The following is a 112661-nucleotide window of genomic DNA, read 5'->3' as shown; positions in this document are numbered from 1 at the left end:
GCCGCGAGTTGGTCGCCGAGGCCGAGCTTTTGCCTGCCGCAAATGGCCCGGTTGCGGTTGACCGCTCTGCCCTGCGCTTTACGGTGCTGGGCACATCGCATGCGGTGGACATCCGGGGCTGCACGTCGGGCTAAGGGCCCATCATCACGCCGCCCCCCCCTGTCATCGCCGCGCCCTTTGTGTCGACAGAAGGCCTCTATCCTGATGACCGATCCAGCCGCGGCCCCGCCGCGCCGACCGATCCTTGGTGCCCTCGGGGTGGTCTGCGCCCATATCGAGGGCGAGGATTGCGTGATCCTTGTAAAGCGCAAGAACCCACCCAATGCGGGTACATGGGGGTTTCCCGGTGGTCATGTGGAGCTGGGTGAAACCGCCGCCGAGGCCGCCGCGCGCGAATTGTGCGAGGAAACCGGTGTTGTCGCGGCCCCCGGCGCGCAGCTGATGACGCTCGACGTGATCCCGCGCAATGCGGATGGCTCGGTGGGCGGGCAGTATTTCCTTGTCGCGACGCTGTGCCATTATGTCTCCGGCCAGCCGGTGCCCGATGATGACGCGCTGGAGGCCCGTTGGGTCCCGGTTGCGCGGATCGAGGATCTGGGCCTTGAGCTGTTGGACCGGGTGGCGGATCTGGCGCGACTGGCTCAGGCGTCCTGGCGCGCTGTGCCCCGCGCCGCGCCGATCGCGCCGATCACATAGGTCACCCCGCCCAGCACAACCAACCCGCCCAGACACATCAGCAACGCCGCGCGGATGGGGGCGACCTCGGCCAGCCCCGGCAGCATCTGCCGAAGGCTTGCGGGCAGCACGCCGTTTGCCATGGTCCAGCCAAGGGTCACCGCGATCCAGCCGACCTGTGCCAGACCGCTCAGCAGCATCAAGCCCCGCAGGCGGCGGGCCCCCGCATGCGACCCCGCAGCCAGGGCACGTTTCAACGACCGGATCGGGCGGGCCACATCGGCCTGGATTGCGACCAGCGCCGGCACCACCAGCAACACGAGGAACATGCCAAACCCAAGGCCATAGACCAGCGTGATGACCGTGGGTTTCAGAAACTGCGCCTGTTGCGAGGTCTCATACATCAGCGGCGCCAGCCCCAGAACGGTGGTCAGCGTGGTCAGCATCACCGGCCGCAACCGGTCCGCCGCCCCATCTATGATCGAGGGGATCAACCCGCGCTCTTGCGCGTATTCGTCAATGGTCGAGACCAGCACGATGGAATCGTTGATGATGATCCCTGTCATCCCCAACAGCCCCACGACGGTGAACATGCTCATCGGCAGCTCCCACAGGTGGTGGCCCCAGATGGTCCCGACGAGGCCAAACGGGATGATCGCCATCACCACGATCGGGCGCGTCCAGCTGGAGAAGATCCAGCACAGCACCAGATAAATCCCGGTGAGACACAGGATCAGCCCGGTGCGCGCATCGCTGAGAAACTCGTCCTCCTGCTCGCTGAGGCCGGACAGGCGGAACTCGATCTGACGTTCCTCGGCGATCTTGGGCAGGATCTCGGTTTCCAGCGCCTCGATGATGGCCTCGGCCTGCACCGGATCATCCTCGGAAATGTCGCCGGTGACGGAAATCAGCCGCACCCCGTTTTCGCGCCGGACGGTTGAGAATCCGGTGCGCTGGCTGACGGTCACGATATCCGCAAGGGGCACATAAATCCCTGACGGCGCGCGCATCTGGGTGCGTTCCAGAAAGTCCGCTGTCAGCTCCCCTTCGGGCAGTTCCACCCGGATCTGCGCAGAGCGCGGCCCGTCCGGGTAGGTGGCGGCCTCGATCCCGTTCAGGCGCCGGCGCAGGGCCTGACCGAGGTTTTCAATGGTGAAATTGAGCGCCTGTCCCTGCGGTGTCAGATCCAGAACCAGCTCTTCCTTGTCATAGGCGAGGTTGTCCTCCACCGCCGAAACCTCTGGATAGCGGGTCAGGGCGGTTTTCAGATCCTCTGCGGCGGCCTTCAGCGTGGTGACATCGGCGCCATAGAACTGCACGTCCAGCGCATCGCCACCGGGACCGGAGCGCCAGCCACGGAAGGACACCACCTCTGTCAGGGGCAATTGCACCACGCGCTCCTGCAGCTCGCCCACAAAGGCAAAGCTCGAATAGGGGCGCAGGTCCGCATCGATGAGCTCGATCGCGATACTGCCCAAGAGGTCGCTGTCCTTGGTTTCTGTCCCGGCAAGGCCCCGGCCCGTGTTGCCACCCACTTCGGCCATGACAAAATCGACCGGATTGCGGCCATAGCGTTCCTCATATTCCGCTCCCAGCGCCTCAACCGTGCGCTGAAATTCGCGCATCTGCTCCAGCGTGTCGGCGCGGGTGGCACCTTCGACCATGGCAAAATTGCCGGACACCGATGCCCGCTCCGGCGCGTTGAAGAAGCGCCAGGTGACATCGCCCTTGATGAACAGCGCCATCTGGCTGGCCAGCAGCACAAAGGCGCCCGCCACCACCACGTAACGCGCCCGGACCACACCGACCATCAGTGGCCGGAACAACTGGTCCCGGCACCAGCGAAAGCCCCGGTTCACCACCCGGTTTGGCGCGTCATACCAATGCCGCTCGCTGGTGTGGGCCAGGGCGTGCGCCATATGGTTGGGCAGGATCAGGAAACACTCCATCAGGCTCGCCGCCAGCACCGCAATGACGGTAAAGGGAATGTCGGCGATCAACTCGCCAAACCGCCCGCCGATGGCGACCAGGCCGAAAAAGGCGATCACGGTTGTAAGCGTCGCGGCAAAGACCGGCATCGCCATGCGCCGGGCAGCGTTTTCGGCGGCGACCATTGGCGGCTCGCCCAGGCGACGGGCGCGGAAATCCGCGTGTTCGCCCACCACGATGGCATCATCCACCACGATCCCCAGCGTGATAATCAGACCAAAGAGCGAGATCATGTTGATCGTCAGCCCACCGATATACATCAGCGCAATGGCGGCAAACATGGCCGCCGGGATGCCAGCGGCCACCCAGAATGCAATGCGGGCATTGAGGAACAAAAACAGCAGGATCACCACCAGCCCGAGGCCCATCAGCCCGTTGTCGACCAGAATATCGAGCCGCCCGGTGATTGCCTCGGCGCGGGTGCGGATGAGCGAGACCTCCACCCCCTGCGGCAGCGACAGGTTCATCTCGGCCACGACGTCCTCGACCTGCCGCTGGATCATGATCGCGTCGCCCTTGTCAGAGCGGTCCACCCGGATCGACATGGCCCGATTGTCGCCGACAAAATAGCTGCGCTGGCGATCCACGCCCTCGACCCGGATCGTGGCCACATCTCCAATCGTCAGCGCCGAGCCATCCGCCTCGGAGCGCAGGACAACCGCCTCCAGTTCCTCGGGCGTGCGTTTCTGGGTGCCGGTGCGCACGCGGGCGTTTGCGCCCTCGACCTCGCCCGCCGGGTTGATCTCCACCTCGGCGGCGATCACCGACGCAATCTCCGCCATGGTGATGTCATGGGCAATAAGCTGGCTGGAGGGCACCTCGACGATGGTGCGGGGGGCGGCGACACCACGAATGGTGGTGCGGGTGACGCCCACCTCAAAGAGCCGCAGGATCAGCTCATCCGCCAATAGCCCCAGTTGCTGCGCCCCGACCGGGCCGGTGATGACGATATCGGTGACCCGGTCACGCCAGATCGCGCGCTCGACCTCCGGATCTTCGGCGTCTTCGGGCAGGGTGGTGACCGCATCGACCGCATTCTGCACATCATCGGTGGCGCGGGCCATGTCCCAGCCGGGTTCAAAATCGATGTCGATCACAGCGCGCCCTTCGCGCGAGGACGACTGGGTCTCTTCGACCCCATCCACCGCCAGCAGGGCCGGTTCCAGCACCTGTACGATGGCGCTGTCGACGTCCTCGGGGCCGGCGCCCTCCCAGATCACGCTGACATCAACGGATTCGACAATCACATCCGGAAAGAACTGCGCCCGCATGTTGGGGATCGCGGCGGCGCCAAGCACCAGCAGCAGCATCAGCAACAGGTTCGCCGCCGTGCGATGGCGGGTGAAATAGCTCAGGATGCCGCTGGCCTTTTGGGTCGGTGTGATCGCCATGAGAAGTCACCTGTGCTTGATCGGGCTGCCCCCCTGGAGGGCGGGCGGCGGACACGACATGGGCCCGCGCCGCAGGCGGGCGTCAGCCGCCCATGTTCTGTTCGATGCGCGTCACCAGCTTGGCGGGAACGCGCGCCTGTTCCAGCTGCGCCAGCACGCGGGTCTTCACCGCACTGGGCATGCCGCCATTACCGGTCACAAAGGCCTTGAGCCGGGCGCGGCGCTCTTCTGTGAGTTCGATCAGGTCCGGCTCGGACGTGACAGCCGCATTCTCCGCACCCTGCGTCAGCGGGCGCACCTTGATGCCCGCCCCCAGCAGCGGCGTGCGCCCGGTCACCACTTGCCGCCCGGCCAGCCCGGCGCCACGGACCAGAATGTCATCGCCCTGCCGGCGCACCAGTTGAACCGGCAGTTCCTCAAGACGGTCATCCGTCCCCAGAACCAGCACGGTCTGGCGCGAATCCATCGCCGAGGCCGGCAGGCGGGCCAGGTTCTCGATCACCGGTTCGCGCACGGTGACGGTCACGAAATCCCCCGGCTTGAACCCTGCAACCGTGTCCAGCCGGGCATAGATCAGACGCCCCGACTGGCCATCGCCGACCGCGCCGCTTGCACGGGCAAGCTGACCGGCCGCACGGATCCCGGCACCGGCTGCATCCAGCGTCACCGTGACCTCGGCCGGGATCAGGCGCCCCGCCTCATCGAGCAGGCGGGCATATTGCGTGGTCGATACCCGGAATGCCACTTCCAGCTGATCCGGGTCTACCAGTTGGGCAAGGATTTCATTGGCCGACACCAGCCGCCCCTCGACCAGGGTCACGGATTGCAAGGTGCCGGTGAACGGCGCGGTGACGGTGGTATCGTCCAGATCGCGCTGCGCCTCGTCCAACGCGATCTCGGCCCGTGCCACCAGGGTGCGGGCCTGATCCACGCGCGCCTCGGCCTGGCTGACGGCCTGGCGTCGGGTCAACACCGACTGGCGGGCGCTGGTCGCGGTCAGTTCCGCCGCCTCCACCAGCGCTTCGGTACCAACCCCGCGTTCCTTCAGGTCGACCTGCCGCTGATAGGCCCGCTCCTGCAACTCGGCCTGCATCCGCGCGGTTTCCAACTCGTCCCGGGCCAGCACCAGCGCCCGGCTGGCATCGCGGCTCTCGGCCTGGGCGTCCATCATGTCGGCTTCGGCGCGTTCCAGGGCAGCGCGAGCATCCGCCTTGTCGATCTGCACCAGCGTATCACCCGCCGTGACCGTGCCGCCGTCCTGAAATGCTTCGGCAAGGGTGACAACACGCCCGGAGACCGCGGCCCGCAACTCCAGCGTGCGGCGGCTTTCGACATGGCCAAAGCCGACCATTTCCGGCTGCTCGGGCCCAAGGCGCGCGGTCACCACATTGACGGCAAACACCCGCTCGCGCGCGGGCGGGGCGATCCGTTCCTCTGCCAGGCTCTGCTGGATGGCAGAGTGGATCATCTGCACCGCAAACAGCACCAGGGCCGCCGTCAGCCCAAGCAGGAACAAGCCCACAACGCTGTGTCGCAAAAATCGCATCGTCTTTCCTTTCGGCTGGCCGAAAGACCGGCTGGCCATGATATGCCCGACACTCGAACCACTGATGGATATAGCACGTATCCTACAGTCTACGTGCTTATACGTGACCGCAGATCATTTCCGTCGCAAATGTTCGTCAAGTCTGGGCATAATTTCTACGAAATTGCAGGGGCGATGCCGATAATCGAGCTGTTTTTGCAAAATCTCGTCCCAGGCATCCTTGCAGGCGCCCGGGCTGCCGGGCAGCGCAAAGAGATAGGTGCCCTGCGCAACCCCGCCCGTTGCGCGGCTCTGCACGGCGGAGGTGCCGATTTTTTGCATTGAGACAATGGTGAACACGGTGCCAAAGGCATCGATTTCCTTTTCATAGACATCGCGATGGGCCTCCACCGTTACATCGCGCCCGGTCAGGCCGGTGCCGCCGGTCGAAATCACCACATCGATCTCCGGGTCGGCGCACCAGAGGCGCAGTTGCTCTGCGATGTCGCGGCGTTCATCGGGCAGGATCTTGCGGTCGGCCAGCATATGGCCGGCGCCTTCCAGCCGGTCGACCAGCACCTGACCGGAGCGATCCTCCGCCAGGCTGCGACTGTCGGACACCGTCAGGATGGCGATGCGGACCGGAATGAAATCTGTGCTGTCGTCGATACGGGACATGGTTGTCAGGCCCTTTCCAAGAGCGCGAGCCGCAGCGCGAGGCCCGCAAAAATACCACCTGTGATCCGGCTCATCCAGCGCGCGGCCTGCCCGCCGCCGGCGAACAGCGCGCGCGCCCGTCCGGCAAAGACCCCGACGCCGCCGTTCACCAGCACGCCCCCAAGCCCGATGATCGCGCCGAACACCAGGAACTGCCCCAGCACCGATCCGGCCTCGGGACGGACGAATTGCGGCACAAAGGCCAGCACAAAAAGGATCACCTTGGGGTTGGTCAGATTGACCATCAGCCCGGCACGGAACGCACGTCTGGCGGGCACCGCCTGCCCCGGGGCCTCGGCTCCGCCCGGATGCCGGATCGCGCCCCACGCCAGATAGAGCAGGTAGGCCACGCCGACCCAGCGGATGATGTCGAACAGCGCCGGCTGCGTCGCCACCACCGCGGCCACGCCAAGCCCCGCCAGCGCCACATGCACCATGCCGCCCGCCGCCACGCCGAGGCTGGCCGCGAGCGCCGGGCGGGGGCCGGATTTCAGCCCCTGACCGAGGCAGAACATCATATCCGCCCCCGGCGTGATATTGAGCGCCAGCGCCGCCGGAACAAAGGCCACAAGTGTGGAAAGCGCGATCATGGCGTCACCTCGAACCAGTTGGGCGTTGGGCCGAGGTTGGCGCACTCCGTCCCCCCGATCCGGCCCCGATAGCCCCAGCAATCATGCACATGGCCATAGACCGCAAGCCGCGGCTGCGTCGCCTCGATGGTGGCGCGGATGCTGTCAGAGCCGATCGACAGCCCGGCCGAGGTGGTGTCGCCTGCGCCCTTTGGAGGCGAATGGGTCACCAGGATGTCGATCTCCCCGACCTGCGCCAGCTCTCGGGCGGCGGCACGCTCCGACAGGTCAAACGACCAGTCGCCAAAGGGAGTCTCCGGGATGCCGCCGCCCAGCCCAAAGATCCTGAGCCCCTGGACGTCGGCCGCCTGCCCATGCAGCACGGTCATGAACGGCAGCGCACAGCCGTGCAGCTCTTCGGCGCTCTCGGCATTGCCGGGCACCACCACCATCGGCGCCGCGATCCCGGCCAGCATCTCCATCGCCCGCGGCAGGCCTTGCCGTGTATTGCAGAAATCTCCCGCGCCGATCACCAGATCCGCGCCGACACTGGCAGTCACCAGATCGACGGCCAGTTCCTCGACCAGGTGGAGATCGGAAAACGCGAGGATTTTCATAAGCAGATGTCCTTGATGACGGGATCAGTTCAGGCTGTTGAGCCGCGCGCGCAACTCCAGGAGATCGGCCCAGGCCTGGCGTTTGGCATGGGACTGACGCAGCAGATAGGCGGGGTGGAACATCGGGATCACCGGCTTGCCCCAGGCCTGTTCCCACTGCCCCCGCAGCCGTGTGATGCCCCGTTTGCCCAGCACCGCCTGACAGGAGATATTGCCCATCAGCACCAGCACATCCGGTTGCGCCAACGCCACATGGCGCTCCAGAAAGGGCACCAGCATGGCGATTTCCGCCGGCAGCGGATCGCGGTTTTGCGGCGGACGCCAGGGCAGCACATTGGTGATATAGACATTCTGGTCGCGGCTGAGGTCGATGGCGGCCAGCATCTTGTCCAGCAGCTGCCCGGCCCGCCCGACAAAAGGCTTGCCCTGCAAATCCTCATCCCGGCCCGGCGCTTCGCCGATGATCATCACCCGCGCCCCGGCCTGGCCGTCACAAAACACCAGATTGCGCGCGCCGCGCTTGAGATCGCAATGCTCAAAGGCCTCCATTGCAGCCCGCAGGCTGGGCAGCGCATCGGCGCCCTGGGCGGCCTTGGTCGCCTCCGCCACGGGGTCGATCGTCTTTGGCTTCACCGGTGGCGGCGGTGCATCGGCAGCGCGCGCGGCTTTGGGTTTCTGGTCTTCCAACCCGAAGCGATCAATGGGCGCGTCCATCATGGCCTCGGTGGCGCCAAGCTCCACCTGCCATTCCAACAGCGCCCTTGCGCTCCAATAATCCAGTTCCGATTCCATGAGCGACACAGTAGCCCCCTGCGGCACAAAGGAAAACGCCTCATCACATGGGCACCCTCGCCTGCGTTTCGCCCCCTGCCCCGGCAGCCCACCGCTTGCCCCATGCGTGCCCCCCTCCTATAAGGGCCGAAACAGCGCGGAGTTCGCCCATGCAGCCCCCCTCTTTCGACCAGCCCCATCTCCTCGGGATCGAGCCGCTCCGGCCACATGAGATCACCGCCATTCTGGATCTGGCCGAAGACTATGTGGCGCTGAACCGGCAGACCGAGAAGCATTCCGAGGCGCTGGCGGGCCTCACCCAGATCAACATGTTCTTTGAGAATTCCACCCGCACGCAGGCCAGTTTTGAACTGGCGGGCAAGCGTCTGGGCGCGGATGTGATGAACATGGCGATGCAGGCGTCCTCGATCAAAAAGGGCGAAACCCTGATCGACACCGCCATGACGCTGAACGCCATGCACCCGGATCTGCTGGTGGTGCGCCATCCGCATTCCGGCGCGGTGGATCTGTTGGCGCAAAAGGTGAACTGCGCGGTGCTGAATGCCGGCGATGGACGGCACGAGCATCCGACGCAGGCACTGTTGGATGCGCTGACAATCCGGCGCGCCAAAGGCCGGTTGCACCGGCTGAACATCGCGATTTGCGGCGATGTTACCCACTCGCGGGTGGCCCGGTCGAACCTGATCCTTCTGGGCAAGATGGAGAACCGCATCCGTCTGATCGGCCCGCCCACATTGGTGCCGCAGCAATTCGCGGAGTTTGGCGCCGAAATCTATGACGACATGCGCGAAGGGCTGAAGGACGTCGATGTGGTCATGATGCTGCGCCTGCAAAAGGAGCGCATGGACGGCGGTTTCATCCCCTCGGAACGCGAATATTTCTACCGCTACGGGCTGGATGCCGAAAAGCTGGCGCTGGCCAAGCCCGACGCCATCGTCATGCACCCCGGCCCGATGAATCGCGGCGTGGAGATCGACGGCACCATCGCCGATGACATCAAACGCTCCGTCATTCAGGAGCAGGTTGAAATGGGCGTCGCCGTGCGCATGGCCGCGATGGACCTGCTGGCGCGCAACCTGCGCAGCACCCGTCAGGCCGAGGCATCCTGAGCGCCATGAGTGACGTAATCGAAATCCCCAAGGGTGCCCGCGATCAGGTGCTGGTCTTTGCCCTCGACATGCCGGTGGAGCAGGCGAAATTCCTGCGCGATGAGGATGGCGCGCTGGCGCAAGTATTGGGACTGCCCGCACTGGACATGACGCAAGCGGAGATCTTCCCCGTCGAGGACCTCGAAGGTCTGGGATTGCTGGGGTATCTGCGCGAGGGCATGGGGGTCTCCGAGGCCGATCTTTCCGACCACGGCATGGCGCTGGATGGCCTAGGCGGCTGGGTCCTGGTGCTGCGCGCCCGCGCCTTTGACGGGGCAGAGACCCGGCTGACCCCGGCCAGCAGCCTCATGTTGGTGGCGCGTCTCGGCGAGGTCAAAACCGACTGGTCCGCCCCCGGCGCGATCCGCAGCGACGCGGCCCAGCCGTCCCTGCGCACATCGCCCCGCGACGCCCGCAACCGCGCCCGACGCATCGGGGCGAGCTTGTTTGCGGTGGTGATGCTGCTCATCGGCCTGCTGATCTGGGGTCTTGCCACATGAACGCACCCTGCCGCTCTGACATGTGCAAAAGCCCCGGCCTGCTGACGACGCTTTTCCGCAACGCCCGCCTTATCGCCCCCGCAGCGGGCCGTGGTTTTGCCGGCAACACGCAGCTGACCGGACAGCAGGCCGATCCGGACCACACCGTCGCCACCGTCAGGGGCGCACTGTGATGACGGATGCGCGCGGCTGGGAGGGTCTTCTGGATGCGGAGGAGCACGTCCTGTGGCAGGGGCGCCCCGACCCCGGATTTGTGGTGAGCGGGAACATGATTCCCTTTACCATTTTCGGGCTGATCGTCACCTGCTTCGGAGCCTTCTGGACAGTGGGCGCGATGTCCTTTGGGGTGTTGCTGGGGATCACCGGCCTGTTCCCGCTTGGGGTCGGTTTGTACCTGCTTGGCGCCGGCCTGTTCTGGCCGTCCTTTTCGCGGAGGCGCACCTGGTACAGCCTCACCAACCGCCGCGCATTTATTGCCACGGACCTGCCTTTTGTCGGCCGGAGCTTGCGCTTCTGGGACATCGACAGCGATACCGTGATCGAGTTCGAGGAAGGCAGATACTCTACAATATGGTTCCACGAGGAAACAATTGGTGAGGGCGCAAATTCATATCCCAAACGTACGGGCTTTGAACGGATCAGCAACGGGCGCGAGGTGCTCCGCCTGATGCGACAGGTCCAGGCCGGAGCGGACAGCACCATGGAGACACCGGAAACATGACCACTCTTTTCATCAACGCCCGCCTGATCGACCCTGAGGCCGGAAGCGATGCGCCCGGCAGCCTTCTGGTGCACCGCGGCACGATCCTCGCCCGCTCCGATCAGAGCGACACGGCCGCGCTTCTTGCGGATCACAATCTGCACGCCGACGACGTGCAGGTGATCGACTGCGGCGGCAAATGCCTTGCGCCGGGGATCGTCGACATTGGCGTCAAGGTCTGCGAGCCGGGCGAGCGTCACAAGGAAAGCTATAAATCCGCAGGGCTTGCGGCGGCGGCAGGCGGCGTGACCACCATCGTGACCCGCCCGGACACCTCGCCTTGTATCGACAATCCGGAGACGCTGGAATTCGTCACCCGCCGTGCACAGGCCGACGCCCCCGTCAATGTGTTGCCCATGGCCGCGCTCACCAAGGGACGCGAGGGGCGCGAGATGACCGAGATCGGCTTTTTGCTGGACGCAGGCGCCGTGGCCTTTACCGACTGCGACCACGTGGTCACCAGCACCAAGGTGCTGTCGCGCGCGCTGACCTACGCCAGGAGTTGCGGCGCGCTGGTGATCGCCCATCCGCAAGAGCCGGGCCTGTCGGCGGGCGCGGCTGCAACCTCTGGCAAATTCGCCGCGCTCCGCGGGCTGCCGTCGGTCTCTCCCATGGCGGAGCGGATGGGCCTCGACCGCGACATCGCGCTGCTGGAAATGACCGGTGCCAAATACCACGCGGATCAGATCACCACGGCGCGCGCGCTGCCTGCGCTGGAGCGCGCCAAGGCCAACGGGATCGACATCACCGCTGGCACCTCGATCCACCATCTGACGCTCAATGAGCTGGACGTGGCCGACTATCGCACCTTCTTCAAGGTGAAGCCGCCGCTGCGCTCCGAAGAAGATCGCCTCGCCGTGGTCGAGGCCGTGCGCACGGGTCTGATTGACGTCATCTCCTCGATGCACACGCCGCAGGACGAAGAGAGCAAGCGCCTGCCGTTTGAAGAGGCCGCCGCCGGGGCGGTGGCGCTGGAAACACTGCTGCCGGCGGCGATGCGCCTCTATCATGCAGAGCTTTTGGACCTGCCGACGCTGTTTCGGGCGATGTCGCTGACCCCCGCGACGCGGCTTGGCCTTGCGTCTGGCCGACTGAGCGCAGGCGCGCCTGCGGATCTGGTGCTGTTCGACCCGGACGCACCGCTGGTTCTGGACCGTTTCACACTACAGTCCAAATCGAAGAACACGCCGTTTGACACCCAGCAGATGCAGGGCCGCGTGTTGGCCACTTATGTGGCGGGTGACCCCGTCTATCGGAAGGAAGCCTGATGTTGCCTGCGCTTGAGACCGCCCTGCCGATGCTCCTGATGTGGGGTGTGATCGGCTATCTTCTCGGCTCCATTCCCTTTGGCATGGTGATCACTCGGGCCTTTGGTCTGGGTAACCTGCGCGAAATCGGATCGGGCAATATCGGCACCACCAATGTGCTGCGCACCGGAAGCAAAACCGCCGCGGCAGCGACGCTCCTGCTGGATGGCGGCAAGGGCGCGGCGGCGGTGCTGCTGGCGCGTGCTCTGGCGGGCGAGGATGCGGCGCAGCTGGCCGGGCTGTTGGCCTTTGTCGGGCATTGCTTCCCGGTCTGGCTGGGGTTCAAGGGCGGCAAGGGTGTTGCAACGTTCCTCGGCCTCCTGCTGGCCATCGCCTGGCCGGTGGGCATCGCCTGCTGCCTGACGTGGCTTGCACTGGCGCTGCTGCGGCGGATTTCGTCGCTGGCGGCGCTCTGTGCGGCTGTGGCGGCCCCGATCTGGTGTCTGGCCCTGGGGTACCCGTCGACCGTTGCGCTTTCGATCACCCTGACGCTGGTGATCCTGTGGCGCCACAAGGACAACATCGCGCGACTGCTGGCGGGGACCGAGCCAAAGATCGGCCAGAAGTAACCCCGCCCTGCATATACACCGATGATTTCCAAAGCCCTGCCCTCATCGGCGGGGCTTTTCACATTGCGCTCACGGGATTGTTTTGCCGCGGATACGCAGGCTCTGTTTGCGCCTGTGCACACACAAATTGAGTTGTTTTGCATGTGATCAGACCGCTCCCCAGATCGTCGGTGTGGCGGCACTGACCCGTCCAACTCACGCAGGATTTCGAGCACCTGTCACATTCAACCCCTCCCCCCGGGCGCAGCGTGGCCCCGGACAGATCAAAAGGTTCAAACCGATGACCAAGACAAAATCCCTGACCAAATCCCTCTTCGGCGGTCTCGCCTTCTCCGTGGCGCTGGCAACCTCCGCATTTGCGGCGGGCGTCGATGTGAACGCCTCCTCCACCGGCCTTGCGATGCAGGGGTTCGACCCGGTTGCCTATTTCACCGAAGGTGAGGCCAACAAGGGCAGCTACAAGCTGACCGCGACGCATGACGAGGCGACCTACTGGTTCGCGTCCGAGGAAAACAAAGCCCTGTTCGAAGCGAACCCGGAGGCCTATGTGCCGGCCTATGGCGGCTACTGCGCGTTCGGCGCGGCGATGGGTTTCAAATTCGATGGCGACCCGCATCAGTGGAAGATCGTTGACGACGTGCTGTACCTGAACCTCTCCAAGGACATTCAGGAACGCTGGGTCACCGACATCCCGGGCTACATCGAAAAAGCGGACGTGAACTGGGAAGATATCGAAGACGCGGATCCGGCGGAGCTGCTTCAGTAAGGCTGCCCGCGCCACTCACGGCACCATAGCAACGGACAACGCAAAACGGGCGGCAGGTGTATCCTGCCGCCCGTTCTTTGCACGCTGACACCGGAGGGAACGGTGAACAGGGTGCTTATTTCGCGGCGAGGCGCTCCACCGCTTCGGCGGTGCGCTTGGTGTTGTTGTAGATCCCCAGCGCCAGATAGAGCGAGCCGCCGATCAGGATCACGTAGAGCGAGCCGCCAATCAGCACCAGAAGCGCCGGCAGAAGACCGCCACCCATCGGTTCCACCAACGCAAAGACCGCGCCGATGGCCACGCCGATCAGCAGCAGCACCACGACGACGCCAACAAGTTTTTCGAATGCAGAGATAAAGAAATTGCCCATATGAACACCTTTTGGGAACGAGAGATCGAGCGCTCTCTTAAGGGGCTGCCTTGCGTCTCACAAGAAGCGGGTTAGGGGGAAAAACACCCCCGATGCCTCACCACGCAAACCGAGGTCTCGGCGCGCCGCCAGACCATCATGGGCATGAAAAAAGGGGCGTCTCGGCGGCGCCCCTTTCTTGCATTCTTCAACCTGTGCGCGGTGCCGGGTCTCAGTAGCTGTAGTCGGCGTAGATCTGTGTCAGATCGCCATTCCAGTCGCCATTGTAGCGCTCCAGCAGTTCGTCGGCAGGCACCTTGCCGCTTTCGACGCTTTCCTTCAGCGCGTTGAGGAAATGGGTCTCGTCCGGCACCAGCCCGCCCGCGCCTTGCCGCCCACGCGCCTGCAATCCGGCCTCGGCAATGCGCAGCACCTCCCGAGCGAGGTCATGCATCTTGATGGAGCCCACCTCGGCCTGCAATCCCTTGACCGCGGCCTCAACCCGCAGGCTCTCGCGGGTTTCCGCATCCCAGCCCTTGACCAGATCCCAGGCCGCGTCCAATGCGGTCTGATCATACATCAGACCGACCCAGATCGCCGGCAAGGCGCACAGACGCCGCCACGGACCACCGTCGGCACCGCGCATTTCCATGTATTTCTTGATCCGTGCTTCCGGGAAGGCGGTCGTCAGATGATCCGCCCAGTCGCTCAGCGTCGGTGTCTCGCCCGGCAGCGCCGGCAGCTCGCCCTTGAGGAAATCGCGGAAGGACTGGCCCAAAGCGTCGATATATTTGCCATCGCGGTAGACAAAATACATCGGCACATCGAGCGCATAATCCGCGTAACGCTCAAACCCCATGCCCTCTTCAAACACAAAGGGCAGCATGCCGGTGCGGGCGTCGTCCAGATGCCGCCAGATGTGGCTGCGCCAGGATTTCAGCCCATTGGGCTTGCCCTCAAAGAAGGGTGAATTGGCAAACAGCGCCGTCGCCACCGGCTGCAAGGCCAGAGCCACGCGCAGCTTCTGCACCATGTCGGCTTCGGAGGCGAAATCGAGGTTCACCTGCACGGTGCAGGTGCGCCGCATCATCGCCCGCCCCATGGTGCCGACGCGCTCCATGTAGTCGTTCATCAGCGTGTAACGCCCCTTGGGCATCAAGGGCATTTCTTCGTGCTGCCAGATCGGCGCCGCGCCAAGACCGATAAAGCCAACTCCGATCTCGTCGGCGATGTCCTTCACTTCGCGCAGGTGGGTGTTCACCTCGTCGCAGGTCTCGTGGATGGTCTCCAGCGGCGCCCCCGACAGCTCCAGCGCGCCGCCGGGCTCCAGGCTGACGTTCGCCATATCCTTGGTGAGGCCGATCAGCTTGCCCCCCTCGGTGACCGGGTCCCAGCCGTGGCGATCCCGCAACCCTTCGAGCACGGCCCGAATCGAGCGCGTTCCCTCATAGGGCAACGGCTTCAGCGTATCCTTGCAGTAGCCGAACTTTTCATGCTCGGTGCCGATGCGCCAATCGTCGCGCGGCTTGCAGCCCGCCTCCATATAGGCAGCCAGCTGCGCATGGCTTTCGATCGGTCCGCCACCGGACTGGGGAATGGACATGGGTAGGCCCCCTTCGTAGGTCGCCGCCAAGGGCAGGCGTGGCATTTCTGACAAAGGGCACGGGGCCCGGGGTTAAAGTGGTGATGCGAAATCGCGCCAGTGTCAATGCAGCCGATGCAGGCTGCGCGGCTCTGGTGATCGCTGCCATATCACGACTTGATGAGGACCTTTGTGATGCAGTTCACTCAGCATGCGTTCTGTCTTCAACCCCGGCAGGCTGGCAAAGACATCAAACAGGGCCTCTGCCCCGGCGGCGGTCACCGGGATGGCCAGCGGCGGCTGGCCGGGCTGCTCCAGCACCCAATGCGAGGGCCGCGCCGTATGGTCGAGCCGCACCGTCTCGATCTCGGAACGCGCCACGGCACCGCCGGTGAGCGGCCCGAAATAGCTGATCTGGCCTTCGGTCACCTGCACCACCCCCGGCCCGTCCGAGCCACGGCGGAACCGCATTCGCTGTGCCCCGACAACCCCGAGCACCACCGCCAGTGTGACGCAGGCCCAGCCGGTGATCTGGGTGACGCCGACACCCACCAGCGCCCAGCGCAACCCAAGCGCCAGCAACAGCAAGGCGCCCAGGATTTCGCGCCAGCGCCACAGCACGGCGCGGGCTTCGGGTCGAATAAAGCTCATTCCGTCACCTCCCTCGGCACCCCGCCGATACGCGCAGGTTGCGCAAAAAGAACCAGGGCAAACGTCCCGGCGGGACGAAAACCGATGGCGCGATAGGCCCGCGCCGCATCCGCGCTGGCGGCAAAGAGCACCGCCCGCCGCGCGCCGCGGGCGCGACATTCGGCCATGTGCCGACCGACGACGCGGCGCGCGTAGCCCCGCCCGCGCAGGTCCGGCGGCGTATAGACCCCGCCCACCTGGACCGTATCTTCATATGTGGTGTTGTAACCGCTCATCGCCACCGGAACGCCATCGACCAGCAGCACCCGGTGACTGTCGCGGGCGATGAACTGATCAATATCCTGCGGCCCCTTGATACGCGCCGCCTCGGGCGGGGCCTGCACGGCTTCGATCTCATAGGCGATACGCCAGGCGTCCATCAGCGCACGCGGCGCATCGCGCACGGACATCAGCTCTTCCCCCGGGCGCATCTCCACCGTCAGATCGTCAAGATCGAGCAGGAACCCCGGATCATCGCTGTCCAGCTGGCACGGATGACCGCCAAGATCATTGGCCGCAACAAAGCCACGCACCTGCGGTGCATCACCGAGCACGCCGTGGATCTCGTGGCCGGAGAGCAGCTCTCCCGCGGCGCGCCAATCCGCAGCGCGCGCCGCGGGCATTTGCATCAACACCGTGCCACGATTTGTGACGCCAAAGACCCCGTCGCCCCGCGCCTGCACCCAAAGGGTCAGCCCGTTGGGGTGATCCGAGCCCAGCCCATGCAGGCTGAGGTTTTCCAACAGGAACATCGAGCTCTGGATATGGGCATCCAGAAACGGCAGGACGCGCGCCACATCCGCGTCGGTTGCCGCACGCCAGACCATCACCAGTCCCCTAAGGTATGTTGCCAGAGGGTCATGGCCGCCACCGCCGCCGTATCGGCGCGCAGGATGCGCGGGCCGAGGCTCACGACATGGGCCTGCGGCATCGCGTGCAGGCGTGTGCGTTCCGCATCGGAAAACCCGCCCTCCGGACCGATGAGGATCGCCCAGGGACCCGCCGCCGCGTCGCCCGCGGCGCTGTCCAGGAACAGCTGCTGTCCCACCTTGGCCTCGTCACAGAACATCAGCTGCCGCTCGGCGGGCCACTGATCCAGCAGGGCGGAGAGCTTTTGCAACGCTGTCACCTCGGGCACATAGGTGCCGCCGCATTGCTCGGCCGCCTCCACCGCATGCGCTTGCAGCCGGTCCTGACGGATGCGCTCGGAATTGGTGAACTCCGTCCCCACCGGCAGGATACGCGCAGCCCCCATCTCGGCGGCCTTCTCGACGATGAAATCGGTGCGCGCCTTCTTGATCGGGGCAAAGATCAGCCAGAGGTCCGGCGGCAGCTGCAAGGGCCTGGACTGCTCCGCACAGGTCAGCACGCCACCGCGCTTGCCAGCCTCGACCACCTCCGCCTGCCATTCCCCGTCGCGCCCGTTGAACAGCGCCACCCGCGCGCCAACAGCCAGCCGCATCACCCCAAACAGGTAATGCGCCTGGTCGCGGTCCAGAGGAACCGTTTGCCCTGCCCCCAAGGGGTGATCTACATACAGTCTGACTTTAGCATTCATGGGGTCCTACATATGCAAGGCCAGTCGCCAACACCAGATGGACAAGTCGCCGATGCGGTAAAAGGCAATTGGGTGGACATCTACGCCCCCGCCTGGACCCGGCCCTACCTGCGGCTGAGCCGCGCCGACCGCCCGATCGGCACCTGGCTGCTGCTGCTGCCCTGCTGGTGGGGGCTCGCTCTGGCAATGATCGCGGGGCAGAATCCACGCTGGGAGGATCTGTGGATCTTTGTCGGCTGCGGGCTGGGCGCCTGGCTGATGCGCGGGGCGGGGTGCACCTGGAACGACATCACCGACCGCAAAATCGACGGCGGGGTGGAGCGCACACGATCGCGCCCGATCCCCTCCGGTCAGGTCACGGTCAAGGGCGCGCTGGCATGGATGGCGCTGCAATCGCTGATCGCGTTTTGCATCCTGCTGACCTTCAATCAGGCCGCCGTCGCCATGGGCATCCTGGCGCTGTTCCCGGTGGCGATCTACCCCTTTGCCAAACGGTTCACCTGGTGGCCGCAGATCTTCCTCGGCCTGGCCTTCAACTGGGGCGCGATGCTGGCCTGGGTTGCCCATACCGGCTGGCTGGAGTGGCCGGCGATCGTTCTCTACCTCGCGGGCATGGCCTGGACGCTGTTCTACGACACCATCTACGCCCATCAGGACACCGAGGATGACGCGCTGATCGGGGTGAAATCCACCGCCCGCCTGTTTGCGGACCGCTCGCCGGTCTGGCTGCGCCGGTTCATCGTCGCCACCGTCTGCCTGATGGCGCTGGCGATCATCATGGCGGTGCAGCCGACGGCCTCGATCCTTGCCCTTGCGCTGTCACTCTGCGCGCCCTGGGCGATGGGCTGGCACATGACCTGGCAATTGCGCGCCTTTGACGCGGACAATAATGACCGGCTGCTGTCGCTGTTTCGGCTCAACCGCGACACCGGCTTGATTCCGCTCATCTTCCTCGGGCTGGCGCTGTTTGCCTGAATGTCGCGCCCCGCGTGATTGATCCGCGACGCCCCCGCTTGTAAGACCAATGACACCCAAACTGCCGGAATGCCTGACCTCATGCGTCTTTCTTCGCTCCTGATCCCCACCGCGACCTTTGCCGGGGCTGCCGGCCTCAGCCTGGTGGTGGCCGGGTTTGCGGCCACGGCACTGGAAACCAACTCCGAGATCGTGGTCCGCCGGACCCTGGACGAGGCCGGGTTTTCCTGGGCGGAAGTGGTGGCCGACGGCCTGCGGGTGGAGCTGTCGGGCGAGGCCCCGGACGAAGCCAAGCGCTTTGCCGCAATTTCGCGCGTCGGCGCCGTGGTGGATGCCGCGCGCATCATCGACCAGATGCAGGTCACCCCCTCGGAAGGCATCGCGCCGCCGCGCTTTTCCACCGAAATCCTGCGCAATGACGCGGGCATTTCCATCATCGGCCTGATCCCCGCCGCCAGCGACCACGCGGCCCTGTTGCGCAAACTCGGCGCGATCCGGGGCACACCGGAGGTGACCGATTTTGTGGAAACCGCAGACCACCCCGTGCCCAAGGGCTGGTCGGATGCGATCGATTATGCGCTGCGGGCTCTGGCGCTGCTGCCCCGGACCAAGATCTCCGTCGAGGCCGGTGCCGTCAGCATCACCGCGATCGCCGACAGCCCCGAGGCCAAGGAGCAGCTGGAGAACCAGTTGAACCGGATGCTGCCGCCCACGGTGCATGTGAGCCTGGACATTGCAGCCCCCCGACCGGTGATCTCGCCCTTCACCCTGCGCTATGTGCTGAGCGAAGAGGGCGGCCGGTTTGATGCCTGCTCTGCCGAAAGCGAGGAGAGCCGTGCCCGCATCCTGCGCGCCGCCGAGGATGCGCAGTTGCGCAGGCAGGCGGATTGCACCATCGGTCTGGGCGTGCCCTCGGCAAACTGGGCCCGCGCGGTCGAGGTCGGGCTCGACGCGCTTCAGGAACTGGGCAAGGGATCAATCACCTTCTCCAACGGGGACGTGACACTGGTGGCGGCCCAGAACACGCCGCAGGCGCGTTTTGACCATGTGGTGGGCGAACTGGAAAACGCGCTGCCGCAGGTGTTTGTCCTGCATGCGGTGCTGCCGGAACCCGAAGAACAGAACCCCGATATCAGACCGGAATTCACTGCCACCCTCAGCCCCGAGGGGCAGGTGCAGCTGCGCGGCCGGCTGAGTGACAACGCCCAGCGGCGCACCGTGGACAGCTACGCCAAGGCCCGCTTTGGCAGCGATGCGGTCCACCTCGCCACCCGCAATGCGCCGGACCTGCCCGGCGTCTGGCCGATCCGCGTGCTGGCGGCGCTGGATGCGCTGGCGCAGCTGGAACGCGGATCGGTCACGGTGACGCCGGACTTGGTTTCCGTGCGCGGCATGAGCCACGTCGAAAACGCCAGCGCCGAGGTGGCGCGGATGCTGTCGGACAAGCTGGGCGAGGCCGAAGACTACGATCTGGACATCACCTATGAGGCGCCGCCCGAACCCGAAGACCAGCTGATGGCGCCGGCGCTCTGCGAGGCGGAACTGGCCGCCATTCAGCGTGCGGACAAGATCGCCTTTGAACCCGGGTCGGCCACAGTTGCTGCCGACAGCGCCCGGGTGATCGACAAGATCGCCAAGCTGCTGCGGCAATGCGGCGAAATCCCGCTAGAGATTCAGGGACATACCGATAGCCAGGGGCGCGAGGAGATGAACCAGAACCTCAGCCAGGCGCGGGCGCAGTCGGTGCTGAATGCACTGCGGGCGCGGCGCATCCTGACCGGCAGCTTCGTCGCCAAGGGCTATGGCGAATCCAACCCCATCGCGACCAATGACACCGAAGAGGGCCGCGAGGCCAACCGCCGCATCGAATTCCGCCTGATCGAAAGCGAATTGCCGCAGGAGGAAACGGACGGCGCGGATGGCGACACCGCCGCCCCGGATACGGACACGGAAGAGCCCGCCGCAGACGCCGCCACGGAGGCGGAAACCGAAGAGGACACCGACGGACAATGAGCAGAACAGAGTTCATCCTCACCACAGCGATCATCCTCTTTGTCGCCTTTGCGATGGGATGGTTTGCCAATTGGCTGGTGCATCGCTTCACCCGCGTGCGCCAGAGCGATGTGGCCGACCTGGACCGCATGAGCCAGGAACTGCACGAGGCCGAGGAGACGCGCGATCAGGCGATCACCTACCTGCAACAGCGCGAGGCGGAACTGACCAACCAGCTCAGCCAGACCGAAGCGGAACTGCGCGCTGCCATGGATGGCCTGCGCGAAGCCCGGCATGAAACCGAAGAACTGCGCAGCCAGCTGCGCGGCATGGGCTGAGTGACCGCGCCGCCGCCTCTGCCGTCTGATGCCGATCTCCTGCGCGCGCTGACGACCTGCGAGCGTCAGGTCTGGGAGGCGCTGGTGCACGGCGACCAATCCGCGGATGCCGCGCTGTTGTGCGACAGTTTCCTCGGTGTCTATGCCGATGGCTTTGCAAACAAGGCCGACCACACCGGCCAGCTGCAACAGGGGCCGACCGTTCAGACCTACCAGCTGGATCAGATGCAGGCCCGCCCGCTTGGCCCGGAACATGCGCTGCTCAGCTATCGCGCGACCTTTCTGCGCGTCGGACGGGACACAAGCGACGTCATGTTCGTCAGCTCGATCTGGCAGCGCCACGGCCCGGGCTGGCGGAACATCTTCAGCCAGGACACATCCGCTCTGCCTGCCGGGTAGATCCGGCCCGACACGAGATCAGGCCGGACCGGGAGTTGGGGTTCACGCCGCCAGCATGCCGTGGGGGTCCAGCACGAATTTCTGCGCCACGCCCTTGTCGAAGCTGGCATAGCCCTTGGCCGCATCCTCCAGCGGGATAATCGTCGCATTGACGATATCCGCGATCGGCAACCGTTCGTGCAGGATCGCCTGCATCAGCTGCCGGTTGTACTTCAGCACCGGCGTCTGCCCGGTGTGGAAGCTTTGCGCCTTTGCCCAACCCAGCCCGAACCGCATCGACAGGCTGCCCTGTTTGGCCGCCGCATCCACGGCGCCGGGGTCTTCGGTGACATAGAGGCCCGGAATGCCGATCGAGCCGGCCACCCGGGTGATCTCCATCATCTGGTTGAGCACGATCGCCGGTTGTTCGCCACCGGCATGACCGCGCGCCTCGAAGCCGACCGCATCAATGGCCGCATCGACTTCAGGCGTGCCGATGATCTCGGCGATCAACTCGCCAAGGTTGTCCCCCTTGCTCAGATCCACCGGTTCAAACCCGACCCGGGCGGCATGCTCCAGACGCTCGGCGTTGAAGTCCCCGATCAGAACCACCGCCGCGCCGAGAATGCGGGCCGAGGCCGCCGCCGCCAGACCAACCGGACCGGCCCCCGCCACATAGACCACCGATCCGACACCCACACCGGCCTGCATGGCTCCGTGAAAGCCGGTGGGCAGGATGTCGGACAACATGGTGAGGTCGCGGATCTTCGACAGTGCCTGATCCTTGTCGGGGAATTTCAGCAGGTTGAAGTCGGCATAGGGGATGGTCACGTAATGAGCCTGACCACCGATCCAACCGCCCATGTCGACATAGCCATAGGCCCCGCCCGCGCGCTCCGGATTGACGGTGAGGCAGACGCCAGTGTCCTGGGATCGGCAACAGCGGCACCGCCCGCAGGCCACATTGAACGGCACCGAGACCAGATCGCCGACCGCAAGCATCTCCACGTCGCGCCCGACCTCGATCACCTCGCCGGTGATCTCATGACCAAGCACCAGACCGGCCTCGGCGGTGGTACGCCCGCGCACCATGTGCTGATCCGAGCCGCAGATATTGGTGGAGACCACCTTCAGGATCACCCCGTGTTCGATGCGGCGCCCGTCCGGGGCTTCGAGCTTTGCATCGGCGATATTCTGGACTTCGACCTCGTTCGGGCCGAGGTATACGACGCCTCGATTGCTGGTCATGATCTAATCTCCTCCTCAAATGTGTCGCACCGCGCGCCACCTCCCGCGTCGAGAGGTGGTCCGGCATACACGTGCACGCTAGGCAAAGATCAGGAGGTCAGGTGGCGCATATGCGACACTCTATGCGAGCGCATGGACACGCAAGAACAACTATAAGATGTATTTCGGAACAGGCAGCGGGGCCGATGGGGTTACCAGCGGTCGAGCGCGTCCTCATCCGCATCCTTGGCCGCCACCCACTCCGCTGCGCCGTCCTTGAGGATTTCCTTCTTCCAGAACGGGGCGCGAGATTTCAGATAGTCCATCAGGAATTCCGCCGCTTCGAAGGCGGCGACCCGATGGCGCGCGGCGGTGGCCACCATCATGATCTGATCCCCGGGGGCAAGGCGCCCATGCCGGTGGATCACCAGAACATCGGCAAGCTCCCACCGGGACACGGCCTCGCTGGCAATCTGCGTCAGTGCCTTTTCGGTCATGCCGGGATAATGCTCGATCTCCATCACCGACATGGCGCCGCTGTCAGACTCGCGCACCACGCCGGTAAAGGTCACAACCGCCCCCGCCCCGCTGGCCGCGGAGGCAAAGGCATCGGCCTCGGCTGCAAAGGCAAACGGCGCTTCCTGGACCAGAACCCGCATCGGTTCACCCCCCGGTCATCGGCGGGAAAAAGGCCACCTCGCGCACGCCCGCAAGCGGCGCATCGAATTCCGCCAGCTCCTGATCGAGCGCGACCCGCAGCGCCGAGAGATCGGCAAAGGCCGCCGCATAGCGCGGCTCGCGCTCCTTCAATTCCTCGACCAGCTCTGCCACCGTCACCGCCGAGGTTTCCACCTGTTCCTTGGCGACACCGATGCGTTCGCGCACCCAGGCAAAATACAGAACATCCATCAGCGCGTCTCCTTCAGGTAGGGCAAGGCCTTCTTGAGGTAGTCAAACCCGGTGATCAGCGTCAACGCCGCCGCAATCCACAGCAGCCACAGGCCGATGCGACCGGACCAGACCATCCCCTCGAAATAGAACCGCAGCCCCTGCGTGTCCTCCACCGCCCCAGAAAGCACATCCTGCACCATCTGGCGATCCATGCCAAAGCCGCCCATGCCGAGGTGATGCTCAAAAATACCCTGCGAAAACAATGTCGCGATCGCGATCATCTGGGCCGTGGTCTTCCACTTCGCCAGTTTGGTGACCTTCAGCGTGCCCGCCGTATCGCCAAGGAACTCGCGCAGGCCGGAGACAAAGACCTCGCGGAACAGGATCACCGTGGCCGGCAGCACCAGCCAGGCGGTCCAGTGCGAGGCCGCATAGCCGACGAGGATCATCAGCGCGATCACCACCATCGCCTTGTCGGCGATCGGGTCGAGCATCGCGCCCATCTTGGTTTCCTGCTTCCAGCTGCGTGCCAGATAGCCATCGAACCAATCCGTCACCGCGGCACCGACAAACAGGATCAGCGCAAACCAATCCGCATGCGGGCGCGAGAAGAACAGGAACATCACTGCCAGCGCCGGCGCCGCCAGCAACCGCAGGACTGTGAGGACATTGGGTAAATTCCAGATCATGAGCGCATACCTACAGGCTGCCGCGCGGGTCGGGAAGGGTCAATTCGTCCCGGACCGCCACTTGGGCCTTCACCTTTTGCCAAATACCTCGGGGAGTTTGAGGGGCAGCGCCCCTCATGCCGGAACCGGTTGCCTCAGCGGTCCTGAAAATAGTTGTAGATCGTCTCGGCCAACGCATCCGAGACGCCCTCCACTGCCTTCAGATCCGACAGGTTGGCGCGGCTCACCGCCTTGGCGCTGCCGAAATGGGTCAACAGGGCTTTTTTCCGCCGCGCCCCGACGCCGGGGATGTCATCCAGCGGGTTGGCCGCCATGGATTTGGCCCGTTTGGCGCGATGGGTGCCGATGGCAAACCGGTGCGCCTCGTCCCGCATGCGCTGGATGAAATACAGCACCGGATCGTTGCGTTGCAGGGCAAAGACCGCGGCACCGGGGCGATAGAACTCCTCCTTGCCGAGGTCGCGATCAACCCCCTTGGCGACGCCGACCATCGGTATATCCGCAACCCCGTGCTCTTCCATGATCTCCGCCACGGCCGACACCTGCCCGGCCCCGCCGTCGATCAGCAACAGATCGGGCCACATGCCCTTGTCCCGATCCGGGTCTTCCTTGAGCAGGCGCGAGAAGCGACGGTTCAACACCTCCTTCATCATGCCGAAGTCATCGCCCGGCACCAGGTCCTCGCCCTTGATGTTGAACTTGCGATAGGCGTTTTTCATAAACCCTTCGGGCCCCATCACGATCATGCCGCCCACCGCATTGGTGCCCTGGATGTGGGAGTTGTCATAGACCTCGATCCGCTGCGGCGGCCCCTCCAGGCCAAAGGCCTCGGCGATGCCGCGCAGCAGTTTCGCCTGCGTCGCGCTCTCGGCCATGCGACGGGCGAGGCTTTCGCGGGCGTTGCGCACGGCGCTGGCCACCAGTTCCGTCTTTTCGCCGCGCTGTGGCACCAGGATCTCCACCTTGCGCCCGGCCTTGTCGCCCAGCGCCTCGCTCATCAGGTCGACGTTCTCGATATCATCGGACAGGATCAGCTGACGCGGCACTTCCTTGTTGTCGTAGAACTGGCCGATAAAGGCCTCCATCACTTCAGCGGGCGACATGTCTTCGGACACCCGCGGATAGAAGTCCTGGTTGCCCCAGTTCTGATTGGCCCGGATAAAGAACACCTGCACGCAGGCCTGCCCTGCCTCCAGATGCAAGCCGATCACATCCGCCTCGGTGACACCGCGCGGATTGATGCCCTGGGCCGATTGCACCTGCGTCAGCGCCTTGATCCGGTCCCGCAGCGCCGCCGCGCGTTCGAATTCCATCGCCTCCGACGCCGCCATCATCTGGGCGCCCAGCTCCTCCTGGATCTTGGTGGAGCGCCCCGACAGGAACCGTTCGGCGTCGCGCACGCTTTCGGCATAGTCCTCGCGCGAGATCAGCCCGACGCAGGGCCCCGAACAGCGTTTGATCTGATATTGCAGGCACGGACGTGAGCGGGTTTCGAACATGCTGTCCGAGCAATTCCGCAGCAAGAACGCCTTTTGCAGCTGGTTGAGCGTCCGGTTCACGGCACCGGCGCTGGCAAAGGGGCCGAAATAGCTGCCCTTCTCCTTGCGCGCGCCGCGATGTTTCTTGATCTGCGGATAGTCGTGGGTCTTGCCGACCAGAATATTGGGAAAGCTTTTGTCGTCGCGCAGCAGCACATTGTATTTCGGCTTCAGCTGCTTGATGAGGTTCTGCTCCAGCAGCAGCGCCTCGGTCTCTGTCCGCGTGGTCAGGAACATCATCGACGCGGTCTGCGAGATCATCTTCTCGATGCGTGGGGTATGGCCGGGACGGGAATAATTCGACACCCGGGCACGCAGGTTGCGGGCCTTGCCGACGTAGAGCACACGGCTCTCGGCATCCAGCATGCGATAGACCCCGGGCGATGAATCGAGCGTCCGCAGATAGGCCTGGATCACACCATAGCCGGTGTGCGGAAGGTCGGTCGGACCGGACGATTCTGCGCTGGGATCACTCATGCTGTCTGACATATGATTCTGGCGTCTCCGCTGCAATCTTCCGGCGGTGAATTCAAGCTGTGATGAATCCACCATTCTTGTGGATAACTACGCGGGTAACTTTTGGGTAGCCGGGATTTTCCCTTTATATCTGGCGGTTTCGCTCAATTGCCTAAAATTTAAGCGAATTCTCAAGGTGTTGATTTTGAATGATATTTTTTCACCCTAGATCCAAATCCTTGATAACACTCGTGTTTTTGTAACGCTTAGGTAAACGGTTTGTGACTCGTGCATAAGTCAAGGCATCACGGCCCGAATTGTACATTGGCGACACAGGTTTACCACAGGTGCAGGGCTACTCCGGAAGCGCGGTATCCGGGGTGTTCCAGGCCAGATGCTGCCCCCCGTCCACACAGATCAATTGCCCGGTCACGGCCGGGGCGCTGACCAGGTATCGCAGCGCGGCGACAATCTCCTGCGTCCCGGCACCACGCTGCAACGGGGTGCTGGCGCGCTGTGCCGCAAAATCCGCTGCGGTCTGGCGCGGGCCCTGCAAGGTCGGCCCCGGCCCGATCGCATTGACACGGATCTGCGGCGCCAGCGCCTGCGCGGCGGTCTGGGTCAGGGTCCACAAGGCGGATTTCGCCAGCGTGTAGCTCATGAACTGCGGGGTCAGCTTGCGGACCCGCTGGTCAATCATGTTGATCACCACAGCCCCGGAAAGAGGCTCTCCGGCGGTGTCCCGCCGTGGGGGCAGCGCCTGCGCCGCCAGCGCCTGCAACAACAGCACCGGCGCGCGCAGGTTGCTCTGCATGTGGCGATCCCAGCTGTCGCGCGTCACCGTTTCCAGGCTGTCCTCTTCGAATATCGAGGCATTGTTGACCAGGCAGGTGATCGGCCCGCCCAGCGCATCTGCGGCGCGTGGCAACAGCCTCGATGTCTCCGCGTCCTGCAGCAGATCTGCTTGCAGGGCAACGGCCCGACGTCCGGTGTGCCGAATGGCGGCAACCGTCTCGGCCGCCGCCGCCTCGGAGCTGGCGTAGTGGACCGCGACGTCATAGCCGTCTTCCGCAAGGGCCAGCGCCATTGCGCGGCCCAGGCGCTTGCCCGCTCCGGTAACCAATGCCCGCATGTTCCGCTCTCCTCGTGCCTGTGGCTTTCACCACGATCTAGAGCAGCATCCAGACGTAGGCCACATAAAGTAGCGTCAGAAGCACGCCCCACAGGCGGGTGATGTCCTGACGGAAGAACACGAAGGGAATGATGATCAGCGATGCGCCCAGCATCACCCAGAGGTCAAAGCGCAGGAACTCCGGATCGACCGAGATCGGCCCGACAAAGGTCGCCAGCCCGATGATCGCGAGCAGGTTGAACATGTTCGACCCGATCACATTGCCCAGCGCCACATCCGCCTGGCGGCGCAATGCCGCCATCAACGTGGTCGCCAGTTCCGGCAGGGAGGTGCCCAGCGCCACCAGCGTCAGGCCGATCACCGTCTCGGAAAGGCCATACATGCGGGCGATGATGGTGGCGTTCTCCACCAGCAGCTCTGCCCCCAGCGGCAACCCCACGAGGCCCAGCACCAGATAGATCCCGATGCGCCAATAGGGCATGTCCGGGTCGGCTTCCTCGATTTCTTCCAGGTCATCGGCCTCGCCGGCAGCGCGGTGCGCCTTGGCCTCGCGAAAGGCGGTGAACAGCACCCCGGACAGCGCCACCAGCAGCACCACGCCCGAGATCCAGGTAAAGGTGCCGCAGAAGGCAAGCGCGATGAACAGCAGCGAGGCCGCGATCATGAAGAGGTAGTTCTTGCGGGTGTTGCACTCGCTGGTGTGCAGGGCCCGCAGCATGGCCGGCAAGCCGAGAACCAGCAGGATATTGGCGGTGTTGGATCCCACCACATTGCCCAGCGCGATACCGTCGGCGTTTTCGTGCACGGCCTGCACCGCGATCAGCAGCTCCGGCGCCGAAGTGCCGAATGCAACGATGGTCAGGCTGACAATCAGGGCCGGAATGCCGATCCGCAGCGACAGGTTCACCGCCCCCCGCACCAGCGCATCCCCCGCCAGCAACAGGATCACCAGACCAAGCGCAGAAAACAGCCAGGGCATCATGTCTTGGGACCTCCTTGTCCACAGGCACAGGGCCCCTTGCCGATCCTGAAACGTCCGCAGGACCGGCAGCGGGCCGAATTGAGTTTCTTTTGTCCCGGGAAACGCAACCGTCCGAACATGGCAAGCACGGCCATGGCCACCAGAAACAGGGAGACGATCTTCAAAATCACGTCAAAGGCCAAAACGCGCGAACTGCGCACGCTCCACGACCGCAGCCAGGGCATCCTCGGCCAGCGACAGGCCAAACCGGCTCAGGAACGGCTTCTTGATCCCATAGCGCCGCAGGCGGAGTTTCTTGCCAAACCGCGCTTCCAGGACCGGCTTCAGATGGCCGATCCCGTCGATGAGGCCCAGCGCCTCGGCCCGACGCGCCAGCCAGATCTCGCCGGTAAAGAGGTTCTCCTCATCCGACAGCTTCGGCCCCCGGCGCTCGGTGACGTGATCGATGAAATTGGCGTGGATGTCGTTCAGCAGCACCTTCAGGCGCGCCACATCCTCTTCGTTTTCCGGGCGGAAGGGGTCCAGCATGCTCTTGCTCTCCCCCGCCGTATGCACGCGGCGCTCCAGCCCCTGGCGCGCCAGGAACACATGCGCCCCGAACCCGGCGGAAATGACCCCGATCGAGCCCACGACGGAACTGGCATCGGCAAAGATCTCATCCGCCGCCGCCGCCAGCCAGTAGCCTCCGGACGCGGCCACATCCTCGACAAAGGCGATGACGGGCACATCATGCTCTTCGGAGAGACGGCGAATGCGGGCGCCGATCAGCGCGCTCTGCACCGGGCTGCCGCCGGGCGAATTGATCTCCAGCGCCACCGCCTTGGGCTTGCCGCGCTTGAAGGCCCGTTCCAGCACAGGCGCCAGCGAGGAGTCGTTGAGACTGCCTCGCCCGGCCATCCCGATGGCTCCGGACAGGCGCACAACCGCCACCGTGGGTGGCCGCTTGAGAAAGGGCAATCGAACAGTCATGGCGCCGATGTAGAATGCCCACCTGCCGGAAACAAGGTATCGGCCGAGAGGAATTCCGGCGATGTTACGTTTCGCGGCCGGTGCCGGGTAAAAATGCAACGTATCCCATGCGGTTCTGCCCGGCAGCGCCCTGTGCCACGGCACGCTGTGGCAGCCGGGATGAGGCCGGACGCAACCGCGCCGCCCCCTCTTTGGAGGGGGCGGCGCCGGGCCCAACGGGCGGGGGGGCATTTCAATGCAACCACGCCGGGCGGGAGCCTCCCCCGCCCTGCCGGCTCAGGACCGCAGGCGCCAGCCGGTGCGGAAGATCCAGCCGATCACAAAGAGGCACAGGCCGGTAAACAGCGCGATCGCCAGGAGGCTCATCGCCACCGGCACATCCGCGGTGCCAAAGAAAGACCAGCGGAACCCGGAAATCAGGTAGACCACCGGATTGAACAGGGTGATGGTCTGCCAGACCGGCGGCAACATCGAGATCGAATAGAACGAGCCCCCCAGAAAGATCAGCGGCGTCACGATCAACAGCGGCACCAGTTGCAGCTGTTCGAAATTCTTCGCCCAGATCCCGATGATGAACCCAAGGAGCGCAAAGCTCACGCAGGTCAGCACCAGGAACAGGATCATCGCCAGCGGATGCTGGATGGTGATATCGACAAACAGATGCGCCGTGGCCAGGATCACCACGCCGATGAACAGCGCCTTGGTGGCCGCCGCCCCGACATAGCCCAGCACGATCTCCAGAAAGTTCACCGGCGCCGACAGGAGCTCGTAGACAGTGCCTATGAACTTGGGAAAGTAGATCCCGAAAGACGCATTGGAGATGCCCTGCGTGATCACGCTCAGCATGATCAGCCCCGGCACGATGAAAGCGCCATAGGACACCCCCTCGACCTGATCGATCCGGCTGCCGATGGCCGCGCCGAAGACCACGAAATAAAGTGACGTGGAAAGCACCGGCGACAGGAAGCTCTGGGCCAGAGTGCGAAAGAACCGCGCCATTTCAAATTGATAGATCGCTGCAACAGCTGTCCAGTTCATGCGTTCTCTCCCGATACAAGACCGACAAAAATGTCTTCGAGGCTGGATTGCCGGGTGGCCACATCCGACAGCACCAGCCCCGCCGCCGCCACATCGTTCAGCAATGCGGTGATGCCGGTGCGCTCGGCCTTGACGTCGTAGGTGTAGACCAGCGACCGGCCATCTTCGCCCAGCCGCAGGTCGTGGTCCGCCAGCGCCGCCGGCACGGCGCTGATCGGGTCGGTCAGGATCACCTGCAATTCCTTCTTGCCCATGCGGGCCATCAGATCGGCCTTTTCCTCCACCAGCAGAATTTCCCCGCCGGCGATGACACCGACGCGGTCGGCCATCGCCTCCGCTTCCTCGATGTAGTGGGTGGTCAGGATGATGGTGACGCCGCTCTCGCGCAGCTCCCGCACCACGTCCCACATGTCCTTGCGCAACTCCACGTCGACGCCGGCGGTGGGCTCGTCCAGGAACAGCACCCGCGGCTCATGGCTCAGCGCCTTGGCGATCAGAACCCGGCGCTTCATCCCGCCGGAGAGCTCCTTGATCTGGCTGGTCCGCTTGTCCCAGAGCGACAGCTTCTTGAGGATGTCTTCGATCAGCGCATCGTAGCGGGGTTTGCCAAACAGGCCGCGCGAAAACCGGACCGAGTTCATCACGGTTTCAAACGGCTCCAGGTTGATCTCCTGCGGCACCAGCCCGATCATCGCCCGCGCGGCGCGATAGTCGTGCTCGATACAGTGCCCGCCAACAGTGACCGCGCCCGACGTCGCGGTGGTAATGCCGCAGATGGTGGAAATCAGGGTGGTCTTGCCGGCGCCGTTTGGCCCCAGCAGCGCGAGGATCTCGCCCTCCTCGATTTCCAGGTTCACGCCCTTCAGCGCCTCGAAACCGCCTGCATAGGATTTGCGCAGGTCGGAAATGGACAGGATGGTGCTCATACGGCCTCCGGTTCGGATCTGGCCCGGATCAGGGCTGTCGGTGAGATGAAGATGAACAGGACTGTTCAGGAATTGTGTTAGGGGTAACGGCCCCGTGAACAAACGGCCACCCCCAATCGCCGCGCAAGCGCTTGTGCATGCACGCAGCCTTGAACTGTTCCCCAGGCGTTCCTTTGGGGGCGGTGGGAGCGCCGCGGTCTGCCCCCGGGCACGCCCCCCGTTGGCAGCGCCCTCCCCGTGCCGGTGTCACCCTCTGGCGGCATCACCCGTTATCGGCGTCACCCGACCCGCCGAGCATCTTGCGGAACCAGCCCTTCTGCGTGCCCTCAGCCTCCGCAGCCTCGGCATCATCCTCGGGGGCCTCCGGCGCAAGCGCATTTTGCAGATTGGTAAAGAACTGATCGGCCATCTTCTTGGCAAACCCGTCGATGATACGGCTGCCCAGCTGGGCCAGCTTGCCGCCGACCTTGGCATCCACGTCATAGGACAGGAGCGTGCCGGTCTCGCTGGCGGCGAGCGTTACCTCGGCGCCGCCCTTGGCAAAGCCCGCAGCGCCGCCCTTGCCCTCGCCGGTGATGGTCAGCTTTTCGCCGGGGACCAGATCCGAGAGCGTAACGGTTCCGGTAAAGGTCGCCTTCACCGGCCCCACCTTCTGGGTCACCTTCGCCTCGAACCCCTCCTCGGCAGAGCCGGTCACCTCCTGCGCGCCGGGCACGCAGGCTTTCAGCACCTCCGGGCTCAGCAGGGCCGCATACACGGTTGCGGGATCGGCCGCGATTTCCTTCTGGTCACTCATTTGCATGGCGTCTCTCCCCTGGCTTCGGGCCCGTGGCCCGCATGGCGTGTCCGCCTCCACCTAGCCGGAATTGCGCCCCGCTGCCAAGGAGGATGATACGCCGTGACACGCCTGCGCCCATGCAACACAACGTGGCGTCACGGATCGGCGCGCGGATTGACAGCCGCGGCGCCACCCTGCCCGAATGAGATCGACATCCACCCGCCGCCAGAGAGGGCCGATATGCTCACCGGGATCCGCATCATCGAAATCGAAGCCCTCGGCCCCGCCCCCTTTGCCGGTATGATGCTGGCCGATCTGGGCGCCGAGGTCATTTGCATCCATCGCAAAGGCGGCACCGCGACCCCCGGCCTGCCGGAGCACTCGATCCTGGATCGCGGCAAGAAATCCATCGCCCTCGATCTGAAGGACCCTGAGGACGTCGGGATTGCGCACCAGCTGATTGCAACGGCGGACGGGCTGATCGAAGGGTTTCGCCCCGGCGTGATGGAACGTCTGGGGCTTGGCCCGGACGAGATGCAGGCGCGCAACCCGGGGCTGGTCTATGGCCGCATGACGGGGTGGGGTCAGGACAGTCCCCGCGCCGCCCGGGCCGGGCATGACCTCAACTATATCGCCCTGTCGGGGGCGCTCTGGCCCGCCTCGGCGCCCGGCGATGTTCCCCTGCCGCCAGCGACGCTTGTCGGCGACATCGGGGGCGGCGCGCTCTACCTGGTCGCAGGGCTGCTGACCGGCCTCCTGCGCGCCGCACGAACCGGTGTGGGCACCGTGGTCGATGCGGCGATCTACGATGGCTCGGCGCATATGATGAACCTGCTGATGGCGCTGCGCCAGGCCGGCGGGTTTGGCGAGACGCGCGGGCACAACCTGCTGGACGGCCCGCATTGGAGCCGGACCTACCTGTGCCGGGGCGGCGGGCATATCGCCGTACAGTGCCTGGAGCCCAAGTTCTACAGGATCTTCCTCGAGACGCTGGGTCTCTCGGAGGACCCGGAGTTCACGCGCCAGTTCGACAGATCGCTCTGGCCGGAACTGACCGCCCGCCTCGCCGGGCGCTTTGCCGAACACAGCCGCGACCACTGGGCCGCACTGTTCGAGGGCAGCGATGCCTGCGTCACGCCGGTGCTGTCCCCGGCCGAAGCCGCAGCCGATCCCATGAACACCCGCAAGACGTGGATCAGCCGCAATGGCGATCTGCAAGCCGCCCCCGCGCCCCGATTTGATGGCAAAACCCAGCCCGTGGGCACACGCCCGCGCCGCGACGGCAACCGGACGGAAATCCTCGCCGCCCTCGCTGCGTCAGCGACGCACAAGACGGACCCCGAAGGCGCGTGAGGCGCAAGCTCCGGGCAGGCCGAGCCGCCGTTGCCCGCGTTACTGGCCCGCGCCCTCGCGCACCGTGTCGATCATCAGCTGCACATTGTCAGGATCGGCATCGGGGGTGATCCCATGGCCGAGGTTGAAGATATGCGGCCCCTGCGACAGGGCCTGCACGATGCGACGCGTATCCGCCACCAGCGCCTCGCCCCCGGTGACCATGTGCCGGGAGGCCAGATTGCCCTGCACGCAGCCGTCCACCTGCACATGCGCCGCCGCCCATTCCGGATCCACGGAATTGTCGAGCGCCACGCAATCGACGCCGGTGGCCTTGTGGAAGCCCACGTATTTCTCGCCTGCCTCACGCGGGAAGCCGATGACCGGAATGCCGGGGTGGCGCGCCTTCAGCGCCGCGGTGATCTCGCGCGCGGGCTCCAGCGCGTATTTCTCGAAGGCCGCGCCCTTCAGCGATCCGGCCCAGCTGTCAAAGATCTTCACCACCTCGGCCCCGGCCTCGATCTGGGCCGAGAGGTAGTGAATGGTCGCCTCGGTGATCCGCGCCAGCAGCGCCTCGAACAGAGCGGTGTTTTCCTGCATCAGCGCATGAGCCGGCCCCTGATCCGGGGTGCCGCGCCCAGCGATCATATAGGTGGCCACGGTCCAGGGCGCGCCGGCAAAGCCGATCAGGGTGGTGTCCGACGGCAGTTCCCGCGACAGGATGCGCACGGTTTCATAGATCGGGTTGAGGGTCTCATGCACGTCGCCCGCGGGGCCGAGCTTGGCAAAATCCGCCTCCGTGGTGATGGTGGACAGGCGCGGGCCTTCGCCGGTGACGAACCACAGCTCCGCCCCCAGCGCCTGCGGCACCAGAAGAATATCCGCAAACAGGATCGCGGCATCAAACCCGTAGCGGCGGATCGGTTGCAACGTCACCTCGGCGGCCAGCTCGGGATTGTAGCACAGGCTCAGGAAATCGCCGGCCTGCGCCCGCGTGGCGCGGTATTCGGGCAGGTAGCGGCCCGCCTGGCGCATCATCCAGATGGGCGGCACGGCCTGCGTTTCGCCTGCCAATGCGCGGAGGATCGTCTTTTGCTGGCCCATGCTCTGCCCCTTTTATTACGGTCACTCTGAGGTCTAGCCTCAGCGGCAAATTGTCAAGGCTTGCCAGCCCGCACAGACTGGCGCTTGCCACGGCATAATGTCGCGACTAATCCTGTGCCCCATGACCCTGACCCTGCCCTCTCCCGCTTCGCCCCTGAAGATCGGCACCCGCGGCTCTCCGCTGGCGCTTGCTCAGGCCTATGAGACCCGCGACCGGCTGGCCCGCGCCTTTGAGCTGGAGCCTGCGGCCTTTGATATCGTGGTGATCAAGACCACCGGCGACAACCGCGCCATGATCGACGCGGATCGTCCGCTGAAAGAGATCGGCAACAAGGGGCTGTTCACCAAGGAGATCGAAGAGGCGCTGACCTCCGGCGGCATCGACCTCGCGGTGCATTCGATGAAGGACATGCCCACCGAACAGCCCAAAGGGCTGATGCTGGATTGCTACCTGCCGCGCGAAGATGTCCGCGACGCGTTTGTCTCCCCGCAGATCCGTGCGATTGCCGATCTGCCGGAGGGCGCGGTCGTGGGCACCTCCTCCCTGCGCCGGCGCGCGCAACTGCTGCACCGGCGCCCGGATTTGCAGGTGGTGGAGTTCCGGGGCAACGTCCAGACCCGCCTGCAGAAACTCCACGATGGCGTGGCCAGCGCCACTTTCCTCGCCATGGCCGGGCTGCGCCGCCTCAACATGGCCGAGGAGGTTCCCGCCACGCCCATCGCGCCCGAGGACATGCTGCCCGCGGTGGCCCAGGGCGCCATCGGCATCGAACGCCGCAGCGACGACACAACCGCGGCCACCATGCTGGAGGCCATCCACCACGCCGAGACCAGCCTGCGCCTCGCAGCCGAGCGCGCCTTTCTGGCCGCGCTGGATGGGTCCTGCGAAACGCCGATCGCCGCGCTGGCCGACCTCTCCGGCGGCACCTTGCAGCTGCGCGGCCAGATCCTGCGCCCCGACGGATCAGAAGCGCTAGCGGATCAGCAAAGCTGCGCGATCGAGGATGGTGCCGAACTCGGTCGCCGCATGGGCGAGGCTCTGCGCGCGCGGGCGGGAGAAGGGTTCTTCAACCACTGACCGACGGGCCCGCGCTCCCGCGGTTGCGACTGTCAGAACCGGTCGCAGCCTGCGTGACGCCACGCCCTGATTGACGCAACGCCCCTTCCGCTGCCAGCCTGAGACGACAGGATCAGGCGGCGGGGAGGGCGCAGGATGACACCGGGCAAGGCCTATCTCAGCAGCGACGACATTCGCCCGCTTGCAGCGCGATCAGACCTGATGGGCGCGTGGCTGGTGCTGCATTGCTGGGGCGTGATTGCGGCAGCGGTGGCGCTGTTTGCGCTCTGGCCCAACCTCCTGACGGCGCTTGTTGCGGTGATGCTCATCGGCTCGCGCCAGTTGGGACTGGCCATCCTGATGCATGAGGCCGCGCATAATGCGCTGTTCAGAACGCGCAGGCTGAATGATCGCATCGGGCAATGGCTCTGCGCGCGTCCGATCCTGGCCGACCTGCCGGCCTACCGCCACTATCATCTGACCCATCACCGCTACACCCAGACCGACAAGGACCCGGATCTGGCGCTTTCGCTGGCCTTCCCGACCACACGCGCCTCCCTCAAGCGCAAGTTCACCCGCGACCTCACGGGCCAAACCGGTCTCAAGCAACTCTTTGGCCAGATCCGCCTGTCCCTCGTGCTGGCCGGTGATCACGAGGCGATGGAGGCCGCCTCGGGTGATTTTGCGCAGACGTTCAAGAGCCCGCGCCTGCTGCCCGCCCTGCCAATGTTCCTGCTGCCGATGCTGGTCATGAGCCTGCTGGGCAGCTGGTGGTGGGGGCTGGCCTTCTGGCTCCTGCCCTATCTGACATGGTTCCAGTTCGTCGTGCGCCTGCGCAATATCGCTGAACATGGCGCGGTGGAGCGCTCGGAAAACCCGTTCCAGAACGTGCGCACCACTTATGCCGGCCCCCTGGCCCGTGCTCTGGTCGCACCCTATTGGGTGAACTATCACCTCGAACACCACATGGTCATGCATGTCCCCTGCTGGCAGCTCCCAAAGATGCACGTTTTGTTGCTGGCGAAAGGACACGGCGCGCGCATGCGGGTGGCAAAAAGCTATGGACAGGCCCTGATCGAAGCGGGCTGGCACCGCCCTAGCACCTGACCACACCGTTGATGCTGCCGCACCAAGCAAGGGGGCACTCCCGCCCCTTTGCGGGTGAGACAAGTCTCCCCCAAAAGCGTTGGGCCCGGCAGGGGCAGCGCCGAAGGCGCTGCCCCTGCCCCCCGGCGATCCGCGCAAGCGGAGCGCAAAACCTCTTGCACCACGCCTGGATCAGCCCTCCGCCTCTGCCGGGGGCACCTCCGCCGGCAGGTATTTCCGATATCCAAGCCATTGGAGCCAGTTCTCCGCGCTCCCCGCAAAGGCGTTCAGATCCACATTCCCCTTGATGCCGGGAACGGAGCCTGTGCCGGTGTATTGCCAGAACACCCAATGCGCGCCGGGATAGACCTGCTCTGGATGCCCGGCGACCGACCGCAGCCAGAAATCCACACCCTGGAGCTGCCCAATCCCGGTGTCGCGATAGAAATCCACCGTGGTATACACCACCGGCCTGCGACCATAGTGCTGCTCGATCTTCTGGATGAAGCGTTCCGCCTCATGCCGCGCCTCGGCCCCGGACGGGCGGCGTTTACAGCTCGGCGAGGCATGGTTCCACTCGATGTCCAGCACCGGTGGCAGGCTGCCCACCTCCTTGGGGACATTTCGGATGAACCAGCGCGCCTGCTCTTCCGGGGTGCGACAGAAATAGTAGAAATGATAGGCCCCGCGTCGCAGACCTGCACGCCGTGCCGCGCGCCAGTTGGACTTGAACTCCGGGTCCAGGTGATCGCCCCCTTCCGTGGCCTTGATCCACGCAAAGGACACCCCCGCCGCGCCGACCTGACGCCAGTCGATATCGCCCTGATAGCGCGCCACATCGATGCCATGGATCGGATAGCCCCATGGCGTGCCCCCGTCCCAGTCATGCGGGTCATTGTCGCCGTATTTCGGATAGGTCGCGAGCGCCGCATAGGCACGCGCAAACGCGGGGTCTATCACCCGCTCGACCTCTCCCTCCAGAGGCGGCGGCGGCACCGGCTCCCGCGTTGCACTGCCGCAGGCGGCCAGCGCCGCGAGCATCCCCAAACCAATCAACCGATGAAATGTCATATCTACCTGCCAAAGAAATCTGCCTGCCTCCATAGAGCCGGAGACAGGCAGATCCTTCAATGCAGAATACCGAATAGGGTCCGCTTTCCCGCGCGCTGAGCGGGTTTACACCGATGCGACCGTCACACCCATTTCGCCAGCGGCGGCAGGCTCATCAACACCGCATTGGCGTCATGCCCGGTCTCCAGACCGAACTTGGTGCCGCGATCATATACAAGGTTGTATTCCGCATAGAGCCCGCGGTGAATGAGCTGCGCGTCTTTGTCCGCCTCAGAGCAGCTCTGTACGCGGCGTTTTTCCACCAAGGGCACAAAGGCCGGCAGGAAGGCGCGGCCAATGTCCTGAACCAGCGCAAAATCCGCCGCCCAGTCGCCAGTGTTGTGATCGTCCAGAAAAATGCCGCCAACCCCGCGCGCCCGCCCGCGATGCGGGATGAAGAAATACTCATCCGCCCAGGCCTTCAGCCGGGGATAGAGGTCGCCGCCATGCGGGTCGAGATGCGCTTGCTGCACGCCGTGGAAATGTGCCGTGTCCTCGTCATACTCAATACAGGGGTTGAGGTCAGATCCGCCCCCGAACCACCAGCCATGCGGCGTCCAGAACATGCGCGTGTTCATATGCACCGCCGGCACATGCGGGTTGCGCATATGTGCCACCAGCGAAATGCCCGAGGCCCAGAACCGCGGATCTTCCTTCATGCCCGGCAGTCCCTTGCGGGCTGCCATCGCGTTTTGCGCGCGTTCGCCAAGTGTACCGTAGACCTCGGAAATATTGACGCCGACCTTTTCAAAGACGCGCCCACCACGCATGACGCTCATCAGGCCACCACCCGCATCAGAGCCATCTTCCGCCGTGCGCTTGGTCTCGCTCACGTCAAACCGACCCGCCTCCATATCGGCAAAGGGACCGTCTGCGTGGCTGTCCTCCAGCCCCTCAAAAGCTGCAACGATCTGATCGCGCAGCTCCCGGAACCATGCTGCCGCGCGCGTTTTTTCTGCGCGCATCTCTGTCGCGTTCTCTGCCATCCGGGCCTCCTGGGTCAGATCGTACTTCGGGCGTGCCGCCTCAATGCACCGGCGCGGTGACGGGATCAAGCAGCGTGCGCCCGCCGTCCAGCGTCAACACCTGCCCGGTCATGAACCCCGACGCCTCAGACGCCAGAAACTGCGCGGTCTCGGTCAGTTCGGTGGGCGGCGCGATCCGGTTCAGCGGCGTGTGCTCCTCGATGTCCTGCCGCAGGGAGCGGTTGTCCTTGAGCGTGGCCTGCATCGACGCACTCATCACAGAGCCGAAGGCGATAGAGTTCACACGAATCTTATGCGGCGCGAGCGACACCGCCAGCGAGCGTGTCATCTGGTCCAGCGCAGCCGAGGTCACGGAGTACCCCATCAGATCCGGGTGGGTGCGCCGGGCGGCAATGGACGACAGGTTGATGATGGCACCATTCGCACCGTCGTCGTCGCGCTCCTCGCCCTGGCGGATCATCCGCTTGGCCACATGCTGCGACAGGCGCAGGGTGGACATCAGGTTCTGCCGCAACAGGAACTCGACGCTTTCGTCATCGGGGTTCAGCGGCTCGCTCGGCACGACCTTGCGGGCGCCATTGACCAAGATGTCGATCTTGTCAAACGCATCGATTGTGGCCGACAACAGGTTGGCGATGGTCAGCCGCTCGCGCAGGTCCCCGGCAAAATGGCGGATATTGCTGTCCTCGACGTCGCTGCCCAGCTCTTGCAGCAGCGCCGATTCATCCTGGTCCACGAACATCACATTTGCGCCTTCGCGGGCAAATTGCCGCCCGATCGCCAAACCGATGCCATTGGCAGCGCCGGTCACGATCGCGGTCTTGCCGGAGATTGAAAAACTCATGGGATAAAGATCCTTGCTTGGTCAGGCGATGCGCCTGTTCCTTGGGCCAGGTTGCAGATCAGAAGTCCCGCAGGGGACCGCATGTCGCCGCGACGATACCCCGAAGGTTTGCAGATTTGAACAGGTTTTGCAGCCGCATCAGCAGACCGGGGTCAGCGCGTCCGGCGCGGACGTGAGGCATGCAGGATCTTGAAGCGATTGTCGCCCGCAACCTCGCTGTGAGAGGCAAACACCGCGCCCAGCGGGGTCTCATACGGCAGATGCCGGTTTGCCACCAGCCAGAGCTGGCCCGCCGGTTTCAGCAGCCGCGCGGCATTGGCGATAAACGCCTGCCCCAGCGCCGGCTCCGCGCTGCGCCCGCTGTGAAACGGCGGGTTCATCACGATCGCATCCAGACTGCCCTTGGCCCCCCAGTCGCGCGCATCCGCCCAGTGAAACTGCGCCCGCGCATCCGTCACATTGCGGCGCGCGCAGGCCAGGGCACCATGATCGGCCTCCACCAGATGCAGCACCTCGACCCCGGCGCGGTTCAGAACCTGCGCCGAAAGATAGCCCCATCCGGCCCCAAGATCGGCCACCTCCTTGCCGAGTTTTGCCGGCAGCGCCGCGGCCAGCAAGGCAGAGGCAGGATCAATGCCATCCGCAGAAAACACGCCCGGCGCCGTTTCATAGCCACCGGCGACCACCTGCGGCGCCGCGATCCAATCGGACAGATCCAGCCCCCCGCCGATGCAAAAGGCTTTGCCATGCGCCTTGGACATGGCGGCAGAGGGGTCGGTGCGTGTCTTCAACGCCTTCAACAGGGAATCGATGCCATCGGTCTTGGCGCCATCAATCAGCACCGGGCCCGTCGTCGTCGCCGCCGCCTGCGCCACCAGATGCCGCGCCAGGGGTTTTGCCCGCGGCAGGAACACCACCGCAGCAGCATAGGTCGCCCCCGGCTGGACCTCGGCCAGGCAGGACAGCCCCCGCGCGGCCCAATCGTCATGATCGGGCTTCAGCGGCTGGATCACCTCCAGCCGGTCCTGCGGCAATGCGGAGAGATCGTGCCCCTCGCGCGGATGGAACACGGCGATTCGCCCCGTTTCAGGAACGGCGAACGCGCCCGATTGAACCGCGAGGCTCAGGCGTTGGGACATCTTGAAAGACCTTTCCGGGACCAACCGCGCAGGGGCGGATCAGTCGTCTTTTTCCATGGTGCATTGCAGCGGATGCTGGTGGCGACGGGCGTAATCCATCACCTGCGCAACCTTGGTTTCGGCGACCTCATGGCTGAAAACGCCAACGACGGCGACGCCTTTTTTGTGCACTGTGAGCATGATTTCAAAGGCTTGCGCGTGATTGAGCCCAAAGAACCGCTCCAGCACGATCACCACGAATTCCATCGGCGTGTAGTCGTCATTCAACAGCAGCACCTTGTAGCGCGGCGGCCGTTGCGTCCGCGGGCGCGTCTTGGTCAGGACACCAAGGTCGCTGTCGTCTTCCGGAGTGTCCGACATCATAACGGGGTGCTTTAGCATGGGATCAAAAGTTTCCAGTCGTGCATCTGCGTTCGTCACCGGCTTATATAGGGGAAGACCCAATAAGGAAAAGAGATTGAGATCGGGATAATGCCTAGAACGCTGACGACCATCGGTTTTGACGCAGATGACACGCTCTGGCACAACGAGCGCTTCTTTCGGGTCACCCAGGACCGCTTTGCCGAACTGCTGATGGATCACACCCCCGACGACATGGGGCCGGAGGAACTGGACCGCAAACTGCTGGACGCCGAGAAACGCAACCTCGGCGCCTATGGCTACGGGGTCAAAGGCTTCACCCTGTCGATGATCGAAACCGCGATCGACGTGACGGAAGGGCGCGTGCCCTCCGCCGTCATCAAGGAATTGCTGGAAGCGGGACAGATGATGCTGTCCTTCCCGATCGAGCTACTGCCCCATGCCCGCAGCACTGTCGAGGCCGTGGCCGAGGACTACAAGCTGGTGCTGATCACCAAGGGCGACCTGCTGGATCAGGAGCGCAAACTGGCGCAATCCGGCCTGGGCGATCTGTTCGACGCCGTCGAAGTGGTGTCCGAGAAGACACCGCAGGTCTATGTCGACATCTTCGACCGCCATGGCTCCGGGGTGGAGCATGCGCTGATGGCGGGCAACTCGATGCGATCTGATGTGGTCCCGGTGGTGGAGGCCGGCGGCTTTGGCGTCTATGTGCCCCACGGTCTGGTCTGGGAGGTCGAACACGCCGAGGCCCCCGCCGACAGCCCCCGGTTTCACGAGATCCGCGACCTCGGCGATCTGCCGACCCTGATCGCCCGCATCGGCTGAGTCCTGCCGAGCAGCGGAGGTTATGTTAACCCTTTGTTTACTGCTGTGACCCCGAGGCCGCATTTGCTCAGGAAATGCACGGTTTTCAGACCCGCCGCCGCAAAGCGAACACCAGAAAATCGCAGGGAACGCAGGCGCCCCGCCCACCCGATCTAGCGGTGCCCTTTCGACAGGACACCACATGTCGAAAGGGCTCGCAAATTGCGCTGTGCAGGCGCTTCGATGTTCCTTCACAACTGGTTTATTCGACCCACCGGCTATGATACGCTGATTGCAGCAGACAAAACGTCAGCCGGAAAATCGGCGACACGAGGCAGACATGGCAGTGATTTCTCAGGTCGATGGCGGTCGTCCCTTCTCTATTTGGGCGGGATTGGTCCGTGAAACGGAACGCACTCCGGGGCAGATGAGCCTCCGCAGACTTGCACGGCGATGCAGGCTGGCCACGATGGGGCTGATGCTGATCGCGGGACTGGTGGTTGCGGCGCAGGCGTCCCGGGTGGAAGCCGCGCCCTATGCGGCGATGGTGATGGATGCGCGCACCGGCGAGGTGCTGCATTCCCGCAATGCCGACACCCGATTGCACCCGGCCTCGCTGACCAAGATGATGACGCTCTACATCGCCTTTGAGGCGGTGCGTAACGGCGAGATCGACCTCGACACCCGAATCACGGTGTCGCGCAACGCCGAAGCCGAACCGCCGTCGGAACTGGGCCTGCGTCGCGGGCAGAAGATCGCCCTGCGCTATCTGATCCGGGCGGCAGCTGTGAAATCCGCCAATGACGCGGCCACCGCCATTGGCGAGGCGATCTCCGGGTCGGAAGCGGCCTTTGCCCGGCGCATGAACCGCACGGCCAAGGCCCTTGGCATGACCCGCACCACGTTCAAGAACGCCCACGGCCTGACCGCCAGCGGGCATCTGTCGACCGCGCGCGACATGACCACGCTGGGGCGGCACATCCTCTATGATTACCCGGAATACTATAACCTGTTTTCCCGGACCTCGACCGATGCCGGGATGAAGGTGGTCTATAACACCAACCGCCGCCTGCTGGCCGCCTATCGCGGGGCCGACGGCATCAAGACCGGCTATACCCGCGCCGCGGGCTTCAACCTCGTGTCCTCTGCCAAACGCGGCGATGAGCGGATCATCGCAACCGTCTTTGGCGGCAAATCCACCGCGTCGCGCAATGCCAAGATCGCAGAGCTCCTGGACCTCGGTTTCCGCCGCGCGCCGGCCTATGCCAAGCTTCAGAAACCGGCGCTGCCGCCCTATGTCGGCAACAGCGGCGTGCAGCTGGCCGAAGACGACTCCCATGGCCTGGCGGGCAAGACCATCCGGGTGAGCGGTGTCATCTCGGAAACCCTGCGCCCGCGCGCCCGCCCCGCCCCCGAGGTCGATCCGGCCGCCCTGGTCGCCGCTGCCGAGATCCCCGAAGAGGCGACCCCGGACACCGGCGAGGAGGTCCAGGTCGCCGCACTTGATTCCGATGCGCTTCAGTCCGGCATCAACAGCGCCATTCTGGAAGTCACCGAAGTCTCCGCCCTGCAACCGGTGGCCCGTCCCGAGAGCCTGCAAGCGCAGACCGACGGCGATGCGGAGCTGAAAGCGGAGATCAGCACCGCCGTGGCCAAGGCGGTCTCCGCCCCCACCCAGCGCCGCTATACCGGTCCGCGCCCGCAGGCCCGCCCGGCCTCCTTTGACACCCGCGTCGCCTCCGTCGAGGAGGAACCGGTGGTGGTGACCCGTCTGTCCACATCGGGGGGGCGCTACTGGGGCATCAACGTCGGGCGCTACACGACGCGGTTCCAGGCCGAAAAGGTCCTGTTGCGCACGGCGCTGGCCGAGATGGAGACCCTCGACGGGTCCCTGCGCAAGGTGGTGCGGAGCCCGCGCGGGTTTGACGCCAATTTCCTCGGCATGACCAAGGACGGCGCAGAACTCGCCTGTCGCCGCCTCAATTCGCGCAATGTGACCTGCGAAACCCTCGGGCCGGCCTCCTGACACCTCGGTTCATGCGGGACCTCCCCACCGGGCCAAGACCGGGGCGCGGTGGCTCCCGCCTGCCAAACGCGCATTGACATGCGCGATTCCAGTTGGGCCCGGCACCGCTGACGCGGTGCGGGCCCGTTTTTCATCGGCCAGATCACAATCAGATGCGGATGCGCCCCAAGGATGCGCCCCCGCGCCCCCCGGGGGCTGTCAGGCACGTGTCAGGGTTTGGGGTGGTCGTCCCACTCATCACTGAGAATGCGCCGCGCGTCCCCTTCCGGATCATCATACTGATCCGAGCGCACGGTGTAGATGAAGCCGATCAGCCCCGCCCCGCCAAGGATCAGGGAAATCGGAATCAGATAGGACAAGACAGTCATACGTGCTCTCCTTCACCCGCTCAGCGCAACCGCAGCGCATTGAGCGACACGGTAATCGAAGAGGTGGACATGGCCAGCGCCGCGATCAAGGGGGTGGCAAGACCGGCAATCGCCAACGGCACCGCAATGATATTGTAGATCGTGGCGATGCGAAAGTTCTCGCGGATGCGGCGGGTGGCCCGGCGCGCCACGCCACAGGCTTCGGCAATCGGCGCAAGGTCCTGTCCCAGCAGCACGATGTCCGACGCCACGCGGGCGGCATCCAGCGCCGAGGCCGGCGAGATCGACACATGCGCCCCGGCCAGGGCGGCGGTATCGTTCAGACCATCGCCGACCATCAGCACCTTGTGGCCGGCCTGGGTCAGATCCTGCACATAGGTCGCCTTCTGCTCTGGCAGCGCTTCGGCCACCCAGGTCCGGATGCCGAGCCGCTGCGCCAGATCCTCCACCGCTGCCGGGGCATCGCCCGAGACCAGCCGCACGTCCTTGCCGGCGTCGCGCAGGGCGGAGACCGCCGCCGCCGCACCCGGGCGCAGGCTGTCGGCAAAGCGGATCGCAACGGGCGCGCCCTCCCCCAGGTCCAGCCATGTGGTGGTTTGCGTCGTCGACGCCGTGGCGCCGACCCAGGCCCCACGGCCCAGCCGGACCTGCCGCCCCGCGAGGCGGGCTTCGGTCCCATAGCCCGGCACCTCGCGCAGATCGGTGACAGCCACAGGCGTGACCCCGGCGGCGCGCGCGGCGCGGCTCAGCGATTGCGCCAGGGGGTGCGCGGACCCCTCTGCCAGCGCCAGCGCCAGTGACAGCTGTTCGCGGCTCAGATCCTCCAGGTTCACAACCTCCGGCGTCCCCGCCGTCAGCGTCCCGGTCTTGTCAAAAACCACCGTGTCCACCTCCGCCAGCCGCTCCAGCGCGGTGGCGTGTTTGACCAGCAGACCGGCCCGGAACAGTCGGCCGGAGGCCGCGGTCGTCACCGCCGGCACCGCCAGCCCCAGCGCACAGGGGCAGGTGATAATCAGCACCGCCGCGGCGATGTTCAGCGCCGTGCGCAGGTCAAACGTGTAGAGATACCAGCCCACGAAGGCGAGCGCCGAGAGGATATGCACCCCCGGCGCGTAGAGCTTTGCCGCACTGTCGGCGAGCGAGGTATAGCGCGACCGCCCCGACTCGGCGATGGCAACCAGATCGGCCATGCGATGCAGCGAGGTCTCTTCTCCGACCGCGGTTGCCCGCAGGGTCAGCGGCCCGGTCAGATTGACCTCGCCTGCGGACACCTGCCGCCCGGGTTCGGCCAGCACCGGCAGGGTTTCCCCGGTCAGAAGCGAGCGATCCAGTTCCGACCGCCCCTCGACGATTTCGCCATCCACCGGCATGCGGCCGCCCGGCCGGACCCGGATCAGATCGCCGATCTTCAGATCCGCGACAGAGACCTCCACCTCCTGGCCCTGCGCATCCAGCCGCCAGGCGCGCGGCACTTCCAGGGCTGCCAGCTCCTCGGCGGCGGATCGGGCCGCGGCACGGGTGCGATGGTCGAGGTAGCGCCCCGCCAGCAGAAAGAAGGTCAGCGTCAGCGCCGCATCGAAATAGGCATGCTCACCGGACAGCGAGGTCTCCCACAGGGAGGTCACCAGCGCCAGCAGCAGCGCCAGCACGATCGGCACATCCATGTTGAGGCGCCCGGCCTTCAGCGCCGCCCAGGCATTGCGATAGAACGGCTGGCCCGCATAGATCACCGCCGGAAAGGTGATCGCGGCAGAGATCCAGTGGAACATGTCACGGGTGGCGTCGGAGGCCCCGGACCAGACCGAAATCGACAAGAGCATCACGTTCATCGAGGCAAAGCCCGCCACCGCCAGCCGCAGCAGCAGGTCCCGGCCCGCCCGATCCGTCGCCGTGGCCGAGAGGGCGGCGGCGTCCAGCTCGTGCGCCTCGTAGCCCAGCGCCTCGCACACCGGCACCAGATCCACCGCCCGCAGATCCGGGTCGGCCTCGACCAAGGCGCGTTTCAGCGTCAGGTTGACCCGCGCATCCCGCACTCCCGGCACCGCATTCAGGCCGCGCTCGACAGCGGAAATACAGGCCTGACAATGGATCGTCGGCAGCGAAATCGCCAGCCGGGCCTCGGTCGGGGCAGTGTCGACCGCCTCGCTCGGGGCGGCAACGCAGCCCGGGCACACGGCCGTCTGATGGCGCAGGGGAGCGGTCATTGCGATGTCTCTTCCAAACCTCTGACAGCGGATGCCACGGGGCGCAGGCGCCGCCGGGGTGACCGTGATGCGCCCGCCGCCAGCCCGGAGGGCGATCCGGGGGCGGACCGACCTGTCGGGCACAGGCGGGTCATCCGCTCAGCGCTGCACATGCAGGATCACCCGCTGCATAAACTCGGTGCCGTCCTCAGCCCGCGCGATCATGCGAATGTTCCAGTTGCCGGGGGCCAGCTCCGCCGAGGCCACATAGGCGTTGCCGTCGAATGTGAACTGCGGCTTCTGGTCGTCCTTCACATGGGTGGCCCGCCCCAGCGTCGCCGTGAGCGAGGCAACCTCCACCGGCTGCCCGTCGCGATCCGTGATCTCCAGCTTGACCTGATCGCCCACCGCAGAGGCATAGACCGACCAGCCCAGCGCCTCCTGCGCGGCGCGGCGGGTGTCGAACTGCTGGCTGGCCACATAGGAGTTCTTCACCTCCAGCCCCGGAAAGGTGCGCACCGCGCTGACCGCCATGTAGATGTTCACGGCAATGATGATGCCAAAGGCGGTGACGCAGATCGCCAGCATGTGCTTGCCGGTGAATTCCCGTGGCTTTGCATCGGTCTTGCTGGTCATGGATCAGTTCCCCCGTCCATTGAAGGTGGTATCGCGATAGGCGCGCTCGCCCGAGGTCACATCCTCGACCCAGAGCCGCAATCCGGTGCTTTCCGCCTCTGCCGGGCCGGTGCCGCGCGGGGCGGTGATATAGACCCGTTGCAGGCTGGCGGTGTCCGCGGGCACATCGACGGTAACACCCTCCTCGCCCTCAAGCGAGACCTGCAACGCCGGATCGCCCACCACCGACAGGGCAAATTCCCGGGTCTCGCCATGTTTGTTCGACAGGCGCACGTCGTAGGTGTTGCGAATGGTGCCATCGGACAGGGTCACGAAGGTCGGATTGCGCACCGGCGCCACCGTCATGTTGATGTCGGCGCGAATGAACAAGGCAAACACCAGCCCCAGCCCGACCCCGCCCCAGAGCGTGGTATACATGATCGTGCGGGGACGCAGGATGTGTTTCCAGACCGGGCGCGGCGGCTTGCCCGCGCGTTCGTTGGTCTCATCCGACAGCGCCATATAGTCGATCAGCCCGCGCGGTTTGCCCACTTTGGCCATGATGTCGTCGCAGGCATCGATGCAGAGCGCGCAGGTGATGCACTCCATCTGCTGACCGTCGCGGATGTCGATCCCCATCGGGCAGACGTTGACGCAGGCCATGCAGTCGATGCAGTCGCCCATTTTGTCGGCCTCGGCGGATTTGCGATGCTTGCCGCGCGGCTCTCCGCGCCAGTCGCGATAGCCCACGGTCAGCGTGTCCTCATCCATCATCGCCGCCTGGATGCGGGGCCAGGGGCAGGCGTAGATGCAGATCTGTTCACGGGCAAAGCCGCCAAAGAAGAAGGTGGTGAAGGTCAGGATCGCCATCGTGGTATAGGCCACGGGATGTGCCTGTCCGGTCACCAGATCCTGCGCCAGCGTCGGCGCATCGGCGAAATAGAACACCCAGGCGCCGCCGGTCGCGAGACCGATCAGGAGCCAGGCAATCCACTTGGTGACCCGCAGGCGGGCCTTGCGGATGTCCCATTTCTTCTGCCGGTGCAGGCGCAGGCGGGCGTTGCGGTCCCCCTCGATCCAGCGCTCCACCAGGATGAAAAGGTCGGTCCAGACCGTCTGCGGGCAGGCATAGCCACACCAGACCCGCCCCAGCGCCGAGGTGAACAGGAACAGGCCGAGGCCCGCCATGATCAGCAGACCGGCGACAAAATAGAACTCATGCGGCCAGATCTCGATCCAGAAGAAATAGAACCGCCGCCCGGCCAGATCCAGCAGCACCGCCTGATCCGGCAGTTCCGGACCACGGTCCCAGCGGATCCATGGCAGCAGGTAATAAATGCCCAGGGTGATCGCCATGATCACCCATTTGAGGGTGCGGAACTTGCCCGATACACGGCGCGGAAAAATGGGTTCCCGTGCGGCATAGAGGCCGGGGGCTTGGCTCGAATCGCTCAACGTCTGGCTCCGATCCTGTGACAGGTCTGATGGTGTTCTCCCAGAGGCCGGCCGGCGAGACTTTGACGTGGATCAAAATTTGCATTTTACATGTGCGTTTTGCGCAAATGTCGCAGCCTTCAGGAGCCCGCAGCAAATTTCTGCGGTCACCTCAAGGAGGTAGAAGCGCGCTCGCGCCGCAACCAGTTGACGAAATGCCGCGCACCCGGACGCAGGAGCCCCGGGCGGTGCACGATATGGTAGCCACGGCCCTGTTCTTCGCAGAAAAGCTCGGTCAGGCGCCCGGCGGCCACATCCGGCGCGACGAAATCGCGCACCGACACCGCCACCCCCTGCCCGGCGCGCAGGGCCTCCATCAGCAGGTTGCCGGGCAGGACAACCCGGCCGGCCTTCAGACTGTCCTCGACCCCGCGCGACCGCAGCCAGACCGAAGCCTCGTTGGTGCCGATTTCCTCAAGCCAGGGCAGGTCGAGCAGATCCTCGGGTTGTTCCACCCGGCGCTGGTCCAGCAAGCCGGGCGCTGCCACGACGACCATGGGCGAGGGCAGCAGCATCTCGGCCTCCAGCCCGGGCCAGGCGCCGTGCCCGTAGCGCAACGCAACATCGATGCCGCCCGGGGTCATCTGCACCACCTCGCCCGTGGGGTCGATGACCAGATCCACCTCCGGATAGGCCTGCCGGAACCCGGCCAGGCGGGGCATCAGCCAATGGGTGGCAAACATCGGCGTGCAGGTCACATGCAGGGGCTGCCCGGCGCCTCGTCTGGTCAGGTCCTGCACCGCGGCGCGAATGGCGCCGAACCCCAGCGTCAGGGCCTGCGCCAGATGTTCGCCTTCGGCTGTCAGCTTCAGGCCACGGCCAGACCGGTCCAGCAGCGGCACCCCCATATGGGCCTCCAACTGGCGCAGCTGCTGGCTGATGGCCGCATGGCTGACATTCACCAGCGCGCCGGCCTGTTGCAGATTGCCGGTTTCGGCAAAGACGGCAAAGGCGCGCAAGGCGGCGAGCGGAGGCATGTCACGCCAGTTCATATGTAATCCCTGCTTACATGTCGGATTTCTTCCTGACTCGCATAGATGGGTGAGTCGGGCAAGTATGAGCACAGATCCAGCGTGTGGATCACATGCCAAGGAGATGTGCCATGTTAGTTGATATTTACGCCCGCACCCTGCTGAACGCGACCCGTCACGGTGATCTGCCGCAGCGCCCATTGCCGCAGCCGTATCGCGCGCCCCGGCGTCGCCCGGGGGCTCTGCGCCGCCTGATCTCGGCGCTCTGGGCGCGGCGTCCGCAGCCCGCGACCACCGGCACCCCGCGCTGCGATGTCCCGGTGGCCTGCAAGTAATAGCCCGCACTTAAAAGCGACGCGATCACGGGTTTCGCTTCGGGCTTTGCCCGAAGCGACCAGCGCGGCGCGGGCCCCCCTTCAAACCTGTGCGCATCAGGACACCCGTTGCAGGAGGCACCACGCCGTCATCCCGCCCCCGAGTCGCCCAGATGACAAACAGGAGACAAACAGGGGACGCGGGCCAAACGGCGCTATTGCAGGGCGTATGAGAAGAAAAAGCGCCGGCTCCCCAGGAAACGCGCGAACAAGCAGGGAACCGGCGCTGGAAACACCCGCCGGGAGATCCTGGCGGGGTACGGCGGAACTCGGGGCCTGACACGATAGCCTTCCCAACCATGGCCCAGAATTCCGTCTTGCCCCCAGAGTGCCCCGCCGCCACCCGCAGAGCCTTGATGCAGATCAACTGCACCCGGATTTTTGCAAAAACGCCGCGACCGATGCTGTTTGCCGCGTGCGGCACAGGCGGGCGGCGGGAAGCCACCCCGCCCGCAACGCAAAGGGCCGCCCCCATCGGGGCGGCCCGGTCGTGTTCAGCGATCCGTTTGTCAGGGACCGGCGCGCGATTTACTCGCCCCCGCCCAGCTGGTGCACATAGGCGCTGACGGCGCGGATCTCGGCCTCGCTCAGACGGCTGTCCCAGTTCGGCATGACCCCAAACCGCGAGTTCCAGACGGTCTCGTACAGGGTGTCGTAGTCGCCGCCATAGAGCCAGATCGCGTCCTTGAGGTTCGGCGCCCCCTGATAGATATCACCCGAGGCGTCCTCGCCATGGCAGGAGGCGCAGTTTTCCTCAAACACCACGGCCCCCTCGGCCACTTCGGTAGCATCCTTGGGCGTGCCGGACAGGGACATCACATAGTTGACCACCTGGCTGACCTGCGTCTTGTCCAGCAGCTCGTCCCGCCCGAAGGCCGGCATCGCGGAATAGCGCGCATCGTCGCTGTCCTCGTTGCGGATCCCGTAGGCGACGGTGGTGTAGATGTCCTCCATGGTGCCGCCCCAGAGCCAATCGTCATCCAGAAGGTTGGGATAGCCCTTGGCCCCTGCCGCGCCGGAGCCGTGACACTGGGCGCACCAGGTCTTGAACACCGCAGAGCCGGCGGAGACCGCATAGCCCTCTAGCTCGGGGTGGTTAGGAATCGCCGCCAGCTCCAGTGCTTCCAGTTCGGCATTGATCGGCGCATTGGCGGTCTCGACCGCGGCGATCTCCGCCTCCACCTTGGCGCGCGAGGACCAGCCCAGCATGCCGGAGGTCGCCTCGCTCACCAGCGGCCAGGCGGGATAGGCGATGGTGTATCCGATCCCCCAGACGATGGTGGCGTAGAACACCCACAGCCACCAGCGCGGCATCGGGTTGTCGAATTCCATGATCCCGTCCCACTCGTGGCCGGTGGTCTTAGGATCGCCATCGTGGATCTTGACCTTGTTGGTGTTGCCCGTGTCACTCATTGCTGGGCCTCCGATTGAGTGGCGCTCTCGGGCGCCGGCTTGTCCGCATTGCGAAAGGGGATATTGGCTGTGTCCTCATAGGTCTTGGTCGAACCGGGGCGAAACGCCCAGATCACCACACCGATGAAAAAGAGGAACAGAAAGAGAAGCATCCAACTGTCCGCGAACTGTCGCAGCAGGGAATAGGTTTCCATGGCTCGATCCTCCCTTACCGGCTTGCGTCAGGTGTGAAGGTCGAGAAATCGACCAACGTGCCGAGCATCTGCAGATAGGCGATCAGCGCATCCGCCTCGGAAACACCGGGCTGGCCATCGAAGTTGCGCACGTTGACGCTGTCCTCGCCATACCGTTCCAAGAGCCCGTCGTAATCGCTGTCGGGATCGGCCTGGGCGCGGAAATCACGCTGGGCCTGTTCGATCATCTCCTCGGTGTAGGGCACGCCGACGATGGCATTGGTGGCCATCAGGTCGCCGATATACTCGCCGTCGATGCGGGTGCGTTCGAGGAAGTCATACTTCGGCATCACCGATTCCGGCACCACCGCCTGCGGGTCGCGCAGGTGATCGACGTGCCACTCGTCCGAGTAACGCCCCCCGACCCGGGCCAGATCCGGCCCGGTGCGTTTGGAGCCCCACTGGAACGGGTGGTCGTACATCGACTCCGCCGCCAGCGAATAGTGACCGTAGCGTTCGACCTCGTCCCGCATCGGGCGGATCATCTGGCTGTGACAGACGTAGCAGCCTTCGCGGATGTAGATGTCGCGCCCCGCCAGTTCGAGGGGGGTGTAGGGACGCATGCCCTCCACCTCCTCGATGGTGTTCTCCAGGTAGAACAGCGGGGTGATCTGCACCAGGCCACCGATGGTGACGACGAGAAAGGAACAGATCAGCAGAAGCGTCGCGTTCGTCTCGAGGATTTTATGCTTGTCGAGAATTGCCATCTCTCCGGCCCTCCTTATTCAGCCGGGACCGCGACGGACAGGCTGGCCTCTTTGGCCGGCGCCCGACGAACGGTCATCCAGAGGTTGTAGCACATGACCAGCGACCCGGTGAGGAACAGAACCCCGCCCAAACCACGCATCACATACATCGGAAGCTTCGCAGCCACGGTGTCGGCAAAGGACCACACGAGGAAGCCGTTTGCGTCCACTTCACGCCACATCAGGCCTTCCATGATACCGGTCACCCACATGGACGCCGCGTAGAGCACGATGCCGATGGTGGCGAGCCAGAAGTGCCAGCTGACCAGGCTCAGCGAATAGAGCCGCTCGCGCTTCCACAGAACCGGCGTCAGATAGTAGAGACAGCCGAAGGTGATCATGCCGTTCCAGCCGAGCGCACCGGAGTGCACGTGACCGATGGTCCAGTCGGTGTAATGCGACAGCGAGTTCACCGCGCGGATCGACATCATCGGACCCTCAAACGTGGACATGCCGTAGAACCCGACCGAGATCACCAGCATCCGCAGCACCGGGTCGGTGCGCAGCTTGTCCCAGGCGCCCGAGAGCGTCATCAGACCGTTGATCATACCACCCCAGGACGGCATCCACAGCACGACCGAGAACACCATGCCCAGCGTCGAGGCCCAGTCGGGCAGCGCGGTATAGTGCAGGTGGTGCGGACCGGCCCAGATGTAGATGAAGATCAGCGCCCAGAAGTGGATAATCGACAGTTTGTAGCTGTAGACCGGACGATCCGCCTGTTTCGGGATGAAGTAGTACATCATGCCGAGGAAGCCCGCGGTCAGGAAGAAGCCCACGGCGTTGTGGCCATACCACCATTGCACCATCGCATCCTGCACCCCCGGCCAGACGATCACCGACTTGGAGCCCCAGATCGACACCGGAATGGTCAGGTTGTTGACCACATGCAGCATGGCAACGGTCACGATGAAGGCGAGGAAGAACCAGTTTGCCACGTAGATGTGGCGCTCCTTGCGGCGGATGATGGTGCCCAGGAACACGGCCAGGTAGGCGACCCAGACGATGGTCAGCCACAGGTCGATATACCATTCAGGCTCGGCGTATTCCTTGGACTGGGTGCCGCCCAGCAGATAGCCCGTCGCCGCCAGCACGATGAACAGCTGGTAGCCCCAGAACACGAACCACGCCAGATTGCCGCCCCAGAGGCGGGCCGCCGAGGTCCGTTGCACAACGTAGAAGGAGGTCGCGATCAATGCGTTGCCCCCAAACGCAAAAATCACCGCCGAGGTGTGCAGCGGCCGCAGGCGGCCAAAGTTGGCAAAGCCCTCGGACCAGTCGAAGTTCAGCACCGGAAAGGCGAGCTGGAAGGCGATGAAGGTGCCCACCAGGAACCCCGCCACGCCCCAGAACGCGGTTGCAATGACGCCGGCCCGCACCACACCATCGAGGTATTCTCCGGTCACCGGAGCCGGCACCGGCTCGTCGGTGTTGCGCAATGTGGCCAGGAACAGGCCACCCGCGACGAGCATCAGGATCACCGCATGCACCTGATAGGCCAGATCCCTGGCGTAGCCGGCGGCGATCATGAAGAAGACCGTCAACACGCCAAGCACGATCAGCTTGAGATAATTAGACATTTCATGCCCCTTTGAATGGTTCACCCGAATCGTATCCCTCGCAGACACAGCACGGGCGTCGTTTTCCCGACCCTGATGCCAGAGCGGGGTTTTGCAAACATTGATCTGCATCAAGATACTCTCGTATGGGATGTGTCATGTCACCTCACGGGATACGGGTGGCACACAGGCCAGCCGGGCGCGTTATCCTTTCTGGGACCACTCGATTTGGGAAAGGGCCAACTCATGACCTACAAGACGATTCTCACGGTGCGTTCGACACCGGACGGCAATGCAACCGCACTGGAGCAGGCCGAGGCGATGGTGCGCCGGGCGGACGGGCATCTGGATGTGCTGTGCCTGGGCGTGGATCGCACCCGCGTCGGCTATTACGATGGGGGCGCCAATGCGATCGCCATCAACACCATGCTGGAGCGCGCGCGCGACGAGGTCAAAGCCACCGAAACCGCGGTCGCGGCGCGGCTGAAATCCAGCGATGTGGCGCATGCGATCTTTACCGCGATCGCGCCGCTTGGCGATATCTCCCGGGTCACCGCCCACCATGCGCGGTTCAGCGACCTGGTGGTGATGCAGTTGCCCTATGGCGACGGCCAGGGCCCGGAGGTGGAACCGATCGTCGAGGCGGCGCTGTTTGATGCCCGCACCCCGGTTCTGGTGGTGCCCGACGGCGGCGAGATCGCCCCCGCCCCCAAGACCGTGCTTGTCGCCTGGGACGAAAGCATCGAGGCCCTGGTCGCGGTGCGCAAGGCGCTGCCCTTCCTGCAAGCGGCCGATACGGTGCGGATCGCGGTGATCGACCCGCCCAAACACGGGATCGAACGCTCCGACCCGGGCGGGATGCTGTGCCAGATGCTGGCGCGGCATGGGGTGGCCTGCGAAATCGACGTGCTGAGCAAGACGCTGCCGCGCGTGTCCGATGTGCTCAGCCGCCACGCCACCGACACCGGTGCGGAGATGATCGTGATGGGCGCCTATGGCCACTCCCGGTTCCGCGAATCGATCCTTGGCGGCACCACCCGCAACATGCTGGAACATGCCGAGGTGCCGGTGCTGATGGCGCATTAACCGCCCGCTACACAGGCCAGCCTCACCGGCGAACCGCTCCCGCGTGCAGGGGCACAGCCGGGGGCGCTCCCGCGCCCGCGCAGACCCTGACCGGAGGTCAGGCCCCTACAGACGGTCTTGGGCCCGGCAGCCAGCCCCCGGTGGGGGCTGGCTGCGCGCCGCGTGGCCCTTGGCCACGCGGCGCCCCCGCCTCCGAGGCAGGCACACCCTGTCAGGGGGATGCTCCAGCGGGCAGGTCACCGATCATCAAATGAAAACAATCAGACCAAAATCAGACAGGACGATCCGGGAAGGGCACAGGTCTGACTGCACACTGACTCTGACGGCACACTGACCGCCCCATGCCCGCGCCGTGCCCGGTTCGCGCACCCAAACCCTCCGGAGGCCTAGTCGACAAACCCGCCGTCGCTGTCATCGCCGGCCTCTTCGATCAGGCGGCGCATGTCGGGCACGGTCACATGCCGCTTGCCCTCCAGAACGATCACGCCGGATTTCTTCAGCGCGGAGATCTGGCGGCTCACCGTTTCCAGGGTCAGGCCGAGGTAGTCCGCCATCGCCTCCCGCGTCAGCTTGAGATCGAAGCTCACCGCCCCCGTCGCCGCATCGGTGCTGAGCGAGGCATCCCGGCGCGCGATAATGGCAAGCAGGCTGGCGATCTTCTCGCGCGCGGTCTTGCGGCCCAGGACCAGCATCCATTCCCGCGCCGCGTCCAGCTCATCCAGCGTCATCTCCAGCAGCCGGTGGGCGATATGCGGCGTGCGCGCCATCAGCTCCTCAAAGGGCTTCTTGCGAAAACAGCACATGACCACATCCGTCGTGGCCACCACATTGTAGGCCGCCCCTTGGCGCCCCGGACGCCCGACAAAATCGCTGGGCAGCAACAGGCCCACCATCTGGGTGCGCCCGTCTTCCATGGTCTGGGTCAGCGTCGCGATGCCGGACACCACCGAGCCGACAAAATTCATCTGATCGCCGGACCAGATGATGGGCTGGCCCGCCTCGTAGCTGCGGTAGTATTTGATCGCATCCAGCGCCTCCAGCTCGTCACCATCGCAACGGGCGCAGACAGCGCGGTGCCGGATCGGACAATCCGCGCACTGGATCGACTGGAATTGAGCAACGGTCATGCACGCCTCTGGTTGATCTGTATCAAGGCCGACCTGGCCGATTGCCCCTACCCTACGCGTATGACACAGGAATCTCAATTGGCACGGCTCGGACTATTCGACGCAAAAGTGCCCCGGTACACCAGCTATCCGACCGCGCCTCATTTCAACAATGACGTGAGTCCGGACCGCTTTGCGACCTGGATCCGGTCGATCAAACCGGGTGCGGAGGTCTCTCTCTACGTGCATGTGCCCTTCTGTCGCAGGCTGTGCTGGTTCTGCGCCTGCCGCACCCAGGGCACGCAGACGGAGTCGCCGGTCAGAGCCTATGTGGACGTGCTCAAACAGGAGATCGCCCAGCTGGCGCAGCACCTGCCGGAGGGCGTGCAGCTGTCGCGCCTGCATTGGGGCGGCGGCACGCCGACGCTGCTGCCACCCGACATGATCACGGAGCTTGCGGCCGAGATCTTTGCCGTCACGCCCCTGGCGCGGGGCGGAGAGTTCTCGGTCGAGATCGATCCGAACGAAATCGACGCCGCGCGGCTGGATGCGCTGGCTGCGGCGGGCATGACCCGGGCCTCGATCGGGGTGCAGGATTTCGATCCCGAAATCCAACAGACCATCGGCCGCATCCAGCCCTTCGACGTCACCCGCGACGCGGTGGAGATGATTCGCGCCCGTGGCATCGCCAGCCTCAACGCCGACATCCTCTTTGGGCTGCCGCATCAGACCCGGCTGCGCATGACCGAAAGCGTGCAAAAGCTGCTGTCGCTGTCGCCGGACCGGGTGGCGCTCTATGGCTATGCCCATGTGCCCTGGATGGCACGGCGCCAGAACATGATCCCGACCGACAGCCTGCCAACGCCCGAAGCCCGCCTGCATCTGTTCGAAACCGCCCAGAGGCTGTTTCGCTGGGATGGCTACCGCGAGATTGGCATCGACCATTTTGCCACCCCGCACGACGGGCTGGCGGTTGCCGAACGCACCGGCAATCTGCGGCGCAATTTCCAGGGCTATACCGATGACCGCTCCGACGTGCTGATCGGCCTCGGGGCGTCCTCCATCTCGCGCTTTCCGCAGGGCTATGCGCAGAACGCGCCCTCCACCTCCGCCTATACAAAGGCGGTCCGAGAGGGGCGCTTTGCCACCGAGCGCGGACATGTCTTTGCCGGTGATGACCTCCTGCGCGGACGCATGATCGAATCGCTGATGTGTGATTTCTCGATCTTCGCCAAGGACATCCTGCCGGTCTTCGACATTTCGCCGGCCGCGCTGGAGGCCATGTTTCGCGCCGCCGCCGCAGCCTTTCCCGGCATGCTGGATGTGAGTGCGGACGGCTTGCACATCCGTCCCGAGGGCAAACCGCTGACGCGCATCATCGCGCGCCATTTCGATGCCTATGACCTCAGCAAGGCGGGCCACAGCTCCGCGATCTGAGCGGCGGATCCCTGGCAGGCCCGCCGCTGGCGCGGGCGCACAGGCCGGGTCGGGCGTGACCGCCCGGCGAAACGCGGGCCTGGCACAGTCCAACTCTGGCAGAGTCTAACACTGGCAGAGGGCAAGTCTGGAAAAATGCAAGTCCGGGAAGGGGCAAAGCCGCCTCAGACAGAGGCACCCTTGTGACGGATGGCGCAGCCCACCAGCCCCGCCAACAGGCCGATCCCAATGGAAATCGCGTATTCCATCGGCGTGATCGCCACATGGGTCGAATGCGACCCGCCCAGGATCATCGGCGCCAGCAGGCCGACCAGACCACCAAGCGCGGCAGCCACAACCCAATTGCGCGTCGCCATCCCGACCGCGACGCCAATGATGCCCGGCAGACCAATGATGCTGGCCCCGATGGTTCCAAGTAGATCCAGAAAGCTGATCATGGCTGGGTGCTCCCCTGTCGGCCTGTGCTCGTCCCGTCAATGCGCGGCATCGCTCTGCCCCCCGATCCAGGCGCGGACGTCGGACACTTCGGTGCCCTGTCCGATCGGCGTCGTACCGGCGAGCATGTCGACCACATGTTCGTATTCCTCGAGGTAGCCGGGCGGCAGGTCATGGGCGATCCCCTGATGGCAGTCTATACAGGTCATGCCGTCGTCGATGGCGCGCTGGTGATTGTCGGCGGCGCGGGTTTCCTGGATCGTGAAGTCCATATATTCAAAGGCGTGGCAGTTGCGGCATTCCCGACTGTCGCTCGCCTTCATCTTGGCCCAGACCGCCGCGGCCATCTCCAGCCGGCGCTCTTCGTATTTTTCCTCCGTCGAGATGGTGCCGAGCACCTCGTGGTAGACATCCTTCACCGCCATGATCTTGGCCTTGATCTTGTACTGCCATTCATGCGGGACATGGCAATCGGAACAGATCGCGCGCACACCGGAGTGATTGTTGTAGTGCACGGTCTCGCGGTATTCGCCGAGGTTGGTTTCCATCGTGTGGCAGGACACGCAGAATTCTTCGGTATTGGTCAGTTCGAGCGACCAGTGGAAGCCACCCCAGAACAGGATGCCGGCAATGAACCCGGCAATCAGCAGGAAACCGACACTCAGGACACCGGTGGGGCTCCAGAACCCATCCCAAAGACGCCGCAACAGGGACCGGCGCCGGGGGTTTGTGTCATTGTCCGCCATAACTTGTCCTTCCGATACCTGCGTCAGCGAGAATGGCTGGGGAGAAACGTATTGCCGACCAGCGCCGGAGTGTCGGCCTGCGGAACATGGCATTGGTTGCAGAACCAGCGGGTGCCGGCGACGGTATCAAGCTGCCTTCTGTCCCGGTCGAGGTAATGCGTCATCGACAGCGTCGGCGCGCCGCGCTCGCCGGCATTGGACCAGTCATGACAAGCCAGACACTGGTTGGTGCGCTTGTCGATCTGATACTGATGCATCGAATGCGGGATCACCGGGGGTTGCTGGCGGTAGTTCCGCACCTCTCGCCCCTCCTGCTGCTGATAGAGCTCGGGCGCCGGAAGCGTCAGGTCGACATCCGCACCGCGCAGGGCCTGAACATGGCCGCCGGACTGCGCCACGCCCCATCCGGACAGCGCCAGGGTGGTGGCGATGGCGGCAATCCCCGCTTTGACTGTCAGTTTCATGTCAGCTCTCCATCTGTCTGTCCCGGGCGCCCCCGCGACGCGGCCATGCCGCCGCCCGCGGGGGCCGATGCCGGGGCTAGGCGCGCTCCACCTTGCAGGCGCATTTCTTGAAATCGGTCTGCTTTGACAGTGGGCAGGTCGCATCCAGCGTCAGTTTGTTGATCAGCTGGTGTTCATCAAACCACGGCACAAAAACCAGCCCCCTGGGCGGCTTGTTGCGCCCCCGGGTTTCGACCCGGCTCAGCATGCGGCCCCGGCGGGTGGAAATCTCGATCTCCTGGCCCCGGCGCAAGCCCCGGTCGCGGGCATCGTCGGGATGCATGAACACCACCGCCGAGGGCACCGCGCGGTGCAATTCCGGCACCCGCCGGGTCATCGAACCGGAATGCCAATGCTCCAGCACCCGCCCCGTCGACAGCCACAGGTCATATTCCTCATCCGGCACCTCGGGCGGGGCCTCGTAAGGGGCGAAGATGATCTTGGCCTTGCCGTCCTCATGGCCGTAGAACGCCACATCCGCGCCCTCGGGCACATAGGGGTCATGGCCTTCGCGATAGCGATAGAGGGTCTCCTTGCCATCGACGACGGGCCAGCGCAGCCCACGCACCTGATGATACATGTCGTAGGGGGCCAGATCGTGACCGTGATCGCGGCCAAAGGCGGCGTATTCCTCGAACAGCCCCTTCTGGACATAGAAACCGACGTGGTGCGATTCCACGTTGGCAAACCCCTCGGCGGTCTCGCTCAGCGGGAATTTGTTGACGGTGCCGTTCTCGAACAGAACCTGGTAGAGCGTCTTGCCGGCGACCTCTGGCTGCCTGGCGATCAGCTCCGCGCCCCAGACCTCCTCCACGGTGAACCGCTTGGCGAATTCCATCAGCTGCCAGAGGTCGGATTGCGCCTCGCCGGGGGCCATGACCTGCTGCCGCCACACCTGCGTGCGGCGTTCCGCGTTGCCATAGGCGCCCTCCTTCTCGACCCACATCGCCGCCGGCAGGATCAGGTCCGCCGTCATCGCCGTCACCGTGGGATAGGCGTCCGAGACGGTGACGAAATTCTCCGGGTTCCGGTATCCCGGCAGCCCCTCCTCGTTGATGTTGGCAGCGGCCTGCATGTTGTTGTTGCACTGCACCCAATAGACGTTGAGCGTGCCATCCTTCAGCGCCCGGTTCTGCGCCACCGCATGCAGACCGGGCTTGGCCGGGATGGTGCCGTCGGGCAGGCGCCAGATCTTTTCCGCATAGGCCCGGTGCTCGGGGTTTGTCACCACCATGTCCGCGGGCAACCGATGCGCAAAGGTGCCCACCTCGCGCGCCGTGCCGCAGGCGGAGGGCTGACCGGTCAGGGAAAACGGCGAATTGCCCGGTTCGGAGATCTTTCCGGTCAGCAGGTGAATGTTGTAGACCGAGCCATTGGCCCAGGACCCCCGGGTGTGCTGGTTGAACCCCATGGTCCAGAGCGACATGACCTTGCGATCCGGATCGGCATATTGTTGCGCCAGCTTCTCAAGCTGATGCACCGGCACGCCGGAGAGTTCCGATACATATTCAGCCGTATAGGGCGCCACGGCTCGGGCGTATTCGTCGAAACCGATCGGTGTCAGCTTGCCCGAATTCGGGTGCGCCGCCGCCTCCTGACGCGGGTCCGTGTCCCGGAGGCCAAAGCCGATGTCGGTTTCGGTCCGGGTGATATTGACGTGTTTTTCCAGGAACGCCCAGTTCACCGCATCATTCTGGATGATGTAGTTGGCCACATAATTCAGGATCGCCAGATCGGTCTGCGGCTTGAACACGATGCCATTGTCGGCCAGCTCGAACGAACGGTGCTCAAAGGTCGACAGCACATGCACCTGCGAGTCCGGTTTTGTCAGCCGCGTGTCGGTCAGGCGCGACCACAGGATCGGGTGCATCTCCGCCATGTTGGAGCCCCAGAGCACAAAGGTATCGGCGGCCTCCAGGTCATCATAGCAGCCCATCGGCTCGTCGATGCCAAAGGCGCGCATGAACCCCACTACCGCCGAGGCCATGCAGTGGCGCGCATTCGGGTCGATGTTGTTGGTGCGGAACCCCGCCTTCATCAGCTTGGAGGCCGCATAGCCCTCCATGATGGTCCACTGGCCCGATCCGAACATGCCCAGGGCACCGGGCCCTTTCTGCGCCAGCGCCTCCTTCCACTTTGCCGCCATGACATCGAAGGCCTCGTCCCAGCTGACCGGTTCGAATGCGCCATTCTTGTCATAGACCCCGTTGGACTTGCGCAGCAACGGCGTGGTCAGCCGGTCGGCGCCATACATGATCTTGGACAGGAAATAGCCCTTGATACAGTTCAGCCCCCGGTTCACCGGCGCCTCGGGGTCGCCCTGCGTCGCCACCACCCGCCCGGCCTTGGTGCCGACCAGGACCGAACACCCGGTCCCGCAGAACCGGCAGGGGGCCTTGTCCCAGCGGATGTCGGCATTGCCGGGGGATTGTGCCATGGCCTCCTCGGGCGCGAGCGGAATGCCCGCAGCGGCGGCCGTGCTGGCCGCTGCGGTGGCCTTCAGGAAGGTGCGACGGGATTCCGATAGGGTCATGCGTCAGGTCTCCGGCTGGGGGGCGGCAAGGGGAACCCGCGGCGCGGGCTCCTCGAAATGGTGATAGTTGAGCGTCAGGGAAATCACGCCCGGCACATGATGCAGCGCCATGATCGTGTCCGAGGCAAAGGCGGCCTCGGTATCCTCGACCACCACGACAAGGCGGCCATCCTCGGCTTCGGCATGGACCTCGACGCCGGACATGGCCTCCATCGCCGCGCGCGCCGGGCGCAGCCGCTCGGGGGTGACATGGACAAGGCAGCCACAGATGTTCATGCGAGCTCCTCCTCCGCGTCAGAGGGAACCTCAAAGCGGATCGCCGCCGCCGGGCAACTCGACACGCAGGCGCCACAGCCCGTACAGAGGTCGCTGTCCAGCATCGGGGCGGCGCGCCCGCCGGTCATCAGGCGAAACCGGATCGCCCGCGGCGCGCAGGCGTCCTCGCAGGCGCGGCAGGTGATGCCCGTCAGCGAAAAGCAATGCGCCGCAATTGTGGCCCGCCACGGCCAGTGCGGCGGCTCGGCGGGCACCAGCGCCCCGGTGTCACAGGCCTCGGCGCAGGCGTTGCAAAAGGTGCAGGCACCGCGGGAAAAATCGACGATTGGCGCGCTGGCGTCTTGCGGGATGAGAATGGCCTCGGGGCAGGCATCGACGCAGGCCCCGCATTGGGTACACAGCTGCGCCACATCCGGTTGCGCGCCGGGCGGATGCATCCGGGACACCTCGGTCTGCGAGAATTGTCCCCGCAAGAAATTGCGTCTGCTGTGCTCGGTCGTCATAGACTTCCTGGCCCCAAGACTGAAACTCTCGGCCCTCACGACATGCCAACGGAATGCGCGTGCGCCGATCACGTTTGCGTGAAACTACCCTAGGTAGAAAATGGATTCGCCTCAACCGCCTTGACCCAAATCAAACCGGCCCTGTTCGTTTTCACGCTACCCTCGCGCAAGCGAAACGCTCGCCGCGCGCCTGTCCGACGCCTGCCCGAAGCCTGCGCGACGCCTGTGCGGGGCGCGGAAATCGGTTTCCCACTGGGGATGTACAGCCCGGACATTCTTGGATAGGGGTCACATACAAGAGGTTCACCCCGCTTGGAGGTGCGGCGTCATGACAACGGCGCGGATCCGAGTGCAATTCACGCACGCGGCGCGCCCTTCGAGGCCGTGACAGGCGCGCCCAGACGTCAGGAGCGCGTCCAGATGAGCAAAATTACCACCGAAGAACTTGACCGCGCCGGCCAGCAGCCGCGCCGCGAAACCGCATTGGAAAAGACCGCCCGCACCGCGCGCGAGATCATGGAGGACGAAGCCCAGACCCGCCGCGAAAAGACCGAAAAGCTGCGCAAGGCACGCCTGCAACACAAGGGCCGCGCCCCGACCCCTGCCGAGGTTGAAGAGGCGCAGACACCGGAACAGGCGCTGCAGGAACAGGACTGACCGCCCTGCCCCGCCGGCCCCGTCACCAGGGACACGCGCTGCGGGACCCCGACATGAAAAAGCCCTCGCATCTTGCGAGGGCTTTCTTGATTCAGCGGGCCGGTTGCGGCCTCTTCAGGTCAGGCGGCCAATCAGGCCGCCAGCCCCTTGGACCCCATATCGAGGAACTTCTTGCGCCGGTCCGCAATCAGCGCCTTGGCGTCCATCGGCTTCAATTCACCGAGCATTTCACCGATCGCGGCCGCCACCGCGCTATAGCTCGCCTCCGGATCGCGATGGGCGCCGCCCAGCGGCTCGGCGATGATCCGGTCCACCACGTCCAGCGCCTTCAGATCCTGCGCGGTCAGGCGCAGCGCCTCGGCGGCCTCGCGCATTTTCTCGGCATCCTTCCACAGGATCGATGCACAGCCCTCGGGCGAAATCACCGAATAGACCGAATGCTCCAGCATCGCGACGCGATTGGCAGTGGCAAAGGCCACGGCACCACCCGAGCCGCCCTCGCCGATGATGACAGAGATCAGAGGCACGCCGATCTTCAGGCACATCTCGGTGGAGCGGGCGATCGCCTCGGACTGGCCGCGCTCTTCGGCGCCCTTGCCGGGATAGGCGCCGGTGGTGTCCACCAGCGTGATCACCGGCAGGCCGAACCGACCGGCCATCTCCATCAGACGCACCGCCTTGCGATAGCCTTCGGGACGCGCCATGCCAAAGTTGTGGGTGATGCGCGATTTGGTGTCAGAGCCCTTCTCGTGGCCGATCACCATCACCGGCTGATCGTTGAAGCGCGCCAGCCCGCCCATCACCGCCAGGTCATCGGCAAAGTTCCGGTCGCCGGCCAGCGGCGTATATTCGGTAAAGAGCTTTTCGACGTAATCCTTGCAGTGCGGACGCTCCGGGTGACGCGCCACCTGGCATTTGCGCCACGGGGTCAGATCCGCATAGAGATCCTGCAAGAGCTGCGCGGCCTTCTTGTCCAGCGCGGCGGCCTCGTCCACCACATCCATTTCTTCGTTGGTGCGCGCCATCGCCCGCAGCTCTTCCGCCTTGCCTTCGATTTCGGCGAGGGGTTTTTCGAATTCCAGATACTGGGTCATACTGTCTCTACTGTCACGGTTTGCCCGTTATATGGACTTACGCAGCGTCTGATGCAACTCTCCGTGTGGTATCGGGGTGGCATCGGGGACCGGCCGCCGCCGCACCGGCAGGGCTCCGCCCCTCTCCGCGGGGGCCGCAGCCGCACTTGGCCCCCTGCGCCGCCTCCAACGGGCCGCTTTGCGCCGGGACGCAAACTCAGCAAGATTTGTCACGCGCGTCTCTGGCATCACGCAGGTGGCACGACGACACAAGGACAGGCAGATGGCCCAGAGTTACGAAGATCGCATCCTGCGGGTGCTCACCTATATCCACGACAATCCGGCAGGCGATCTCAGCCTGGATCGGCTGGCGGATGTGGCGGCGATGTCGCGGTTTCACTGGCACCGGGTGTTCCGCGCCCTCACCGGCGAGACCTGCGGCCAGTCGGTGCGCCGCATCCGGTTGCATCACGCGGCGGTGGCGCTGACAAATTCGCAGGCCCAGATCGAGGACATCGCCGCCACCGTGGGCTATCCCAACCGCTATTCCTTCTCGCGTGCCTTCACCACGGCCTACGGCATCGCGCCGGGGGCCTTTCGCGCCCAGGGGCAGCACCTGCCGCCCCTGGCGCTTCGCGATCCAAAGGAGCTTTTTATGCATGATGTCACCCTGCGCACCGAACCGGCGCGCCGCCTTGTAACTGTCCCCCATATCGGCCCCTACGCCGAAATCGGACGGGCGTTCGAACATTTCTCAGCGCTGGTCAACAGCCGCAGCCTCTGGCCGGATCTGGGGCCGGTGATCGGCGTCTATATGGATGCCCCGGGCGAGGTGCCGGAGGACCAGCTGCGCAGCTTCGCCGGCGCCGAGTATCATGGCACCGGGACCCCCGAGGGGATGCAGCCCTTTGACATTCCCGGCGGCAGATCGGCTGTACTGACCTTCAAGGGTCCCTATGCCGGGCTCTCGGCGGCCTACGACAGCCTGTTTGGCGGCTGGCTGCCGCAATCGGGCGAAACCCCGGCGGATCAGCCCTGCTACGAGATCTATCTGAACGACCCCCGCAGTACCGCGCCCGAGGACCTGCTCACCGAAATTATACTGCCGTTGAAATAGGGCACCCACCTTTTTCGACCCGGTCGAAAAAGGGCGTGCAAATCCCCCTCGATGGGGGTTTTGCACGCGCCCCCACCCGATGCGCGTTTCCGGCTCCGCAGGGGATCAATGCGGCCAGATCACCGGATAGAGCGAGGCCACCAGCAGCACCGCCATGGTCCAGTTGAACAGGGTCAGCCGTCTGGGGCTGGTCAGAAACCGCGCCATCTGCTGGCCAAGTACGGTCCATGACCCCACCGACGGCAGGTTGATCGCCCCAAAGACCACCCCCACCACAAGGATCGCCCAGAGCGTATGATCCGGCGTGTAGGCGCTGATCGCCGTCAGCGCCATTGCCCAGGCCTTTGGATTGACCCACTGAAACGCCGCCGCCTGCAAAAACGTCATAGGCGTGCCTGCATCATTGCCCGCGCCCGTCTTGGCCGCGCCCGCGTTGGCGATCTTCCACGCCAGATAGAGCAGATAGACAACGGAGCCGACCTTCAGCACCGTGTAGCTTATCGGATAGGCGTCAAAGACCTGCACCAACCCGGCGCCCACCAAAAGCACCATGAACACAAACCCCAGCGCCACTCCCAGCATATGCGGGATGGTACGGCGAAAGCCGAAATTCGCACCCGATGCCATCAGCATCAGGTTGTTCGGCCCCGGCGTGATCGAGGAGACAAAGGCAAAGAGCGCAAGCGCGGCAAGAAGGTCATAGGTCATCATGCGCAAAAATGTGCGTCGATGCGGAGGAAATGAAATTGCGATCTCGCGCGCGAACCCGCTATAATCGCAACAAATGGCGAAAACAGATCGAATAAACCAACACATATTGCAAGAACTGAGCCGCGACGGGCGGATCTCAAACCTCGAGCTTGCAGAGCGCGTCGGCCTGTCCCCCTCAGCCTGCCTGCGCCGGGTGCAGGAACTGGAACGCGAAGGCGTCATCACCGGCTACCGCGCCGTTCTGGACCCCGCTGCCATGGGCGTGGGGTTCGTGACCTATATCGGCGTCGGTCTTGGCGAACACACCAAGGAAGCGCAGGCCGCCTTTGAGCGCGCCATGTCCAGCGCGCCGGAGGTGGTGGAGTGCCACAATATCACCGGCACCATCGAGTATCTCTTGCGCGTCGAATGCGCCGACCTCAAGAGCTACAAACAGTTCCACACCGAAATCCTCGGCACCTCGCCCTTTGTGACGGCGATCACAACATATGTGGTGATGGGATCCCCCAAGGACCAGCGCGCCTGATCGTTAGGCAAGACCAGCGCGAGGTGTTGCGCATGGCGCGGACGCTCTGGCAGGGGAATATTTCGGATCTATCGCTAGGATCTCAGGTGATCGCGATCATCGACCGGACCTGACACCCCGGTCACACCAGGAACCGGCTTTCCCGCGAGGGAAGCGTGCAGAGACAACGTTTAGCGCGCGGGTGGATACACCCGTCCATCTCCGATCTGGCGGCGCCGCCTCCTTATCGTCGACACTATCATCGTCCTCATCATCCAGATCCCCACCCAATCCGAGGATCGCCCAGACAGCAAGACCGATAAGGCGCCCCATCCCGGGACACGCCGGCCATTGTGCTGCTGATGAGCCTTGGATCTGAGGGTTTGCGCCGCGCTGCGCGCGACGCCGCAGGGCCGGGGGCCGCGCCTTCGGCGCGGCCCCCGGCTTGGCCCAACGCTTTTGGATCAGGCTTGCCCTGATCCGCAAAGGGGCGGGAGCGCCCCCCTCCTGCCCGTCATCTTCACCGCAGACACTCAGATCGCGCAACCTGTCGTTCGCGCTTAGACTGCGCGCTTGACCTCAACCCCGCTTGAGATCCGAGACTCCTTTTCGTGACGGCCATTTTCAGGGGACAGTCAGTATGAAGATTACCACAGCGGGTCTTATATTATTCACGCCGCACTATCAGGCGTGCGTCGCCTTTTATCGGGACTGTTTGAGATTGAGGCTGCTCCATAGCATCAATCGTCCCGAAGAGACCCTGAGCACTTTTGATCTGGGTGGCGCTTATTTGATGATCGAACCGGCGGAAGATCTCGCCGCACCTCCGGCCAGACTGCCACTGAAGTTGCGATTTAATGTGCCCGACATCAAAGCAAGCTGTGAAGATCTGCGGCAACGGGGTGTTGAGGTGCGTTTGCTTCACCACGGATGGGGCAGCACTGCAGAGTTTTGCGACCCCGCTGGCACGCGCTGCGCCTTGCGGTCTGATGCAGGGTTCGGGGTTTGAACCCGACCCGCATTGGCCCCATCTGCATCGAGGAGGAACGCGAGGGAGCGAGGCTCTGCCTCGCGCTCCGGGATATTTTAGTTAGAAGAGGAGGGGTGTAAGGGCCGTGTTTTAGCTGTTCTGGGCGATGAGTTCGTACTGCGCCACGATGACTTCGGCCTGTTTGATCGAGGCGATGTCGACCAAACGCCCCTTGTAGACGGTTGCGCCTGCGCCGCTGGCTTTGGCCTCTTCCATGGCGGCGAGAATGTCGCGCGCCTCAGAAACGGCCGCGTCCGAGGGGGTGAAAACCTGATTTGCCAGGGCGATCTGTTTAGGGTGGATCGCCCATTTGCCGACCATGCCCAGCGTCGCGGAGCGTTTGGCCTGCGCGATATAGCCCTCGTCATCGGAGAAATCGCCAAAGGGGCCATCCACCGGCAACACACCATGGGTGCGACAGGCGGCGACAATGGCGGCTTGCGCCCAGTGCCACGGATCGGACCAGTGTTTGGTGCCCTCGCGGAGCATATAGTAGTTTTCCTGCGTGCCCCCGATGCCAGTGGTCTGCATCCCCATGGAGGCGGCAAAATCCGCCGCGCCAAGGCTCATGGCCTGCAGGCGCGGGCTGCTGGCAGCGATGGCCTCGACATGGGCGATACCTGCGGCAGATTCGATAATGACCTCAAAGCTGACCGGCTTTTGACGGCCCTTGGCGCGTTCTATCGCGGTGACCAGCGCGTCCACCGCATAGACATCCTCGGCGCAGCCCACCTTGGGGATCATGATCTGATCAAGCCGCGCGCCCGCCTGTTCCATCAGATCCACCACGTCGCGGTACCAATAGGGCGTATCCAGCCCGTTGATGCGCACGCTCAGGGTCTTAGTGCCCCAATCGACCGTATTGATCGCCTCGATCACATTGGCGCGGGCCTGATCCTTGTCTGAGGGGGCCACGGAATCTTCGAGATCGAGGTTGATCACATCCGCCGCAGAGGCGGCCATTTTGGCAAAGAGTTTCGTGTTGGAGCCGGGGCCGAACAGCTGGCAGCGGTTGGGGCGGGCCGGGGGCGTGGGCTGAAGGCGAAAGCTCATCTCTGGTCTCTCCGGGTTCATAAATTCCAAAATAGGTTCATGTTTTGGTATTTCGTTGCTCACGTAATGGCAAGTCTTATTTGCAGTTGCAGCATTTCAGCGATGCCGCATCTGCATAGTCTTTCTGCGTGATCCGCGCCATCTCGGGCGTATTTTGTCATCAAGTGGGAGATTCTTCGATGAATAGATCCAATGCCCGAAGAAATCCCCTCGAAGATCCGCTGCACTGGCGAATTAGACAGGAAGTTGCAGCGCGATTGCCGCAAGCTACCTTGAACTCTGACGAATTCCAAAAAAGGACGCTGGATATGATCGAGACCCCTTATCTCCTGTTCCTCGGCGATGCGCCCGACATGCTGGCCGCCAAGGTTGCCATTGGCATCCGCGACTGGCGCCCTGACCATGCGGTGGGCCAGATCAGCCTGCCCGGCTGCGGTGCAAACCTTGGCCTCACCGAGATGACGCTGGAAGAGGCCAAAGCCGCTGGTGCCAAAACGCTGGTGATCGGTGTCGCCAACCGCGGCGGCAAGATCAGTCAGGAATGGAAAAAAGTGCTGGTGCAGGCGCTGGAAGAGGGCTTTGACCTTGCCTCCGGGCTGCACAACCTTCTGCGCGACGAGCCGGATCTGGCCGCCGTTGCCAAAGCAACCGGGCGCACCCTGCATGATGTGCGGGTGCCGTCGGTGCAGTATCCGATTGCCGATGGTGTGAAGCGTCGCGGCAAGCGCTGCCTTGCGGTGGGCACCGACTGTTCCGTGGGCAAAATGTACACCGCACTGGCGATGGACGCCGAGATGCAGGCGCGCGGTATGAAATCGACCTTCCGCGCGACGGGTCAGACCGGCATTCTGATCACCGGTGACGGTGTGCCGCTGGATGCGGTGATCGCCGATTTCATGGCGGGCTCCATCGAGTATCTGACCCCCGACAATGATGACGATCACTGGGACCTGATCGAGGGTCAGGGATCGCTGTTCCACGTGTCCTATTCCGGTGTGACCATGGCGCTGGTGCATGGCGGCCAGCCCGACGCGCTGATCCTGTGTCACGAGCCGACCCGCACCCATATGCGCGGTCTGCCCGATTACGATGTGCCCTCGCTGGAGGAGCTGCGTGATGTGGCCCTGCCGCTGGCGCAACGGGCCAATAAGGACTGCAAGATCGTCGGGATTTCCGTCAACACCCAGCATTTGGGTGAGGAGGAAGCCGTGGCCTACCTGAAAGAAGTTGAGGGCCGCATGGGTCTGCCTGCGGTGGATCCCTATCGCCATGGCGCCGGTCGTCTGGTGGACGCGCTGGCTGCGGTCTGATTGAACATCTTTGCCGGGGGCGTCTGTGGATCGCGCAGGAGCCTCCGGCGGGGATATTTTTAAGAAGATGAAGAAGGGGTGGCGGCGCTGCCCGAAGGGAGAGCCATGAAAATCACTGTCACCCCCGATGTGTTCAAACTGGCGCAGGTTTTTACCATCTCGCGCGGATCGCGCACCGAGGCCAAGGTGCTGACGGTTCGGGTTGAGGATGGAGATCATGTGGGCTGGGGCGAATGTGTGCCCTATGCGCGCTATGATGAGACGCTGGAGTCGGTGACGGCTCAGATCGAAGCGCTGCCTGACGTGTTTGCGCGCGCGGAATTGCAGAGGCTGCTGCCTGCCGGGGCCGCGCGCAACGCGGTGGATTGTGCGCTGTGGGATCTGGAGGCCAAAAAGGCGGGCAAGCCGGTCTGGGAATTGGCTGGGCTGGATCAGCCGGGGCCGGAGATCACCGCCTATACGCTGTCGCTGGCCTCTCCTGAAGAGATGCAGAAACAGGCGGCTGAGAATGCCCATCGTCCGCTGTTGAAGATCAAGCTCGGCACGCCCGAGGATATGCCTCGCCTTGAGGCGGTGCGCGCAGGCGCGCCCGAGGCGCGGATCATCATTGACGCCAATGAGGGCTGGTCGGCCGAGGTGTACGCCGAACTTGCACCGCATCTTGTGCGCCTTGGGGTGGAGCTGGTGGAGCAACCCCTGCCCGCAGGTGAGGATGAGGCGCTGATCGGCATGGAACGTCCGGTACCGGTCTGCGCCGATGAGAGCGCGCATGACTGCGCCAGCCTGCCGAAACTCAAGGGCAAATATGATGTTGTGAACATCAAACTGGATAAGACCGGCGGTCTGACAGAAGCCTTGAAATTGCGCGATGCGGCGCTGGCCGAGGGCTATCAGGTGATGGTCGGCTGCATGGTGGGATCGTCGCTGGCGATGGCACCCGCGACACTGGTGGCACAGGGTGCGTTGGTGACGGATCTTGACGGGCCGCTGCTTCTGGCCGAAGACCGTCCCGAACCGCTGACTTTTGACGCCGAGGGGGTGCACCCCCCGCGGCCTGCGCTCTGGGGCTAAGGAGACGACCATGACCCGTACCGTATATGTAAACGGCGACTACCTGCCGGAAACCGAGGCCAAGGTCTCTATCTTTGATCGCGGCTTTCTGATGGCGGATGCGGTCTATGAGGTGACCTCGGTGCTGGGCGGCAAGCTCATCGATTTTGAGGGCCACGCGGTGCGCCTGAAGCGGTCGCTGGATGAGCTCGATATGGCCGAGCCCTGCACCAAGGACGAGCTCTTGGAGATCCACCGCAAGCTGGTGGAGCTGAATGACATCGACGAGGGGCTGGTCTATTTGCAGGTCACGCGCGGCTCGGACGGCGACCGGGATTTTGTGTTCCCATCGGAGGATACCAAGCCGACCATCGTGTTGTTTACGCAGAACAAACCTGGCCTCGCCGATAGCCCTGCCGCCAAGAAAGGCGCCAAGATCATCTCGATCGAGGACATCCGCTGGGGCCGTCGCGACATCAAGACCGTGCAGCTGTTGTACCCCTCCATGGGCAAGATGATGGCGAAGAAAGCCGGTGCCGATGATGCCTGGATGATCGAGGATGGCCATGTGACCGAGGGCACCTCCAACAACGCCTATTTCGTCAAGGATGGCGTGATCGTGACGCGCCCGCTGTCCAATGACATCCTTCACGGGATCACCCGCAAGGCGGTGCTGCGCATGGCCGAAGAGGCGCAGCTGAAGGTCGAAGAGCGCCTGTTCACCATCGACGAGGCAAAAGCGGCGGATGAGGCGTTCACCACCTCGGCCTCGGCTTTTGTGATGCCGGTTGTGGAGATCGACGGCGTCGCCCTGGGCGACGGCACACCGGGTCCGATCGCCAAGCGTCTGCGCGAGATCTACCTTGAGGAAAGCATCAAGGCGGCTGTGTGATCCCACACAGGACCTGACGGAATTCTTCAAAAGGCCACCCCCTAAAAGGGTGGCCTTTTTTCATGTCAGCCGAACCGAAAGCCCGAGGCGGTCACACCGCCGAATATCTCGGTCTGGTGATAGATCCGGGTCATGTCGTCCTGTTCTGCTGCGCCAAGGGCCGCAAATATCGGGGCGAGGTGGTCTTCTTGGGCGTGGCAGTCGCGCGCATAGGGGGCCTGTTCCCAGTTCATCAGCGCCTCGGTCCGCGCCTCTGGCGAGAGCATCAGCGCCTCATTCAGCCAGGCATCAAATGCCTCGGACGGCACGCGCGCACCGGGGCCAAAGGCGCGCAGGTTGTGATAGCTGAGACCGGAGCCGATGATGACCACGCCTTCGTCGCGCAAAGGAGCCAGCGCACGACCCATGGCGAAATGCGCCGCCGGGTCATAGCCCTGTTGCAACGACACCTGATAGAGCGGCACGTCGGCCTCCGGGTAGATCACCGCCATCGGGGCGAAGGTGCCGTGATCATAGCCCATCTCCGCATCAAGCCGCGTCGGCAGACCCGCCGCCGCAAGCAGCGCATGGGTGCGCGCAGCCAGATCCGGCGCGCCGGGGGCGGGATAGGTGATCTGATAGGTTTCGGGCGGAAAGCCGGTGTAGTCATAGACCATCGGCGGCTGCGGGTTGGACATCACCGCAAAGCCCTCGGTCTCCCAATGGCCGGAGATCATCAGCACCGCTTTGGGGCGCTCCGGCAGCTGATCCGGCATCGCCTTGAGAGAGGCCTCCAACGGGGCAAACTGCGCCCGCCACCCCGGCAGCCACGGCCATGGGCCACCACCATGAGAGATAAAGAATGTGGGCATGCGCGTCATGAGGGCTCTCCCGGAGTGCAGGATTGTGGAACTCTCATCAAGCTAGGCATGCGCATCCGGGCTGCCTAGGCGCAGGTCCGCACAGAGCCTGTGCAAACGGTGTGCGGGATCTGCCCTGCGATAGATGAAACAACGCCCGGCTGATAGGCGGGCGCTGTCCATTTCTAATGAATACGGGGGGCGGCCGTCAGCCCTTGTCGGTGCCAACATTCTCGGCAAAGGACTTTTTGAAGGCCTCCTGTTTGTCGGCGCCTGCGTCGGTCTGATAGTTGGCTTTCCACTCGTCCATGGTCATGCCGTAGAAGATTTCGCGCGCCTGCGCCTTGTCCATCTCGATGCCCTTGTCGTTGGCGGCCTCCTGATACCAGCGGCTCAGGCAATTGCGGCAAAAGCCTGCGAGGTTCATCATGTCGATGTTCTGCACATCGGTGCGGTCCTGCATCAGATGCTGGCGCAAGCGGCGAAAGGCGGCCGCTTCCAGTTCGATCTGGGTCTGGGCGTCGATCTCGGGCGTGGTCATGGCGGGCTCCTTGCTTCGGTGACATCTGTGGTAGCAATCACATGGGGCCGCGACAAGGCTCAGGCCAGCGCGGGTCGGGCCAGCGCGGATCGGGCCCGGGTTGCGCCGCCTGCGCGGTTGCCGCAAGGGGCGGTGGTGCAATATGATGGACCTGTCATGAGGTCGTCACCGGCCCGTCATGATTTGATGGCGTAGCTTATGAAGAGTTGCGGCAGCAGGTGATTTGCGCCATAAGACCGAAAACGATGTTTGCGATAACATAGACGCGGGGCGCCAGGCCGCCCCGGTATCGCAGCAGCACACCAGGACCCGCCATCTCGGGATGGACAGCCGGAGGATAGAGATTCCATGAAACGCACGCGCAACGTCAAGATCGTGGCCACCCTCGGCCCGGCATCCGAGACCTACGAGACCATCCGCGCGCTGCATGAGGCCGGCGCCGATGTGTTCCGCCTCAACATGTCCCACGGCAGCCACGACGAGATTGCCGCCAAACACAAGATCATCCGCCAGGTCGAGGCCGACCTCGACTCCACCATCGCCATTCTGGCCGACCTGCAAGGTCCGAAACTGCGCGTCGGCGTCTTTGCCAATGGCGAGGAAGAGCTGGTCGAGGGGGCGAAATTCCGCCTCGATCTCGACCCGGCCGAGGGCGACCTGAACCGCGTCTGCCTGCCGCATCCCGAGATCTTTCAGGCGCTGGAGCCGGGCGCGTCGCTGCTGGTCAACGACGGCAAGATCCGCCTCAAGGTCGATGACTGCGGCGCGGATTTCGCCAATTGCGAGATCGTCACCGGCGGCACCATCTCCAACCGCAAGGGCGTCAACGTGCCGGATGTGATCCTGCCGCTGGCCGCGCTGTCGGAGAAGGACCGCGCCGACCTGGAGTTTGTCTGCGAACTGGGCGTGGACTGGCTGGCGCTGTCCTTTGTGCAGCGTGCCAAGGACGTGTTCGAGGCCCGCACCCTTGCCGATGGCCGGGCGGCGGTGCTGTCCAAGATCGAAAAACCCGCCGCGGTCGACAATTTCGGCGAAATCCTCGATGCCTCCGACGGGATCATGGTGGCGCGGGGCGATCTGGGCGTCGAGCTGCCGGTCTCCCACGTGCCGCCGATCCAGAAACGTCTGGTGCGCAAATGCCGCGCGGCCGCCAAGCCGGTTATCGTGGCGACTCAGATGCTGGAAAGCATGATCGAAAGCCCGATGCCGACCCGGGCCGAAGTCTCGGACGTGGCAACCGCGATCTACGAGGGCAGCGACGCCATCATGCTGAGCGCCGAATCCGCCGCCGGCCAGTATCCGATCGAGGCGGTCCAGACCATGGACAAGGTGGCCACCGAGGTGGAGCTGGACCCGACCTATCGCGAGATCATCGGCGCATCGCGCCAGGCCAAGGGCGACACGCTGGCCGACGGCATCGTCGCCGCCGCCCGCGAGATCGCGGAAAAGACCGAGATCAAGGCGATCTGCTGCTTTACCCAATCCGGCACCACCGCCCTGCTGACCTCGCGCGAGCGTCCCTTTGTGCCGATCCTGGCCCTGACCCCGCTGGAAAAGACCGCGCGGCGCCTGTGCCTCAGCTGGGGGTGCAACTGCTTCGTGACCTCCAAGGTCGACCGCTTCAAGGGGGCCGTGGTCTCCGCCGCCCGCGCCGCCCGCTCCGGCGGGTTTGCCAGCGAAACCGATCAGGTCGTGGTCACCGCCGGTGTGCCCTTCAACGTGCCCGGCACCACCAACATCCTGCGCATCGCACCCTGTGACGAACGGCTGATTTACAACACCGATCCGGAGTAATAGGCTGACCCCATTGTGTGTTTTGGGGTACGTCGTGTCATGGACAGCGATACGGTTCTGGTAATCGGACTGGCTTTGGCCTGGCTGGGCGTGCCTGCCTTCGTGGCCGCCTACGCCCACCGCCGCAGCCCGTTCCGTGCCATGACCATGCTGGTGATGGCAGGCGGATGCATCGCCTGGGCCACCCTGTCGCAACCGGGTGGCTACCAGTTCTCCGAGCTGCCGGATGTGGTCTTTCGGGTGCTCGGCCAACTTCTGTAACCGAATCTTCTTGCCATTTGGAAACAGCTGCCGTACAGCGCACCCCTGTTCGCGCGACCGGCCAAAGTGGCATGCCGAGTCGCGTGTGTAGCGAACCTACGAATAAGGAGACGGAAATGCCCAAGATGAAGACAAAATCGAGCGCCAAGAAGCGCTTCAAAGTGACCGCGACCGGCAAGGTCATGGCAGGTCAGGCCGGCAAGCGCCACGGCATGATCAAACGTCACAAGAAATTCATCCGTGATGCCCGCGGAACCACCACCCTGTCCGCACCGGACGCAAAGATCGTCAAGGGCTTCATGCCCTACGACCGCTAAGAGGAGATCTGAGATATGTCCCGCGTTAAAGGTGGTACCGTCACTCACGCCCGTCACAAGAAGATCATCAAGGCCGCCAAAGGTTACTATGGCCGCCGCAAGAGCACCTTCAAGGTTGCAACGCAGGCCGTCGACAAGGCGAACCAGTATGCAACCCGTGACCGCAAGAACCGCAAGCGCAACTTCCGCGCGCTGTGGATCCAGCGTATCAACGCTGCCGTCCGCAGCCACGACGAGGCGCTGACCTACTCCCGCTTCATCAACGGCCTGAACCTGGCCGGTATCGAAGTGGACCGTAAGGTTCTGGCAGACCTCGCCGTGCACGAGCCCGAAGCCTTCGGTGCGATCGTGCGTCAGGCACAGGATGCGCTGGCCGCCTGAGCTCAGGCACAGCAAAACTGATCTGACCCGCCGGAGCGATCTGGCGGGTTTTTTCGTGCCGTGTTGCGGTGCGGTATGGAATGTCAGGCTGTGCCAGGCCTCGGCCCCGTGCATAGCGGCCGCAGGGCACAGGCGCGGCGCAGGCGCGTGCGCCTATTCGGGCTGCGACCGGCTGCGGCGCAGGAGGGAAAACAGGATAAGTCCGCCGACCGCCCAGATCGACCACGGCGGGCTTTGTGAAAACAGGTTCACCAGCACCAGAAACCCTCCGATGATCCAGAGCCGCAGCGGCACGGACAGGACCTCGTTGCGCCCGAAGATCCGCGGCCCGTCGCGCAAGCCGATAATCATGCAGAGCACCAGCACCGGCCAATGCGCCCAGAGCCCGCGGTCAGAGATGATGTCCAGCAGCACCAGCCCCGCCGCCACCCCGAGGAGCCGGCGGCTGCCCTTGCTGATCGGCAGGCGCCGACCGCAAAGCTTGTCGAGACCGCGCAGCGGCCCCTCAGCGGGCGGCTCTTGCGCGTCGGTGGCCTCGCCGTCGTCAAACCGGCGCTGCGGCGCGCCTTCGAACGGATCGGGATCCTGCCACACCCGCGCGGTCTGGCTGCTGCGCTCCGCCCCGGCCACAGAGGCGCCCGTGGCGCGGCTGTGGCGCGGGGCCCCCAGCGACACCCGATAGACGGTGACATCCTCGGTCAGGTTGCGCGGACGCTGCGGGCCGAGGTGCTCGAACCCGATGGTCAGCTTGTTGCGCACATGGTCATAGACCTGCTGCGAGATCAGCACCCCGCCCGGCTCCGACATGGTTTGCAGCCGCGCGGCGAGGTTGACCCCCTCGCCGATCAGGTCGTCGCCGTCGCAGATCACATCCCCGAGGTGGATGCCGATGCGAAAGGACAGCGCGCTGTCCTTGGCCGCCAGCTCCTGCTGCACCTCGATGGCGCATTGCACCGCCTCCACCACCGAGGGGAAATCGGCGATCAGCCCGTCACCGGCGGTATTGGCCACCCGGCCGCCGTGGCGTTCGATCAGCTTGAAGAACACATCGCGGGCCGATTGCAGCTCCGTGTAGGTGCCGACTTCATCGGTGGTCATCGCCGTGCTGAACTGCTCCGCATCAGCAGAGAGGATCGTCGTCAGCTTTCGGATAATCCGGTCGCGCATGAAATCTGGCCTGAGGTAAGAACTGCCCTCAAAGTGGGCTTTTGTGCGCCGTCATGCAAGGGGCATGGTCGCGGCATGTTGACAGGCGCTGACATCAGCGCATCGGCGGCCCGCCTGCCTGAACCGCTCGGGGCGTGGGCTGGGGGCGACAGCACCGGCCTGCGGCAGCGGCAAGGCGGCGCAGGTGCTTGCTTTCGACGCCTCGTGTGGTAGCAGGACAGCAAAGCGAGACGTGAGGGGCCGTCATGGACGATCTTAAAGCAAAATACCTCGGCCAGATTGCCGAAGCCGGCGACGAGAACGCGCTGGAGGCCGTGCGCCTGGCCGCCGTGGGCAAGAAGGGCGAAGTGGCCCTGAAGATGCGCGAACTGGGCAAGATGACGCCGGAGGAACGCCAGGTGGCGGGCCCGGCGCTGAACGCGCTCAAGGATGAGATCAACGCGGCGCTGGCGGCCAAGAAGGCGGCGCTGGCCGATGCCGCCCTGGATGAACGCCTGCGCTCCGAATGGCTGGATGTGACGCTGCCGACGCGCCCGCGCCGTGAGGGCTCGATCCACCCGATCTCGCAGGCCTCCGAGGAGCTGACCGCGATCTTTGCCGAGATGGGGTTCTCCGTTGCCGAAGGGCCGCGGGTGGACACCGACTGGTACAACTTCGACGCGCTGAACATCCCCGGCCACCACCCGGCCCGGGCCGAGATGGACACGTTCTACATGCACCGCGCCGAGGGTGACAACCGCCCGCCGCATGTGCTGCGCACCCACACCAGCCCGGTGCAGATCCGCTCGATGGAGAAGATGGGCGCACCGCTGCGCATCATCTGCCCGGGCGGCGTCTATCGCGCCGACTACGACCAGACCCACACGCCGATGTTCCATCAGGTCGAGGGGCTGGCGCTGGATGAGAACATCTCGATGGCCAACCTCAAGTGGGTGCTGGAGGAATTCGTCAAATCCTTCTTCGAGGTGGAGAGCGTCGACCTGCGTTTCCGCGCCTCGCATTTCCCCTTCACCGAGCCGTCGGCCGAGGTCGACATCCGCTGCAGCTGGGACAATGGCCAGCTGAAGATCGGCGAGGGCGACGACTGGATGGAGATCCTCGGCTCCGGCATGGTGCACCCCAAGGTGATCGCCGCCGGGGGCATCGACCCCGACAAGTACCAGGGCTTTGCCTTTGGCATCGGCATCGACCGCCTGGCGATGCTGAAATACGGCATCCCCGACCTGCGCGCCTTCTTCGACAGCGACCTGCGCTGGCTGCGCCACTACGGGTTCAGTTGCCTCGACGTGCCGACGCTGCACGGGGGCCTGAGCCGCTAAGGTCGGCCCCGGCTATTATCGCACCGCCAGACGACCCGCCTCTTGCAGGCGGGTTTTCTATTTGTGGTGATCTCGCGGGGGGGAAAGCCCCGCGCCGCGCCCGACCCTCCCCCCGGGAGGGCGCGATTGCGCCCGCCCAGGCTCGGGCGCTCTGGTCCTGGGGGCGGTGCTCTTGCAATCGCTGCCGGCGTTGGTAGCGTCCGCGGCGAACGCAACTGCCGGAGACCTCCACAATGCTCTTTGATCGCGACCACCGGCACGGCAGTGCCGCGCAACGCCGCCGGTACGCCCATTTTGAAATCGCCTATACGCTGGCGGACTTCGGCGCCGCCTTCAGCTTTGTGATCGGCTCTGTCTTCTTCTTTTTCGAGCGGCTGATGACGGCCGGCACCTGGCTGTTCCTCATCGGGTCGATCCTCTTTGCCGCCAAACCCAGCATCCGCCTGATCCGGGAGATCAAACTCGCCGCCATGGGCGAGGATGAAAAACTCGCCGAACGCTTCGAGGATTAGGGCAGGGTTCAGCCCCGCGTGCGGGCCTCAGAACTTGATCTGCGCGGTCACCCGCAGGCTGCGCCCCTGCTCCAGCAGGTTGGTGGTGCCGCCGGGCACGCTGTAGGCGGTGCCATGCGCGATATAGGCCTCGTCAAAGATATTCGTCAGCGCCAGGCTGTATTCCTGCGTGTCACGGGGGCGCCAGACCAGCGACAGGTCGTGCACGTCATACCCCGCAAGCTCGGCGGCGGCGGTAAAGCTGTCGGGCAGCTTGTCCTCGGCCATCACGAACTGGCTGGTCCAGCTGATCTGCATATTGCGGCCCGCAAGTTCCCGGACCACCCGCAGGGACAGCGTGTCGCCCTGGGGTGCAAAGCCGTCATACCAGTCGCTCGGGCTGACATAGCGCCCGCCGATGGTGGTATCCGAATGGTGAAACGACGCCTGCACCGACCAGTCCGCCCAGGCATACCCGGCGCTGAGCGTGTAGCCCTCGGTCTCGGCGGTGCCTGCGTTGCGGCGCGCATAGGGCAGCCCCCGGCGACCGCCATAGAGGATGACATCCTCGATCTCGGTCTGGAAATAGGTGGCCCCGAGGTTCCAGCCGTTGCGCACAAAGGCAAAGCCGGCCTCGATGGTCTCGGCGGTTTCGCCGTCAAGGCTGGGATCGGTCAGGGCCGCATCCACGCCCGCCGTCAGGTTCAGCCCCGGCGCGGGCTGCACGCCCCGAAACGCCTGGGCCCAGCTGGCAAACAGCGACAGCGCCGGGGTCGCCTGGAATTCAACGCCGAGGTTGGGGTTGACCCGGTGGCCCGCATGCCGGTTGCCCGCCAGATCGGTCAGCGTGCTGTGATCGTAACGCAGGCCGCCCGTGGCCCGCAGCCGTTCGGAGAGCTGCATTTCTGCCTGCACAAACGCCCCCCAGGTGCGCGCGGTCTCTGACACCTCTGCCGCGGCGCCATCCTGGCCGCTGGATCGGGCCTCGGTAAAGTCGAGCCCATAGGTCAGGTCGAGCGCGCCGAGGGCCGAGGCATTCTGCACCGCAAACCCACGCGTCCGCCATGCCGCCCGTTGGGTTGGGTCGATGTGCCGGTGCAGCTCGGTTTCGTTCTGGAACAGCCGCGCCTCCAGGTCGAGCGCCGGGCTGCCCGCGGGCGCGATCCGGTAGGACAGGCTGTAGGTGTCCTGCGACAGCGCCTGCTGTTCCGGTGTGGACCGGGGGTGCGCCGGATCGACACCAAAGTTGACCTGGGCGCTGCGCAGGCCATCGTCGGAGCGGCGGATCGCGCTGAATTCGAGCGTGTGGCCGTCGGCGGGTCGGAGTTTCAGCTTTGCAAACAGCGTGTCCGGTTCACTGTCGGTATAGGGCACCCGCTGGCCATCGCCGCCGGTGTAGGTGTCGGCAAAGGAGGTCGCGCCATAGAGCGCGTATCCAAAGCGGTCGGTGGGCTGACCATAGATCGCGGTGCCAAGGGACAGCCGGTCGCCATTGGTCTGCCCCGAGAGCCGCAGCATCGCCCCCTGTCGCTGGCCCGGCAGCAGAAAGTCCTCCGGATCGAGGGTTTCGAACCGCACCTCACCCGCCAGCGCCGACGGCCCGGAGAGCGCGGTACCGGTGCCCGCGTCGATCGCGACGGATTTCAGCAGGAACGGGTCGATGCCGGAGTTCCCGTTGTGCGGAAACAACGTGCCCGAGGTGAGAGCGCCGTCGATGGTGACAGTGGCGCGCACATCCTCGATCCCGCGGATATAGACCTTTTGCGCCGAGGTCCGGTTGCCGCCGCTGACGGTGACGTCATCCGTATCGGCGAACAGCTCGTTCAGACTCGTCGGCTGTGCGGCGCGGATCGTCTCCTGCGCGATCTCCTCCCCTGCCGCAGGTCTGGAGACCGTGATTTCCTCCAGTTCGATAGCGGCGCCGAAGTCGTCCGGCGCGGCGTCCTGCGTCAGCGCGGCGGTGGGCAGGCCCGCCCCCGTCAGCAGCAGCCACACAGAAGCGATTGTTTTACCTTGGGAAAGGGGCATCTCGAGACCTTGTCGACTAATATCTTACTATTTTAATCACCTTTAATGGCCTATTTCTGATGTGAGAAGTCGCGCGCGGCGCAAGCAAGGCATGCGTGTCATGCACCCATGGGCGCGACACGCATGCAATGTGCTACGGGAATGAGGGAACGGTGCCCCGCCCGCCATGGCGAGGCGCAGGCAGGCGGGGACCCGCGGCGCTGCCGCGACCTGTCAGAACCGACGGTGCAGAGCGTCGGTTTATTGTCCGCCCAGCGGGTCGCCCGGGCGCTGCAAGCGGCTGGAGAGCAGGTCTCCGGCGCGTTCGACGATCGGATAGCCGGCCATGGCAAAGGCGGTGTTGACCTGTTTCAGGATACGCAGAGTTTCCTGGTGCAGGGCGCTGGTCTCGATGCTCTCGCTGATGCCGTCGCGCAACCGGCTGAGGTGCTTGCTCTGCAAGCGTTGCTCGGCGGTGCGGATGCTGTCTTTCTCGGCGACCAGTTCCCGGGCGTCATCGGGGTTGCCGGTCATCATCACCTTGAGCGCGAGCTGCGCATTGGCCTGCACCCGGTCCATGAAGTCCAGCAGTTCCTGCCGCCCCGATTTGGAGAAACAGACGCCTTCGTGGTGCAGCTTGCGGGCCAGGTCGGTCATCTTGCGCGCGACCTGATCGGCGGCGGCCTCAAGATTGGCGGCCATCAGCGACGCCTCGATCGCGCCATTTGCGGCCTCGTCGTCGCGCTTTTGACCATGCACTCCGGCCAGATAGAGCTTCAGGTCCTGATGCATCCGCCGAAGGGCGCGCTCGTCTTCCTGAATGCCGGTGGCGACCCGGTCATCCCAGGTTTCATAGAGCCCGGTGGCGGAGACCAGCATCTTTTCGACCAGCTCCCCCATGCGCAGCAGTTCGCGGGCGGCGCAGCTCAGGGCGCGCGGCGGATCATCGAGCGCAGCAGGGTCCAGCGCGCTCAGCCCCCGGTCGCCGGATTGGACGGCATCCTCTGCAAGCAGCCGGTCGGACAGGCGGGCGATCACCCCCACCAGCGGCATCATCAGCAGGCAGAGCACAAGGTTGAACGCCAGGTGGATCGCCATCACCTGCCCCGCTGCGGTGGCGCCCAGCCACTGCGGGTCCAAGAGGTTCAGGTTCAGCGCCACCAGCACCAGCAGCGCGCCGCCACCGCGCAGCACCAGGTTCGCCATCACGATGCGGCGGGCGCGGACATCCGCGGCCAGCGTCAGCACAAAGGCGATCATGGCCCCGCCCAGGTTGGCCCCCAGCACCATCGCCATGGCGGCCATCGGCGGCAGCGCGCCCTGCGCCACCATGGTCACAAACAGCAGGATCGCCGCCACGCTGGAATGCACCACCCAGGCAAAGACGGCCCCGAGCAGAAAGGCGGTCAGGAGATCACTGTCGAGATAGCCCAATATGGCCACGGCCCCATCGCTCTGGATGATCGGGGCGGTGGCGGTGCGCAGCATGTCGAGGGAGACGAAGATCAGCGCCAGGCCGATCAGGATACGCCCGGTCTGGCGCACCCTGCGCTGATGGCTGCGCAGAAACAGGATCACCCCCAGCAGGATCAGCGCCGGAACCAGCAGCCCCGGGCGCGCCAGCAGGATCTGTGCCACCAGCGCAGAGCCGAGATCGGCGCCCAGCAGCATGGCAAGGCCGACGGAGCCCGCAAGCGCCCCTTTGGCGGCAAAGTTCGAGACCAGCATCGCCACGGCGGTCGAACTCTGCAACAGCATGGCCGAGACGAGGCCGGTCACGGTGGCCAGCAGCCGGTTGTCCGACGCCCGGCGCAGCCCCTGGCGCAATTGCGTGGCAAAGGCGCGCTCCACCCCGGTGCGCACCAGCCGCACCGCCCACAACAAGAGCGCCGCCGCCCCCGCGATCTGTATCAGAAATGCCGTCAATCCCGTCTTGCCTCCGTCTGCCGTGGCGCGCCTTGTTCACCCGGCGCGATCCCTACAGGCTATGTCGTTGCCACGATCCAGCTTGGTCGAATTGCGCTCTTCTCTATGTAGGGCGCGACATCATGGCCCCTGAACAGCCCGTGATCCGTAATCAGAATAGATCCGATCCCTGCTGCCGCGCCACCCAGCACATCGGTGTGCAGCGTGTCCCCCACCATGGCGATGCGGGCGCGGGGAATGTCAGCCAGCCGCGCCAACGCGGTGTCAAAGGCATTGCCAAAGGGCTTGCCAAAGAACATCGCCTTGCCGCCGGTGCGTTCGGTGATGTCATGCGCAATCAGACCCGGCTCCAGCGACAGGCCCTCTTCGCGCGGGGCCACCAGATCGGGATTGGCCACCACCAGCGGGCGCGGGTTTTCCAGCAGCGCCTCGGTCAGCGCCTTTGTGTCGGCCTCATCCCAGCGCGCGGACGACAGCAGCAAAAAGCCCCCGGCGGTGTGCAACAAGTCCGGGTTGTCCGCGAGATGCGCAATCTGCACGCCCGGGGGCGCATCGCTAAAGTCATCTTCCGGGGCCGCTGCCGCAGCCCAACAGGTGCCCTCGGGCAGCCTCGGCAGCCCGGCAAAGGCCACATCGCGGCTGGAGACCACCTCGGATGCGGTGAAATCAAAGCCAAGCCGGTGATATTTGGCCAGCACCTCTGCGCGCGTGTAGCTGGCGGCATTGGTCAGCACCACCAGCCGTTTGCCCAAGGCGCGCAGTGCGGCCATGCGGTCGACCGCGCCGTCAATGGCTGTCTCCCCTCGGTTCAGCACGCCAAAGGCATCGAGAATATAGGCATCATAATCCTCGACGGTATCGCCCAGGTCCCGCCCCGCGCGTGAACGGGCGGTAAAGCGGGCGTCCGGCAGGGTCGCGCGCACGCTCTCATAGCGCTGAAACGCCCAGTCGGTGCCGATCATTGTGCTCATATCCCTCATGTCGCGATGGCGGGTGTCGGGACACGTTCGCTCCAGCGCAATCCGCGCTCCAGCAAGAGACGCTGCACCCGGCCCGGATAATCGGTCACGATCCCATCCACACCGGCATCAATCATCGCTTCGATATCGGCGGTCTCGTTGACGGTCCAGACAGTGACCGGCAGCGACAGCGCGCGGGCCTGCGCCATGCGCTCCGGGGTGATGTCCTGAAACCACGGGCACCACATCTGCCCCCCGGCGGCGGCAACCATCTCCGGCAGGGGGCTGGCCTCGGTGAGGCCGGCGGGTTCGCCGTCGCGGCCGGCGCGCGCCACTTCGGACAGATAGGAGGTCGGCATCTCCGGGGCCTGACGGCGGCATTCGTCCAGAAGCGCCCAATCAAAACTGTGCAGCGCAGTGCGCGCGCTCAGCCCATGGGCGCGCACGACCTCCACCACCGCCGAGACCTGCTGCACGCGGATGGCCGCGATATCCGGATCGCTCAGATCGGTCTTGAGTTCCAGCAGCAGGGCAACATGGTCGTATTGCGGCTCTTTCACCAGCGCGCAGAGATCGGCAAGCGTGGGGATACGGACCCCGCTCAGAAACGCCTGATCGGGGAACCGCCGCCCATAGGTGGACCGGCTGTCGAGCCCGCCCACATCGAGGCGGCGCAACTCGTCCAAGGGCAGATCCGCGACCTTGATGTCGTCCTGTGCGATCCAGGCGCCCCCTGCATCGCGCACCGCCGCCGGCGACAGCGCGTGATTGTGGGTGATCACCGGCACGCCGTCCGAGGACAGCACCACATCGAACTCCAGCGCGTCGACGCCGATGTCGAAGGTGAAGCGAAACCCCTCCAGCGTGTTTTCAGGCATGACACCGCGGGCGCCACGATGGCCGATCACCCGGATCAGCCCGGCTTCGCCACGATAGGCGTCGATTTGGGGAAAATGACTCATGCGTCCACTCGTTTACCGGTCTGCGTGTCGAACATATGCAGATGTTCCGGCGCAATGGCAAAGCGCATCAGCGTTCCGGGGGCTGCGGAGACGTGACCGGGCATGCTGGCCACACAGTCCACATCGGTGCCGCTGAGATGGCCATGCAGCAATGTGATCGCACCCAGCTGTTCGCAAAGCTGCACATTGATCTCGATGGGGCCAGTCTCATCGGCGATCAGGTGTTCCGGGCGCAGGCCCAGCGTCACCTCGCCCGAAGCGGTGCCCCCACCCGCAAGACGCGCGCCATTGGCCAGCGTCACCATGCCCGAGGCGACCTCGGCAGGCAGGAAGTTCATCGACGGAGAGCCGATGAAGCCCGCAACAAAGAGCGTGGCGGGGCGGTCATAAAGTTCAATGGGCGTGCCGAACTGTTCGACATAGCCGCCATTCAGCACCATCAGCCGGTCGCCCAGAGTCATCGCCTCCACCTGATCGTGGGTCACGTAGATCGAGGTCACGCCAAGGCGCTGTTGCAGCTTGCGGATCTCAAGGCGCATCTGCACCCGCAGCTTGGCGTCGAGGTTCGACAAGGGTTCGTCAAACAGGAACACCTGCGGATCGCGCACGATGGCGCGCCCCATGGCGACCCGCTGCCGCTGCCCACCCGACAGTTGCCGGGGCTTGCGATCAAGGTAGGGCCCGATTTCGAGGATTGCCGCGGCTTCTTCAACGCGGCGGTTGATGTCGGCCTTGCTGTTGCCGCGGATCTTCAGGCCGTAGCCCATGTTTTCACGCACCGACATATGCGGATAAAGCGCGTAGTTCTGAAACACCATCGCGATGTCGCGGTTGGCGGGTTCCAGATTGTTGACCACCCGGTCGCCGATCTGAATGTCGCCGGAGGTCACGGTCTCCAGCCCCGCAATCATCCGCAGGAGGGTGGATTTACCGCAGCCCGACGGGCCGACGATGACGACGAACTCGCCATCGTTGATCGCGCCGTCGATGTGATGCAGGACCTCGGTGTCACCGTAGGATTTCACCAGATCCTTGAGGGTAATGCTTGCCATGTGGGATGCCTATTTATCTGTCTCGGTGAGGCCCTGAACAAAGAGCTTCTTCATTGCGATGACGACAAAGACCGGCGGGATCATCGCCAGAAGGGCCGTCATCATGATGATGTTCCATTGCGGGGATTGCTCTGCGGCCTCCAGCATCTGTTTGATGCTCATGACAATGGTGGTCATGTCGGTGTCGGTGGTGATCAGCAGCGGCCAGAGGTACTGGTTCCAGCCGTAGATGAACAGGATCACAAACAGCGCCGCGATATTGGTGCGGCTGAGCGGGATCACGATGTCCCAAAAGAACCGCATCGGCCCTGCCCCGTCGATGCGCGCGCTCTCGAGCATTTCGTCCGGGATGGTCAGGAACACCTGCCGGAACATAAACGTCGCGGTGGCCGAGGCGATGAGCGGCACCGACAGCCCCCAATAGCTGTTGAGCATGCCGAGATCCGCGACCACCTCGAACGTGGGCAGGATGCGCACCTCGACAGGCAGCATCAGGGTGATGAAGATCAGCCAGAAGAACCCCATGCGGAACGGGAACTTGAAGTAGACAATGGCAAAGGCCGAGATCAGCGAAATCGCGATCTTGCCCAGCGAGATCATCATCGCCATCGCCAGAGAGTTCAGAAGCATCCGCCAGACCGGGGCAATCTCGGTGCCCGACAGGCCGGAGCCCCAGAGCGTTTGCTGGAAGTTCTCCCAGAAATGACTGCCCGGCAGGAGCGGGATCGGCGCTTGTGTCATGCGCACCGCATCATGGGTGGCGGCCACAAAGGTGATCCAGATCGGCAGCGCCACGATGGCAATGCCGAGGATCAGGATAATGTGGCTGACGATGTTCAGGATGGGTCGATTTTCAACCATCAGTACTGCACCCTTCTCTCGACAAAGCGGAACTGAACCACGGTCATGGCAATGACCAGCACCATCAGGATCACCGACTGCGCGGCAGAGCCCCCCAGATCAAGGCCGACAAAGCCGTCGTTGAACACCTTGTAGACGAGGATGGTGGTGGAGTTTGCAGGCCCGCCCTGGGTCACCGCGTGGATGATGCCGAAGGTTTCAAAAAACGCATAGACCGCGTTGATGACCAGCAGGAAGAACGTGGTCGGCGACACCAGCGGGAAGATGAAATCCTTGAACCGGCGGATCGGGCCCGCGCCATCAATCGCGGCGGCCTCGATCACCGAGCGCGGGATCGACTGCATCGCGGCAAGATAGAACAGGAAGTTATAGGCGATCTGCTTCCATGCGGAGGCAAAGACCACCAGCGCCATCGCCTGATTGCCGTTCAGATAGTGGTTCCAGTCCACGCCGACAAAATCGAGGATATAGGGGAAGATCCCCAGCGTCGGGTTGAACATGAACACCCACAGCGCACCCGCCAGAACCGGCGCCACGGCGTAGGGCCAGATCAGGAGTGTGCGATAGGCCGTCGCGCCGCGCACGACCCGATCAGCAAAACCCGCAAGGATCAGCGCCATCGACATCGACAGGATCGCCACGGCAGCGGAGAAGAAGATCGTGCGGCCAAAGGTGGCCAGATAGATGTCGTCCTCGAACAATAGCTCGAAATTCTCGAACCAGACGAATTCGGTCGACAGACCAAAGGCGTCCTCAATGAGGAACGACTGATAGACCGCCTGACTGGCGGGCCAGATGAAAAACACCAAAGTGATCGCGATTTGCGGCGCGACCAGCAGGTAGGGCAACAGGGATGCGGGGAAATGGACGCGTTTCAGCATAGGCGCCTCGGGGTCCTTTCTGGAAAAGGATAAAAATCGGCCCTCCCCGGCCCTGCATCACTGCAAGACCGGGGAGAGCCGTGGGCGATTACTTCACGGAGCGTTCGAACTTGCGCAGCAGCGCGTTGCCGCGTTCCACTGCGGTATCAAGCGCCTCGGCAGCGGTCTTGTCACCAGCCCAGAGCGCTTCGAGCTCTTCGTTGATCACGTCGCGCACCTGCACGAAGTTGCCAAAACGAATGCCGCGGGAGTTCGGCGTCGGCGTGTTCAGGCTCAGCTGTTTGATCGCGGTGTCGGTGCCGGGGTTTTCGTCATAGAACCCCTGTTCCTGGCTCAGTTCATAGGCGGCAGTGGTGATCGGCACATAGCCGGTTTCCTGGTGCCACCAGGCCTGCACCTCGGGCGAGGACAGATAGGTCATGAACTGCGCCAGACCCTTGTATTCCTCATCCTCGTGACCGGCCAGCGCCCAGAGGGTCGCGCCACCGATGATGGAGTTCTGCGGCGCATCCGCCACCGAGGTGTCGAGCGGCAGCATGGTCTGGCCGAATTCGAACTCCGCCTGTTCCACCATGGAGCCGTAATAGGCCGAGGAGTTCATCCACATGCCGCATTCGCCATTGGTGAACAGCGGCAGGCTGTCGCCGCGACGGCCACCGTATTTGAACAGGTTGCCCTCGCTCATCGACGCGATGTCGTCCAGACGGGCCGCGACCTTGTCGTTGTTGAACACGAACTCGGTGTCAAACCCGGCAAAGCCGTTTTCCTTGGTGCCCATCTCCATGTTGTGCCACGCGGAGAAGTTCTCGATCATCACCCAGGACTGCCAGCCAAAGGACAGGCCGCACTCCATGCCGTTGTCGACCAGCGCCTGTGCGGCGGTTTTGACGTCATCCCATGTTTCGGGAACATCGACGCCCGCAGCCTCCAGCGCATCGGCGTTGTACCACATCACCGGGGTGGAGCTGTTGAAGGGCATCGACAGCAGTTCGCCTTCGGGGGTCTGGTAATAGGAGATCACCGCCGGCAGGTAGTCGGATTTGTCAAACGGCTCGCCCGCGTCGGCCATCATCTGCTCGATCGGGTAGATCGCGCCCTTGGCGGCCATCATGGTGGCGGTGCCGACCTCGAACACCTGCACCAGATGCGGCTGCTCACCGGCGCGGAAGGCGGCGACGGCAGCGGTCATGGTTTCGGTGTAGTTGCCCTTGTAGGTGGGCACGATCTTGTAGTCGGACTGGCTGGCGTTGAAGTCGGCCGCGATCTTGTCGACGCGCTCGCCATTGGCGCCGCCCATGGCGTGCCACCACTGGATTTCGGTCTCGGCCCAGGCGGCCCCGGCGGTCAGGCCGGTGGCCAGGGCACAGGACAATGCAATTTTTGAAACACCCATTTTCTATCCTCCTCTGGTCGTTCGCGGGCAGCATTTGACAGGATGCAACATAATTCAAGTGAAAGTTTCACAACACTGTCATAACATAGTATTATATTGATGCGCATATTCCCCGCAGCGACCCCACAGCAAGGACACGCCCGTGCAGTTCAAATTACGCCAGCTTCAGGCTTTCAAGGCGGTCGCGGAGACCGGCAGCATCACCAAGGCGGCAGAGATGCTGGGCGTCTCGCAACCGGCTGTCAGCCGCCTGATTTCGGATTTCTCCGCCTCGATGGACCTGGAGCTGTTCCAGCGGCGGCGCGGCATTCTGGAACCCACCAGTGATTCCCGGCATCTGCTGACGGAGGTGCGGCGCATCCTCGACGGGCTCGACCACCTCGAAGACCTGCGCCGCGACCTGAAGGAGCGCACCGGCGGCCACATGCGGATCGCCTGCCTGCCGGGGTTTGCCACCTCGCATCTGCCGCAGGTCCTGGCGCAGTTCCTGAAGGAGCGCCCCGGCGTCACCGTGGCGCTGGAGCCGGACCGCCCGGAGCGGATCCTGGAGTGGATCATCGGCGAACAATATGACTGCGGCATCACCGACGGGTTCTCGGGGCATCCGGCGACCGAAAGCCGCGACATCTTCATCCGCTCGGCCTGTATCCTGCCGCCGGGGCATCCGCTGGCGGCCAAATCCAGCATCACACCGGCGGATCTGGCGTCGGAGAAGATGATTCACGCCCGGCGCGACAGCCGTTTCTACCGGCATCTGTCGCGGGCCTTTGCCAGCTATAACGTCGAGATCAACAGCCTGGTCGAGGTGCGCCAGTTCACCACCGCCTGCACCATGGTGCAGCAGGGGCTGGGCGCATCGGTGGTCAGCGCCCTGGATGCGGAAGCATTCCGGTCGGCGGGCGTGGTGGTGCGCCCGTTCGAGCCGGAAATCCATCACCGGCTGTCGATCCTGTTTCCCAGCGCGGTCAGCGTGCCGCGGGTGGTGCGCGACTTCATGGATGTCTTTGTCGACAGCCTCGCGCCCTTTACCGTGGACCCGCCGCCGCGGTGATCCGGCGTGATGCCCGGCCATCGGCAGGGCACGCGGCGCCCCGGCAGAATGGGGCACCGCGCGCATTTTACAGCACCTTGCGGCGCAGGAAGGACGACACCACCTCGCCCACCACCACAAGGGCGAGGATGGTCAGGAGCACCATCGAGACCTCGGGCCAGTTGAAGGTGTCGATCGCGCCTTGCAGGATCATCCCGATGCCGCCGGCGCCGACGAGGCCAAGCACGGTGGATTCGCGCAGGTTGATGTCCCAGCGCAGGATCGCCACGGCAAAGAACGCCGGCATCACCTGCGGCACGATGGCATAGAGCACGATCTTGAACCGCGATGCACCACAGGCCTCCAGCGCCTCCACCGGCTTGCGGTCGATTTCCTCGATCGCCTCGCCGAGGAGTTTGCCGAGGAAGCCGATGGAGCGGAACATGATCGCCACGATCCCCGCCACGATGCCGGGGCCGAAGATGGCCACGAACAGCAGCGCCCAGATGATGGTGTTCACCGACCGCGACGACACCAGGATAAAGCGGCCAACCCAGAGCGCGAACTTGTTCGGCGTGGTGTTCTGCGCCGCGATATAGGCCACCGGCAGCGAGACGACGACCGCGATCATCGTGGCCAGCGTGGCGATGTTCACCGTCTGCCAGATCGCCTCCAGGATCGAGGGCAGGTTGCTGGGATCGGGCGGCATCATGCGGCCGAACAGGTCGCCCATCTGCGATGGCGCATCCCAGACCCAGGCCCAGATCACGTCGATGCTGCTGAGCGCCCAGGCGACGACCAGCACCGTCAGGGCAAAGCCGCCGTAGCGCATCAGACGCTGGCGCGGGGTGAAGCGGGACCACTGATCGAGGGTTTGGTTCAAAGACTGGCTGGTCATCATGCAATCCGCTTTCTGATAAATCCGCTCACCGCCTCGGAGACGAGGATCACGCCGACGATGACCATGGTGATGGCGAGGGCAAAGTCGTAGTCATAGCGGCCAAAGGCATTGGCCAGGGTCGCGCCGATCCCGCCCGCGCCGACGATCCCCACCACCGCAGAGGCGCGCAGGTTGCTGTCGAGCTGGTAGATCCCCAGACCAACCAGACGCGGCATGATCTGCGGCATCACCGCATAGGCCAGCGTGGCGATGAACCCCGCCCCGGCAGAGCGCATGGCCTCCACCTGGCCAAAGTCGATTTCCTCGATCCGTTCGGCCAGCAGTTTGGCGACAAAGCCGATGGAATAGACCACCAGCGTCAGCGCCCCGGCAAAGGGGCCAAAGCCCACCGCCTTGACGAAGATGATCGCGACGATCACCGGGTGAAAGCTGCGGGCGACGATGATGATGCCCCGGCCCAACAGGTAGATCGGCCGGATCGAAATGTTGCTTGCCGCCATGAAGGCCAGCGGCACCGAGATCGCGATGCCGCCCACGGTGGCAAGGATCGCGATCTTCAGGCTTTCGAGGAACCCGTCGAGCAAGAGGCCCGACCGCTCAAAGCTGGGCGGGAAGGCGCCGCTGAAGATCCGCTGCGCCCGTGTCATGCCGTCCGACACCCGCGCCCAGTCGATCGGAAGCGTGGCCAACGTCGCGACAAAGTAGATCAGCACCGCCGCATAGAGCCCGTAGCGCAGCGCGGGGTTGGCGATGAACGGCGGTTTGCGCCATGTGTCCTTAATCGCGCTCATGCCGCTGCTCCGACCTGCGCCCGATCCTCGGCCGGAACCCCGGCATAGATCTCGTCCATCTCGCCCTTGCCCAGCTGGCCCGGCAGGTCGTCAAAGATGATCCGCCCGTAGCGCATGCCGACGATGCGGTCGCTGTATTCCTTGGCCTCGGTGACGTTGTGGATGTTGATGATGACCGGCAGTTTCAACTCGCTGGCCAGATCCCGCAGCAGCGACATGATCTGCTCGGAGGTCTTGGGATCGAGCGAGGCGGTGGGTTCATCCGCCAGCAGGATCTCGGGACGCTGCATCAGCGCGCGCACCACGCCCACCCGCTGGCGTTCACCGCCGGACAGCTCGTCGGCGCGTTTGTCGGCGTAATGGGCGATGCCCACACGTTCCATCAGCTCATAGGCGTGGCGAATGTCCTCGCGCGGGTAGCGCCGGGTCAGTGCCGCCCAGGTGGAGATATATCCGAGACGCCCGGACTGGACGTTTTCCATCACCGTCAGCCGGTCGATCAGGTTGAAGCCCTGAAACACCATGCCGATCCGGCGGCGCGCGGCGCGCAGCTCGCGGCGGCCAAGGGTGGTGAACTCGGTGCCGTTCAGATCGACGGAGCCCGAGGTGGGTTCGACCAGGCGGTTGATGCAGCGCAGCAGCGTGCTCTTGCCCGCGCCGGAGGAGCCGATCACGGAGGTGAGCTGATCGCCCTCCACCGTCAGGTCCAGTTCCTTCAGCACCGGATCCCCCGATCCATAGCGTTTGGTCAGTTTGGTAATTTTCAGCATGACGGTCTCCGGGACATAGCGCGGCCCTGCCTCTGCCGCGATGCCCTCTGGCACAGGGGGCAGAGACGCACGGGAGGCCGCGAAAAGCGCCCGGCCAGACCAATGCTGACCGGGCTGTTTCGAATGGGGTGGGATCAGTTCCCGGCGAGGCCCTGCGGGGTGTATTCCACGCCGTTGGACTTCTGGATCTGACGGATCACCGCCCATTGATCCTTGTAGGTGATCGGAACGAACTTGCTCACGCCGTCGAACTCTTCGCCCAGTTTGGTGCCCTCGAAATCAAAGGAGAAGAAGGCCTCCTTGATCTTGTCCGCCAGCTCGGGGTCGAGGTTGTGGGCCAGGGTGAAGGAGGTGGTCGGGAACGGATCGCTCTCCCAGATCTTGCGCACGTCGGCGGTATCATAGAGCCCGCGTTCCGCCATGCGGTCCACCACTTCGGAGGCAACCGGCGCCGCATCGTAGTCGCCCGCGACCACACCCAGCATCGACTGGTCGTGCGAGCCGGAATAGATCACCTCGTAATCCTTGTCAGGCTCGACGCCGAGGTCCGGGAACAGCGCGCGCGGCGCCTGGTTGCCGGAGTTGGAGGTCGGCGAGGTATGTGCCACACGGCGACCGGCCAGGTCCTTCACTTCCTTGATGTCGCTGTCGGCCTGGGTAAAGACCTGAAGCTTGTAGCCGAACTGGCCGTCCTCGGCGCCCATGATGGCAAAGGGCACGGCACCGGCGAGGTTCACCGCAAAGGGCGTCGGGCCGGTGGAGAAGCCCGCCACATGCAGACGCCCCGAACGCATCGCCTCGACCTCGGCAGAGTTGGACTGCACCGCAAAGAACTGCACGTCCTTGCCCGTGGTCTCTTCCAGATGCGCGATGAACGGCTCCCAGATGTCGGCATAGACCGCCGGGTCCTCGACCGGGGTATAGGCAAAGACCAGCGTGTCGGGGTTGCTCAGCTCTGCCGGATCGCTGGGCGTGTCCGCCACCAGATCGCCATTGGCATCGCAGTAAAGCGCATCGAGCGCGCCACGGTTGGCGCAGTCGTCGGCGGCGGCTGCAAATGCGCTCAGCGACAGAACGCCCAGTGCCGTTGCGGCACGGGTAAATAGCTGTGTCATGGTATCCTCCCTTGATACGCCTGCCGGAAACATCCCCGGTGGTCCAGGCGCTGACACCCCGACGATAGGAGCGGCGCGGGCGGCGATGCGAGCCGCGTTCTGTTAATGAAACAGCCGGAATGCGGGATTCATGTTAACAGTATTACAATCGCCGCCATATCCCCTTAAACTCGGCCCCCGTTTGCGACACTGAGGACAGGGGCGGTCCGTGCAGGACGCCCCGGACGCCGCGGATGTGACAGGAGGAGGGTTGCATGATGGCAGGCCGGACCGAGCCGCTGATCGCGATTGTGGATGACGATCCCAATGTGCGCGATACGCTCTCTGCGCTGATGCGGGACAGCGGGTTTGACGCCGTCTGCTGCGCCGACATTCCCGCCTTTCACGCGCTCGGCGATCCGCCGCCGGTGGACCTGGCGCTGATCGACCTGCGCCTGCGCGGGGAATCCGGTCTGACGCTGGCGATCCATATCCGCGAACGCTACGAGATCCCGATCGTGATGCTGACCGGCGTCGGCGACGAAATCGACAAGATCATCGGGCTGGAGACCGGCGCCGATGACTACATGATCAAACCGTTCAATCCGCGCGAACTGGTCGCCCGCATCCGCGCCGTGCTGCGCCGCTATGGCCACGGCACCGCCCGCCCCAGCGCCGCACCGGGGCAGGCGATCCGCTTTGGCGATATGTGTCTCGATGTGCAGTCGCGCCGGTTGCTGGATGGCGCGGGCGAGGAAATCCCGCTGACCAACGCCGAATACCGCCTGCTGGAGTATTTTGCCCGCAATCCGGATCGGGTGGTCCCGCGCCCGGAGCTTCTGGAGGAGCTGGGGTCGGACATGCAGCGCTATGTGGACCGGACCATCGACGTGCTGATCCTGCGCCTGCGCCGCAAGATCGAGGCGGTGCCGTCAAAGCCGGTACATCTGCAGACCCGGCGCGCGCAGGGCTATATCTTTCACCTGTCGGCGGGCTGAAGCGTGATCTCCGGCCTCTCCCGTCTCAGCGTCCGGGTCCGGCTCTCTGCCGCGATCGCGGTCCTGTTCGGGCTGATCCTGCTGGTCAGCCTGATCGGCATGCGGGTGCTGAACCGGACCGAACTGTGGATGAACGTGCTTCATCAGGACACGCTTGCCGAGGTCTCCGATGCGCTGGACCTGTCGCGCGAGGCTGCCGAGCTGGCGACCTCGGCGCCGTTTCTCTATGCGCTGTTCCCGCCGTTCCAGCTGGAGCAGGAGGCACAGAGCGTGCGCGACAACCTGGCCCAGATCGCCCGGCATGCCGCGGCCGATCCGGCCCTTGATCTGCCGCTGGCCCGCCTCAGCCTGGCCATTGACGACCTGACCACGGCGCTGGTGCCGCAGGCGGCGCGCAAGGCGGATCTGACGGCGATCGACCGCGACATGCAGCGCCTGAACAGCCGGGTCCGGCGGCGGTCCGGCGACAGGGCGCTGCCGCTGGCGGAGCGCGAGGTCTGGGCCGAACTGCAACAGCTGACCGCCAGCGCCATCAGCGCCGGGCGCGCCGAAGCGCTGATCGAGCTGGGCGAATTCACCCGGCGGTATCGGACGGTGCGCGACCGGGTCGAGGCACAGCTGCTACCGGTTCACCAGCCGACCTTTGACGAGATCCAGACCGCGCTCCGGCGCAGCGACACGCTGTTTGCCCTGAAACATCGCGAGATTGCCGCGCAGCTGGATGCCGAAAACGCCCTGTTCCGCATTCGCCAGGAAACCGCGCGCATTTCCACCTATGCCGAAGGCAAGGTCGCGCAGGCCGAGGCCCGGTTGAGTCAGGCCCGCGCCGAGACCTCCGACAACCTGGGCCTGGCCAAGAATTCCTTTCTGGCGCTGACCCTGGCCAGCCTGCTGGTCGCGATCACCTCCTCGGCCTATGTGTCGCGCTATGTGGCCCGCAACCTGCGCCGGATCGCCGATGCGATGCGCCGACTTGCCGCCGGGGACCATCGCAGCGACCTGCCGCGCGCCCGGGTCTCTGACGACGAGATCGGCCAGCTGTTTGCCGCCTTTCAGGTGTTCCGCGAGAATGCCCGCAAGCTCGACCGCCGCACCAGCGAGATCCGGCGCCAGAACGCGCTGTTTTCCCGGGTGTTCCGCAACATCAAGGACGGTGTCGCCATAACCGCCCCACATGGCGGCATCGAGGCGGAGAACGACAATCTGCGGGCGCTGTTGCGGCTGCCGCCAGCGGACATGACGCCGGGGACGGAAACCACCGAGACCATGCAGGCGCTGATCGAACGCTCCGCCTTCGCCCGGCAGACAGGCCCCGGCGACCGTGGCGGGTTCGAGGAATTCACCGATGCCTCCGGCCACGTGCTGGAGCTGCGCCACTCGCCGCTGCCGGATGGCGGCACGGTCTGGCTGCTGTCGGAAACCACCGAACGCAAACGCATCGACGAACGGCTCGAAGAGATCCGCCGGGTCGAAACGCTGGGCAAGGTGACCGGCGAGGTCGCGCATGATTTTGGCAATATCCTGTCCAGCATCTCGGGCAACCTGCACCTGCTGGAAACCGCAGACCCCGATCAGGCGGGCCATTTCCGGGCCCGTATCGGGTCGGCGGTCGATCTGGGCGTGTCGCTGACGGAGCGGTTGCTGGCCTTTGCCCGCAAGCAGCATCTGGAACCGCAGGTGACCGATGTGGGCCTGCTGATGACCGGCATGGCCGACCTGCTGGAAATGGCGCTGCCCGAACGCGTCGCGCTGGAGTTCGATGTGCCCGAGACACCCGTTCTGGCCCTGGTGGACCCGGGCCAGCTGGAAAGCGCCGTATTGAATCTTTGCGTCAACGCCGGGCAGGCGATCGCCGAGACCGGCAGCATCCGGGTTGCCGTGGAGCAGGACCGGGACGGCGGCGCGGAGGTGACGATCCGCGACAGCGGATGCGGCATGGCGCCCGAGGTCCTGCGGCGGGCGACGGAGCCGTTTTTCACCCACCGCGATGATGGCAGCGGCACCGGTCTGGGATTGTCGATGGTCGACGGGTTTGTGCACCAGTCCGGCGGTCAGCTTCTGCTCCACTCGCGCACATCGGGGGAGGATCAGGGCACCACGATCACCCTGCGGTTTCCGCCGCTTGCCGACGCCCCGACCTCCGCCGATCCGCCATCAGGCGCGCGCCGGGCGCTGGTTGTGGATGACGACCCCACCGCATTGGCCGCCGCGGCGCAGGCGCTGGAGGACCTCGGTTTTGAGGTTGCCCGCGCCGGAAGCCATGCCGCCGGACTGTTGGACGTGCAGCGGCGTTCGGATCTGGATCTGGTGCTCAGCGACCTCAACCTGGAGGATGGCGCATCGGGTTGGGACATCCTGCGCAGTGCCCGCGACCGGCACGCCGGATGCCAGCTTGTGCTCATGTCCACCCGCAAGGTCGCCCGCCCCCCGCGCGAACTTGCCGATGTCGCTGGCTTGGCGGTGATCGGCAAGCCGGTGACCCTGGCCCGGCTGCGCGAGGTGATCGTGGCGGGATGAGCCCGCTGGCCAGAGATCGCAAACACCCGGTGACCGGATGCAGAAAGGGCGGCCTGGTCTCCCACGCCGCCCTTGACTGTTGCGCCCGTTGCGGTGCTACGCCTTAGAAATGTACCGAGTTCGTCCCGGCTGGCGCTGCCAGCGGCGGTGCGAATTTGGTCAGGTCGATGCCGTCGACGGCGGATTTGTACTCCTCCAGCGTCGGGGTGCGGCCCAGCACGGCCGAGAGCACCACAACCGGTGTCGAGGCCAGCAGCGACTCGCCCTTCTTGGTGTCGGAATCGGCCACGACCCGGCCCTGGAACAGGCGTGTGGAGGTCGCCAGCACGGTGTCCCCCTTGGCCGCCTTTTCCTGGTTGCCCATGCAGAGGTTACAGCCCGGGCGCTCCAGATAGAGGATGTTCTCGTATTCGGTGCGCGCCTTGCTCTTGGGCATGAAGTCATCGAATTCAAAGCCGGAGTAGCGTTGCAGGATCTCCCAGTCGCCCTCTTCCTTCATCTCGTCGATGATGTTGTAGGTCGGCGCAGCGACCACCAGCGGTGCCTTGAACTCGACCTTGCCGTTGGCCTTTTCGATGTTCTTCAGCATCTGCGCGACGATCTTCATGTCGCCCTTGTGCACCATGCAGGAGCCCACAAAGCCGAGATCGACCTTCTTTTCCGCCTGGTAGAAGGAAATCGGACGGATGGTGTCATGGGTATAGCGCTTGGACACATCGGGGTTGTTCACGTCCGGGTCGGCGATCATCGGCTCGTTGATCGCGTCCAGGTCGACCACCACCTCGGCATAATACTTGGCGTTGTCATCGGGCCGCAGCGCGGGCTTTTCGCCGGATTTGATCTGGGCGATCCGGGTTTCGGCGATGTCGATCAGGCCCTGGAGCATCCCGGCCTCATTGTCCATGCCCTTGTCGATCATGATCTGGATGCGGTGCTTGGCCACTTCGAGGGATTCGATCAGCGTCTCGTCTTCGGAAATGCAGATCGAGGCCTTGGCCTTCATCTCGGCGGTCCAGTCGGTGAAGGTGAAGGCCTGATCGGCCAGCAGCGTTCCGATGTGGACCTCGATGATGCGGCCCTGAAACACGTTGTCGCCGCATTGCTGCAACATCTGCGCCTGGGTGGCGTGCACCACATCGCGGAAATCCATGTGGTCGGCCATCTTGCCCTTGAAGGTGACCTTGACGGATTCCGGGATCGGCATGGTCGCCTCGCCGGTTGCCAGGGCCAGCGCAACGGTGCCGGAGTCGGCGCCAAACGCCACGCCCTTGGACATCCGCGTGTGGCTGTCGCCGCCGATGATGATCGCCCAGTCATCCACCGTGATGTCGTTGAGCACCTTGTGGATCACATCCGTCATGGCGTGGTATTCGCCCTTCGGATCGCGCGCGGTGATGAGACCGAACTTGTGCATGAAGGCCATCAGACGCGGCGTGTTGGCCTGGGCCTTGGCATCCCAGACCGATGCGGTGTGACAACCCGACTGATAGGCACCGTCGACCGAGGGCGACAGAACCGTGGCCGCCATCGCCTCCAACTCCTGGCTGGTCATCAGCCCGGTGGTGTCCTGGCTGCCGACGATGTTCACGCGGACCCGCACATCGGAGCCGGCGTGCAGCTTTTTGCCCGGGGTGGAGCCGCGCGCATTGGCGTTGAAGATCTTCTCGACCGCAGTCAGGCCCTGACCCTCGTGGGAGATCTCCTGCGAGGCGGCAAAGACCGCCGGTGCCTCGACCCCCAGCGTTTCGGCCGCAAAGGCCTGCAACATCTTGCCAAACACGATCGCGTAGGAGCTGCCGGCCTTCATGAACTCGGTCTTCTGCGGCGTGAAGGCAGAGGAGACATCGACCAGTTCCTCGCCCTCTTCGCTCAGCAGGGTCTTGGTCTTGGTGTTGATCCGCAGCACGGTGCCGGTCTCGACCGAGTATTTCTGTTCGAGGATCGGGTTGCCGTCGTTGTTCAGGATCGGCTTGCCGTCGCTGTCGACCTTCTTGACCCAGTTCTTCAGGTCGAGGCCGATACCGCCGGTCACACCCACGGTGGTCAGAAAGATCGGCGAGATGCCGTTGGTGCCCGCCACGATCGGGGCGTAGTTGACGAAGGGCACATAGGGGCTGGCCTGTTTGCCGGTCCAGAGCGCCACGTTGTTCACACCGGACATCCGCGAGGAGCCGACGCCCATGGTGCCCTTTTCGGCGATCAGCATGACCCGCTTGTCGGGGTGCTGGAGTTTGAGCGCCTCGATTTCCTTCTGCGCCGCTTCGGAAATCATGCATTTGCCGTGCAGTTCCCGGTCCGACCGCGAGTGCGCCTGATTGCCCGGCGACAGCAGGTCGGTGGAGATATCGCCCTCGGCAGCGATATAGGTGACGACCTTGATCTCCTCGTCGATGTCGGGAAGCTTGGTGAAGAACTCCGCCTTGAGGTAGCTTTCCAAGAGGTCGCGGGCGATCGGATTGCCGGCCTTGTAGGCAGCTTCGATCCGGGCGGTGTCCGCTTCGTAGAGGAACACCTGGGTTTTCAGCACCTCTGCCGCCTGTTCGGCGATCGCCGCATCCTCGCCCAGCGCCAGATCAAGCAGCACCTCGACCGAGGGGCCGCCCTTCATGTGCGAGAGCAGCTCAAACGCGAAATCCGGCGTGATTTCCGCCACTTCGGCCTGACCCAGGATGATCTCCTTCAGGAACCGCGCCTTCACACCCGCAGCGCTGGTTGTACCGGGCAGGGTGTTGTAGATGAAGAAATGCAGGGAGTCGGCGCGATGCGCATGCCCCGGCTCCTTGATCTGCGAGATCAGCTCCTCCACCAGCGCGCCATCGTCAATCGGCTTCGGGCTCAGGCCCTGCGCCTTGCGGGTGCCGATCTCATCCAGGTAGTCAGTGTACAAGCTCATGTCTATCTCGCTGCGTTTGGTATCCGAACTGGCTTGAACGACGACGCGCGCCGCCAGGGACGCGCGCCGAATCAAGTCGCTTGGTATACCTATGTATGCAGATTGCCTCCCCCTCGCAAGCTGCCGCAAAGCGCAAATGCATCCTATCCGGCGCCGCCGGACCCGGTGTCCGGCCCGTGGAAAACAGGCAATATCGCGCGATGCGCGCCCGGGGGCGGCGCGGCAAAGCCTCCAGACCCCGGAACCTAGGCGGTTTTTTGCCTGCCCGGCACCGCAGGGTTGGCAGACACGGATTTCTGACAGAATGTTTCGCGCAATCACGAAACCGAAAAAAGATCCTTGGGACATTGTTGAAACGCTACGCTGGCGCGCCCCGCCTGAACCCCTGTTTGAGTGTGCTTTTGCTTGTTGCGACGCTGGCTGTGACCGCCTGCGGAACGCGGCCGGACAGCGGTAGCCAGATCGACCCGCTGCGGCGCGACTTTGCCATGCGCGAAGCGGAATCCCTGCGCGCCCGAGGGGCACGGGTCTGGTGCGTGCCCTTTGCGCGCAATCTCTCCGGTGTCGAGATCCGCGGCAATGCCCGCACCTGGTGGGGACAGGCACAGAGCGCGTTTGACGTCGGCAGCTCCCCCAGCGTCGGCGCGGTCATGGCATTCAGCGCCACCCGGTCGATGCCGCTGGGCCATGTGGCGGTGGTGTCCGAACTGGTGAACGAGCGGATGCTGCGGGTGGATCACGCCAATTGGCACCGCAATAAGGTGTCGCTGGGCATGGCGGTTGTCGATGTGTCGGAAAACAACGACTGGTCCAAGGTGCGGCTGGAGAGCAATCCCGGAGCCTTTGGCAGCGTCTACCCCATCAACGGTTTCATCCGTCCCAACCTCTGACCGCTGTCCCGCGCCCCGAGCGACTACGCCGGGGGTGCGCCCAGGCTGGATATGCGCCCCTAGATCAGATCGGGGGTTTCCGCTGCCTGTGTCCGCAGCCAGTCAAGGAAGACCTGCACCGCCTCCCGCCGGTCGCTGCCGGGGGCCGCGCGCAGGTGATAGCCGCTGGCCTGCGGCAGGGGTCTGCTCCCGGCGACACAGAGCTGCCCGGTGCGCAGCAGATCCCCGGCCACCGAACGCCAGCCCAGCATGACCCCCTCGCCGGTCAATGCGGTCTGGACCGCCTGCACGTAGTTGCTGAAGCGCAGCCGGCATTGCAGGGCGGGCTTTGCATGGCCCAGCTGCCGGAAGTAACTCTCCCAGCCGGGCCAGTCCGGGCCGGTTCCCGAGACATGGATCAACCGCTGCCGCGCCAGCGCCTCGGGGCCGGAGAAGGCCCCGGCGCACTCCAGGTAGCGCGGCGCGCAGACCGGCGCGATGGTTTCGCGAAACAACAGGACCCAGCCGTCCTGAGTCCAGCCGCCATCGCCGTAGCGGATCGCCACATCCGTCCCCGGCTGCACCCCCGGCGCGCCCTGAAACGTGGCCATCACATTCACCGTGATCTCGGGATGGGCGACACTGAAGGCGTTCAGGCGCGGCATCAGCCAATAGGTGGCAAACCCGAGATTGCAGGACAGGGTGACGGTATCGGTGCCCTGCCCGGCGCGGCGCAGTTCTTCGACCACCTCGGCCAGCCGTCCCAGCGTGTCGAAACAGGCCCGGTGCAGCAACGCGCCTTCCTCGGTCAGTTGCATCGGGCGGCAGGAGCGATCCAGCAGCGGCACCTGCACGAAGTCCTCCAGCTGCCGGATCGACTGGCTGACGGCAGACTGCGAGATGCCCGCCTCGGCTGCGGCATGGGTCATGCTCCGACTGCGGGCGACCGCATCAAACAGCTTCAGGCTTTGCAAGGGCGGCACTTGGCTCCACATGCGGCATCCCCTCTTCCATCGGGCCCTCTGTCAGTGGATCGGGCCGAAACACGCATGTGCCCCGGCCCCCGCCCCTGACCGACACCGCCCGGACCCTCCGGGCGGGTATCTGTGCTCCGGCGCGCTAGACCGACAGCGTGATCGCCTTTGCCCGGGTATAGGCATCGAGACCTTCGAGACCCTTTTCCCGGCCAAAACCCGATTTACGGTTGCCGCCAAAGGGCAGTTCGATGCCGCCGGCCCAATAGTCATTGACCGTAACCTGACCGGCGTCAATCCGGCGTGACAGGCGCAGCGCGGTTGAAATGTCCCGGGTGTAGATCCCGGCGGCCAGGGCAAAATCGGTGCCATTGGCCAGCGCGATCGCCTGATCCTCATCCTCAAAGACCTGCACGCCAAGCACCGGCCCAAAGATCTCCTGCTGGATCGCCGGATCCTCCGCCGGCAGCCGGTCCAGGATCGTCGGTTCAAAGAACCAGCCGGTGCCGGTGTCGGGATCGCAGGCGGGGTTGCCACCGCAGAGGATCTCTGCCCCGCGGGCGCGGGCACTGTCGAGATGGGCGGTGATGGCGGCCAGGTGGCGGTCCGAGTTCACCGCCCCCATGTCGGCGTTGCGCAGCCCATGCCCGAACCGCAGCGCCTGCGCCTTGGCGACCAGCCGCTCCAGCACCGGCGCGTGCAGGTCGCGGTGGATCACCAGACGCGAACCCGCAGAACAGATCTGGCCCGCATTGGAGAAGATCGCCCAGAGTGCGCCCTCGGCCACCGCCTCGGGGTCGGCATCGGCGCAGGCCACCAGCGGGGATTTTCCGCCCAGCTCCAGCGTCAGGCCGGTGACATTCGGCGCCACCGCCTGCATCACGCCGACGCCGGTTGCCACCGAGCCGGTAAAGGTCACGTGGCGCACGCGCGGATCCTGGACCAGCGGCGCGCCGGCCTCCTGGCCCGTGCCCGTCACCACATTCACCACCCCCGCCGGAACCCCGGCGCGGATCAGCAGTTCGGCAATCATCAGCGCCGTATAGGGCGTGGTCTCTGCCGGTTTCACCACCGCCGAGCATCCCGCCGCCAGCGCCGGGGCAATGCCCCGCACCAGGGTCGAGGTCGGATAGTTCCACGGCACGATATGGGCGGTGACCCCCACCGGTTCGCGCAGGGTGAAGGCAGCATTGTCATTGCCCAGATTGACGCTGCGCCCGTCGAGCTTGTCCGCGGCACCGGCGTAATATTCGAACAACCGGGCAGAGCCCGCGATGTCGCCCTGCGCCTCGGCCAGCGTCTTGCCGCTGTCGAGGCTCTCGACAACCGCCAGCCGGTCCGCCTCCGCCCGTATCAGCCGCGCCACCTCCATCAGGATGGCGCAGCGCTGCGCCGGCGGTGTCTCGCGCCAGATCGCAAAGCCTCGGGTGGCGCTGCGCACCGCGTGGTCCACATCCGCCGCCGTGCCCGCGGCAAAATCGCCAAAGGGCACCGCGCGCCCGGGGTCGTAGCTTTGCATCCGGGCCCCGCCTGCGGGGGACACGAATTGCCCGTCGATGAAGTGATCGCGGGGCAGGTCCGGCAGGGTGCCGGTGGCAAAATAGGTCGAAATCAGGTGATCGGCAGTCATTGGCCGTCCTCGCTGCATGTGTAGGTGGATTTGGCGAGCCACTCGGGACAGATCTCCACCCCCCAGCCGGGGGCATCGGAGACCTGCGCCTGACCGTCGGAGATCTGATAGGGATCAGTCACGAACAGCTCGCGTTGCCAGGGGTAGTAGTCGTCCCCCTCGATGGAGAATTCCAGATAGCGGCCCGGATTGGGCACCGCGCGCAAAAGATGCATGGTGAAGAGCGTCACCAGCGACAGGTTGGCCGCATGCGGCGTGCAGGGCAGCCCCGCCGCGTGGCCCATGCGCGCCACATCCATGCTGCGCACCATGCCGCCAAGATAGAGGATATCCGGCTGGATGATGTCGACCACGCGGTTCTCGATCATGCGTTTCCAGTGCTGGAGATCGCAGTCCTGCTCTCCGCCCGCCACATCGATGCTCAGAGCGCGGGTGACCTCCTGCGTCTGCTCCTGCTCCCAATAGGGGCAGGGTTCCTCGAAATGCTCATAGCCGTTGGCCTCCAGCATGCGCCCGACCTCGATCGCGCGGGCGGGGCTGAAGCCGGAATTGCCATCGACCAGAAGCGCGGCCTCCGGTCCCATGGCCTGGCGCAGGGCGGGGATGATCGCCTCGGTGCGGCCCTCCCATTCATCCCGGTCCTGCCCGCATTCGGCGCCGACCCGGACCTTGAAGGCATCAAACCCGTATGCATCGCGCAGCCGCTGCATGCGTTCAGCCTCCGCCTCGGGGGTGATGTCGCGCCGCATCGAGGAGGCATAGGCCCGCACCGGACCGCTCGATCCGCCCAAAAGCTCCGCCACCGGTTTGCCCTGCGCCTTGCCGCGCCAGTCCCAGACCGCCGTATCCAGCCCCGCCATCGCCCGGCGCAGGTAGGTGCCGGGGAATTTATGTTCGCGCAGCGGGATCTCGGCGATCACCGCCTCCAGCGCATCCATGCCCCGGCCGAGCGCCCAGGGGGCCACCTGGCGGTGCAGGATCTCGCAGGTCAGGTCGCTGTTGTAGGTCGAGACCTGCCCCCAGCCCTGGGTGCCATCCTCGGCGGTGACACGGACAAAGCCGATCAGCGGCGCGCAGAAGGTCTCGATCCGGGTGATGCGCGGGCCGGTGTCGGCGTCGCCGCGCGCAAAGGTCACCGGCACCGCGCCGGATGTGGAATAAGGCGTGCTCATGCATCCTCCAGAATAAGGTCGGCGGCCCGGTGGGCCAGCATCATGGTCGGCGCATTGGTGTTGCCCGAGGTGATATTGGGAAAGACCGACGCATCCACCACCCGCAAGCCCGCCACGCCGTGCACCTTGAGCCGGGGGCAGACCACGGATTGCGCCGCCTCCGTCCCCATGCGGCAGGTGCCGACCGGGTGGAACACGGTGCCGCACCGCGCCCGGAAATCGGCCAGGATCTGTTCCGGCGTCAGGCCGCGCAGGTCCGGCTCCATCGGGCCTTCGATCAGGCGCGTGATGGCGGTGGTCCGGGCCAGGCGCTGGCACAGCAACCCGCCCGCGATGACCTGCGCGCGATCTTCCTCGGTCGCCAGCGAGTTGGGGCGGATGCGCGGCGGCGCCTGCGGGTCGTTGGCGCTGATGTCGATCCGCCCGCGGCTGGTGGGGCGGGTGGGCTGAAACCCGATGATAAAGCCCGCAAAGGGATCCGGCTGCACCACGGTGCGCGTGCCGTTTGGCGTTGTCGTATAGGTCACCGGGTTGAAATAGAGCTGCTGATCCGGCGCACTCAGGCTGGCGCCGGACCGGAAATAGCCGCCGCACTGGTTGACCGACAGCGACAGCGGCCCGCGCCGGGTCAGCGCATATTGCAGCGCCGCGCGGATCTTGCCGTGCAGCGGGCGCAGCTGGTTGTTCAACGTCGGCTCGGTGGCGCGGAAGTAGTAGTTGACGCCGAGGTGGTCCTGAAGATTGCCGCCCACATGCGGCGCATCCAGCAGCGGCGTGATCCCATGGGCGCGCAGCTCCGACGCCGGGCCGATGCCGGAGAGTTGCAGCACCCGTGGCGAGGTCACCGCCCCAGCGGACAGGATGATCTCACGTCCGGCGTGCAGGCTCTGGCAGCGCCCCTTGTGGCGGATCTCGACCGAGGTTGCGCGCCGGCCGTCAAACCCGATCCGTTCCACCAGAGCGCCGGTCATCAGCGTGACATTCTCCCGCTTCAGCGCCGGGCCAAGATAGGCGCGGGCCGAATGCATCCGCCGTCCGCCGCTGGTGTTGATGCGATAGGTCGCCGCCCCTTCATTGCTGTCGCCGTTGATGTCGGCGGTGCGCGGCAGGCGCAACTCCTCTGCCGCGTGGAAGAAATGCCGCGTCGCCGGGTGGATCTGATCCGAGACATCCTGCACATGCAGTGGCCCCTGCCCCTGTCGCGCCCCGCAGGCGCTGACACGGGTCTCCATCTGCTCATAGGTGCTGCGGGCCGCCTGCCAGTTCCAGCCGGTGGCGCCGGCGGCCTCCCAATCGTCAAAATCACGCGGCAGGCCACGGGCGTAGACCAATGCGTTGATGGCGCCGGATCCGCCGACGACCTTGCCGCGCGGCCAGTAGCCCCGGCGTCCGCCCAGGCTGTCCTCGGGATCGGTTTCGTACTTCCAGTTGACCGCCGGATTGAAGAAGGTCTTGCCATAGCCCAGCGGCAGCGCAATCCAGGGGGTGCGGCCACGCCCGCCCGCCTCCAGCACCAATACGCTGTGACGTCCGGAGGCGCTCAGGCGTTCTGCAAGCACACAGCCCGCCGATCCCGCGCCGATGATGATGTAGTCGTAGGTTTTCACGGTCTGGTGCCTGCTCGATGTCGCGTCACAGCACCGTTACAAACCACCCGTCAAAATCCAAAACGAAAAAATATTCGTCATATCCTTAAAAAAATTCGCAGACCTGCTATGGTCCCGCCATGTACAAGGAATTGCCCCCCCTGCCCTGGTTGCGCGCCTTTGATGCAAGTGCGCGGCTCGGGACGTTCACACTGGCCGCCGAAGAGCTGGGCCTGACCCCCTCCGCCGTCAGCTATCAGGTGCGCGGGCTGGAGGCGCATCTGGGCCACATGCTGTTCAGACGAGAGCGCAAATCCCTGTATCTGACCCGCCTGGGTCAGGCCTATCTGCCCGTGGTGAGCAAAGCCTTTGGCGATCTCGAGGCCACCACGTCGAACCTGTTCGGCATGGGCGCGGAGCGGGAGGTGACCCTGCGCTGCCTGAGTTCGCTGAACCTGTTGTGGCTGGTGCCCCGGCTGGCGCACTATCGCGCGCAGCACCCCAACAGCCGCCTGCGGGTCCTGTCGGCCTATTGGGCGGAACTGGCCAGCGGCGAGGATATCGACATCGACATTCGCTATGGGGATGGCAGCTGGTCGGACGGGGAGGTGATCCCGCTGATGCACAACGAGATCATCGCGGTCTGCACGCCGGAGCAACGCGGGGATGGCAGCCTGCAAAGCCTGGCGCAGGGCCCGCTGATCGAAGTGACAGGGGTGATTGACACCTGGCACCATTTCTTTGCCCTGCACGCCCCCGATTGCCCGGTGCCCGCCCCCGCCTACCGGGTCGACCAGTCGCTGATCGCCCTGGAACTGGCGGCGCAGAACCTGGGCGCGGCGCTGATTGCCGATGTCTTTGTCCAGCCCTATCTGGACCGCGGCACGCTGGTGCAGGCCACGGAGCAGAGGCTGCCTGCGCGGCAGGGGCATTATCTGGTGCTGCCGGCGGGGCAGAACCACCAGCGACCGGAGGTCACCGCGCTGATTGAATGGCTGCGCGAGGTGGCGCGCCCTCCGGCCTCCGGCGCCGCCTGAGCCGCCGCGCAGCCTGACCCGCCGCGCAGCCTGGCCTGTTCCACCAGAGCAGAACCGAGCCGCCGCCCGCGCCGGAACAGCATTAGGCGCGGCTCATCATAGCATTAGAAAACGCCCCCTTCTTGGGTCCCCGCCTCCGGTTCTAATGATCCGGCAGCGGACAGGATTGCACGAGGAGGACCCCCGCCATGACCCTCAGAACCACTCTGGGAGACCTGTTGACCGAACGCGCCGCGATGTTTGCGGATCGTCCGTTTGTGACTCAGGCCGAGACCGGGCGCAGCATCACCTATGCGGCGTTTGAACGTCTGACCAATCGCATCGCCCATGGTCTGCTGGCGCAGTTTGGCGCGCAGCTCGGTCATGGCGCGATCCTGCTGGAAAACAGCATCGAATATCTGGCGCTCACCTATGCGCTGAAGAAGATCGACGTGATCGAGGTATCGGTCAACCGGGCCATGCGTGCCGAACCGCTGGCGCGCATGATCAGCCAGACCGGCGCACCGGTGCTGTTCACCTCCGCCGCCCATCTGGAGGCGCTCGACCAGATCCGGGATCAGCTGCCGCATCTGCGTTGCCTGGTGATGATGGATGGCGCGGAGGACGCCCGGCGCCTGTTTCCGCAGCTGGAGGTGCGGGCCTTTGCCAGCCTGTTGTCGCAGGAGACCTCTCATATCACCGCCGCCGCCCGCGACACCGACACCGCCACCATCCTGTTCACCTCCGGCACCACCGGGACCTCCAAGGGCTGCATGCTGTCGCATCGCTATGCGGTGCGCACCGCCGAGAACATGATCGCCCCCTTCCGGGTCACGGAGGCGGATTGTGTCTACGCGCCCTATCCGCTGTCCCACATCGGGGCGGCCTATTACGATATTCTGACCACCCTGATGACCGGCGGGCATGTGATCCTGCGGGACCGGTTCAGCCTGTCGACCTTCTGGACGGACGTGAACGAATACGGCGCCACCTGGTTCATGATGCTGGGATCGGTGCAGCAGCTGTTGTGGGCCAACCCGCCGTCAGAGCTGGAAAAAACCCACCGGATCAGCCGCTGCTGGGCGACGCCCGCGCCGGTGCCCAAGGCGGCGTTTGATGCCCGTTTCAACACCCATCTGATCCCCGGCGGCGGCTATGGCTCTACCGATGCGGGCTGGGTGGTGGTGCCGCAATGGGACCACCCGGGCGGGGTGGTGCTGCCGCATTTCGAGGTGGAGATCCAGGACGATCACGGCGAACGCCTGCCGGCGGGCAGCCCCGGTCACGTGGCGGTCCGCCCCAAGGAGCCCGGCGTGATGGCAGACGGGTATTTCGGCATGCCGGAGCGCACGCTCGACAGTCGCCGCAACCTCTGGTTCCAGACCGGCGACATCGGCCGCATGGATGACCAAGGTCGGTTCTATTTCCTGCATCGCGTCAGCGAGCGCATCCGGGTCCGGGGCGAAATGGTGTCCGGCTACGAGGTCGAAGAAGGCATCCTCAGCCACCCATCGGTGCAGGATTGTGCGGTGATCGCCGTGCCCGGCGCGATGGGAGAAGAGGACATCAAGGCCTTTGTCACCGCGAAGGACGGCCACAGCCTGGATCTGGAGGCGCTGCGCCGCCATTGCGCGGGCCGCATGGCAAAATTCATGGTGCCCTGTGAATTTGTGCCGCTGGAGGAGATGCCGCGCACCCCCACCGGGAAGCCGGAAAAAGGCGTACTGGCCCGCCTCTGAGAAGGGCGGAACACGCACCGCCCGGAGCAGGTCACCCCCGGGCGGTGCCGGGATCAGGCGTCGCGCTCCATGATCCACTCGACCTCTGGTGCGGCGACAAAGCGCCATTTGCGCAAGGGGCCCGCCATGACGTTGAGGTAATACATCTCAAACCCATATGGCGCGCCGCAGGGGTGGTGACCGCGCGGCACCAAGACCACATCGCCATCCGCGACCGCCATGGTCTCATCCAGCTGGCCGTCATCGGTATAGACGCGCTGGACGCCAAAGCCGCTTGCCGGGTTCAGGCGGTGATAATAGGTCTCCTCCAGATAGGTGATCCGGGGGAAATCATCCTCGTCGTGGCGGTGGCTGGGGAAGGACGACCAATGGCCGGCGGGGGTGAAGACCTCGGTGACCAGCAGGCTGTCGCAATAGTCCTCATTCTCCATCGCGATATTGTTGATGTAGCGGGTATTGGTGCCCTTGCCGCGCTCGGTGAGGGTGATGCCCTCGGGGCCGATCCGGCGTGCCGCATGGCCGCCCTTGCCCGGTGCGGAGCAGACCGCGATGGTGCAATCGGTGGTGGCCTCGGCGCTCCAGTCGCTGCCATTGGGCAGATACAGGCAATGGGGCGGGGTTTTCTCAAACACCGACATGCGTTCGCCCAGTTCGCCCCAGTCCTGGCCTGCGCCGGTCAGGTTGGCTTTGCCTTCCACCATCACGAGGATCACCTCGCGGTCGCCGGTGACGTCCGCCACCCTCTCGCCCGCGCGCAGGCGGTGCAGGGCAAAGCCCACGTAGCGCCAGCCTGCACTTTCGGGGGTGATGCGGTGCACCTCGCCATGGGTGCCAAAGGGTTTTTGCAGCAGATCGCTCATGGGTCTTGCCTCCTGTTGTTGGGGCGCGGGGATTAACCCGCAACCTCTAGCCCATAGCGCGCGCAGAGGTCGCGAATGGTCTGATAGCCCAGTTTTGACGCCGCATAGGGCGCGACCTTGGCGGGGTCTTGCTCGGCCTCGACCACGATCCAGCCCTGATAACCCATTTTGGCCAGACGCTCGGTCACGGCGGCAAAATCGATGGACCCTTCGGCATCTCCTGGCACGGTAAAGGCCCCGGCGATGACCGCATCCAGAAAGGACCAGTTCTCGGCGCGGGCCTGTGCGGCGATACTGGCGCGCAGATCCTTGTAGTGGACGTGGTGGATGCGCTCGCCCCATTTTTCGAGCGTGCCCAGCAGATCGCCGCCGCCAAAGACCAAATGGCCGGTGTCATAAAGCAGCGTCACCTCGGGGCTGCTGGCCTCCATCAGCCAGTCGATATCCTCCTGATCCTCGATGAAGGCCCCCATGTGGTGGTGATAGGCCAGAGGCAGGCCCTTGTCGGTCATCCACTTGGCCAGTTCAGAGAGTTTTGCGCCATAGGCGCGGACGTCGTCCCGCGCAAGCTTGGGGCGGTTGTTCACCGGGGTCGTGCGGTCGCCCTGCACGGTGTTGGAGCATTCCGCATAGACCAGACAGGGCGCGCCCAAAGCGGCGAATTGCTCGACCTGCTCTGCGATGGCGGCTTTTTCGGTCTCGACGTCATTCACCAATAGGTTGCCCGAGCACCAGCCACCACAAAGCGAAATGTCGTATTCGTTCAGATACTTGCGCAGCCCTTCGGTGTCCTGGGGCATGCGGCGGCCACGTTCGACCCCGGTATAGCCGATCTCGCGCGCTTCGCTCAGGGCCTGTTCCATCGTGTAGGCGGCGGTGAGGTCGGGCAGGTCGTCGTTCTGCCATGCGATGGGGGAGATGCCGATCTTGACGCTCATGGGCGGTGTCTTTCGTTGAGGGCGCATGTTCGCGCCTGATCCAAAATTGGGGCCTTTCCGACGCGCGGGAGGACGCACCCCGGAAAGGCAGGCCACGGGCGTCAGTTGAGCGCGCGGGCCTTGATCTGTTTTTCATATTCGGCGCGTTTGGCGCGCACCTCGGCCCGCTCGGACACTTCGGGCACTGCCACGTCCCACCAATGGCCGCCATCGGGGGTCGAGGGGTAGGGGTCGGTGTCGATCACCACCACAAACGGTCCTTTGGCGGCTTTGGCGCGGCTCAGGGCCTCTTCCAGCTCTGCGATGCTGCTGACATGTACGGCGGCCGCGCCCATGGACGCGGCATGGGCGGCAAAGTCGATGTTGGACGGCGTCACGTGATGGGAGTGGTCGAGGAGGTTGTTAAACTCTGCCCCGCCGGTGCCCATTTGCAGCCGGTTGATGCAGCCGTAGCCGCGATTGTCGGTGATCACCACGGTCATGTCGATGCCCAGCATCGCCGCCGTCGCCAGTTCCGAGTTGGCCATCATATAGCTGCCGTCGCCGATCATGCAGACCACATCGCGGTCTGGCTGCGCCATCTTGATGCCCATGGCGCCGGCGATCTCATACCCCATGCAGGAATAGCCGTATTCCATGTGATAGGCACCGGGGCGTGGGGCTTTCCAGAGTTTGTGCAGCTCGCCCGGCATGGTGCCCGCCGCGCACATCACCACCGTGTCGGGACCAGAGGCCCGTTGCACCGCGCCGATCACCTGCTGGTCACTCGGCAGTTGGATGTCCTCGCGCGGGGCGGCGGTGAGCGGGTCAACGGCGCTGAACCACGCGTCCTTGAGGGCGGCGGAGGGGGCGGCGAATTGCAGATCGCCAAGCGCCGCGCCCAGCAGCTCCAGCCCGACGCGGGCATCGCAGCAGAGCGGCTCTGCGCCATGTTTCATTGCGTCATAGGCGGCAACATTGAGGGAGACGAGCGTGCGACCCGGGTTTTGGAACAGGTTCCACGAGCCGGTGGTGAAATCCTGAAACCTTGTGCCAACTCCCAGAACCAGATCGGCCCCGGCGCAGACCTCGTTGGCGGAGCCCGCACCGGTCACGCCGACGGGGCCAAGGTTCAGTGGATGATCCCACGCGAGGGCGGATTTGCCGGCCTGGCTTTCGACAACCGGGATTTGATGTGCCTCGGCAAAGCGTTGCAGCGCGGCGCAGGCGTCCGCGTAATGCACGCCACCCCCGGCCACGATCACCGGCGATTTTGCGGCTTTCAGCAGGTCGGCCACCCGCGCCAGCTCGCCCTCATCAGAGCGGGGACGGCGGGTTTGCCAAATGCGCGGCGCAAAGAAGGCCTCGGGCCAGTCATAGGCCTCGGCCTGCACGTCCTGACAGAACGACAGGCAGACCGGGCCGCAGTCTGCCGGGTCGGTCATGGTGCGAAAGGCGCGCGGCAGGGCGGTCAGCAGCTGCTCGGGGCGCATAATGCGGTCGAAATAGCGCGTGACCGGTTTGAAACAGTCATTGGCGCTGGTGGTGCCATCGCCGAAATCCTCGATCTGCTGCAACACCGGGTCGGGGCCTCGGTTGGCAAAGACATCGCCGGGGATCAGCAACAGCGGCAGCCGGTTCACATGCGCCAGCGCCGCCGCCGTCACCATATTGGTGGCACCGGGGCCGATGGAGGAGGTGACCGCCATCGCCCGCTTGCGCGCGGACTGCTTGGCATAGGCAATCGCCGCATGGGCCATGGTCTGCTCATTGTGGCCGCGATAGGTGCGGAATTCTTCGCGCGCGCCATGCAGCGCCTCGCCCAGACCGGCCACATTTCCGTGACCAAAGATCGCCCAGATCCCGGCGAGGAAGGGTTCGCCCTCCTCGTTCAGTTGTGCGGCGATATATTTCACCATCGCCTGCGCTGCGGTTAGCCGGATCGTGCTCATTGTGCCGCCTCCATTGTGCGTGCGCGTGCCTGCGCCCAGACATCGCAAAGCCGGGCGTAATTCTCTGTCATGCGCGCCACGGCGCTGTCATCGTCAATGCGGCCTGCAAACCAGTCGCGGGCCACATCGCCAAAGATCGTCCGCCCCACAGCAAATCCTTT

General features: G+C 64.7%; 110 protein-coding genes and 1 pseudogene (2 of these 111 running past the window's edge). 40 read left to right on the top strand and 71 right to left on the bottom strand.

Annotated features, from left to right (window positions below):
* Both MHM97_RS01075 and MHM97_RS01070 read left to right on the top strand, forming a co-directional pair.
* Positions 1–134: the 3' portion of a protein-disulfide reductase DsbD domain-containing protein gene (locus MHM97_RS01075; RefSeq protein WP_239318690.1), read on the top strand. The gene continues 697 nt to the left of window position 1, outside the view; the window shows 134 of its 831 coding nt (coding positions 698–831); its start codon lies beyond the left edge, outside the window; its stop codon occupies positions 132–134.
* 70 nt (positions 135–204) lie between these two features.
* Positions 205–696, top strand: a complete 492-nt coding sequence (locus tag MHM97_RS01070) for an NUDIX hydrolase (RefSeq protein ID WP_239318689.1) — start codon at positions 205–207, stop codon at positions 694–696.
* On the opposite strand, the gene MHM97_RS01065 is transcribed toward MHM97_RS01070, so the two are convergent.
* The 6 genes from MHM97_RS01065 to MHM97_RS01040 form a co-directional block, all read right to left on the bottom strand.
* The gene (locus MHM97_RS01065) at positions 642–4055 is read right to left on the bottom strand and encodes an efflux RND transporter permease subunit (protein ID WP_239318687.1); all 3414 of its coding nucleotides are present in this window, start codon (positions 4053–4055) and stop codon (positions 642–644) included. The two genes, MHM97_RS01070 and MHM97_RS01065, sit on opposite strands and share 55 nt — an antisense overlap.
* Positions 4056–4137: 82 nt before the next feature.
* Positions 4138–5601: an efflux RND transporter periplasmic adaptor subunit gene (locus tag MHM97_RS01060; RefSeq protein ID WP_239318685.1), complete on the bottom strand. Its 1464-nt coding sequence runs from the start codon at positions 5599–5601 to the stop codon at positions 4138–4140.
* A 114-nt stretch (positions 5602–5715) separates the two neighbouring features.
* Positions 5716–6258: a molybdenum cofactor biosynthesis protein B gene (gene moaB, locus MHM97_RS01055; protein ID WP_239318684.1), complete on the bottom strand. Its 543-nt coding sequence runs from the start codon at positions 6256–6258 to the stop codon at positions 5716–5718.
* Between the two features lie 5 nt (positions 6259–6263).
* A complete protein-coding gene (locus tag MHM97_RS01050) occupies positions 6264–6887 on the bottom strand; it encodes a LysE family translocator (RefSeq protein WP_239318683.1) in 624 nt (207 codons plus the stop codon).
* A complete protein-coding gene (locus MHM97_RS01045) occupies positions 6884–7483 on the bottom strand; it encodes a metallophosphoesterase family protein (protein WP_239318682.1) in 600 nt (199 codons plus the stop codon). Before MHM97_RS01045 ends, MHM97_RS01050 begins: the two co-directional genes overlap by 4 nt.
* Before the next feature lie 24 nt (positions 7484–7507).
* Entirely contained in the window at positions 7508–8275 is a 768-nt protein-coding gene (locus MHM97_RS01040) for a uracil-DNA glycosylase (protein ID WP_239319204.1), read from the bottom strand.
* Positions 8276–8424: 149 nt separating this feature from the next.
* Here MHM97_RS01040 and MHM97_RS01035 point away from each other — a divergent pair, with 149 nt between their 5' ends.
* The 7 genes from MHM97_RS01035 to MHM97_RS01005 all read left to right on the top strand — a co-directional run bounded on the left by MHM97_RS01035 (position 8425) and on the right by MHM97_RS01005 (position 13325).
* The gene (locus MHM97_RS01035; RefSeq protein WP_239318680.1) at positions 8425–9384 is read left to right on the top strand and encodes an aspartate carbamoyltransferase catalytic subunit; all 960 of its coding nucleotides are present in this window, start codon (positions 8425–8427) and stop codon (positions 9382–9384) included.
* A 5-nt stretch (positions 9385–9389) separates the two neighbouring features.
* A complete protein-coding gene (locus tag MHM97_RS01030; RefSeq protein ID WP_239318679.1) occupies positions 9390–9923 on the top strand; it encodes a hypothetical protein in 534 nt (177 codons plus the stop codon).
* The gene (locus tag MHM97_RS01025) at positions 9920–10096 is read left to right on the top strand and encodes a hypothetical protein (protein WP_239318678.1); all 177 of its coding nucleotides are present in this window, start codon (positions 9920–9922) and stop codon (positions 10094–10096) included. Before MHM97_RS01030 ends, MHM97_RS01025 begins: the two co-directional genes overlap by 4 nt.
* The gene (locus tag MHM97_RS01020; protein WP_239318676.1) at positions 10096–10644 is read left to right on the top strand and encodes an aspartate carbamoyltransferase catalytic subunit; all 549 of its coding nucleotides are present in this window, start codon (positions 10096–10098) and stop codon (positions 10642–10644) included. The genes MHM97_RS01025 and MHM97_RS01020 overlap by 1 nt, the downstream gene beginning before the upstream one ends.
* The gene (gene pyrC / locus MHM97_RS01015; protein WP_239318675.1) at positions 10641–11951 is read left to right on the top strand and encodes a dihydroorotase; all 1311 of its coding nucleotides are present in this window, start codon (positions 10641–10643) and stop codon (positions 11949–11951) included. The genes MHM97_RS01020 and pyrC overlap by 4 nt, the downstream gene beginning before the upstream one ends.
* Positions 11951–12559, top strand: a complete 609-nt coding sequence (plsY, locus tag MHM97_RS01010) for a glycerol-3-phosphate 1-O-acyltransferase PlsY (protein WP_370645663.1) — start codon at positions 11951–11953, stop codon at positions 12557–12559. The genes pyrC and plsY overlap by 1 nt, the downstream gene beginning before the upstream one ends.
* 280 nt (positions 12560–12839) lie before the next feature.
* Positions 12840–13325 carry a YHS domain-containing (seleno)protein gene (locus MHM97_RS01005; protein ID WP_239318674.1) on the top strand — a complete coding sequence of 162 codons (486 nt, stop codon included), beginning with the start codon at positions 12840–12842 and terminating at the stop codon, positions 13323–13325.
* A 115-nt stretch (positions 13326–13440) separates the two neighbouring features.
* On the opposite strand, the gene MHM97_RS01000 is transcribed toward MHM97_RS01005, so the two are convergent.
* The 5 genes from MHM97_RS01000 to MHM97_RS00980 all read right to left on the bottom strand — a co-directional run bounded on the left by MHM97_RS01000 (position 13441) and on the right by MHM97_RS00980 (position 17504).
* Positions 13441–13695, bottom strand: coding sequence for a hypothetical protein (locus MHM97_RS01000; protein ID WP_239318673.1), 255 nt, complete (start codon positions 13693–13695; stop codon positions 13441–13443).
* Positions 13696–13906: 211 nt separating this feature from the next.
* The gene (locus MHM97_RS00995) at positions 13907–15277 is read right to left on the bottom strand and encodes a glutamate--cysteine ligase (RefSeq protein ID WP_239318672.1); all 1371 of its coding nucleotides are present in this window, start codon (positions 15275–15277) and stop codon (positions 13907–13909) included.
* 102 nt (positions 15278–15379) lie between these two features.
* On the bottom strand, positions 15380–15907 hold the full coding sequence (locus MHM97_RS00990) for a hypothetical protein (RefSeq protein WP_239318671.1): 528 nt from the start codon (positions 15905–15907) through the stop codon (positions 15380–15382).
* Positions 15904–16773: a GNAT family N-acetyltransferase gene (locus tag MHM97_RS00985; RefSeq protein WP_239318670.1), complete on the bottom strand. Its 870-nt coding sequence runs from the start codon at positions 16771–16773 to the stop codon at positions 15904–15906. The genes MHM97_RS00990 and MHM97_RS00985 overlap by 4 nt, the downstream gene beginning before the upstream one ends.
* Positions 16773–17504 carry a 16S rRNA (uracil(1498)-N(3))-methyltransferase gene (locus tag MHM97_RS00980; RefSeq protein WP_239318667.1) on the bottom strand — a complete coding sequence of 244 codons (732 nt, stop codon included), beginning with the start codon at positions 17502–17504 and terminating at the stop codon, positions 16773–16775. The genes MHM97_RS00985 and MHM97_RS00980 overlap by 1 nt, the downstream gene beginning before the upstream one ends.
* A 12-nt stretch (positions 17505–17516) precedes the next feature.
* Here MHM97_RS00980 and ubiA point away from each other — a divergent pair, with 12 nt between their 5' ends.
* The 4 genes from ubiA to MHM97_RS00960 all read left to right on the top strand — a co-directional run bounded on the left by ubiA (position 17517) and on the right by MHM97_RS00960 (position 21208).
* On the top strand, positions 17517–18479 hold the full coding sequence (ubiA, locus tag MHM97_RS00975) for a 4-hydroxybenzoate octaprenyltransferase (protein WP_239318666.1): 963 nt from the start codon (positions 17517–17519) through the stop codon (positions 18477–18479).
* 81 nt (positions 18480–18560) lie between these two features.
* Positions 18561–20492 carry an OmpA family protein gene (locus MHM97_RS00970; protein ID WP_239319199.1) on the top strand — a complete coding sequence of 644 codons (1932 nt, stop codon included), beginning with the start codon at positions 18561–18563 and terminating at the stop codon, positions 20490–20492.
* On the top strand, positions 20489–20809 hold the full coding sequence (locus MHM97_RS00965) for a hypothetical protein (protein WP_239318664.1): 321 nt from the start codon (positions 20489–20491) through the stop codon (positions 20807–20809). Before MHM97_RS00970 ends, MHM97_RS00965 begins: the two co-directional genes overlap by 4 nt.
* Complete coding sequence (locus MHM97_RS00960; protein WP_239318662.1) at positions 20810–21208, top strand: DUF4440 domain-containing protein; 399 nt, start codon at positions 20810–20812, stop codon at positions 21206–21208.
* Positions 21209–21250: 42 nt separating this feature from the next.
* On the opposite strand, the gene fdhA is transcribed toward MHM97_RS00960, so the two are convergent.
* From fdhA to MHM97_RS00905, 11 genes and pseudogenes are all read right to left on the bottom strand, one after another.
* Positions 21251–22435, bottom strand: coding sequence for a formaldehyde dehydrogenase, glutathione-independent (fdhA, locus tag MHM97_RS00955; RefSeq protein WP_239318660.1), 1185 nt, complete (start codon positions 22433–22435; stop codon positions 21251–21253).
* 191 nt (positions 22436–22626) lie between these two features.
* Positions 22627–23073: a molybdenum cofactor biosynthesis protein MoaE gene (locus MHM97_RS00950; RefSeq protein WP_239318658.1), complete on the bottom strand. Its 447-nt coding sequence runs from the start codon at positions 23071–23073 to the stop codon at positions 22627–22629.
* 4 nt (positions 23074–23077) lie between these two features.
* Positions 23078–23323 (bottom strand): molybdopterin converting factor subunit 1, encoded by a 246-nt coding sequence (gene moaD, locus MHM97_RS00945; protein ID WP_239318656.1) that lies wholly within the window; start codon positions 23321–23323, stop codon positions 23078–23080.
* Positions 23323–23994 carry a CDP-diacylglycerol--glycerol-3-phosphate 3-phosphatidyltransferase gene (gene pgsA / locus MHM97_RS00940; protein WP_239318655.1) on the bottom strand — a complete coding sequence of 224 codons (672 nt, stop codon included), beginning with the start codon at positions 23992–23994 and terminating at the stop codon, positions 23323–23325. The genes moaD and pgsA overlap by 1 nt, the downstream gene beginning before the upstream one ends.
* Positions 23995–24128: 134 nt before the next feature.
* Positions 24129–26009, bottom strand: coding sequence for an excinuclease ABC subunit UvrC (gene uvrC, locus MHM97_RS00935; protein ID WP_370645662.1), 1881 nt, complete (start codon positions 26007–26009; stop codon positions 24129–24131).
* A gap of 334 nt (positions 26010–26343) precedes the next feature.
* Positions 26344–27129: pseudogene (locus tag MHM97_RS00930) on the bottom strand (SDR family oxidoreductase); the annotation flags it as partial.
* A 28-nt stretch (positions 27130–27157) separates the two neighbouring features.
* Positions 27158–28102 carry a calcium/sodium antiporter gene (locus MHM97_RS00925; RefSeq protein ID WP_239318652.1) on the bottom strand — a complete coding sequence of 315 codons (945 nt, stop codon included), beginning with the start codon at positions 28100–28102 and terminating at the stop codon, positions 27158–27160.
* A gap of 171 nt (positions 28103–28273) precedes the next feature.
* Positions 28274–29071, bottom strand: coding sequence for a S49 family peptidase (locus MHM97_RS00920; RefSeq protein WP_239318651.1), 798 nt, complete (start codon positions 29069–29071; stop codon positions 28274–28276).
* A gap of 276 nt (positions 29072–29347) precedes the next feature.
* Positions 29348–30109 carry an ABC transporter permease gene (locus MHM97_RS00915; RefSeq protein ID WP_239318650.1) on the bottom strand — a complete coding sequence of 254 codons (762 nt, stop codon included), beginning with the start codon at positions 30107–30109 and terminating at the stop codon, positions 29348–29350.
* Complete coding sequence (locus tag MHM97_RS00910) at positions 30106–31035, bottom strand: ABC transporter ATP-binding protein (RefSeq protein WP_239318647.1); 930 nt, start codon at positions 31033–31035, stop codon at positions 30106–30108. The genes MHM97_RS00915 and MHM97_RS00910 overlap by 4 nt, the downstream gene beginning before the upstream one ends.
* Positions 31036–31297: 262 nt before the next feature.
* Complete coding sequence (locus MHM97_RS00905; RefSeq protein WP_239318646.1) at positions 31298–31837, bottom strand: CoxG family protein; 540 nt, start codon at positions 31835–31837, stop codon at positions 31298–31300.
* Positions 31838–32053: 216 nt separating this feature from the next.
* On the opposite strand from MHM97_RS00905, the gene MHM97_RS00900 reads away from it, so the two are divergent.
* Positions 32054–33166 (top strand): CaiB/BaiF CoA transferase family protein, encoded by a 1113-nt coding sequence (locus MHM97_RS00900; RefSeq protein WP_239318645.1) that lies wholly within the window; start codon positions 32054–32056, stop codon positions 33164–33166.
* 39 nt (positions 33167–33205) lie between these two features.
* Here MHM97_RS00900 and hemE read toward each other — a convergent pair whose 3' ends face one another.
* Entirely contained in the window at positions 33206–34249 is a 1044-nt protein-coding gene (gene hemE, locus MHM97_RS00895; RefSeq protein WP_239318644.1) for a uroporphyrinogen decarboxylase, read from the bottom strand.
* Positions 34250–34370: 121 nt separating this feature from the next.
* Here hemE and hemC point away from each other — a divergent pair, with 121 nt between their 5' ends.
* Positions 34371–35327: a hydroxymethylbilane synthase gene (gene hemC, locus MHM97_RS00890; RefSeq protein WP_239318643.1), complete on the top strand. Its 957-nt coding sequence runs from the start codon at positions 34371–34373 to the stop codon at positions 35325–35327.
* A 135-nt stretch (positions 35328–35462) separates the two neighbouring features.
* Positions 35463–36413 carry a fatty acid desaturase family protein gene (locus MHM97_RS00885; protein ID WP_239318642.1) on the top strand — a complete coding sequence of 317 codons (951 nt, stop codon included), beginning with the start codon at positions 35463–35465 and terminating at the stop codon, positions 36411–36413.
* A gap of 171 nt (positions 36414–36584) precedes the next feature.
* On the opposite strand, the gene MHM97_RS00880 is transcribed toward MHM97_RS00885, so the two are convergent.
* The 5 genes from MHM97_RS00880 to clpS form a co-directional block, all read right to left on the bottom strand.
* On the bottom strand, positions 36585–37463 hold the full coding sequence (locus MHM97_RS00880) for a glycoside hydrolase family 25 protein (RefSeq protein ID WP_239318640.1): 879 nt from the start codon (positions 37461–37463) through the stop codon (positions 36585–36587).
* Between the two features lie 122 nt (positions 37464–37585).
* Complete coding sequence (gene hemF / locus MHM97_RS00875) at positions 37586–38488, bottom strand: oxygen-dependent coproporphyrinogen oxidase (RefSeq protein ID WP_239318638.1); 903 nt, start codon at positions 38486–38488, stop codon at positions 37586–37588.
* 40 nt (positions 38489–38528) lie between these two features.
* Complete coding sequence (locus tag MHM97_RS00870) at positions 38529–39332, bottom strand: SDR family NAD(P)-dependent oxidoreductase (protein WP_239318637.1); 804 nt, start codon at positions 39330–39332, stop codon at positions 38529–38531.
* A gap of 152 nt (positions 39333–39484) precedes the next feature.
* A complete protein-coding gene (locus MHM97_RS00865; RefSeq protein WP_239318635.1) occupies positions 39485–40471 on the bottom strand; it encodes a methyltransferase in 987 nt (328 codons plus the stop codon).
* Positions 40472–40510: 39 nt separating this feature from the next.
* Positions 40511–40852, bottom strand: coding sequence for an ATP-dependent Clp protease adapter ClpS (gene clpS, locus MHM97_RS00860; protein ID WP_239318633.1), 342 nt, complete (start codon positions 40850–40852; stop codon positions 40511–40513).
* A gap of 90 nt (positions 40853–40942) precedes the next feature.
* On the opposite strand from clpS, the gene MHM97_RS00855 reads away from it, so the two are divergent.
* Both MHM97_RS00855 and MHM97_RS00850 read left to right on the top strand, forming a co-directional pair.
* A complete protein-coding gene (locus tag MHM97_RS00855; protein WP_239318631.1) occupies positions 40943–41656 on the top strand; it encodes an HAD family hydrolase in 714 nt (237 codons plus the stop codon).
* Positions 41657–42062: 406 nt separating this feature from the next.
* A complete protein-coding gene (locus MHM97_RS00850; protein ID WP_370645668.1) occupies positions 42063–43661 on the top strand; it encodes a D-alanyl-D-alanine carboxypeptidase family protein in 1599 nt (532 codons plus the stop codon).
* A 209-nt stretch (positions 43662–43870) separates the two neighbouring features.
* On the opposite strand, the gene ccoS is transcribed toward MHM97_RS00850, so the two are convergent.
* The 5 genes from ccoS to MHM97_RS00825 form a co-directional block, all read right to left on the bottom strand.
* Positions 43871–44029, bottom strand: coding sequence for a cbb3-type cytochrome oxidase assembly protein CcoS (gene ccoS / locus MHM97_RS00845; protein ID WP_239318628.1), 159 nt, complete (start codon positions 44027–44029; stop codon positions 43871–43873).
* 20 nt (positions 44030–44049) lie between these two features.
* A complete protein-coding gene (locus MHM97_RS00840) occupies positions 44050–46233 on the bottom strand; it encodes a heavy metal translocating P-type ATPase (protein WP_239318627.1) in 2184 nt (727 codons plus the stop codon).
* A gap of 138 nt (positions 46234–46371) precedes the next feature.
* The gene (locus MHM97_RS00835) at positions 46372–46848 is read right to left on the bottom strand and encodes a FixH family protein (RefSeq protein WP_239318626.1); all 477 of its coding nucleotides are present in this window, start codon (positions 46846–46848) and stop codon (positions 46372–46374) included.
* A gap of 3 nt (positions 46849–46851) precedes the next feature.
* A complete protein-coding gene (gene ccoG, locus MHM97_RS00830; RefSeq protein WP_239318625.1) occupies positions 46852–48282 on the bottom strand; it encodes a cytochrome c oxidase accessory protein CcoG in 1431 nt (476 codons plus the stop codon).
* 146 nt (positions 48283–48428) lie between these two features.
* The gene (locus tag MHM97_RS00825) at positions 48429–49313 is read right to left on the bottom strand and encodes a LysR substrate-binding domain-containing protein (RefSeq protein ID WP_239318624.1); all 885 of its coding nucleotides are present in this window, start codon (positions 49311–49313) and stop codon (positions 48429–48431) included.
* 110 nt (positions 49314–49423) lie between these two features.
* Between MHM97_RS00825 and MHM97_RS00820 the strand changes: the two genes are divergently transcribed.
* Positions 49424–49627 (top strand): hypothetical protein, encoded by a 204-nt coding sequence (locus MHM97_RS00820; RefSeq protein WP_239318621.1) that lies wholly within the window; start codon positions 49424–49426, stop codon positions 49625–49627.
* Positions 49628–50194: 567 nt separating this feature from the next.
* On the opposite strand, the gene ccoP is transcribed toward MHM97_RS00820, so the two are convergent.
* The 4 genes from ccoP to ccoN are packed head-to-tail and all read right to left on the bottom strand — an operon-like array spanning position 50195 to position 53638.
* Positions 50195–51079 (bottom strand): cytochrome-c oxidase, cbb3-type subunit III, encoded by an 885-nt coding sequence (gene ccoP, locus MHM97_RS00815; protein ID WP_239318620.1) that lies wholly within the window; start codon positions 51077–51079, stop codon positions 50195–50197.
* Positions 51076–51273, bottom strand: coding sequence for a cbb3-type cytochrome c oxidase subunit 3 (locus MHM97_RS00810; RefSeq protein ID WP_239318619.1), 198 nt, complete (start codon positions 51271–51273; stop codon positions 51076–51078). The genes ccoP and MHM97_RS00810 overlap by 4 nt, the downstream gene beginning before the upstream one ends.
* 14 nt (positions 51274–51287) lie before the next feature.
* The gene (gene ccoO, locus MHM97_RS00805; RefSeq protein WP_239318617.1) at positions 51288–52019 is read right to left on the bottom strand and encodes a cytochrome-c oxidase, cbb3-type subunit II; all 732 of its coding nucleotides are present in this window, start codon (positions 52017–52019) and stop codon (positions 51288–51290) included.
* Between the two features lie 14 nt (positions 52020–52033).
* A complete protein-coding gene (ccoN, locus tag MHM97_RS00800; protein WP_239318616.1) occupies positions 52034–53638 on the bottom strand; it encodes a cytochrome-c oxidase, cbb3-type subunit I in 1605 nt (534 codons plus the stop codon).
* Positions 53639–53863: 225 nt separating this feature from the next.
* Between ccoN and MHM97_RS00795 the strand changes: the two genes are divergently transcribed.
* Entirely contained in the window at positions 53864–54703 is an 840-nt protein-coding gene (locus tag MHM97_RS00795; protein ID WP_239318615.1) for a universal stress protein, read from the top strand.
* A gap of 386 nt (positions 54704–55089) precedes the next feature.
* Here the strand turns inward: MHM97_RS00795 and fnrL are convergent, their stop codons facing one another.
* On the bottom strand, positions 55090–55830 hold the full coding sequence (gene fnrL / locus MHM97_RS00790) for a transcriptional regulator FnrL (RefSeq protein ID WP_239318610.1): 741 nt from the start codon (positions 55828–55830) through the stop codon (positions 55090–55092).
* A gap of 60 nt (positions 55831–55890) precedes the next feature.
* Between fnrL and hemN the strand changes: the two genes are divergently transcribed.
* The gene (gene hemN / locus MHM97_RS00785) at positions 55891–57246 is read left to right on the top strand and encodes an oxygen-independent coproporphyrinogen III oxidase (RefSeq protein ID WP_239318609.1); all 1356 of its coding nucleotides are present in this window, start codon (positions 55891–55893) and stop codon (positions 57244–57246) included.
* Positions 57247–57410: 164 nt separating this feature from the next.
* On the opposite strand, the gene MHM97_RS00780 is transcribed toward hemN, so the two are convergent.
* The 6 genes from MHM97_RS00780 to napF form a co-directional block, all read right to left on the bottom strand.
* Positions 57411–57683, bottom strand: a complete 273-nt coding sequence (locus MHM97_RS00780; protein ID WP_239318608.1) for a hypothetical protein — start codon at positions 57681–57683, stop codon at positions 57411–57413.
* 36 nt (positions 57684–57719) lie between these two features.
* Positions 57720–58427: a NapC/NirT family cytochrome c gene (locus tag MHM97_RS00775; RefSeq protein WP_239318607.1), complete on the bottom strand. Its 708-nt coding sequence runs from the start codon at positions 58425–58427 to the stop codon at positions 57720–57722.
* Positions 58428–58450: 23 nt separating this feature from the next.
* Positions 58451–58891, bottom strand: a complete 441-nt coding sequence (locus tag MHM97_RS00770) for a nitrate reductase cytochrome c-type subunit (RefSeq protein WP_239318606.1) — start codon at positions 58889–58891, stop codon at positions 58451–58453.
* 76 nt (positions 58892–58967) lie between these two features.
* Entirely contained in the window at positions 58968–61463 is a 2496-nt protein-coding gene (gene napA / locus MHM97_RS00765) for a nitrate reductase catalytic subunit NapA (RefSeq protein ID WP_239318605.1), read from the bottom strand.
* 3 nt (positions 61464–61466) lie between these two features.
* Entirely contained in the window at positions 61467–61739 is a 273-nt protein-coding gene (locus MHM97_RS00760) for a chaperone NapD (RefSeq protein WP_239318604.1), read from the bottom strand.
* Positions 61736–62242, bottom strand: coding sequence for a ferredoxin-type protein NapF (napF, locus tag MHM97_RS00755; RefSeq protein ID WP_239318603.1), 507 nt, complete (start codon positions 62240–62242; stop codon positions 61736–61738). The genes MHM97_RS00760 and napF overlap by 4 nt, the downstream gene beginning before the upstream one ends.
* A gap of 420 nt (positions 62243–62662) precedes the next feature.
* Between napF and MHM97_RS00750 the strand changes: the two genes are divergently transcribed.
* Entirely contained in the window at positions 62663–62899 is a 237-nt protein-coding gene (locus MHM97_RS00750; RefSeq protein ID WP_239318601.1) for a hypothetical protein, read from the top strand.
* A 131-nt stretch (positions 62900–63030) separates the two neighbouring features.
* On the opposite strand, the gene MHM97_RS00745 is transcribed toward MHM97_RS00750, so the two are convergent.
* A complete protein-coding gene (locus MHM97_RS00745) occupies positions 63031–63993 on the bottom strand; it encodes an acetyl-CoA carboxylase carboxyltransferase subunit alpha (RefSeq protein ID WP_239318599.1) in 963 nt (320 codons plus the stop codon).
* A gap of 262 nt (positions 63994–64255) precedes the next feature.
* On the opposite strand from MHM97_RS00745, the gene MHM97_RS00740 reads away from it, so the two are divergent.
* Positions 64256–65089, top strand: coding sequence for an AraC family transcriptional regulator (locus MHM97_RS00740; protein ID WP_239318597.1), 834 nt, complete (start codon positions 64256–64258; stop codon positions 65087–65089).
* 105 nt (positions 65090–65194) lie between these two features.
* On the opposite strand, the gene MHM97_RS00735 is transcribed toward MHM97_RS00740, so the two are convergent.
* The gene (locus tag MHM97_RS00735; RefSeq protein ID WP_239319190.1) at positions 65195–65797 is read right to left on the bottom strand and encodes a LysE family translocator; all 603 of its coding nucleotides are present in this window, start codon (positions 65795–65797) and stop codon (positions 65195–65197) included.
* Positions 65798–65873: 76 nt separating this feature from the next.
* On the opposite strand from MHM97_RS00735, the gene MHM97_RS00730 reads away from it, so the two are divergent.
* The gene (locus MHM97_RS00730) at positions 65874–66326 is read left to right on the top strand and encodes an Lrp/AsnC family transcriptional regulator (protein ID WP_239318595.1); all 453 of its coding nucleotides are present in this window, start codon (positions 65874–65876) and stop codon (positions 66324–66326) included.
* Between the two features lie 619 nt (positions 66327–66945).
* A complete protein-coding gene (locus tag MHM97_RS00725; RefSeq protein ID WP_239318594.1) occupies positions 66946–67314 on the top strand; it encodes a VOC family protein in 369 nt (122 codons plus the stop codon).
* A 111-nt stretch (positions 67315–67425) separates the two neighbouring features.
* Here MHM97_RS00725 and MHM97_RS00720 read toward each other — a convergent pair whose 3' ends face one another.
* Positions 67426–68388 carry an L-malyl-CoA/beta-methylmalyl-CoA lyase gene (locus MHM97_RS00720; RefSeq protein WP_239318590.1) on the bottom strand — a complete coding sequence of 321 codons (963 nt, stop codon included), beginning with the start codon at positions 68386–68388 and terminating at the stop codon, positions 67426–67428.
* Between the two features lie 308 nt (positions 68389–68696).
* Between MHM97_RS00720 and dgcN the strand changes: the two genes are divergently transcribed.
* The 3 genes from dgcN (at position 68697) to MHM97_RS00705 (ending at position 71640) form a co-directional block, all read left to right on the top strand.
* Positions 68697–69698: an N-acetyltransferase DgcN gene (gene dgcN / locus MHM97_RS00715; RefSeq protein ID WP_239318588.1), complete on the top strand. Its 1002-nt coding sequence runs from the start codon at positions 68697–68699 to the stop codon at positions 69696–69698.
* A gap of 105 nt (positions 69699–69803) precedes the next feature.
* On the top strand, positions 69804–70769 hold the full coding sequence (gene dgcA, locus MHM97_RS00710; protein ID WP_239318586.1) for an N-acetyl-D-Glu racemase DgcA: 966 nt from the start codon (positions 69804–69806) through the stop codon (positions 70767–70769).
* A gap of 10 nt (positions 70770–70779) precedes the next feature.
* A complete protein-coding gene (locus MHM97_RS00705; protein ID WP_239318584.1) occupies positions 70780–71640 on the top strand; it encodes a D-amino-acid transaminase in 861 nt (286 codons plus the stop codon).
* A 65-nt stretch (positions 71641–71705) separates the two neighbouring features.
* Here the strand turns inward: MHM97_RS00705 and MHM97_RS00700 are convergent, their stop codons facing one another.
* Together MHM97_RS00700 and MHM97_RS00695 are read right to left on the bottom strand one after the other, a co-directional pair.
* Positions 71706–72500, bottom strand: a complete 795-nt coding sequence (locus MHM97_RS00700; protein ID WP_239318583.1) for a DODA-type extradiol aromatic ring-opening family dioxygenase — start codon at positions 72498–72500, stop codon at positions 71706–71708.
* Between the two features lie 187 nt (positions 72501–72687).
* Positions 72688–73020, bottom strand: a complete 333-nt coding sequence (locus MHM97_RS00695; protein ID WP_005643952.1) for a DUF1244 domain-containing protein — start codon at positions 73018–73020, stop codon at positions 72688–72690.
* Positions 73021–73368: 348 nt separating this feature from the next.
* Here MHM97_RS00695 and pyk point away from each other — a divergent pair, with 348 nt between their 5' ends.
* The 4 genes from pyk (at position 73369) to rplT (ending at position 75773) form a co-directional block, all read left to right on the top strand.
* Positions 73369–74814, top strand: coding sequence for a pyruvate kinase (gene pyk, locus MHM97_RS00690; RefSeq protein ID WP_239318582.1), 1446 nt, complete (start codon positions 73369–73371; stop codon positions 74812–74814).
* A gap of 39 nt (positions 74815–74853) precedes the next feature.
* Positions 74854–75075, top strand: a complete 222-nt coding sequence (locus MHM97_RS00685) for a hypothetical protein (RefSeq protein ID WP_239318581.1) — start codon at positions 74854–74856, stop codon at positions 75073–75075.
* 116 nt (positions 75076–75191) lie between these two features.
* Positions 75192–75392: a 50S ribosomal protein L35 gene (gene rpmI / locus MHM97_RS00680; RefSeq protein ID WP_009178285.1), complete on the top strand. Its 201-nt coding sequence runs from the start codon at positions 75192–75194 to the stop codon at positions 75390–75392.
* Between the two features lie 15 nt (positions 75393–75407).
* Complete coding sequence (gene rplT, locus MHM97_RS00675) at positions 75408–75773, top strand: 50S ribosomal protein L20 (protein WP_239318580.1); 366 nt, start codon at positions 75408–75410, stop codon at positions 75771–75773.
* Positions 75774–75926: 153 nt separating this feature from the next.
* On the opposite strand, the gene MHM97_RS00670 is transcribed toward rplT, so the two are convergent.
* Entirely contained in the window at positions 75927–76940 is a 1014-nt protein-coding gene (locus MHM97_RS00670; RefSeq protein ID WP_239318579.1) for an adenylate/guanylate cyclase domain-containing protein, read from the bottom strand.
* A gap of 245 nt (positions 76941–77185) precedes the next feature.
* Between MHM97_RS00670 and pheS the strand changes: the two genes are divergently transcribed.
* Positions 77186–78259: a phenylalanine--tRNA ligase subunit alpha gene (pheS, locus tag MHM97_RS00665; RefSeq protein ID WP_239318578.1), complete on the top strand. Its 1074-nt coding sequence runs from the start codon at positions 77186–77188 to the stop codon at positions 78257–78259.
* Between the two features lie 233 nt (positions 78260–78492).
* Entirely contained in the window at positions 78493–78771 is a 279-nt protein-coding gene (locus MHM97_RS00660) for a YrhK family protein (RefSeq protein ID WP_239318577.1), read from the top strand.
* Between the two features lie 27 nt (positions 78772–78798).
* Here MHM97_RS00660 and MHM97_RS00655 read toward each other — a convergent pair whose 3' ends face one another.
* From MHM97_RS00655 to ugpB, 8 genes are all read right to left on the bottom strand, one after another.
* Entirely contained in the window at positions 78799–80778 is a 1980-nt protein-coding gene (locus tag MHM97_RS00655; RefSeq protein WP_239318576.1) for a TonB-dependent receptor domain-containing protein, read from the bottom strand.
* A gap of 240 nt (positions 80779–81018) precedes the next feature.
* The gene (locus MHM97_RS00650) at positions 81019–82683 is read right to left on the bottom strand and encodes a Na/Pi cotransporter family protein (RefSeq protein WP_239318575.1); all 1665 of its coding nucleotides are present in this window, start codon (positions 82681–82683) and stop codon (positions 81019–81021) included.
* 59 nt (positions 82684–82742) lie between these two features.
* The gene (locus MHM97_RS00645) at positions 82743–83645 is read right to left on the bottom strand and encodes an HAD-IIA family hydrolase (RefSeq protein WP_239319189.1); all 903 of its coding nucleotides are present in this window, start codon (positions 83643–83645) and stop codon (positions 82743–82745) included.
* A 14-nt stretch (positions 83646–83659) separates the two neighbouring features.
* Positions 83660–84604, bottom strand: a complete 945-nt coding sequence (locus MHM97_RS00640; protein ID WP_239318573.1) for a glycerophosphodiester phosphodiesterase family protein — start codon at positions 84602–84604, stop codon at positions 83660–83662.
* Complete coding sequence (locus MHM97_RS00635; RefSeq protein ID WP_239318571.1) at positions 84601–85656, bottom strand: sn-glycerol-3-phosphate import ATP-binding protein UgpC; 1056 nt, start codon at positions 85654–85656, stop codon at positions 84601–84603. The genes MHM97_RS00640 and MHM97_RS00635 overlap by 4 nt, the downstream gene beginning before the upstream one ends.
* A 9-nt stretch (positions 85657–85665) precedes the next feature.
* On the bottom strand, positions 85666–86517 hold the full coding sequence (gene ugpE, locus MHM97_RS00630; RefSeq protein ID WP_239318569.1) for a sn-glycerol-3-phosphate ABC transporter permease UgpE: 852 nt from the start codon (positions 86515–86517) through the stop codon (positions 85666–85668).
* On the bottom strand, positions 86517–87398 hold the full coding sequence (gene ugpA, locus MHM97_RS00625) for a sn-glycerol-3-phosphate ABC transporter permease UgpA (protein ID WP_126137268.1): 882 nt from the start codon (positions 87396–87398) through the stop codon (positions 86517–86519). Before ugpA ends, ugpE begins: the two co-directional genes overlap by 1 nt.
* Before the next feature lie 88 nt (positions 87399–87486).
* The gene (gene ugpB / locus MHM97_RS00620) at positions 87487–88791 is read right to left on the bottom strand and encodes a sn-glycerol-3-phosphate ABC transporter substrate-binding protein UgpB (RefSeq protein ID WP_239318567.1); all 1305 of its coding nucleotides are present in this window, start codon (positions 88789–88791) and stop codon (positions 87487–87489) included.
* 142 nt (positions 88792–88933) lie between these two features.
* On the opposite strand from ugpB, the gene MHM97_RS00615 reads away from it, so the two are divergent.
* On the top strand, positions 88934–89842 hold the full coding sequence (locus MHM97_RS00615) for a LysR substrate-binding domain-containing protein (RefSeq protein ID WP_239318565.1): 909 nt from the start codon (positions 88934–88936) through the stop codon (positions 89840–89842).
* A 67-nt stretch (positions 89843–89909) separates the two neighbouring features.
* Here MHM97_RS00615 and phnE (MHM97_RS00610) read toward each other — a convergent pair whose 3' ends face one another.
* The 4 genes from phnE (MHM97_RS00610) to phnD form a co-directional block, all read right to left on the bottom strand.
* A complete protein-coding gene (gene phnE, locus MHM97_RS00610; RefSeq protein ID WP_239319188.1) occupies positions 89910–90719 on the bottom strand; it encodes a phosphonate ABC transporter, permease protein PhnE in 810 nt (269 codons plus the stop codon).
* Positions 90719–91513 carry a phosphonate ABC transporter, permease protein PhnE gene (phnE, locus tag MHM97_RS00605; RefSeq protein WP_239318563.1) on the bottom strand — a complete coding sequence of 265 codons (795 nt, stop codon included), beginning with the start codon at positions 91511–91513 and terminating at the stop codon, positions 90719–90721. Before phnE (MHM97_RS00605) ends, phnE (MHM97_RS00610) begins: the two co-directional genes overlap by 1 nt.
* Entirely contained in the window at positions 91510–92283 is a 774-nt protein-coding gene (gene phnC, locus MHM97_RS00600; protein WP_239318561.1) for a phosphonate ABC transporter ATP-binding protein, read from the bottom strand. The genes phnE (MHM97_RS00605) and phnC overlap by 4 nt, the downstream gene beginning before the upstream one ends.
* 134 nt (positions 92284–92417) lie before the next feature.
* Positions 92418–93398, bottom strand: coding sequence for a phosphate/phosphite/phosphonate ABC transporter substrate-binding protein (gene phnD / locus MHM97_RS00595; protein ID WP_239318559.1), 981 nt, complete (start codon positions 93396–93398; stop codon positions 92418–92420).
* Between the two features lie 254 nt (positions 93399–93652).
* Between phnD and MHM97_RS00590 the strand changes: the two genes are divergently transcribed.
* Both MHM97_RS00590 and MHM97_RS00585 read left to right on the top strand, forming a co-directional pair.
* Entirely contained in the window at positions 93653–94375 is a 723-nt protein-coding gene (locus MHM97_RS00590) for a winged helix-turn-helix domain-containing protein (RefSeq protein WP_239318557.1), read from the top strand.
* Positions 94376–94378: 3 nt separating this feature from the next.
* Positions 94379–96892: an ATP-binding protein gene (locus MHM97_RS00585; protein ID WP_239318555.1), complete on the top strand. Its 2514-nt coding sequence runs from the start codon at positions 94379–94381 to the stop codon at positions 96890–96892.
* A 103-nt stretch (positions 96893–96995) separates the two neighbouring features.
* Here the strand turns inward: MHM97_RS00585 and MHM97_RS00580 are convergent, their stop codons facing one another.
* Positions 96996–99785: a bifunctional aconitate hydratase 2/2-methylisocitrate dehydratase gene (locus MHM97_RS00580; RefSeq protein ID WP_239318553.1), complete on the bottom strand. Its 2790-nt coding sequence runs from the start codon at positions 99783–99785 to the stop codon at positions 96996–96998.
* Positions 99786–100174: 389 nt separating this feature from the next.
* Between MHM97_RS00580 and MHM97_RS00575 the strand changes: the two genes are divergently transcribed.
* The gene (locus tag MHM97_RS00575; protein WP_239318551.1) at positions 100175–100675 is read left to right on the top strand and encodes a CHAP domain-containing protein; all 501 of its coding nucleotides are present in this window, start codon (positions 100175–100177) and stop codon (positions 100673–100675) included.
* A 59-nt stretch (positions 100676–100734) separates the two neighbouring features.
* Here the strand turns inward: MHM97_RS00575 and MHM97_RS00570 are convergent, their stop codons facing one another.
* From MHM97_RS00570 to MHM97_RS00555, 4 genes are all read right to left on the bottom strand, one after another.
* Entirely contained in the window at positions 100735–101649 is a 915-nt protein-coding gene (locus MHM97_RS00570; RefSeq protein ID WP_239318549.1) for a LysR substrate-binding domain-containing protein, read from the bottom strand.
* 124 nt (positions 101650–101773) lie between these two features.
* On the bottom strand, positions 101774–103258 hold the full coding sequence (locus MHM97_RS00565) for an aldehyde dehydrogenase family protein (RefSeq protein ID WP_239318547.1): 1485 nt from the start codon (positions 103256–103258) through the stop codon (positions 101774–101776).
* Entirely contained in the window at positions 103255–104430 is a 1176-nt protein-coding gene (locus MHM97_RS00560) for a mandelate racemase/muconate lactonizing enzyme family protein (protein ID WP_239318541.1), read from the bottom strand. The genes MHM97_RS00565 and MHM97_RS00560 overlap by 4 nt, the downstream gene beginning before the upstream one ends.
* Complete coding sequence (locus tag MHM97_RS00555) at positions 104427–106037, bottom strand: GMC family oxidoreductase (protein WP_239318539.1); 1611 nt, start codon at positions 106035–106037, stop codon at positions 104427–104429. Before MHM97_RS00555 ends, MHM97_RS00560 begins: the two co-directional genes overlap by 4 nt.
* 119 nt (positions 106038–106156) lie before the next feature.
* Here MHM97_RS00555 and MHM97_RS00550 point away from each other — a divergent pair, with 119 nt between their 5' ends.
* Together MHM97_RS00550 and MHM97_RS00545 are read left to right on the top strand one after the other, a co-directional pair.
* The gene (locus MHM97_RS00550; RefSeq protein ID WP_239318538.1) at positions 106157–107053 is read left to right on the top strand and encodes a LysR substrate-binding domain-containing protein; all 897 of its coding nucleotides are present in this window, start codon (positions 106157–106159) and stop codon (positions 107051–107053) included.
* A 188-nt stretch (positions 107054–107241) separates the two neighbouring features.
* On the top strand, positions 107242–108771 hold the full coding sequence (locus tag MHM97_RS00545; protein ID WP_239318537.1) for an AMP-binding protein: 1530 nt from the start codon (positions 107242–107244) through the stop codon (positions 108769–108771).
* Positions 108772–108824: 53 nt separating this feature from the next.
* Here MHM97_RS00545 and iolB read toward each other — a convergent pair whose 3' ends face one another.
* The 4 genes from iolB to MHM97_RS00525 form a co-directional block, all read right to left on the bottom strand.
* Entirely contained in the window at positions 108825–109631 is an 807-nt protein-coding gene (gene iolB, locus MHM97_RS00540; protein ID WP_239318536.1) for a 5-deoxy-glucuronate isomerase, read from the bottom strand.
* A gap of 32 nt (positions 109632–109663) precedes the next feature.
* Entirely contained in the window at positions 109664–110569 is a 906-nt protein-coding gene (gene iolE / locus MHM97_RS00535; RefSeq protein ID WP_239318535.1) for a myo-inosose-2 dehydratase, read from the bottom strand.
* Between the two features lie 101 nt (positions 110570–110670).
* A complete protein-coding gene (gene iolD, locus MHM97_RS00530) occupies positions 110671–112500 on the bottom strand; it encodes a 3D-(3,5/4)-trihydroxycyclohexane-1,2-dione acylhydrolase (decyclizing) (protein WP_239318534.1) in 1830 nt (609 codons plus the stop codon).
* Positions 112497–112661: the 3' end of a bifunctional 5-dehydro-2-deoxygluconokinase/5-dehydro-2-deoxyphosphogluconate aldolase gene (locus MHM97_RS00525; RefSeq protein WP_239318533.1), read on the bottom strand. Its footprint extends 1749 nt past the window's final position; only the last 165 of its 1914 coding nucleotides appear in the window; its start codon lies off the right edge, out of view; it ends in the stop codon at positions 112497–112499. The genes iolD and MHM97_RS00525 overlap by 4 nt, the downstream gene beginning before the upstream one ends.

Source organism: Epibacterium sp. Ofav1-8, assembly GCF_022348185.1.
GTDB lineage: Bacteria > Pseudomonadota > Alphaproteobacteria > Rhodobacterales > Rhodobacteraceae > Epibacterium.
Note: the sequence above shows the minus strand (reverse complement) of the source record. Positions and strands in the feature narration are given on the sequence as shown.

Bases quoted from the DNA above. Each gene is read 5' to 3' on its own strand.
- MHM97_RS01070 (WP_239318689.1), top strand. From the start codon at position 205: ATGACCGATCCAGCCGCGGCCCCGCCGCGCCGACCGATCCTTGGTGCC.
- MHM97_RS01065 (WP_239318687.1), bottom strand. From the start codon at position 4,055: ATGGCGATCACACCGACCCAAAAGGCCAGCGGCATCCTGAGCTATTTC.
- MHM97_RS01060 (WP_239318685.1), bottom strand. From the start codon at position 5,601: ATGCGATTTTTGCGACACAGCGTTGTGGGCTTGTTCCTGCTTGGGCTG.
- moaB (WP_239318684.1), bottom strand. From the start codon at position 6,258: ATGTCCCGTATCGACGACAGCACAGATTTCATTCCGGTCCGCATCGCC.
- MHM97_RS01050 (WP_239318683.1), bottom strand. From the start codon at position 6,887: ATGATCGCGCTTTCCACACTTGTGGCCTTTGTTCCGGCGGCGCTGGCG.
- MHM97_RS01045 (WP_239318682.1), bottom strand. From the start codon at position 7,483: ATGAAAATCCTCGCGTTTTCCGATCTCCACCTGGTCGAGGAACTGGCC.
- MHM97_RS01040 (WP_239319204.1), bottom strand. From the start codon at position 8,275: ATGGAATCGGAACTGGATTATTGGAGCGCAAGGGCGCTGTTGGAATGG.
- MHM97_RS01035 (WP_239318680.1), top strand. From the start codon at position 8,425: ATGCAGCCCCCCTCTTTCGACCAGCCCCATCTCCTCGGGATCGAGCCG.
- MHM97_RS01030 (WP_239318679.1), top strand. From the start codon at position 9,390: ATGAGTGACGTAATCGAAATCCCCAAGGGTGCCCGCGATCAGGTGCTG.
- MHM97_RS01025 (WP_239318678.1), top strand. From the start codon at position 9,920: ATGAACGCACCCTGCCGCTCTGACATGTGCAAAAGCCCCGGCCTGCTG.
- MHM97_RS01020 (WP_239318676.1), top strand. From the start codon at position 10,096: ATGACGGATGCGCGCGGCTGGGAGGGTCTTCTGGATGCGGAGGAGCAC.
- pyrC (WP_239318675.1), top strand. From the start codon at position 10,641: ATGACCACTCTTTTCATCAACGCCCGCCTGATCGACCCTGAGGCCGGA.
- plsY (WP_370645663.1), top strand. From the start codon at position 11,951: ATGTTGCCTGCGCTTGAGACCGCCCTGCCGATGCTCCTGATGTGGGGT.
- MHM97_RS01005 (WP_239318674.1), top strand. From the start codon at position 12,840: ATGACCAAGACAAAATCCCTGACCAAATCCCTCTTCGGCGGTCTCGCC.
- MHM97_RS01000 (WP_239318673.1), bottom strand. From the start codon at position 13,695: ATGGGCAATTTCTTTATCTCTGCATTCGAAAAACTTGTTGGCGTCGTC.
- MHM97_RS00995 (WP_239318672.1), bottom strand. From the start codon at position 15,277: ATGTCCATTCCCCAGTCCGGTGGCGGACCGATCGAAAGCCATGCGCAG.
- MHM97_RS00990 (WP_239318671.1), bottom strand. From the start codon at position 15,907: ATGAGCTTTATTCGACCCGAAGCCCGCGCCGTGCTGTGGCGCTGGCGC.
- MHM97_RS00985 (WP_239318670.1), bottom strand. From the start codon at position 16,773: ATGGTCTGGCGTGCGGCAACCGACGCGGATGTGGCGCGCGTCCTGCCG.
- MHM97_RS00980 (WP_239318667.1), bottom strand. From the start codon at position 17,504: ATGAATGCTAAAGTCAGACTGTATGTAGATCACCCCTTGGGGGCAGGG.
- ubiA (WP_239318666.1), top strand. From the start codon at position 17,517: ATGCAAGGCCAGTCGCCAACACCAGATGGACAAGTCGCCGATGCGGTA.
- MHM97_RS00970 (WP_239319199.1), top strand. From the start codon at position 18,561: ATGCGTCTTTCTTCGCTCCTGATCCCCACCGCGACCTTTGCCGGGGCT.
- MHM97_RS00965 (WP_239318664.1), top strand. From the start codon at position 20,489: ATGAGCAGAACAGAGTTCATCCTCACCACAGCGATCATCCTCTTTGTC.
- fdhA (WP_239318660.1), bottom strand. From the start codon at position 22,435: ATGACCAGCAATCGAGGCGTCGTATACCTCGGCCCGAACGAGGTCGAA.
- MHM97_RS00950 (WP_239318658.1), bottom strand. From the start codon at position 23,073: ATGCGGGTTCTGGTCCAGGAAGCGCCGTTTGCCTTTGCAGCCGAGGCC.
- moaD (WP_239318656.1), bottom strand. From the start codon at position 23,323: ATGGATGTTCTGTATTTTGCCTGGGTGCGCGAACGCATCGGTGTCGCC.
- pgsA (WP_239318655.1), bottom strand. From the start codon at position 23,994: ATGATCTGGAATTTACCCAATGTCCTCACAGTCCTGCGGTTGCTGGCG.
- uvrC (WP_370645662.1), bottom strand. From the start codon at position 26,009: ATGAGTGATCCCAGCGCAGAATCGTCCGGTCCGACCGACCTTCCGCAC.
- MHM97_RS00925 (WP_239318652.1), bottom strand. From the start codon at position 28,102: ATGATGCCCTGGCTGTTTTCTGCGCTTGGTCTGGTGATCCTGTTGCTG.
- MHM97_RS00920 (WP_239318651.1), bottom strand. From the start codon at position 29,071: ATGACTGTTCGATTGCCCTTTCTCAAGCGGCCACCCACGGTGGCGGTT.
- MHM97_RS00915 (WP_239318650.1), bottom strand. From the start codon at position 30,109: ATGAACTGGACAGCTGTTGCAGCGATCTATCAATTTGAAATGGCGCGG.
- MHM97_RS00910 (WP_239318647.1), bottom strand. From the start codon at position 31,035: ATGAGCACCATCCTGTCCATTTCCGACCTGCGCAAATCCTATGCAGGC.
- MHM97_RS00905 (WP_239318646.1), bottom strand. From the start codon at position 31,837: ATGCAAATGAGTGACCAGAAGGAAATCGCGGCCGATCCCGCAACCGTG.
- MHM97_RS00900 (WP_239318645.1), top strand. From the start codon at position 32,054: ATGCTCACCGGGATCCGCATCATCGAAATCGAAGCCCTCGGCCCCGCC.
- hemE (WP_239318644.1), bottom strand. From the start codon at position 34,249: ATGGGCCAGCAAAAGACGATCCTCCGCGCATTGGCAGGCGAAACGCAG.
- hemC (WP_239318643.1), top strand. From the start codon at position 34,371: ATGACCCTGACCCTGCCCTCTCCCGCTTCGCCCCTGAAGATCGGCACC.
- MHM97_RS00885 (WP_239318642.1), top strand. From the start codon at position 35,463: ATGACACCGGGCAAGGCCTATCTCAGCAGCGACGACATTCGCCCGCTT.
- MHM97_RS00880 (WP_239318640.1), bottom strand. From the start codon at position 37,463: ATGACATTTCATCGGTTGATTGGTTTGGGGATGCTCGCGGCGCTGGCC.
- hemF (WP_239318638.1), bottom strand. From the start codon at position 38,488: ATGGCAGAGAACGCGACAGAGATGCGCGCAGAAAAAACGCGCGCGGCA.
- MHM97_RS00870 (WP_239318637.1), bottom strand. From the start codon at position 39,332: ATGAGTTTTTCAATCTCCGGCAAGACCGCGATCGTGACCGGCGCTGCC.
- MHM97_RS00865 (WP_239318635.1), bottom strand. From the start codon at position 40,471: ATGTCCCAACGCCTGAGCCTCGCGGTTCAATCGGGCGCGTTCGCCGTT.
- clpS (WP_239318633.1), bottom strand. From the start codon at position 40,852: ATGCTAAAGCACCCCGTTATGATGTCGGACACTCCGGAAGACGACAGC.
- MHM97_RS00855 (WP_239318631.1), top strand. From the start codon at position 40,943: ATGCCTAGAACGCTGACGACCATCGGTTTTGACGCAGATGACACGCTC.
- MHM97_RS00850 (WP_370645668.1), top strand. From the start codon at position 42,063: ATGAGCCTCCGCAGACTTGCACGGCGATGCAGGCTGGCCACGATGGGG.
- ccoS (WP_239318628.1), bottom strand. From the start codon at position 44,029: ATGACTGTCTTGTCCTATCTGATTCCGATTTCCCTGATCCTTGGCGGG.
- MHM97_RS00840 (WP_239318627.1), bottom strand. From the start codon at position 46,233: ATGACCGCTCCCCTGCGCCATCAGACGGCCGTGTGCCCGGGCTGCGTT.
- MHM97_RS00835 (WP_239318626.1), bottom strand. From the start codon at position 46,848: ATGACCAGCAAGACCGATGCAAAGCCACGGGAATTCACCGGCAAGCAC.
- MHM97_RS00825 (WP_239318624.1), bottom strand. From the start codon at position 49,313: ATGAACTGGCGTGACATGCCTCCGCTCGCCGCCTTGCGCGCCTTTGCC.
- MHM97_RS00820 (WP_239318621.1), top strand. From the start codon at position 49,424: ATGTTAGTTGATATTTACGCCCGCACCCTGCTGAACGCGACCCGTCAC.
- ccoP (WP_239318620.1), bottom strand. From the start codon at position 51,079: ATGAGTGACACGGGCAACACCAACAAGGTCAAGATCCACGATGGCGAT.
- MHM97_RS00810 (WP_239318619.1), bottom strand. From the start codon at position 51,273: ATGGAAACCTATTCCCTGCTGCGACAGTTCGCGGACAGTTGGATGCTT.
- ccoO (WP_239318617.1), bottom strand. From the start codon at position 52,019: ATGGCAATTCTCGACAAGCATAAAATCCTCGAGACGAACGCGACGCTT.
- ccoN (WP_239318616.1), bottom strand. From the start codon at position 53,638: ATGTCTAATTATCTCAAGCTGATCGTGCTTGGCGTGTTGACGGTCTTC.
- MHM97_RS00795 (WP_239318615.1), top strand. From the start codon at position 53,864: ATGACCTACAAGACGATTCTCACGGTGCGTTCGACACCGGACGGCAAT.
- fnrL (WP_239318610.1), bottom strand. From the start codon at position 55,830: ATGACCGTTGCTCAATTCCAGTCGATCCAGTGCGCGGATTGTCCGATC.
- hemN (WP_239318609.1), top strand. From the start codon at position 55,891: ATGACACAGGAATCTCAATTGGCACGGCTCGGACTATTCGACGCAAAA.
- MHM97_RS00780 (WP_239318608.1), bottom strand. From the start codon at position 57,683: ATGATCAGCTTTCTGGATCTACTTGGAACCATCGGGGCCAGCATCATT.
- MHM97_RS00775 (WP_239318607.1), bottom strand. From the start codon at position 58,427: ATGGCGGACAATGACACAAACCCCCGGCGCCGGTCCCTGTTGCGGCGT.
- MHM97_RS00770 (WP_239318606.1), bottom strand. From the start codon at position 58,891: ATGAAACTGACAGTCAAAGCGGGGATTGCCGCCATCGCCACCACCCTG.
- napA (WP_239318605.1), bottom strand. From the start codon at position 61,463: ATGACCCTATCGGAATCCCGTCGCACCTTCCTGAAGGCCACCGCAGCG.
- MHM97_RS00760 (WP_239318604.1), bottom strand. From the start codon at position 61,739: ATGAACATCTGTGGCTGCCTTGTCCATGTCACCCCCGAGCGGCTGCGC.
- napF (WP_239318603.1), bottom strand. From the start codon at position 62,242: ATGACGACCGAGCACAGCAGACGCAATTTCTTGCGGGGACAATTCTCG.
- MHM97_RS00750 (WP_239318601.1), top strand. From the start codon at position 62,663: ATGAGCAAAATTACCACCGAAGAACTTGACCGCGCCGGCCAGCAGCCG.
- MHM97_RS00745 (WP_239318599.1), bottom strand. From the start codon at position 63,993: ATGACCCAGTATCTGGAATTCGAAAAACCCCTCGCCGAAATCGAAGGC.
- MHM97_RS00740 (WP_239318597.1), top strand. From the start codon at position 64,256: ATGGCCCAGAGTTACGAAGATCGCATCCTGCGGGTGCTCACCTATATC.
- MHM97_RS00735 (WP_239319190.1), bottom strand. From the start codon at position 65,797: ATGACCTATGACCTTCTTGCCGCGCTTGCGCTCTTTGCCTTTGTCTCC.
- MHM97_RS00730 (WP_239318595.1), top strand. From the start codon at position 65,874: ATGGCGAAAACAGATCGAATAAACCAACACATATTGCAAGAACTGAGC.
- MHM97_RS00725 (WP_239318594.1), top strand. From the start codon at position 66,946: ATGAAGATTACCACAGCGGGTCTTATATTATTCACGCCGCACTATCAG.
- MHM97_RS00720 (WP_239318590.1), bottom strand. From the start codon at position 68,388: ATGAGCTTTCGCCTTCAGCCCACGCCCCCGGCCCGCCCCAACCGCTGC.
- dgcN (WP_239318588.1), top strand. From the start codon at position 68,697: ATGATCGAGACCCCTTATCTCCTGTTCCTCGGCGATGCGCCCGACATG.
- dgcA (WP_239318586.1), top strand. From the start codon at position 69,804: ATGAAAATCACTGTCACCCCCGATGTGTTCAAACTGGCGCAGGTTTTT.
- MHM97_RS00705 (WP_239318584.1), top strand. From the start codon at position 70,780: ATGACCCGTACCGTATATGTAAACGGCGACTACCTGCCGGAAACCGAG.
- MHM97_RS00700 (WP_239318583.1), bottom strand. From the start codon at position 72,500: ATGACGCGCATGCCCACATTCTTTATCTCTCATGGTGGTGGCCCATGG.
- MHM97_RS00695 (WP_005643952.1), bottom strand. From the start codon at position 73,020: ATGACCACGCCCGAGATCGACGCCCAGACCCAGATCGAACTGGAAGCG.
- pyk (WP_239318582.1), top strand. From the start codon at position 73,369: ATGAAACGCACGCGCAACGTCAAGATCGTGGCCACCCTCGGCCCGGCA.
- MHM97_RS00685 (WP_239318581.1), top strand. From the start codon at position 74,854: ATGGACAGCGATACGGTTCTGGTAATCGGACTGGCTTTGGCCTGGCTG.
- rpmI (WP_009178285.1), top strand. From the start codon at position 75,192: ATGCCCAAGATGAAGACAAAATCGAGCGCCAAGAAGCGCTTCAAAGTG.
- rplT (WP_239318580.1), top strand. From the start codon at position 75,408: ATGTCCCGCGTTAAAGGTGGTACCGTCACTCACGCCCGTCACAAGAAG.
- MHM97_RS00670 (WP_239318579.1), bottom strand. From the start codon at position 76,940: ATGCGCGACCGGATTATCCGAAAGCTGACGACGATCCTCTCTGCTGAT.
- pheS (WP_239318578.1), top strand. From the start codon at position 77,186: ATGGACGATCTTAAAGCAAAATACCTCGGCCAGATTGCCGAAGCCGGC.
- MHM97_RS00660 (WP_239318577.1), top strand. From the start codon at position 78,493: ATGCTCTTTGATCGCGACCACCGGCACGGCAGTGCCGCGCAACGCCGC.
- MHM97_RS00655 (WP_239318576.1), bottom strand. From the start codon at position 80,778: ATGCCCCTTTCCCAAGGTAAAACAATCGCTTCTGTGTGGCTGCTGCTG.
- MHM97_RS00645 (WP_239319189.1), bottom strand. From the start codon at position 83,645: ATGATCGGCACCGACTGGGCGTTTCAGCGCTATGAGAGCGTGCGCGCG.
- MHM97_RS00640 (WP_239318573.1), bottom strand. From the start codon at position 84,604: ATGAGTCATTTTCCCCAAATCGACGCCTATCGTGGCGAAGCCGGGCTG.
- MHM97_RS00635 (WP_239318571.1), bottom strand. From the start codon at position 85,656: ATGGCAAGCATTACCCTCAAGGATCTGGTGAAATCCTACGGTGACACC.
- ugpE (WP_239318569.1), bottom strand. From the start codon at position 86,517: ATGGTTGAAAATCGACCCATCCTGAACATCGTCAGCCACATTATCCTG.
- ugpA (WP_126137268.1), bottom strand. From the start codon at position 87,398: ATGCTGAAACGCGTCCATTTCCCCGCATCCCTGTTGCCCTACCTGCTG.
- ugpB (WP_239318567.1), bottom strand. From the start codon at position 88,791: ATGGGTGTTTCAAAAATTGCATTGTCCTGTGCCCTGGCCACCGGCCTG.
- phnE (WP_239319188.1), bottom strand. From the start codon at position 90,719: ATGACCAGCCAGTCTTTGAACCAAACCCTCGATCAGTGGTCCCGCTTC.
- phnE (WP_239318563.1), bottom strand. From the start codon at position 91,513: ATGAGCGCGATTAAGGACACATGGCGCAAACCGCCGTTCATCGCCAAC.
- phnC (WP_239318561.1), bottom strand. From the start codon at position 92,283: ATGCTGAAAATTACCAAACTGACCAAACGCTATGGATCGGGGGATCCG.
- phnD (WP_239318559.1), bottom strand. From the start codon at position 93,398: ATGACACAGCTATTTACCCGTGCCGCAACGGCACTGGGCGTTCTGTCG.
- MHM97_RS00590 (WP_239318557.1), top strand. From the start codon at position 93,653: ATGATGGCAGGCCGGACCGAGCCGCTGATCGCGATTGTGGATGACGAT.
- MHM97_RS00580 (WP_239318553.1), bottom strand. From the start codon at position 99,785: ATGAGCTTGTACACTGACTACCTGGATGAGATCGGCACCCGCAAGGCG.
- MHM97_RS00570 (WP_239318549.1), bottom strand. From the start codon at position 101,649: ATGTGGAGCCAAGTGCCGCCCTTGCAAAGCCTGAAGCTGTTTGATGCG.
- MHM97_RS00565 (WP_239318547.1), bottom strand. From the start codon at position 103,258: ATGACTGCCGATCACCTGATTTCGACCTATTTTGCCACCGGCACCCTG.
- MHM97_RS00560 (WP_239318541.1), bottom strand. From the start codon at position 104,430: ATGAGCACGCCTTATTCCACATCCGGCGCGGTGCCGGTGACCTTTGCG.
- MHM97_RS00550 (WP_239318538.1), top strand. From the start codon at position 106,157: ATGTACAAGGAATTGCCCCCCCTGCCCTGGTTGCGCGCCTTTGATGCA.
- MHM97_RS00545 (WP_239318537.1), top strand. From the start codon at position 107,242: ATGACCCTCAGAACCACTCTGGGAGACCTGTTGACCGAACGCGCCGCG.
- iolB (WP_239318536.1), bottom strand. From the start codon at position 109,631: ATGAGCGATCTGCTGCAAAAACCCTTTGGCACCCATGGCGAGGTGCAC.
- iolE (WP_239318535.1), bottom strand. From the start codon at position 110,569: ATGAGCGTCAAGATCGGCATCTCCCCCATCGCATGGCAGAACGACGAC.
- iolD (WP_239318534.1), bottom strand. From the start codon at position 112,500: ATGAGCACGATCCGGCTAACCGCAGCGCAGGCGATGGTGAAATATATC.